127 protein-coding genes, 1 tRNA gene and 1 riboswitch (2 of these 129 cut by a window edge) are annotated in these 113,673 nt (G+C 41.4%); of the genes, 109 read left to right on the forward strand and 19 right to left on the reverse strand.

Annotated elements, in window-relative coordinates:
* Together NST81_RS02245 and NST81_RS02250 are read left to right on the forward strand one after the other, a co-directional pair.
* Positions 1–480 carry the 3' end of a penicillin-binding transpeptidase domain-containing protein gene (locus tag NST81_RS02245; protein ID WP_341028065.1) on the forward strand. Its footprint begins 1,545 nt before the window's first position, so 480 of the gene's 2,025 nt are visible here — the last part of the coding sequence; its start codon lies beyond the left edge, outside the window; it ends in the stop codon at positions 478–480.
* 529 nt (positions 481–1,009) lie between these two features.
* Positions 1,010–2,035 (forward strand): C40 family peptidase, encoded by a 1,026-nt coding sequence (locus NST81_RS02250; RefSeq protein WP_048622544.1) that lies wholly within the window; start codon positions 1,010–1,012, stop codon positions 2,033–2,035.
* A 298-nt stretch (positions 2,036–2,333) separates the two neighbouring features.
* Here the strand turns inward: NST81_RS02250 and tagU are convergent, their stop codons facing one another.
* Complete coding sequence (tagU, locus tag NST81_RS02255; RefSeq protein ID WP_048622545.1) at positions 2,334–3,272, reverse strand: polyisoprenyl-teichoic acid--peptidoglycan teichoic acid transferase TagU; 939 nt, start codon at positions 3,270–3,272, stop codon at positions 2,334–2,336.
* Positions 3,273–4,198: 926 nt separating this feature from the next.
* On the opposite strand from tagU, the gene ltrA reads away from it, so the two are divergent.
* A complete protein-coding gene (gene ltrA / locus NST81_RS02260; RefSeq protein WP_048622546.1) occupies positions 4,199–5,464 on the forward strand; it encodes a group II intron reverse transcriptase/maturase in 1,266 nt (421 codons plus the stop codon).
* Between the two features lie 539 nt (positions 5,465–6,003).
* On the opposite strand, the gene NST81_RS02265 is transcribed toward ltrA, so the two are convergent.
* Positions 6,004–6,906, reverse strand: coding sequence for an accessory Sec system S-layer assembly protein (locus tag NST81_RS02265; RefSeq protein ID WP_048622547.1), 903 nt, complete (start codon positions 6,904–6,906; stop codon positions 6,004–6,006).
* Between the two features lie 6 nt (positions 6,907–6,912).
* Positions 6,913–9,264 (reverse strand): accessory Sec system translocase SecA2, encoded by a 2,352-nt coding sequence (gene secA2, locus NST81_RS02270; RefSeq protein ID WP_048622548.1) that lies wholly within the window; start codon positions 9,262–9,264, stop codon positions 6,913–6,915.
* A gap of 327 nt (positions 9,265–9,591) precedes the next feature.
* Here secA2 and NST81_RS02275 point away from each other — a divergent pair, with 327 nt between their 5' ends.
* Positions 9,592–10,635, forward strand: a complete 1,044-nt coding sequence (locus NST81_RS02275) for a glycosyltransferase family 4 protein (protein ID WP_004439633.1) — start codon at positions 9,592–9,594, stop codon at positions 10,633–10,635.
* 452 nt (positions 10,636–11,087) lie between these two features.
* Here the strand turns inward: NST81_RS02275 and NST81_RS02280 are convergent, their stop codons facing one another.
* Both NST81_RS02280 and NST81_RS02285 read right to left on the reverse strand, forming a co-directional pair.
* On the reverse strand, positions 11,088–12,065 hold the full coding sequence (locus tag NST81_RS02280; protein ID WP_048622549.1) for an LCP family protein: 978 nt from the start codon (positions 12,063–12,065) through the stop codon (positions 11,088–11,090).
* A gap of 408 nt (positions 12,066–12,473) precedes the next feature.
* The gene (locus NST81_RS02285; protein ID WP_004439637.1) at positions 12,474–13,112 is read right to left on the reverse strand and encodes a YigZ family protein; all 639 of its coding nucleotides are present in this window, start codon (positions 13,110–13,112) and stop codon (positions 12,474–12,476) included.
* 301 nt (positions 13,113–13,413) lie between these two features.
* Between NST81_RS02285 and NST81_RS02290 the strand changes: the two genes are divergently transcribed.
* Positions 13,414–14,580 (forward strand): sensor histidine kinase, encoded by a 1,167-nt coding sequence (locus NST81_RS02290; RefSeq protein ID WP_048622550.1) that lies wholly within the window; start codon positions 13,414–13,416, stop codon positions 14,578–14,580.
* 139 nt (positions 14,581–14,719) lie between these two features.
* Positions 14,720–15,397 carry a response regulator gene (locus tag NST81_RS02295; RefSeq protein ID WP_004439660.1) on the forward strand — a complete coding sequence of 226 codons (678 nt, stop codon included), beginning with the start codon at positions 14,720–14,722 and terminating at the stop codon, positions 15,395–15,397.
* 44 nt (positions 15,398–15,441) lie between these two features.
* Here the strand turns inward: NST81_RS02295 and treR are convergent, their stop codons facing one another.
* From treR to treP, 3 genes are all read right to left on the reverse strand, one after another.
* Positions 15,442–16,164 carry a trehalose operon repressor gene (gene treR, locus NST81_RS02300; RefSeq protein ID WP_341028078.1) on the reverse strand — a complete coding sequence of 241 codons (723 nt, stop codon included), beginning with the start codon at positions 16,162–16,164 and terminating at the stop codon, positions 15,442–15,444.
* 451 nt (positions 16,165–16,615) lie between these two features.
* The gene (treC, locus tag NST81_RS02305) at positions 16,616–18,283 is read right to left on the reverse strand and encodes an alpha,alpha-phosphotrehalase (protein ID WP_341028080.1); all 1,668 of its coding nucleotides are present in this window, start codon (positions 18,281–18,283) and stop codon (positions 16,616–16,618) included.
* Between the two features lie 442 nt (positions 18,284–18,725).
* Positions 18,726–20,144: a PTS system trehalose-specific EIIBC component gene (gene treP / locus NST81_RS02310; protein WP_048622553.1), complete on the reverse strand. Its 1,419-nt coding sequence runs from the start codon at positions 20,142–20,144 to the stop codon at positions 18,726–18,728.
* A gap of 392 nt (positions 20,145–20,536) precedes the next feature.
* Here treP and NST81_RS02315 point away from each other — a divergent pair, with 392 nt between their 5' ends.
* The 8 genes from NST81_RS02315 (at position 20,537) to flgL (ending at position 27,641) form a co-directional block, all read left to right on the forward strand.
* The gene (locus tag NST81_RS02315) at positions 20,537–21,385 is read left to right on the forward strand and encodes a DegV family protein (protein ID WP_048622554.1); all 849 of its coding nucleotides are present in this window, start codon (positions 20,537–20,539) and stop codon (positions 21,383–21,385) included.
* Between the two features lie 104 nt (positions 21,386–21,489).
* Positions 21,490–22,869: a DEAD/DEAH box helicase gene (locus tag NST81_RS02320; RefSeq protein WP_341028083.1), complete on the forward strand. Its 1,380-nt coding sequence runs from the start codon at positions 21,490–21,492 to the stop codon at positions 22,867–22,869.
* On the forward strand, positions 22,866–23,567 hold the full coding sequence (locus NST81_RS02325) for a ComF family protein (RefSeq protein WP_341028084.1): 702 nt from the start codon (positions 22,866–22,868) through the stop codon (positions 23,565–23,567). Before NST81_RS02320 ends, NST81_RS02325 begins: the two co-directional genes overlap by 4 nt.
* Positions 23,568–23,672: 105 nt before the next feature.
* Positions 23,673–24,080 carry a TIGR03826 family flagellar region protein gene (locus NST81_RS02330; RefSeq protein WP_048622556.1) on the forward strand — a complete coding sequence of 136 codons (408 nt, stop codon included), beginning with the start codon at positions 23,673–23,675 and terminating at the stop codon, positions 24,078–24,080.
* A gap of 172 nt (positions 24,081–24,252) precedes the next feature.
* Complete coding sequence (gene flgM, locus NST81_RS02335) at positions 24,253–24,516, forward strand: flagellar biosynthesis anti-sigma factor FlgM (protein WP_048622557.1); 264 nt, start codon at positions 24,253–24,255, stop codon at positions 24,514–24,516.
* A 15-nt stretch (positions 24,517–24,531) separates the two neighbouring features.
* Positions 24,532–25,008 carry a flagellar protein FlgN gene (locus NST81_RS02340; RefSeq protein ID WP_048622558.1) on the forward strand — a complete coding sequence of 159 codons (477 nt, stop codon included), beginning with the start codon at positions 24,532–24,534 and terminating at the stop codon, positions 25,006–25,008.
* 35 nt (positions 25,009–25,043) lie between these two features.
* Positions 25,044–26,750 (forward strand): flagellar hook-associated protein FlgK, encoded by a 1,707-nt coding sequence (flgK, locus tag NST81_RS02345; protein WP_341030466.1) that lies wholly within the window; start codon positions 25,044–25,046, stop codon positions 26,748–26,750.
* A 15-nt stretch (positions 26,751–26,765) separates the two neighbouring features.
* Positions 26,766–27,641, forward strand: coding sequence for a flagellar hook-associated protein FlgL (gene flgL, locus NST81_RS02350; protein ID WP_341028092.1), 876 nt, complete (start codon positions 26,766–26,768; stop codon positions 27,639–27,641).
* A 280-nt stretch (positions 27,642–27,921) separates the two neighbouring features.
* Here the strand turns inward: flgL and NST81_RS02355 are convergent, their stop codons facing one another.
* The gene (locus NST81_RS02355; RefSeq protein WP_048622401.1) at positions 27,922–28,965 is read right to left on the reverse strand and encodes an IS30 family transposase; all 1,044 of its coding nucleotides are present in this window, start codon (positions 28,963–28,965) and stop codon (positions 27,922–27,924) included.
* A 261-nt stretch (positions 28,966–29,226) separates the two neighbouring features.
* On the opposite strand from NST81_RS02355, the gene NST81_RS02360 reads away from it, so the two are divergent.
* The 3 genes from NST81_RS02360 to csrA are packed head-to-tail and all read left to right on the forward strand — an operon-like array spanning position 29,227 to position 30,503.
* Positions 29,227–29,817: a DUF6470 family protein gene (locus NST81_RS02360; protein ID WP_048622560.1), complete on the forward strand. Its 591-nt coding sequence runs from the start codon at positions 29,227–29,229 to the stop codon at positions 29,815–29,817.
* A 17-nt stretch (positions 29,818–29,834) separates the two neighbouring features.
* Positions 29,835–30,269 carry a flagellar assembly protein FliW gene (gene fliW / locus NST81_RS02365; RefSeq protein ID WP_327798022.1) on the forward strand — a complete coding sequence of 145 codons (435 nt, stop codon included), beginning with the start codon at positions 29,835–29,837 and terminating at the stop codon, positions 30,267–30,269.
* Positions 30,270–30,275: 6 nt separating this feature from the next.
* Positions 30,276–30,503, forward strand: coding sequence for a carbon storage regulator CsrA (csrA, locus tag NST81_RS02370; RefSeq protein ID WP_341028098.1), 228 nt, complete (start codon positions 30,276–30,278; stop codon positions 30,501–30,503).
* 470 nt (positions 30,504–30,973) lie between these two features.
* Here csrA and NST81_RS02375 read toward each other — a convergent pair whose 3' ends face one another.
* Positions 30,974–31,285: a hypothetical protein gene (locus NST81_RS02375; RefSeq protein ID WP_341028099.1), complete on the reverse strand. Its 312-nt coding sequence runs from the start codon at positions 31,283–31,285 to the stop codon at positions 30,974–30,976.
* 173 nt (positions 31,286–31,458) lie between these two features.
* Here NST81_RS02375 and NST81_RS02380 point away from each other — a divergent pair, with 173 nt between their 5' ends.
* The gene (locus tag NST81_RS02380) at positions 31,459–32,334 is read left to right on the forward strand and encodes an ADP-ribosylglycohydrolase family protein (RefSeq protein WP_341028100.1); all 876 of its coding nucleotides are present in this window, start codon (positions 31,459–31,461) and stop codon (positions 32,332–32,334) included.
* 166 nt (positions 32,335–32,500) lie between these two features.
* Here NST81_RS02380 and NST81_RS02385 read toward each other — a convergent pair whose 3' ends face one another.
* Positions 32,501–32,818, reverse strand: a complete 318-nt coding sequence (locus NST81_RS02385; RefSeq protein WP_341028102.1) for a hypothetical protein — start codon at positions 32,816–32,818, stop codon at positions 32,501–32,503.
* A gap of 279 nt (positions 32,819–33,097) precedes the next feature.
* Here NST81_RS02385 and flaG point away from each other — a divergent pair, with 279 nt between their 5' ends.
* From flaG to NST81_RS02500, 23 genes are all read left to right on the forward strand, one after another.
* Complete coding sequence (flaG, locus tag NST81_RS02390; protein ID WP_004439705.1) at positions 33,098–33,451, forward strand: flagellar protein FlaG; 354 nt, start codon at positions 33,098–33,100, stop codon at positions 33,449–33,451.
* A 13-nt stretch (positions 33,452–33,464) separates the two neighbouring features.
* A complete protein-coding gene (locus NST81_RS02395) occupies positions 33,465–35,249 on the forward strand; it encodes a flagellar hook-associated protein 2 (RefSeq protein ID WP_341028105.1) in 1,785 nt (594 codons plus the stop codon).
* 118 nt (positions 35,250–35,367) lie between these two features.
* Positions 35,368–35,769, forward strand: a complete 402-nt coding sequence (gene fliS / locus NST81_RS02400; RefSeq protein ID WP_048622566.1) for a flagellar export chaperone FliS — start codon at positions 35,368–35,370, stop codon at positions 35,767–35,769.
* Positions 35,769–36,119 carry a hypothetical protein gene (locus tag NST81_RS02405; protein WP_340396736.1) on the forward strand — a complete coding sequence of 117 codons (351 nt, stop codon included), beginning with the start codon at positions 35,769–35,771 and terminating at the stop codon, positions 36,117–36,119. The genes fliS and NST81_RS02405 overlap by 1 nt, the downstream gene beginning before the upstream one ends.
* A 9-nt stretch (positions 36,120–36,128) precedes the next feature.
* Entirely contained in the window at positions 36,129–36,524 is a 396-nt protein-coding gene (locus NST81_RS02410; RefSeq protein ID WP_341028107.1) for a hypothetical protein, read from the forward strand.
* A 230-nt stretch (positions 36,525–36,754) separates the two neighbouring features.
* A complete protein-coding gene (hpf, locus tag NST81_RS02415) occupies positions 36,755–37,306 on the forward strand; it encodes a ribosome hibernation-promoting factor, HPF/YfiA family (RefSeq protein ID WP_040341426.1) in 552 nt (183 codons plus the stop codon).
* A 364-nt stretch (positions 37,307–37,670) separates the two neighbouring features.
* Positions 37,671–40,184, forward strand: a complete 2,514-nt coding sequence (secA, locus tag NST81_RS02420) for a preprotein translocase subunit SecA (RefSeq protein ID WP_048622569.1) — start codon at positions 37,671–37,673, stop codon at positions 40,182–40,184.
* 137 nt (positions 40,185–40,321) lie between these two features.
* A protein-coding gene (gene prfB / locus NST81_RS02425; protein WP_327823883.1) for a peptide chain release factor 2 occupies positions 40,322–41,423 on the forward strand; the annotation gives its coding sequence in 2 pieces (ribosomal slippage) (positions 40,322–40,393 and positions 40,395–41,423; 1,101 coding nt in all).
* Positions 41,424–41,973: 550 nt separating this feature from the next.
* A complete protein-coding gene (locus tag NST81_RS02430) occupies positions 41,974–42,741 on the forward strand; it encodes a helix-turn-helix transcriptional regulator (protein ID WP_048622571.1) in 768 nt (255 codons plus the stop codon).
* A complete protein-coding gene (locus NST81_RS02435; RefSeq protein WP_341028110.1) occupies positions 42,738–43,829 on the forward strand; it encodes an XdhC family protein in 1,092 nt (363 codons plus the stop codon). The genes NST81_RS02430 and NST81_RS02435 overlap by 4 nt, the downstream gene beginning before the upstream one ends.
* A gap of 51 nt (positions 43,830–43,880) precedes the next feature.
* Positions 43,881–44,456 carry a nucleotidyltransferase family protein gene (locus NST81_RS02440; RefSeq protein ID WP_341030467.1) on the forward strand — a complete coding sequence of 192 codons (576 nt, stop codon included), beginning with the start codon at positions 43,881–43,883 and terminating at the stop codon, positions 44,454–44,456.
* Position 44,457: 1 nt separating this feature from the next.
* Positions 44,458–45,273, forward strand: a complete 816-nt coding sequence (locus NST81_RS02445; protein ID WP_053083210.1) for an enoyl-CoA hydratase/isomerase family protein — start codon at positions 44,458–44,460, stop codon at positions 45,271–45,273.
* Between the two features lie 468 nt (positions 45,274–45,741).
* Positions 45,742–46,056, forward strand: coding sequence for a cytochrome c551 (gene cccB / locus NST81_RS02450; protein WP_048622574.1), 315 nt, complete (start codon positions 45,742–45,744; stop codon positions 46,054–46,056).
* Positions 46,057–47,022: 966 nt separating this feature from the next.
* Positions 47,023–47,709 (forward strand): cell division ATP-binding protein FtsE, encoded by a 687-nt coding sequence (ftsE, locus tag NST81_RS02455; RefSeq protein ID WP_003352363.1) that lies wholly within the window; start codon positions 47,023–47,025, stop codon positions 47,707–47,709.
* Positions 47,699–48,583, forward strand: coding sequence for a permease-like cell division protein FtsX (gene ftsX / locus NST81_RS02460; RefSeq protein WP_040340803.1), 885 nt, complete (start codon positions 47,699–47,701; stop codon positions 48,581–48,583). Before ftsE ends, ftsX begins: the two co-directional genes overlap by 11 nt.
* A 55-nt stretch (positions 48,584–48,638) precedes the next feature.
* A complete protein-coding gene (locus tag NST81_RS02465) occupies positions 48,639–49,907 on the forward strand; it encodes a murein hydrolase activator EnvC family protein (protein ID WP_327797467.1) in 1,269 nt (422 codons plus the stop codon).
* Between the two features lie 130 nt (positions 49,908–50,037).
* A complete protein-coding gene (locus tag NST81_RS02470) occupies positions 50,038–50,136 on the forward strand; it encodes a YjcZ family sporulation protein (RefSeq protein WP_147542737.1) in 99 nt (32 codons plus the stop codon).
* Positions 50,137–50,764: 628 nt separating this feature from the next.
* Positions 50,765–51,244 carry a GNAT family N-acetyltransferase gene (locus tag NST81_RS02475; RefSeq protein WP_048622578.1) on the forward strand — a complete coding sequence of 160 codons (480 nt, stop codon included), beginning with the start codon at positions 50,765–50,767 and terminating at the stop codon, positions 51,242–51,244.
* A 205-nt stretch (positions 51,245–51,449) separates the two neighbouring features.
* Positions 51,450–51,566: riboswitch (SAM riboswitch) on the forward strand.
* Positions 51,567–51,697: 131 nt separating this feature from the next.
* Complete coding sequence (locus NST81_RS02480; protein ID WP_341028120.1) at positions 51,698–52,939, forward strand: homoserine dehydrogenase; 1,242 nt, start codon at positions 51,698–51,700, stop codon at positions 52,937–52,939.
* Positions 52,940–53,072: 133 nt separating this feature from the next.
* Positions 53,073–54,539 (forward strand): S41 family peptidase, encoded by a 1,467-nt coding sequence (locus tag NST81_RS02485; protein ID WP_341030468.1) that lies wholly within the window; start codon positions 53,073–53,075, stop codon positions 54,537–54,539.
* 255 nt (positions 54,540–54,794) lie between these two features.
* Positions 54,795–55,982: a PDZ domain-containing protein gene (locus NST81_RS02490; protein ID WP_341028121.1), complete on the forward strand. Its 1,188-nt coding sequence runs from the start codon at positions 54,795–54,797 to the stop codon at positions 55,980–55,982.
* 239 nt (positions 55,983–56,221) lie between these two features.
* Positions 56,222–56,872, forward strand: coding sequence for an HD domain-containing protein (locus tag NST81_RS02495; RefSeq protein ID WP_003352353.1), 651 nt, complete (start codon positions 56,222–56,224; stop codon positions 56,870–56,872).
* A 90-nt stretch (positions 56,873–56,962) separates the two neighbouring features.
* Positions 56,963–57,196, forward strand: coding sequence for a CsbA family protein (locus NST81_RS02500; RefSeq protein ID WP_040340801.1), 234 nt, complete (start codon positions 56,963–56,965; stop codon positions 57,194–57,196).
* A 222-nt stretch (positions 57,197–57,418) separates the two neighbouring features.
* On the opposite strand, the gene NST81_RS02505 is transcribed toward NST81_RS02500, so the two are convergent.
* Positions 57,419–57,670 carry a hypothetical protein gene (locus NST81_RS02505; protein ID WP_340396555.1) on the reverse strand — a complete coding sequence of 84 codons (252 nt, stop codon included), beginning with the start codon at positions 57,668–57,670 and terminating at the stop codon, positions 57,419–57,421.
* A 157-nt stretch (positions 57,671–57,827) separates the two neighbouring features.
* On the opposite strand from NST81_RS02505, the gene NST81_RS02510 reads away from it, so the two are divergent.
* The 8 genes from NST81_RS02510 to nagE all read left to right on the forward strand — a co-directional run bounded on the left by NST81_RS02510 (position 57,828) and on the right by nagE (position 70,600).
* Positions 57,828–59,462, forward strand: coding sequence for a spore germination protein (locus NST81_RS02510; protein WP_341030469.1), 1,635 nt, complete (start codon positions 57,828–57,830; stop codon positions 59,460–59,462).
* Positions 59,452–60,681, forward strand: coding sequence for a Ger(x)C family spore germination protein (locus NST81_RS02515; RefSeq protein WP_341028124.1), 1,230 nt, complete (start codon positions 59,452–59,454; stop codon positions 60,679–60,681). The genes NST81_RS02510 and NST81_RS02515 overlap by 11 nt, the downstream gene beginning before the upstream one ends.
* Positions 60,682–60,688: 7 nt before the next feature.
* Complete coding sequence (locus NST81_RS02520) at positions 60,689–61,831, forward strand: GerAB/ArcD/ProY family transporter (RefSeq protein WP_341028126.1); 1,143 nt, start codon at positions 60,689–60,691, stop codon at positions 61,829–61,831.
* A 304-nt stretch (positions 61,832–62,135) separates the two neighbouring features.
* Positions 62,136–64,112, forward strand: coding sequence for an excinuclease ABC subunit UvrB (uvrB, locus tag NST81_RS02525; protein ID WP_340396558.1), 1,977 nt, complete (start codon positions 62,136–62,138; stop codon positions 64,110–64,112).
* Positions 64,113–64,117: 5 nt separating this feature from the next.
* Positions 64,118–66,991 carry an excinuclease ABC subunit UvrA gene (gene uvrA, locus NST81_RS02530; RefSeq protein ID WP_048622584.1) on the forward strand — a complete coding sequence of 958 codons (2,874 nt, stop codon included), beginning with the start codon at positions 64,118–64,120 and terminating at the stop codon, positions 66,989–66,991.
* Between the two features lie 126 nt (positions 66,992–67,117).
* Positions 67,118–67,876 (forward strand): glucosamine-6-phosphate deaminase, encoded by a 759-nt coding sequence (nagB, locus tag NST81_RS02535; protein ID WP_341028130.1) that lies wholly within the window; start codon positions 67,118–67,120, stop codon positions 67,874–67,876.
* The gene (locus NST81_RS02540) at positions 67,873–68,607 is read left to right on the forward strand and encodes a GntR family transcriptional regulator (RefSeq protein ID WP_341028132.1); all 735 of its coding nucleotides are present in this window, start codon (positions 67,873–67,875) and stop codon (positions 68,605–68,607) included. Before nagB ends, NST81_RS02540 begins: the two co-directional genes overlap by 4 nt.
* Positions 68,608–68,629: 22 nt before the next feature.
* Positions 68,630–70,600 (forward strand): N-acetylglucosamine-specific PTS transporter subunit IIBC, encoded by a 1,971-nt coding sequence (gene nagE, locus NST81_RS02545; protein ID WP_341028134.1) that lies wholly within the window; start codon positions 68,630–68,632, stop codon positions 70,598–70,600.
* 174 nt (positions 70,601–70,774) lie between these two features.
* Here nagE and NST81_RS02550 read toward each other — a convergent pair whose 3' ends face one another.
* The gene (locus NST81_RS02550) at positions 70,775–71,737 is read right to left on the reverse strand and encodes a LacI family DNA-binding transcriptional regulator (protein ID WP_048622588.1); all 963 of its coding nucleotides are present in this window, start codon (positions 71,735–71,737) and stop codon (positions 70,775–70,777) included.
* 88 nt (positions 71,738–71,825) lie between these two features.
* Here NST81_RS02550 and NST81_RS02555 point away from each other — a divergent pair, with 88 nt between their 5' ends.
* The 3 genes from NST81_RS02555 to NST81_RS02565 all read left to right on the forward strand — a co-directional run bounded on the left by NST81_RS02555 (position 71,826) and on the right by NST81_RS02565 (position 72,755).
* Positions 71,826–71,987: a hypothetical protein gene (locus NST81_RS02555; RefSeq protein WP_156179205.1), complete on the forward strand. Its 162-nt coding sequence runs from the start codon at positions 71,826–71,828 to the stop codon at positions 71,985–71,987.
* Positions 71,988–72,210: 223 nt separating this feature from the next.
* The gene (locus tag NST81_RS02560) at positions 72,211–72,411 is read left to right on the forward strand and encodes a PspC domain-containing protein (RefSeq protein ID WP_048622589.1); all 201 of its coding nucleotides are present in this window, start codon (positions 72,211–72,213) and stop codon (positions 72,409–72,411) included.
* On the forward strand, positions 72,408–72,755 hold the full coding sequence (locus NST81_RS02565) for a phage holin family protein (RefSeq protein ID WP_003353559.1): 348 nt from the start codon (positions 72,408–72,410) through the stop codon (positions 72,753–72,755). The genes NST81_RS02560 and NST81_RS02565 overlap by 4 nt, the downstream gene beginning before the upstream one ends.
* 95 nt (positions 72,756–72,850) lie before the next feature.
* On the opposite strand, the gene nagA is transcribed toward NST81_RS02565, so the two are convergent.
* The 3 genes from nagA to NST81_RS02580 all read right to left on the reverse strand — a co-directional run bounded on the left by nagA (position 72,851) and on the right by NST81_RS02580 (position 75,538).
* A complete protein-coding gene (gene nagA / locus NST81_RS02570; protein ID WP_048622590.1) occupies positions 72,851–74,026 on the reverse strand; it encodes an N-acetylglucosamine-6-phosphate deacetylase in 1,176 nt (391 codons plus the stop codon).
* Between the two features lie 261 nt (positions 74,027–74,287).
* Positions 74,288–74,875 (reverse strand): undecaprenyl-diphosphatase, encoded by a 588-nt coding sequence (locus tag NST81_RS02575; protein ID WP_048622591.1) that lies wholly within the window; start codon positions 74,873–74,875, stop codon positions 74,288–74,290.
* 42 nt (positions 74,876–74,917) lie between these two features.
* The gene (locus NST81_RS02580) at positions 74,918–75,538 is read right to left on the reverse strand and encodes a DedA family protein (RefSeq protein WP_341028137.1); all 621 of its coding nucleotides are present in this window, start codon (positions 75,536–75,538) and stop codon (positions 74,918–74,920) included.
* Between the two features lie 663 nt (positions 75,539–76,201).
* On the opposite strand from NST81_RS02580, the gene hprK reads away from it, so the two are divergent.
* The 20 genes from hprK to NST81_RS02680 all read left to right on the forward strand — a co-directional run bounded on the left by hprK (position 76,202) and on the right by NST81_RS02680 (position 94,545).
* Positions 76,202–77,158: an HPr(Ser) kinase/phosphatase gene (gene hprK, locus NST81_RS02585; protein ID WP_048622593.1), complete on the forward strand. Its 957-nt coding sequence runs from the start codon at positions 76,202–76,204 to the stop codon at positions 77,156–77,158.
* A gap of 30 nt (positions 77,159–77,188) precedes the next feature.
* Positions 77,189–77,998, forward strand: a complete 810-nt coding sequence (gene lgt / locus NST81_RS02590) for a prolipoprotein diacylglyceryl transferase (protein ID WP_048622594.1) — start codon at positions 77,189–77,191, stop codon at positions 77,996–77,998.
* Positions 77,999–78,144: 146 nt separating this feature from the next.
* Positions 78,145–79,077 carry a nucleoside recognition domain-containing protein gene (locus NST81_RS02595; protein ID WP_003353551.1) on the forward strand — a complete coding sequence of 311 codons (933 nt, stop codon included), beginning with the start codon at positions 78,145–78,147 and terminating at the stop codon, positions 79,075–79,077.
* The gene (gene ppaX, locus NST81_RS02600; protein ID WP_341028142.1) at positions 79,077–79,730 is read left to right on the forward strand and encodes a pyrophosphatase PpaX; all 654 of its coding nucleotides are present in this window, start codon (positions 79,077–79,079) and stop codon (positions 79,728–79,730) included. The genes NST81_RS02595 and ppaX overlap by 1 nt, the downstream gene beginning before the upstream one ends.
* The gene (locus tag NST81_RS02605; RefSeq protein WP_048622596.1) at positions 79,727–80,239 is read left to right on the forward strand and encodes an acyltransferase; all 513 of its coding nucleotides are present in this window, start codon (positions 79,727–79,729) and stop codon (positions 80,237–80,239) included. The genes ppaX and NST81_RS02605 overlap by 4 nt, the downstream gene beginning before the upstream one ends.
* A 737-nt stretch (positions 80,240–80,976) precedes the next feature.
* Positions 80,977–82,161, forward strand: a complete 1,185-nt coding sequence (locus tag NST81_RS02610) for an ATP phosphoribosyltransferase regulatory subunit (RefSeq protein ID WP_341028145.1) — start codon at positions 80,977–80,979, stop codon at positions 82,159–82,161.
* Positions 82,158–82,799: an ATP phosphoribosyltransferase gene (gene hisG, locus NST81_RS02615; RefSeq protein WP_048622598.1), complete on the forward strand. Its 642-nt coding sequence runs from the start codon at positions 82,158–82,160 to the stop codon at positions 82,797–82,799. The genes NST81_RS02610 and hisG overlap by 4 nt, the downstream gene beginning before the upstream one ends.
* Before the next feature lie 5 nt (positions 82,800–82,804).
* Positions 82,805–84,088, forward strand: coding sequence for a histidinol dehydrogenase (gene hisD / locus NST81_RS02620; RefSeq protein WP_341028147.1), 1,284 nt, complete (start codon positions 82,805–82,807; stop codon positions 84,086–84,088).
* A gap of 11 nt (positions 84,089–84,099) precedes the next feature.
* Positions 84,100–84,693, forward strand: coding sequence for an imidazoleglycerol-phosphate dehydratase HisB (gene hisB / locus NST81_RS02625; protein ID WP_156179207.1), 594 nt, complete (start codon positions 84,100–84,102; stop codon positions 84,691–84,693).
* Between the two features lie 3 nt (positions 84,694–84,696).
* Positions 84,697–85,332: an imidazole glycerol phosphate synthase subunit HisH gene (hisH, locus tag NST81_RS02630; protein WP_341028149.1), complete on the forward strand. Its 636-nt coding sequence runs from the start codon at positions 84,697–84,699 to the stop codon at positions 85,330–85,332.
* Positions 85,329–86,060, forward strand: coding sequence for a 1-(5-phosphoribosyl)-5-[(5-phosphoribosylamino)methylideneamino]imidazole-4-carboxamide isomerase (gene hisA, locus NST81_RS02635; RefSeq protein ID WP_341028152.1), 732 nt, complete (start codon positions 85,329–85,331; stop codon positions 86,058–86,060). The genes hisH and hisA overlap by 4 nt, the downstream gene beginning before the upstream one ends.
* The gene (gene hisF, locus NST81_RS02640; RefSeq protein WP_327797444.1) at positions 86,057–86,815 is read left to right on the forward strand and encodes an imidazole glycerol phosphate synthase subunit HisF; all 759 of its coding nucleotides are present in this window, start codon (positions 86,057–86,059) and stop codon (positions 86,813–86,815) included. Before hisA ends, hisF begins: the two co-directional genes overlap by 4 nt.
* Positions 86,812–87,468, forward strand: coding sequence for a bifunctional phosphoribosyl-AMP cyclohydrolase/phosphoribosyl-ATP diphosphatase HisIE (gene hisIE / locus NST81_RS02645; RefSeq protein WP_327797443.1), 657 nt, complete (start codon positions 86,812–86,814; stop codon positions 87,466–87,468). The genes hisF and hisIE overlap by 4 nt, the downstream gene beginning before the upstream one ends.
* Before the next feature lie 185 nt (positions 87,469–87,653).
* Positions 87,654–89,180, forward strand: a complete 1,527-nt coding sequence (locus NST81_RS02650; RefSeq protein ID WP_341028156.1) for a tetratricopeptide repeat protein — start codon at positions 87,654–87,656, stop codon at positions 89,178–89,180.
* Between the two features lie 195 nt (positions 89,181–89,375).
* The gene (trxB, locus tag NST81_RS02655) at positions 89,376–90,323 is read left to right on the forward strand and encodes a thioredoxin-disulfide reductase (protein WP_341028158.1); all 948 of its coding nucleotides are present in this window, start codon (positions 89,376–89,378) and stop codon (positions 90,321–90,323) included.
* Between the two features lie 499 nt (positions 90,324–90,822).
* Complete coding sequence (locus tag NST81_RS02660; RefSeq protein WP_003353537.1) at positions 90,823–91,281, forward strand: 8-oxo-dGTP diphosphatase; 459 nt, start codon at positions 90,823–90,825, stop codon at positions 91,279–91,281.
* A gap of 17 nt (positions 91,282–91,298) precedes the next feature.
* Entirely contained in the window at positions 91,299–92,207 is a 909-nt protein-coding gene (gene rapZ / locus NST81_RS02665; RefSeq protein WP_003353536.1) for an RNase adapter RapZ, read from the forward strand.
* On the forward strand, positions 92,191–93,183 hold the full coding sequence (locus NST81_RS02670; RefSeq protein ID WP_048622605.1) for a gluconeogenesis factor YvcK family protein: 993 nt from the start codon (positions 92,191–92,193) through the stop codon (positions 93,181–93,183). Before rapZ ends, NST81_RS02670 begins: the two co-directional genes overlap by 17 nt.
* A 23-nt stretch (positions 93,184–93,206) precedes the next feature.
* Positions 93,207–94,166, forward strand: coding sequence for a DNA-binding protein WhiA (gene whiA, locus NST81_RS02675; RefSeq protein WP_048622606.1), 960 nt, complete (start codon positions 93,207–93,209; stop codon positions 94,164–94,166).
* 121 nt (positions 94,167–94,287) lie between these two features.
* On the forward strand, positions 94,288–94,545 hold the full coding sequence (locus NST81_RS02680) for an HPr family phosphocarrier protein (RefSeq protein ID WP_048622607.1): 258 nt from the start codon (positions 94,288–94,290) through the stop codon (positions 94,543–94,545).
* 185 nt (positions 94,546–94,730) lie between these two features.
* Here NST81_RS02680 and clpP read toward each other — a convergent pair whose 3' ends face one another.
* The gene (gene clpP / locus NST81_RS02685; protein WP_003353530.1) at positions 94,731–95,324 is read right to left on the reverse strand and encodes an ATP-dependent Clp endopeptidase proteolytic subunit ClpP; all 594 of its coding nucleotides are present in this window, start codon (positions 95,322–95,324) and stop codon (positions 94,731–94,733) included.
* A 263-nt stretch (positions 95,325–95,587) separates the two neighbouring features.
* On the opposite strand from clpP, the gene NST81_RS02690 reads away from it, so the two are divergent.
* Positions 95,588–95,659 (forward strand) — tRNA-Arg (locus NST81_RS02690).
* A 42-nt stretch (positions 95,660–95,701) separates the two neighbouring features.
* Here NST81_RS02690 and NST81_RS02695 read toward each other — a convergent pair.
* Together NST81_RS02695 and NST81_RS02700 are read right to left on the reverse strand one after the other, a co-directional pair.
* Positions 95,702–96,739, reverse strand: a complete 1,038-nt coding sequence (locus tag NST81_RS02695; protein ID WP_341028164.1) for a site-specific integrase — start codon at positions 96,737–96,739, stop codon at positions 95,702–95,704.
* 70 nt (positions 96,740–96,809) lie between these two features.
* Positions 96,810–97,493 (reverse strand): XRE family transcriptional regulator, encoded by a 684-nt coding sequence (locus tag NST81_RS02700; protein WP_341028166.1) that lies wholly within the window; start codon positions 97,491–97,493, stop codon positions 96,810–96,812.
* A gap of 171 nt (positions 97,494–97,664) precedes the next feature.
* On the opposite strand from NST81_RS02700, the gene NST81_RS02705 reads away from it, so the two are divergent.
* The 36 genes from NST81_RS02705 to NST81_RS02870 form a co-directional block, all read left to right on the forward strand.
* Positions 97,665–97,922 (forward strand): helix-turn-helix transcriptional regulator, encoded by a 258-nt coding sequence (locus NST81_RS02705; RefSeq protein ID WP_341028168.1) that lies wholly within the window; start codon positions 97,665–97,667, stop codon positions 97,920–97,922.
* Between the two features lie 49 nt (positions 97,923–97,971).
* The gene (locus NST81_RS02710) at positions 97,972–98,703 is read left to right on the forward strand and encodes an ORF6C domain-containing protein (protein ID WP_341028170.1); all 732 of its coding nucleotides are present in this window, start codon (positions 97,972–97,974) and stop codon (positions 98,701–98,703) included.
* 2 nt (positions 98,704–98,705) lie between these two features.
* Entirely contained in the window at positions 98,706–98,975 is a 270-nt protein-coding gene (locus NST81_RS02715) for a hypothetical protein (protein WP_341028172.1), read from the forward strand.
* A 20-nt stretch (positions 98,976–98,995) separates the two neighbouring features.
* Positions 98,996–99,157 carry a DUF6906 family protein gene (locus tag NST81_RS17580; protein WP_445662355.1) on the forward strand — a complete coding sequence of 54 codons (162 nt, stop codon included), beginning with the start codon at positions 98,996–98,998 and terminating at the stop codon, positions 99,155–99,157.
* A 5-nt stretch (positions 99,158–99,162) separates the two neighbouring features.
* The gene (locus tag NST81_RS02720; RefSeq protein ID WP_341028174.1) at positions 99,163–99,360 is read left to right on the forward strand and encodes a hypothetical protein; all 198 of its coding nucleotides are present in this window, start codon (positions 99,163–99,165) and stop codon (positions 99,358–99,360) included.
* A gap of 1 nt (position 99,361) precedes the next feature.
* Positions 99,362–99,520, forward strand: coding sequence for a hypothetical protein (locus NST81_RS02725; RefSeq protein WP_341028176.1), 159 nt, complete (start codon positions 99,362–99,364; stop codon positions 99,518–99,520).
* A gap of 77 nt (positions 99,521–99,597) precedes the next feature.
* Positions 99,598–99,846, forward strand: coding sequence for a hypothetical protein (locus NST81_RS02730; RefSeq protein WP_341028177.1), 249 nt, complete (start codon positions 99,598–99,600; stop codon positions 99,844–99,846).
* Positions 99,830–100,621: a conserved phage C-terminal domain-containing protein gene (locus NST81_RS02735; RefSeq protein WP_341028179.1), complete on the forward strand. Its 792-nt coding sequence runs from the start codon at positions 99,830–99,832 to the stop codon at positions 100,619–100,621. The genes NST81_RS02730 and NST81_RS02735 overlap by 17 nt, the downstream gene beginning before the upstream one ends.
* A 108-nt stretch (positions 100,622–100,729) precedes the next feature.
* Positions 100,730–101,548, forward strand: coding sequence for an ATP-binding protein (locus tag NST81_RS02740; protein WP_341028182.1), 819 nt, complete (start codon positions 100,730–100,732; stop codon positions 101,546–101,548).
* Entirely contained in the window at positions 101,541–101,720 is a 180-nt protein-coding gene (locus NST81_RS02745; protein ID WP_341028185.1) for a hypothetical protein, read from the forward strand. Before NST81_RS02740 ends, NST81_RS02745 begins: the two co-directional genes overlap by 8 nt.
* Position 101,721: 1 nt before the next feature.
* Positions 101,722–102,048 carry a hypothetical protein gene (locus NST81_RS02750; RefSeq protein WP_341028187.1) on the forward strand — a complete coding sequence of 109 codons (327 nt, stop codon included), beginning with the start codon at positions 101,722–101,724 and terminating at the stop codon, positions 102,046–102,048.
* The gene (locus NST81_RS02755; protein ID WP_341028190.1) at positions 102,045–102,236 is read left to right on the forward strand and encodes a hypothetical protein; all 192 of its coding nucleotides are present in this window, start codon (positions 102,045–102,047) and stop codon (positions 102,234–102,236) included. Before NST81_RS02750 ends, NST81_RS02755 begins: the two co-directional genes overlap by 4 nt.
* A gap of 18 nt (positions 102,237–102,254) precedes the next feature.
* The gene (locus NST81_RS17585) at positions 102,255–102,539 is read left to right on the forward strand and encodes an HNH endonuclease (RefSeq protein ID WP_445662366.1); all 285 of its coding nucleotides are present in this window, start codon (positions 102,255–102,257) and stop codon (positions 102,537–102,539) included.
* On the forward strand, positions 102,532–102,939 hold the full coding sequence (locus NST81_RS02760) for a single-stranded DNA-binding protein (protein ID WP_341028192.1): 408 nt from the start codon (positions 102,532–102,534) through the stop codon (positions 102,937–102,939). The genes NST81_RS17585 and NST81_RS02760 overlap by 8 nt, the downstream gene beginning before the upstream one ends.
* 12 nt (positions 102,940–102,951) lie before the next feature.
* Entirely contained in the window at positions 102,952–103,752 is an 801-nt protein-coding gene (locus NST81_RS02765; protein WP_341028194.1) for a thymidylate synthase, read from the forward strand.
* 25 nt (positions 103,753–103,777) lie between these two features.
* The gene (locus NST81_RS02770; protein ID WP_341028197.1) at positions 103,778–103,966 is read left to right on the forward strand and encodes a hypothetical protein; all 189 of its coding nucleotides are present in this window, start codon (positions 103,778–103,780) and stop codon (positions 103,964–103,966) included.
* A complete protein-coding gene (locus NST81_RS02775; protein ID WP_341028200.1) occupies positions 103,944–104,495 on the forward strand; it encodes a dUTP diphosphatase in 552 nt (183 codons plus the stop codon). Before NST81_RS02770 ends, NST81_RS02775 begins: the two co-directional genes overlap by 23 nt.
* Positions 104,492–104,647 carry a hypothetical protein gene (locus NST81_RS02780; protein ID WP_341028202.1) on the forward strand — a complete coding sequence of 52 codons (156 nt, stop codon included), beginning with the start codon at positions 104,492–104,494 and terminating at the stop codon, positions 104,645–104,647. Before NST81_RS02775 ends, NST81_RS02780 begins: the two co-directional genes overlap by 4 nt.
* Positions 104,644–105,048: a hypothetical protein gene (locus NST81_RS02785; protein WP_341028204.1), complete on the forward strand. Its 405-nt coding sequence runs from the start codon at positions 104,644–104,646 to the stop codon at positions 105,046–105,048. Before NST81_RS02780 ends, NST81_RS02785 begins: the two co-directional genes overlap by 4 nt.
* A 129-nt stretch (positions 105,049–105,177) precedes the next feature.
* Positions 105,178–105,372, forward strand: coding sequence for a hypothetical protein (locus NST81_RS02790; protein ID WP_341028206.1), 195 nt, complete (start codon positions 105,178–105,180; stop codon positions 105,370–105,372).
* A complete protein-coding gene (locus NST81_RS02795; protein ID WP_341028209.1) occupies positions 105,369–105,803 on the forward strand; it encodes a hypothetical protein in 435 nt (144 codons plus the stop codon). The genes NST81_RS02790 and NST81_RS02795 overlap by 4 nt, the downstream gene beginning before the upstream one ends.
* Complete coding sequence (locus tag NST81_RS02800) at positions 105,800–106,060, forward strand: hypothetical protein (protein ID WP_341028212.1); 261 nt, start codon at positions 105,800–105,802, stop codon at positions 106,058–106,060. The genes NST81_RS02795 and NST81_RS02800 overlap by 4 nt, the downstream gene beginning before the upstream one ends.
* Positions 106,061–106,069: 9 nt before the next feature.
* Positions 106,070–106,453, forward strand: coding sequence for a YopX family protein (locus tag NST81_RS02805; RefSeq protein ID WP_341028215.1), 384 nt, complete (start codon positions 106,070–106,072; stop codon positions 106,451–106,453).
* Entirely contained in the window at positions 106,446–106,712 is a 267-nt protein-coding gene (locus NST81_RS02810) for a hypothetical protein (RefSeq protein ID WP_341028217.1), read from the forward strand. The genes NST81_RS02805 and NST81_RS02810 overlap by 8 nt, the downstream gene beginning before the upstream one ends.
* Positions 106,702–106,908, forward strand: a complete 207-nt coding sequence (locus tag NST81_RS02815) for a hypothetical protein (RefSeq protein ID WP_341028218.1) — start codon at positions 106,702–106,704, stop codon at positions 106,906–106,908. The genes NST81_RS02810 and NST81_RS02815 overlap by 11 nt, the downstream gene beginning before the upstream one ends.
* Positions 106,909–107,326: 418 nt before the next feature.
* Complete coding sequence (locus NST81_RS02820; RefSeq protein WP_341028220.1) at positions 107,327–107,872, forward strand: hypothetical protein; 546 nt, start codon at positions 107,327–107,329, stop codon at positions 107,870–107,872.
* Positions 107,873–107,899: 27 nt separating this feature from the next.
* Positions 107,900–108,070: a hypothetical protein gene (locus tag NST81_RS02825; RefSeq protein ID WP_341028223.1), complete on the forward strand. Its 171-nt coding sequence runs from the start codon at positions 107,900–107,902 to the stop codon at positions 108,068–108,070.
* Positions 108,071–108,132: 62 nt separating this feature from the next.
* Positions 108,133–108,324, forward strand: a complete 192-nt coding sequence (locus NST81_RS02830) for a DUF3954 domain-containing protein (RefSeq protein WP_341028225.1) — start codon at positions 108,133–108,135, stop codon at positions 108,322–108,324.
* A 214-nt stretch (positions 108,325–108,538) separates the two neighbouring features.
* Positions 108,539–109,000: an ArpU family phage packaging/lysis transcriptional regulator gene (locus NST81_RS02835; RefSeq protein WP_341028226.1), complete on the forward strand. Its 462-nt coding sequence runs from the start codon at positions 108,539–108,541 to the stop codon at positions 108,998–109,000.
* Entirely contained in the window at positions 108,997–109,539 is a 543-nt protein-coding gene (locus tag NST81_RS02840; RefSeq protein ID WP_341028228.1) for a site-specific integrase, read from the forward strand. Before NST81_RS02835 ends, NST81_RS02840 begins: the two co-directional genes overlap by 4 nt.
* Positions 109,540–109,742: 203 nt before the next feature.
* Positions 109,743–110,546, forward strand: a complete 804-nt coding sequence (locus NST81_RS02845) for a hypothetical protein (protein ID WP_341028229.1) — start codon at positions 109,743–109,745, stop codon at positions 110,544–110,546.
* A gap of 99 nt (positions 110,547–110,645) precedes the next feature.
* A complete protein-coding gene (locus NST81_RS02850; RefSeq protein WP_341028231.1) occupies positions 110,646–110,831 on the forward strand; it encodes a hypothetical protein in 186 nt (61 codons plus the stop codon).
* A gap of 85 nt (positions 110,832–110,916) precedes the next feature.
* The gene (locus NST81_RS02855; protein WP_341028234.1) at positions 110,917–111,747 is read left to right on the forward strand and encodes an ATP-dependent DNA ligase; all 831 of its coding nucleotides are present in this window, start codon (positions 110,917–110,919) and stop codon (positions 111,745–111,747) included.
* A gap of 184 nt (positions 111,748–111,931) precedes the next feature.
* On the forward strand, positions 111,932–112,150 hold the full coding sequence (locus NST81_RS02860) for a hypothetical protein (protein WP_341028236.1): 219 nt from the start codon (positions 111,932–111,934) through the stop codon (positions 112,148–112,150).
* Positions 112,151–112,292: 142 nt separating this feature from the next.
* Positions 112,293–112,901 carry a hypothetical protein gene (locus NST81_RS02865; protein WP_341028238.1) on the forward strand — a complete coding sequence of 203 codons (609 nt, stop codon included), beginning with the start codon at positions 112,293–112,295 and terminating at the stop codon, positions 112,899–112,901.
* Positions 112,846–113,673, forward strand: partial view of a phage terminase large subunit family protein gene (locus NST81_RS02870; protein WP_341028241.1) — the 5' portion only. The gene runs 999 nt beyond the window's last position; 828 of the gene's 1,827 nt are visible here — the first part of the coding sequence; its start codon is at positions 112,846–112,848; its stop codon lies beyond the right edge, outside the window. The genes NST81_RS02865 and NST81_RS02870 overlap by 56 nt, the downstream gene beginning before the upstream one ends.

Consider the following 113,673-nt stretch of genomic DNA (forward strand, 5'->3'; position numbering starts at 1 on the left):
AACAGTGGCCATTTTGACAAGGAAAGGCTATTAAGCGACTCCGGATACGGTCAAGGTGAATTGTTAGTCAGCATGCTTCATTTGGCTTCCATGTACGGAGGCATTGTCAATCAAGGCACAATGATGAAGCCGATTTTGTATAGCGATGAAAAACCACAAGTATGGAAAAAGGACTTGATCTCTCAAAAAGATGCAAAAATTCTGCAGAAGGATCTGAGGCTTATCGTAGAAAAAGGAACGGCAAAAAAAGCGAATCATCCGTCTTTAAAACTGGCAGGAAAGACCGGAACGGCTGAATTAAAATCCAATTTTGGACAATCGGGAAAAGAGAATGGTATTTTCGTTGCCTATGACCAAAACAAGCCGAATATGGTTCTCGCCATTTTAATGGAAGGAGTCAATTCCAGAGGCGGCAGCAGTTCCGTTGTTCAATTATCCAAAAATATCTTTCTTCAATGGGAGCAAATGAACCCTCTATAAAGAAAAAAAGGGGCAGTTTCAAAAGAAACCGCCTCTTTTTTAGGAATATCATTTTGCATACCATCCTTTTAAGAAGGAACAACAGTAGATATAAAGCCTTAAAAAGTGTGTTTTACTACATACTATAGACTGACAAAGAGATCCCTTTAGCGACACGAAATTAGCATTACGTGAACGCCATAAGATAACATATTCTCCAATTTATGTTGATCATACAGAAAAAAAGTAGTAATAATTACCAATATTATACAAAAATATGATCTATTTTTAGTAGATTTGGATAAATATGTCCTTTTTACCTTTTGATTTTTGTCGCTCTATGATAGTATATTGCTGTGTGTTGTTAAGAATATTCGACGAAATGTATGAAATTTCCAAAAGGAAATGACGAAAACATATCGAAACAGAAGTGTAGATCATTTTATTCTACAATTTTACACAGAATTAAAAAATTTTCAACTATTAATCTGTTAATATGACACTGAAAAAACCGATATTAAACGTGAATATTCAATTAGGGAGGCCCAAAATGAGAAAAGCATTATTTACTTTGTCCACAGCTGCGATTATCTCAGCAGGATTTGCTTCAAAGAGCGAAGCAGCTATTATCAATTATCAAGTTCGATCCGGAGATACATTATACAGCATTTCAAAAAAATATAATACAACGATTGATTCTATTAAAAACTTAAACCATTTGTCTACAAATACGATTTACGTTTCTCAAGTTTTAAAAATTGATGACGGGAAGAGTTCAACGCAATCTGTCAGCACCAGCTCGTCCAGCACGTCCTCTGGCACCGCTACATACACCGTGAAATCTGGAGATACACTTTCCAAAATTGCAAGAGCTTATGGGACTACCGTCCAAAATTTGAAAAGCTGGAACGGTTTGAGTTCTGATACCATTTATCCAGGACAGGTTTTAAAAGTGAAAGCTTCTGCTGCAGCTAGTTCAAGCTCGGGAGCTCAATCTTCCGGAACAACCAACTCCAATTCCTCTTCAGGTTCTAAAACCTATACCGTTGTTAAAGGCGACACACTAACCAAAATAGCTTCTAAATATGGTACAAGCGTTTCAGCAATAAAATCAGCCAATCACCTTTCTTCTGACACCATTTACGTTGGCCAAAAACTGATCATTCCTAGCGGCGCGGCAAATAGCAGTTCCATAGAGCAAACTGGAAGCAACATCAATACCGCAGTGGTTGCGGAAGCAAAAAAATATATTGGCGTCCCGTATGTTTTCGGAGGTTCTTCTCCATCGGTAGGATTTGATTGCAGCGGGTTTGTCTACTATGTATTTAACAAAGTCGGAAAAAGCATCCCACGAACCAGTGCGGAAGGATACTACAGCCGTTCCTACTATGTCTCCAACCCACAACCTGGTGATCTTGTCTTTTTCGATAATACATACAAACAAGGCGTCTCTCATATGGGGATCTACATTGGAAACAATCAATTTATTCATGCCGGAGGAGATCAAGTTCAAATCAGCAGCTTGAGCAATTCCTATTATCAAAGCCACTTCGACAGCTTCAAGAGATTTTATTAATTAGGAATAAGCCTGACCCTTTAAAACCTTGTGTAGAAGGGAGTTCCATGAATTGGATCCTGCCCTTTAGGTAAATGGGTCAGGCTTTTTAATGAAGTCGCGATTCAGGACTATGGAAAAATGTATGGACAAAATGATCTATAAAAGAAAATGGTCCAAATAAAGGAAGTTTTGAACCTATGATTGTGTAGAGTACGAGAGACCCCTAACAGGAAATGTTGTGCATCGGACGGATGTTTCCTGCTAGGGGTCTTTAATAGTGAGTGGTTCTTTGATTGGAATGATGGATTCCAATCCATTAATTTAGGTTTAATTGGTCTTTAAATATTTGGGAAAGGCGCTGTTTTTCTGAATCGGAAACGATATAGTAGTATACACCGTTTATTTTGGTACCTTCTCCTTTTATTTCGTTTTGCTGAATATGATTTCGGGCTGCTTTGTAATTTTTTTGGATTTTCATCATATCATCCATTGTTAAATTGGTTTTTACATTTTTTTGTAAAGCGTTTAAAATATCACCATATTTCCATAAGGAAGAGAAATCAATCCCTTTTGCGAGAATTCCTTCAAGGATTTGTCTTTGACGAAGCTGCCTTCCAAAGTCTCCGCGAGGATCATCATAACGCATGCGAGAATATTTTAAAGCTTGTTCGCCGTTTAAATGCAATGTACCTTTCGGAAAATGTTCTCCTTCATAAGTAAAATCCAAATCGTTTTGTACCGTTACTCCATCCACTGCATCGACAATATCTTTAAATCCTTCCATATTGACTTTAATGTAATAGTCGATCGGGATATCCAAAAATTTTTCCACTGTTGCAATCGACATCGGTACACCGCCAAAAGCATAGGCATGATTGATTTTATCTTCCGTTCCTTTTCCGACAATTTCTGTTCGCGTGTCTCGTGGAATGCTTAAAAGTTGAACAGACTGCTTTTTCGGATTGACGGCGGCTAAAATCATCGTATCGGAACGCCCTGTATCGTTTTGCCGCTCGTCTACACCTAATAACAGGACGCTAAACGGATCTTTGTTATCCAGCGACACCGGATGTGTACGTTTATTAGCTTGATCATGAGCAATCGGTGCATGCATGCTTTCTACCGCTTTGTTCACAGAATGGTAGATGGAGTACGCGTACACACCGGCACCCGCTAAAAGAATGGCTAAAACGGTAAGTAAAATTTTTAAACCGCGTCTTTTCTTTTTTTTATGTTTATGTCTATCGCTTCTCATATTCTCTTAAATCCCTTTCCTTCTAGTTTCTTCTCTATCTACAAGAATATCAAATATTACTGAAAGAACAATAGAAATGGTTATGATTTTTACTTTTTAGAGCATGGGCTGGTTCAAAAATTCAAGTGATTTTGAAGGAGCTGCGAATACTGTGAAAAGAATGTGCCATGGCGGAAAAAACAAATGAAATGTTATTATATGGAGGTAAATTGAGGCATTAGATGAAAATATTTCTTGTCAAAGTAAAAGGTTGTGGTACAATAAAAGAGTAATGTTTTCCGTTTTGTAATGTTCGAGAGAGAATGAGGCGACGGTTGGTGATGGCCGAAAAGGCACCTGCATGTATACACATGCAGGTGCCTTTTTCTTGTGCGCCCGGCATGGGTGTAATCTCTAGGGTGAAAGTCCCGAACCGCGAAGGCAGAAGTAGCGGCTAGCCTAACGCAAGGGTGTCCGCGGTGACGCGGAATCTGAAGGAAGCGAGCGGCAAACTTAGGGTCTCTCGGAACACGAACTTCATATAAGGCTAAGTATCATTGGGTGAGTTTGCAAGACAAAACAAAGCCCTTTCTGCCGAAGGTGATACAGAGTAAATGAAGCAGATGGATGGAAGGAAAGATTGCACCCTTACCCGGGGAGGTCTGACTGATACGCCAACTAAGTTGGCAACCAATTTAGCGATAGATTGCTGAACCGTCAGAAGTCAGCAGAAGTCATAGTACAAATAAGGTCGCTCCTTATTTGGAAGGACGGAACAATCAAAGAGGGTTTTCTACTCGGATATTCTAATGAAGCAATGACACAGACAATCCGAAACGGACTTGCTTGAAGAGGGTAGTGGTGAATCCCACGAGGGGCTTCAAGAGGGTGGAGCTTATATTAGGTCTATGGAAGAGAATAGAAAACACACGCAAGGAGTCATATTTATGAGAATGGAACAGGTACTATCACGTGAAAACTTATTAGAGGCACTTCACCGAGTGGAACGAAATAAAGGAAGTCATGGTGTGGATGGAATGAGTGTATCCGAATTACGACCGTACATGATGGAACACTGGCATGAAATCCGCACGTCTCTATTAGAGGGAACCTATAAACCACAACCAATCCGACGAGTCGAAATCCCGAAGCCGAACGGCGGTAAACGGAAACTAGGGATTCCTACGGTGATAGACCGTTTCATTCAACAGGCATTAAACCAAGCGCTAACACCCATATTTGACCCGGGATTTTCAGAGAATAGCTTTGGTTTTAGACCAAACAAGCAAGCACATCAAGCTGTGCGAAAAGCGAAATCCTACATCAAAGAAGGTTACCGCTGGGTCATTGATATGGACTTAGAAAAGTTCTTCGATCATGTGAATCATGATAAGCTAATGCATTTAATTGGCAAGAAAATAAGAGATGGAAGAATCCTTCATCTAATCCGAGAATTCTTGAAGGCAGGCATTATGGAAAACGGGCTAGTCACTTCAAACCTTGAAGGGACCCCCCAAGGGGGTCCATTAAGTCCGCTTTTATCCAATATAATGTTGGATCCATTAGACAAAGAACTCGAAAGAAGAAATCTTCGATTTGTAAGATACGCAGATGATTGTAATATCTTTGTCAAGAGTAGAAAAGCCGGAAAGAGAGTCATGGAGAACATGACAAACTTCATAGAGAAAGAGCTATCACTCAAGGTGAACAGGGAAAAGACGGCATTAGACCGCCCATGGAAACGGGATTATCTAGGGTTTAGCTTTACGTATCATAAAGAACCAAAGATAAGAATCGCTCGGAAGAGCATTCAAAAGATGAAACAAAGAATCAGGGAACTCACCAGCCGCTCCCATTCGATCTCAATGGAAGAAAGAATCAAAAGACTAAATCAGTACCTAATGGGTTGGTGCGGATACTTTTCACTAGCTGACACTCCTACTGTCTTTAAGAACCTTGATAAATGGATAAGAAGAAGGCTCCGAATGATGATCTGGAAACAGTGGAAGAAACCGAAAACGAAAGTGAAGAAACTCATTCAACTCGGAGTTCAACCATATAAAGCATATGAATGGGGGAATTCGAGGAAATCATATTGGAGAATCTCTAAAAGTCCCATATTACACCAAACCCTTGGCAACTCTTATTGGAGTAGCCAAGGGCTGAAAAGCCTGTATAGAAAATATGGTGAAAAGCGTCATTTATTTGATTGAACCGCCGTATACCGAACGGTACGTACGGTGGTGTGAGAGGACGGAGGTTCACACCTCCTCCTACTCGATTCCCTTAAAAAAGTCTGTAATCGGATTTATCTGGACTATGGATCCATAAGGAAAATGACCGTACCCGTTGAGGTTGAATAGGATGTTTGAGAACAGAGAATAAGAGAAGGGAAACGGGGAAAGTCAATGACTCCCAAAAAGGATTTTTCGTTTTAACGAAATGAACTGGAAATGGTGATGAAGTCGGACGGATTTATTTCCTGATTAAATGGAAAGTCTTAGGTTCATTCAGCTATAAAAGAGGAGATAAGTCCAAATTTAAGGTTATGGTTTAAAGCTGGAGGAGGAAAGAATCCCCTCTAATGGAAGTGTCACTGTATCCCGCATTAAGGGGCAGTAAATCCCTTTCATAGGATTGGCGGGGAAGAAGAACCCTTTGGGACTAACTGCCCCTAAAGGCCCGATTGGTTCAACTAACCATCAGAAGGGGAGTTTTTCTTCCCCTTCTGATGGAAGTTTCACAATATCGGCTAGTCCTGTTTTTGGATTACAACAGCCTTCCAAGAAGACAAGTCAGGAGCAGATTTTTTTATATTGTTTTTCGGAAAAATAAAGGTCCACGGTTTTGTTGTATTTGGCTTGATTTCCAATTGACCGATATTGAATTGCCCTTCAGCCGCAATGGCATCGTTCGCATCGATAATTCTCAGCGGAAGTTGTTGTATTTGAATCGCTTTTTCGTAGCCGTTTCGGATCAAGAGAGTCACGGCCAAATCTCCCGATTGCAGCATTTTGGCTTCTAATCCCATAAAATTGAGTTCATTTTTCTTTGGAGGCTCCAATTGGCTAACGAGCTGTTGGAGTTTTTTCTTTTCTTCGTCAGGCAAACTTTGTTCCCAAGAAGGTTCTAAATCGAGTTGATGTTGTTTTGTGCTTAAATCGAAGGCGAGTGTCCAGCCTTCTTTTTGCAGATGATCTTTCAACAAGGACTCTTTAGGGAAAACAAAAGTCCACGGTCGGCTGCTTTCGGCCGGGATTTCTCCTGCATCATGAAGGTTAAAGGTGTGTTTAGCCACAACTTCCCGATTTTCATCTAATAGAATAAGGGGAACTTCTTCCAATTGGATCGGCTTTTTTAATGAATTACGAATAAAGGCGGTCACCGAAAGCCCTTCGGGTGTTTCTTCCCATTGAATGCTGGACAGAGAAAGCTGATTGGGCTTCAGTGTTGGCAGCTCATTATTTAAAAAACGAAATACATAGTATTGTTCTTTTGAAACATTCCACAACGGGTGGATGGAAAGTTCGGTTTTCACTTCTGAATCTTGATCTCCTTGTTGTGGAGAGTCGACTAATTCAGCGGAGTCGATGGTATTAGTCAAGCCTTCTAATTGGATATCTTCTTTCTTTTTTTTTCGAAATAATGGAAACATGATCAGCTACTCCTTTGTTTGCATCTCTTTTAAAAAAGCGGCGATTCTGACAGAGATCTCTTTTTCGATTTCATGGTACGTTTCTAAAAAGATTTCATATCCTTCTTTTTGGTAAAGCCTCATAGGATCTTCTTGTTGATACGATCTTAATCCGATTCCCTCTTTCAGACGCGTCATGCTTTCCATATGTTCGATCCAATGTCGGTCAATGACAGAAAGCATAATTTCTTTTATATAACTGGCCCATTCTGCAAAATTTAATTGTTCAATTCGTTTTTTGTAAGAAGCAACGGCAGGGAAGACGGCTTCTTCCACATCCTTCAGATCTTCCAATCCTTCCGGCAAGTTGACAGTCTCACCGGGAATGAACGATTGAATCGTCGAAAGCAATTGATTCAGACGCCAATTATCCGGTGTTTCTGTCTCCGGACAAAGTCGTTGTATTTGTTCTTTTACAGCCGAATCAATCATTTCAAAATATAGTTTCAACAGATCGCTTTCATCAATAATTTTATTTCTTAGTCCGTAAATGACATTTCGCTGCATGTTAATGACATCGTCCAGTTTTAAATTGTATTCACGTACAGAAAAGTTTGAGCCTTCCACTATTCGCTGAATTTTGTTGACAAACTCGTCCATTTTTTTATTTAGCACTAAGCCGGTAGAATCGGTTTTGATTTTTTTAGATAATTTTTCCATTTCTTTGGAGGCGAAGCGCTGGAACATGTCATCTTCTAATGAAATAAAAAACTGGGTGGAACCGGGATCACCTTGGCGGCCGGCGCGCCCTTTTAGCTGATTATCAATTCTTCTGCTTTCATGCCGCTCTGTTCCGATGACATGAAGGCCCCCAAGCTGGGCGACTCCCTCTTCCAAAATAATATCTGTCCCGCGTCCAGCCATATTGGTGGCGATCGTAATCTGTCCTCGTTGTCCGGCTTTGGCAATCAGCGCTGCCTCTTGATCGGCGCTTTTAGCGTTCAACAGTTCATAGTCTAAATGCTCTTGGTCTAAATACTTCGCCAGTTTTTCCGACTGAAGAATGGAAGTAGTCCCGATTAAAACCGGCTGCCCTTTTTCATGGCGCTTTTTTACTTCTTTCGCTACAGCGGTGTATTTATCGTGTATCGTTTTATAAATCCGGTCCGGCAAATCGATGCGTTGTTTTGGTTTGTTGGTGGGAATTTGAATGACTTCCATATTGTACACTCGAAGGAATTCTTGTTCTTCCGTTTTTGCCGTTCCGGTCATCCCCGATAAATACGGGTACATACGAAAATAGTTTTGGATGGTAATGGACGCTTGAGTTTTGTTTTCTTCTGTAATTTCCAGTCCTTCCTTAGCCTCGATAGCTTGATGAAGTCCGTCGCTCAGCGTTCTTCCTTCCATGATGCGGCCTGTAAAACTATCCACGAGAAAAATTTTGCCGTCTTTCACAATGTAATCTACGTCGCGTTTAAACATGACATGGGCACGTACGGCTTGGATGACATAATGGTACAGTATTTGATGTTCCAAGTCGTATAAATTATCGATACCGAAGGCATTTTCCACTTTCTCAATTCCTTGATCGGTTAAGCTGACCGCCTTTGTTTCCATATCGAAGGAATAATCCTCTTCGTTTTTGAATTTTTTTGCCAATTGAGCTGCAATATAATGCAATTCAGAACTTGCCCTTACTTTACCCGCGATAATGAGCGGTGTTTTTGCTTCGTCGATTAATATACTGTCCACTTCGTCGATAATGGCAAAATGATAAGGGCGTTGGACTCGATCTTCAGCCCGGGTAGCCATATTGTCACGCAGATAGTCAAAACCAAATTCTGTTCCGACGCCGTAAGTGATATCGGCAAGATAGGCCTGTTTTTTTTCGCTTTGCTCCATAAGCGGTAAATTTAATCCCACTGTTAATCCAAGGAATTCATGGATAGGGCCAATGATTTCGCGATCGCGCTTTGCTAAATATTCATTGACGGTAATGACATGGACACCTTTTCCTTCCAAAGCTCGTAAATAGCTGGGAAGGGAGGCTACCAATGTTTTTCCTTCACCGGTAGCCATTTCAGCAATATTGCCTTCGGTCAATACAAGGCCGCCGATCAACTGGACATCGTAATGGCGCATGCCAAGAATCCTTTTGGCTGCTTCTCTGACTGTCGCAAAGGCTTCGACTTTAATATCATCAATCGTTTTTCCGTTTTGCAGCTGTTGTTTAAACCAAATGGTTTTTTGCTGTAATTCTTGGTCTGAAAGTTTTTCAAACTCTGGTTCTATCTCATTGATTTTCTCAACTAATTTATAATATTTTTTCAATCTTCTTTCGTTCGCATCGACCATATTTTTGATAAGTGAGATCATATTAGGTACGCTCCTTGAAGAAAAATCCTAATCTTCTATTATATTAATATCTTACCAGAACCAATGCTTTTTTACTATAAACAGTACAAGATGTAAAATAAAGGTCGAGAATAAAAGAAAAATAGCATGAAATGAATTTTTAAAGAATTTGATATAGATATTATGACCAATCCGTTTTATAATATTGAAATTGAAGTGGTGGAAATTCTTTGCAGAAGAAATTTTCCAAATGAGAGATAGAATACCGATTTTTTTTGAATGCAATAACAAATTTTGCAATGAACTTTAGTTGCTTTTTTGGGCATGCTAAGAAAGAGGAGGTACGGCATGGTTTACCTTACCTTTGTACTATGTTTTATCGCTTCGCTTCTGCTGACTCCTTTGGCGAAGAAGCTGGCGATCGCTATCGGAGCTGTTGACAAGCCTAATTACAGAAAAGTGCATCAGAAAATAATGCCCCGTATGGGTGGTTTGGCGATTTTTTTAAGTTTTCTTATTGGACTTTTGGTTTTACGTCCGCAAGATCCTTATAACTGGCCGATTATAATTGGCAGCTTTATTATTGTCCTTACAGGATTACTGGATGACAAGTTTGAGCTTTCGCCAAAACTTAAACTAGCTGGTCAGCTGCTGGCAGCCATTGTCGTGGTCGTGATCGGCGGGGTGCATGTGGAATTTATTAATTTGCCTTTCGGAGGCCAATTGGAATTTGGATTGTTAAGCGTTCCGCTAACCATTTTATGGATCGTCGGTGTGACCAATGCCATTAATTTAATCGACGGATTAGATGGACTGGCTGCCGGGGTTTCTTCGATCGCTTTAATTACCATTAGCTTTATGGCTTTTCTTAAAGGCGACGCATATGTCATGAGTATTGCACTCATTTTGCTTGGCAGTACATTAGGTTTTCTGATTTACAATTTTCATCCTGCCAAGATTTTTATGGGAGATACAGGAGCTCTCTTTTTAGGATATATGATGTCCGTTGTGTCGCTGCTTGGATTTAAGAATGTAACAGTTCTTTCATTTGTCATCCCTGTTATTATTCTCGGGGTGCCAATTTCCGATACGTTTTTTGCGATTATTCGCCGTTTTATCCATAAGAAGCCACTCTCAGCGCCTGATAAATCTCATTTGCATCATTGTTTGTTGCGAATGGGATACACCCACAAACAAACGGTGCTGATCATCTATGCCATTTCAGCCATGTTTGGACTGGCAGCCATTATTTTTTCAATGGCTACCATATGGGGGGCTCTTCTGTTTGGCGCTATTTTGATTATAGGAATTGAACTTTTCGTCGAAAGTGTTGGCTTAGTCGGATCCGATTACCAGCCGTTGTTGAGATTAGTCATGAGAAAAAGCAGATAATCCAATTTCGCTTAGAAGTGGAAAAAGAAAAGGGTGTCCTGAAATCAAGCTTTTGGGGCACCTTTTTTTATCAATAAATGGGTTAGAAATACTCTTGATATCGGTGTAATCAAGTAGCTTGGCTTTGGCTTTGCGAAGTATAAAAAGCGCGGCAGAGCGTAGCGTGGTCGCGGTGAATTTTACCGATATCATACGTTGTTTTTGTACGATTTTGTATGAGATGCATAATACGAGTCGTAAGCTGATCTTCCCATAAAGGGGATTGATCAACCTTAGGAAAAAGGAGAAGGAACGGTGGTTGCTTTTTTTATAAAGGAAATTCCGTTGTTCTTTCTAACGGTCATTGGCAATGTTCAGTTAATGACTGGAAATGGGATTGGAAAATTGAAAAGGAAAAGCAGATAAAAAACTGTCGCAAAAGGCTCCATTGAGGGCCTTCACGACAGTCTTTTTTAGTTAATACCTAATTGACGTTTTAAAATTCGTTTTGTCACTTCCAGTTCAACATCATCTAGCTTATAAATATAAGCACCGTTATTCGGATCATGACCGTCCGTTCCCTTTAAGGTTAAATGGTCTATTTTTAAGTCGCCGGATGTACCGAAGCTAACGAGCGACTTCATCTGAGAGAACGAAAGGTTTGTTTTCATATTTTGTCCGACTGCTTCAATTACGTCCGGATACTTAGTGACTGCATTGACGGATTTGGCTTTTTTGACAATCGCCTCTAAAATCATCTGCTGACGTTCGCCGCGCATAATATCGTTGTCATGTTTTCTTGTTCGGGCCAACGCCAAGGCTTCTTCTCCGCTGAGATTATGAACTCCGGGCGTTAAATGGACGGGTTCTGAGTCGGTTGAATTTTTTTCAGTGAATTCATACGGTACTTTTACTTTCACTCCGCCTAGAGCATTTACCACATCCACAAAACCTTTGAAATTCATTTTGACATAAAAGTCTACCGGAACATCAAGCAAGTGTTCTACTGTATCGATGGTTGCCTGAGTTCCTCCATAGGCATGAGCATGGGTAATTTTTTGCTTTTCTCCAATAATGGGAATATACACATAAGAATCACGAGGGATGCTTAACAGTTTTACACTATGATTCTTTCTATTTAGTGTTGCGAGAATCAGAGCATCTGATCTTGTCTTTTGTTTGAAATCGGGACTTCTGTCATCCACTCCTATAAATAAAATGCTGATATTGTCCTTGCTAGGATCCACAGCTTTATCTCTCAAATCAGATTTTTCAACAGCTGGGTCATAAGCATCGGTAAAAACCGTTTCTGCTTTTTTATATAAATAGGCTCCATAACCTGCTGCTGTAGATGCCACTAGAATGAAGGGGAGTAGTAGAAAGAACATGATTCTTCTTCGTCGTTTCCTCCGTTTTCTCCGTTCTCTGATCTGCTGTCTCTGTTCAGCCATACCATTGCTCCTTTTGCGAATAATGAAATAAAGCGAAATCAACAAATTTTTTCAAATTTCAACAAGTCTTCTAAACTCCATTTTACTATGAAGAAGCATTGTTCGTAAATTATTTTATGGAAATCGCTTAATAGACTTTGTTTATTTTCAAAAATTCTGCAGAAAAAATAGGTCTCCTTTTTGAAGGAAACCTCTCCATACAGATCGGAAAAACAAGCGGCATGGTCGGAAGCTCATAAATAAGATTAAATGAAATAGGACTTTTACCGGTGTTAAAAAAGGAAACAGGGATTTTCTTTGATGAAGAATTTGACGTACAGACCGGGCACCTGGAAGTTCATGATTGGCATGTTTAAGCTGAGTTTCCGGAGAAAGTTTTTAAACTGAATGTAAAGAGCTTCAGCTTTGTTACATTTCGATATCCTTTTCTAAATAAAGCATATCGCCTTCCGTAATGGCTGCCTGTCCATTCGTCAGCTCAGTCATCCACTTTTTGAACGTTTCTTTATCTCCTTCTTCGACAAATGTTTCAATGGTGACTCGGTCCAAGTAATGAATATCTTTTATATCATAAACTGAAGACCTTAACTCATTTTCTACTTTTCCGAGAAGGTGGTAATCCAATGTAGTATGCATGACCCTCGTCAATCTTCGTTCGACAATACCGGTATGGTTAAGCCCCTCGGAGACTGATTTGCTGTAGGCGCGAATTAATCCACCGGCCCCTAGCTTGATTCCTCCGAAGTATCTGGTAACCACTACGACTGTATCTTTTAAATTTCGTTTTTTAAGCACTTCCAGCATCGGAACACCTGCGGTACCACTCGGCTCACCGTCATCATTTGCTTTTTGAATCTGATCATGCTCGCCGATCATGTAGCAAGAGCAATTGTGAGTGGCGTTCCAATGCTTTTTTTTGATTTCCGCGATAAAATTTATTGCCTCTTCTTCTGTTTCCGCTCGATTGACGTGGGCGATAAACCGTGACTTTTGTATAACAATTTCGTGTTCTCCATATCCTTTTACTGTATAGTAATTAGGAAGCAAAGCTCTCACTCCATCATGTTTCATTTTCAAAATAAACGGGTATAGACATCCTTATGATATAGAAAAATCTTCTTTGTGCAAACGAAAAGCCTCTGAAATACAAATATAGAAAAAAAATTTAATCTATTGGTAACCAAACTTTAATCCTATGCAAAATATGACATGATATAATGGAATTGTCTGTAAAAGTGATTGTATTTTTACCAGGAGATTTTGCTTACTTTTATTCAGCAGTTCAAAGGTTGCAGATGAACAAATATCATTTGTTTTAAAATCAGTAACCACGAGGAAGGTCTTCTCTATGTCATTAAGAGGTATCAAAACGGAAAAGCTAGATGAGATATTAGATAAAATGATTTCTACAGTCAATCAAAGTAAAGATGAAATCTTTGAAATCGGCGAACGATGCCGGCAAGATTTAGAATCGGGATTGATGGAACTAAAAGCGATCAAAGATGAAGTAAAGCAAGCTCTTCAACAAGAAGAAGAACTTGATTATCAAACTAAACAAGCGAGAAGAAGGCTTTCGGAAGTAAGCAAATTTTTTCATACATATTCTGAAAAAGATATCCGAAAAGCTTATCAGTATGCCCATGATTTACAGACGAAATTAATCCTGACGAAACAAAAGGCAAAACAGCTGATGGAGCGTCGCGATGATTTGGAACGGCGTCTTAAAAATTTGAAAAATACGATTGAGAGAGCGGACAATCTTGTGGCTCAAATATCAGTTGTTTTGAAATATATGACCAGCGACATGAAGCAAATTGGCCAAGCGCTTGAAGATGCGAAGTTGAAGCAGGAGTTTGGCCTTAGGATATTAGAGGCTCAAGAGGAAGAAAAAAAGCGGCTTTCACGCGAAATCCATGATGGTCCGGCCCAGATGATGGCCAATGTCTTGATGCGCTCGGATTTGATCGAGAAAGTGTACAAAGAAAGAGGAGTGGAAGAAGCTCTTGTAGAAATCCGCAACTTAAAGAACATGGTTCGCAGTGCGCTATATGAAGTCCGACGCATTATATACGATTTGCGGCCAATGGCGCTTGATGATCTGGGCCTGGTCCCGGCTCTGAATAAATTTTTAAGCACTCTTGAGGAGTATAATCGATCCATTCAAAGAAATACGACTATTCGCTTTCGAAACATTGGGCTGGAAGTACGGCTCCCTTCAAAGTTGGAAATTGCTCTTTTTCGCCTGATTCAAGAATCCGTTCAAAATGCGTTAAAGCATTCAAATGCCAGCGAAATTGTTGTGAAACTGGAAATTGGGAAAGAGAAGGTATTGGCGGTCATTAAAGACAATGGCCAAGGGTTTGACATTCATAAACGCAAATCAAATTCGTTTGGGATTCTTGGCATGAAAGAGAGAATAGAACTTTTGGAAGGTGAGTTGAACATTGATTCGAAACCAGGAAAGGGGACCGTTGTAAGGTTAAGCGTCCCGATTCATGTTCATGGAAAGGATTAAGCTATACTTTAAGTAAAACATTTGAGAAGAATTTATAAAAATAAATGATGAAAAGGTAATATGAACAAGGAAATAATTGGTCCAAATAGAAATTATATTAAGAAGCAGAAAGTGCTGACATAATAAGGGAGGAGAAACAATGGCAACGAAGATTGTCATAATCGATGACCATCAATTATTCCGTGAAGGAGTAAAACGAATATTAGAGTTTGAAAAATCTTTTAAGATCGTTGCTGAAGGAGACGACGGATCAGATGTGCTTGAGCTTGTCGAAAGACACAGACCCGATGTGGTCTTAATGGATATTAATATGCCTGGCGTAAACGGTGTAGAGGCAACGAAACAATTGGTGGATGCCTATCCGAAAACGAAAGTGATCATTTTATCCATTCATGATGATGAAAATTATGTGGCGCACGCTTTAACATCAGGAGCGCGCGGCTATCTTTTGAAAGAAATGGATGCGGATGCTCTGATTGAAGCCGTCAAAGTCGTGGCAGAGGGTGGATCGTACTTGCATCCAAAAGTTACTCATAATTTGATCGCCGACTATCGTCGACTCACTTCCAGCGATCGAAAAAAAGGCTTTCAGCAAGGCGAAGTGCGGCGCCCCTATCATTTATTAACGAAACGCGAATGTGAAGTGCTCCAGCTGCTGGCGGACGGAAAAAGCAACAGGGCAATAGGTGAAGCGCTGTATATCAGCGAAAAAACAGTAAAAAACCATGTAAGTAATATTTTGCAAAAAATGAATGTGAACGACCGCACACAAGCAGTCGTAACCGCCATTAAAAGAGGTTGGGTAGAAGTACGCTAGGGGGGGTCTGACCCCTTTAGCATTTTAAAGCGGTACATAATGATTCATCCATGCTTGTTTCGGCGGGCGAAATCGACGAAACGAAATTTGTCTAATCGGTGACGCGATTCGGTATATTGGAAGAGAGTCGCATCTTCCAAATAGACATAGTTTTTCACCACCACAATGTGATTGTAATCTTTTATATCCAAAAAGCGGATATCTTCCTCAGTGCACGGCTCTACCACAATTTCTTTTTTGGCAAAACTGATGGCCAACCCCAATTCATTTTCTAAATATTCGTATATGGAGTGTTCACAAATTTCTTTCGTAAGCAACGGGACATATTGCTTGATGAAAAAGTCGCGATCCAATATCACCCGTTCGCCTTTAATTTCACGAGCTCGAATGACTTTCCATACTTCTGTTTTTTCGGAAACATTCAATTGTCTTGAAAGCCATGGATCTGGATGAATAAGTCCGAGATCGTACACAATCGTTCGGGAGTCCCCCCAAAGAGAATCTTGAAGTTCTTTGAAGCTCACTAGGCCGGAAATCGGGAAGCTCATTTTTGGCGTATCCAACACAATGGATCCTTTGCCGCGGATTTTTTGGATTAATCCGTTCTGTGCCAACAAATTGAGGGCTTTTCGAATGGTTTCTCTCGAAGTGTCGTACAATTCGCAAAGTTCGTTTTCCGATGGCAACGTTTCCATTGGTTTATAAACCCCGTTTTGAATTTTATCTGCCAATTCTTGATAAATTTGCCTATATTTATTATTTCTCATAGTATCACCTGATGATCATTGTACCATATCAGGACCAGTGTGATCATCCTCTGAAAAGGATGGAACAACCAAAAAACGCCCACGGATCAAAGCAGAACTTTTAAAAAGAAAAATAAAATGGAGTTCAAAAAAGCTTTTCATCATTTAGCGAATGAAGAAAAGGAAAAAGCGATTCGTTTGGCCATTCTATTCTGCCAATCTTCCAAAAGGCGCAAGGGCATCTTTGCGGCTACAATATTTCATCGAAATACATGCATGCAATCGAGTAAGAATTGACAGCCCTTTCTTTTTTTATCATAAAAGATCTAAGCTCTCTGTTCCTTTTGGATCCAAGAGGTTTTCTATTTTACAAGAAGAAGAATCAGCGGCTGTCTTGCATCAGTTTGAGCATGGTGTTGTGAATGAAATGCTGCCGGAAAGCTCCGGCAGCAAATGGAAGAAACACGATGTTTTAGCGGATATAGTATACGACAGACTCGTACGGACGCAGGACGAGCCGGCGGAAATGCTCCGGTGTGTCTTTATAGTTAGAAATCAGTACTTTACCGGAGTCTTCCTCCAGAAATTCCGGTTTTTCAAATGTCGTTTCCTCTGCAAAAAAGTTGTTCACCACAAGCAGCTTCTCTCCACTTTTTCTTGTCCGCAGATAAGCGAAAATTTGAGGGTGATCTTTTAAGATCAGCCGGTAATCCCCTTCTGTCACAATATCATATTCTTTTCGAAGCTTAATTAATTTTTGATAGTGATAGAAAATAGAATCGGGGTCTTTAAGCGCCTTTTCTACATTAATTTCTTTATAGTTTTTAGCCAGTCCGATCCAAGGAGTTCCGGTTGTAAACCCGGCGTTTTCCTTATCGTTCCATTGAACAGGCGTCCGGGAGTTATCACGTGACTTTTGCATGAGAATGTCCATTACTTCGGCTTCGCTTTTTCCTTGTTCAAGCAAAATTTTGTGCATATTCAGCGATTCCACATCCCGATATTCTTCAATAGAGGAGAAATAAGGATTGGTCATCCCGATTTCTTCTCCTTGATAAATATAAGGAGTTCCTTGCATCATATGGATCGTGGTAGCAAGCATTTTGGCCGATTCCACCCGATAGCGTCCGTCGTCTCCATAGCGGGAGACAATTCTGGGCTGGTCGTGATTGCACCAAAAGAGAGCATTCCATCCTCCGCCTTCCTGCATTTTCGTTTGCCAGGTAGACAGAATCGATTTTAATTGTGGAAAATCAAGCTCTGCTTTTGTCCACTTTTCGCCGTTTGGATAATCCACTTTCAAATGATGAAAATTGAACGTCATATTTAGTTCCCGGCGATCTGGACGTGTATAAAGAATGCAATTTTCTATCGTGGTGGAGGACATTTCACCCACTGTTATGATGTCGTATTGGGAAAACACTTCACGGTTCATTTCCTGTAAATATTCATGAATGCGAGGTCCGTCGGTATAAAATTTTCGACCGTCTCCTTCTGGATCGTCCGGAAAGCGCTGGTCTTTGGAAATCAAGTTAATGACATCGAGACGGAAGCCATCGACTCCTTTTTGGAGCCAAAAATGCATCATTTTGTACAGTTTTTTGCGCAATGTTTCGTTTTCCCAGTTTAAGTCCGCTTGTGTCACGTCAAATAGATGCAAATAATATTGACCTGTTTCATCGTCGTATTGCCAAGCGGATCCTCCGAATTTTGACTCCCAATTGGTAGGGGGCTCTCCAGTTTCTTTTCCGTCTTTCCAAATATAAAAATCACGGTACGGACTTTCTTTCGATTTTCGAGCTTCAATAAACCATGAATGTTTTGTAGAAGTATGGTTTACAACTATATCCATGATCACCTTAATGCCCCGTTTATGGGCTTCATTTAAAAGCTCGTCAAAGTCATCCATCGTTCCGTACGTTTCATCGATGGAATAATAATCGCTTATGTCATAGCCATTATCCCTTTGGGGGGATTGATAAATAGGCGTAATCCAAATACAGTCGATCCCCAGAGTTTTTAAATAGTCGAGTTTGGCCGTGATTCCTTTAATATCGCCAATTCCGTCACCGGAAGCGTCATAAAAGCTTTTTGGATAAATTTGATATACTACGGCTTTTTTCCACCATGGCTGTTTCATCTTCGTTGCACAGGAAACATTTTCGAAAATAGACGCGGGATACGGTCCGCATCTGTCAAAATTGCTTCCTGTGTTTCCTCCTTTCTTGGTGTAATGGAATTGATAATCAGCATGATTAAGAATGCTCTTAAGCTAGTAACCATTTTGCTTGATCAAGTGAAAAAATCCATGCAGCAAAATATTAGCTAAAACAGGCATCTATACCATTGAGTTCATTGCAGTAAGATCCATATCTCCCAAAAATCAAGTGAAGAAAGAGGGGGAGCGCGGCGGTCGAAATTGAATGCCTGTTGAAGCAGAGCGGCCCCTTATGATGTTCGCTTATGCTGTCGCCATAAGGGAAGTTGCTGAAGACATATTTCCATTTGATTAACTAGTCCATTTTCAGTGCTGAAAACAGAGAGGGGTCAAGGCTAAAAGCGTCTGACCCCTAATGTTTCCATTAAATTTCTTCTTTGGAAAATTTACTGAAAATGACGGTGAGAATAAATGGAACTACAAGCACGATTCCGATTCCAAGGAAAAATGTCCCCCAATATTCATGTTTAATGGAAAGGAACCCCGGTAAACCGCCAACTCCGACGGAAAAAGCATTCACTTTGCCGATGGAGAGAATCATACCCGCAATAGCTGATCCAATCAGGGCGCTAATAAATGGGTAGCGATACCGCAAGTTCACACCAAACATCGCTGGTTCAGTAATACCTAAATAAGCGGATAGCGCTGCGGTTCCGGAAAGACCGCGCAGTTTTTGGCTTTTCTTAGCCAGAAACATCATCGCCAACGCCGCTGATCCTTGAGAAATATTGGAAAGGGCGAGGATTGGCCAGAGGAAAGTTCCTCCGGTTGTTCCGATCAACTGCAAGTCAACGGCTAAGAAGGTGTGATGCATTCCCGTTATGACTAGCACTGCGTATAATCCTCCGTAAATCAGTCCGCCTAGCCATGCAAAGTGGTCAAAGATCCATACAATCCCTGACGTAATTTCATTACCAAGCCAGAAGGTGGTTGGACCGATGATGATAAATGAGGCGAACCCGGTAATCAGCAAAGCGACCGGTGCCACAACCAGCAACTTTATGGAATCATGAACACGCTTGTTTAAAAATACTTCGATTTTTGCCAGTAAATAGGAAGCAAATAAAATCGGCAATACTTGTCCTTGATAACCGACTTGCTGAACTTTCAATCCGAATAAATCCCAATACTTGATGGCTCCTTTAGCTTTCGCTTCAGCATAGCCCCAGGCATTAAGCAAATCCGGGTGAACAAGCATTAAACCTAGTACGATCCCGAGCAAAGGGCTGCCTCCAAACCGCTTTACGGCTGACCAACCGATTAATGCAGGCAAGAATGTAAATGCCGTATTGGCAATCAGGTTAATCATGCTGGCGATATCGGCCCAATTTTGGTGAACCTCTATAAAGGATTTCCCTTTGTAAAAAATATCTTGTCCTGTTAAAATATTGTTAATCCCCATCAAGAGACCGGCCGTAACGATCGCTGGAAGGATCGGTATAAAAATATCCGCCAATACTTTAATCGCACGTTGAAGCGGATTCATTTTTTGGGCTGCCGCATTTTTTACCTCTTCTTTAGTGGCAGTTCCGATGCCGGTTTCTTGAACGAATACATCGAATACTTTATCTACAATTCCTTGACCAATTACCACTTGAAATTGGCCGTTTGCCGAAAATGAACCTTTTACAAGATCAATATTTTCCAACTTTTTTTTGTCGACTTTCTCTTCATCATTTAAAACGAGACGAAGACGAGTAACGCAGTGAGTGCCAGTGTTGATATTTTCTTTGCCGCCGACCGCTTCGATGATTTGCCGGACCGAGTCGCGATATTCACTCATTTCTTTCCCCTCCGTAACCGTTTTCAATAGTGGCCAAAATTATAAATTGAAAGAAAGATAACTAAAAATCTAATGAAATGATCGCTTCACCGGGTGAAGAATTTTAATTTGTATATACAAGATTTACTTTTATTGTATTCATGTATATACAAGGTGTCAAGAAAAAATATAAAACGTTTTCATGAACGTTTATTGAAAAAAAAGATGAAAACTTTTGGCTTTCTGGTAAAATAAAAACCATATTTTACAGTAGTAAAGGGAATGAGTAGGTCAACTGCGGTTCAACTGATAAAACGACAGTCGGAAACGATGGTTTCTACAAGTAATTTGTCTGATGACATCACAGGATGAAGTTCGTCCGTTCAGCACTCAAACTAATAGGAGGTGTTCAAATGAAAACTGCGATTATAACAGATAGTACATCGTATATTCCGGAAACGCTGCGAAAAGAATGGAACATTTATATGATTCCTTTAAATGTGGTGATCGGCGGAGAGTCTTTTAAAGAAGAAATGGACATCACGGCGGAACAGTTTTATGAAGAAGTCCAGAATGAACAGAAGCTTCCCACAACTTCTCAGCCCTCCATCGGTCAGTTTGTAGAGTTGTTTGAAGATTTATCAAAAGAGTATGATGCGGCTATTTGCATCCTTCTTTCCAGCGGGATAAGCGGTACTTATCAAACTTCAGTTGCTGCAGGTAAAATGGTCGACGGACTCGAAGTTTTTTCTTATGATTCCGAAATCAGCTGTGCTGCTCAAGGATTTTATGTAATGGCTGCCAGCCGATTGGCAAGGGAAGGAATGGAGCCCCAAAACATACTGAAGAAGCTCGATGAATTGAAAGCTACTCTCCGCGCTTATTTTATGGTGGACGACCTTGACCATTTAAAACGAGGCGGGAGATTGTCGGGTGCTCAAGCGTTTGTGGGAAATTTGCTACAAGTAAAACCTCTTCTCCACTTTGAAAACAAAGTGATTGTTCCTTTTGAAAAAATCCGTACGAAAAAAAGAGCTTTAAAACGGATCGAACAATTATTTTCCGAAGACTATCAGAAAGGAATTCCGCTTCAAGCTGCTATAATCCATGCCAATCGCCCTCAGGAAGCTTCTGACTGGATGGAAGAATTAAAGAATCAATATCCTGAAACAGAATTCCAGATCAGTTATTTCGGTCCTGTCATCGGCACGCATCTTGGCGAAGGGGCTTTAGGAATGACTTGGGCGAAAAAACTATTCTAGCAAAGCACCATTTTCTATTCGGCCAAAATTGACGGGGGCTGCTGTCTATCTTAGCCCCTTAAGCCGTAAAACGATCTCTTTATACATTTGAATAGAGGTGAAATATGAACCGCTTTTCCTCTTCTGTCCAATCTTTTACATCCGGCCGCCATTTGCTGCTTTCAGAACTTCCCTTTCCTCAAGATTTGATTCAACACCATTTAAACAACGGATATTTGCAATTGGAAGACGGTATTCGCAAAGAAGGCCGATATTATGTTTGCGCCCGCTGCGGAAATCGAGATCCCCAAATGTTTGCCTCATTTCCTTGCGCCCGTTGCCGGAAGTTTTGCCTTTATTGCCGCTGTTGTATAATGATGGGCCGTGTATCAGAATGCACTCCTTTAGTTTCATGGAAAGGACCGCCACCTCGTTCCGTTACCAGTCACGATTTGCTTCAGTGGGACGGCCGATTATCCAAGGGACAATTAACGGCAGCTAGGGCTGTTCAAAACGCGGTAGAAGAGAAGGGAGACTTATTAGTCTGGGCTGTTTGCGGAGCAGGGAAAACGGAAATTCTTTTTGACGGTATAAATGCCGCGCTTCAGAAAGGAGACCGTGTCTGCATCGCTGCTCCGCGGACAGATGTTGTTCTTGAACTGTCGCCAAGACTGAAAAAAGTTTTTCCCACGGTCCCTGTTACAGCGTTGTACGGAGGAAGCCCGCAGCGAAATGAATACGGCTCTCTTGTCATATCCACAACTCATCAATTGTATCGATACAAAGAAGCGTTTGACGTTGTAATCGTAGATGAAGTCGATGCCTTCCCTTATTCCTATGATCCCACGTTGCAATATGCGGTGGAAAAATCGCGTAAGCCTTCCTCGGCCATGATCTATTTAACGGCCACTCCAAATGAAATATGGCAGCGGCAATGCCGGCAAGGAAAAAGAAAATTTGTCTCCATACCCGCCCGTTATCATCGACATCCTCTCCCCGTTCCGAAAATACGCTGGATAGGAAATTGGAAAAAATCCTTTAAAAAAGGTTGTATTCCGAAAGAACTGAAAGATTGGACACAAAAACGTTTGACAAAAAACAAGCAAGCCCTTCTTTTCTTCCCCAGCGTTCGTATGATGAACGATGCTCTCCCCTTATTTAAAAGGCTTCATTCTCGAATTGAAGCTGTCCACGCTGAAGACCCCGCCCGCATCGAAAAGGTGGAAGGCATGCGCCGCAAAGAGATCCCTGTTATGTTGACGACCACTATTTTAGAACGAGGGGTTACGTTTCCGAATCTTGATGTAGCTGTAATAGGAGCAGAAGAGATGATTTTTAATGAAAGCGCACTTGTGCAAATTTCCGGCCGGGTGGGTCGGAGCGCCGATTATCCCGATGGGGAAATCATGTTTTTTCATTACGGGCTTACGAGAGAGATCGTCAAAGCTATCCGACATATTGAACGGATGAACCTGGAAGCGAAGAAAAGGGGGTTGATTGATTGAACTGTCTATATTGCGGGAAAGAACAATCTTCTCAATATTCTTGGCTGACGGTGTTCCGATTAAAAGAAGAACCTGCGCTTTGCTTAGATTGCCAAGAACGATTTCAGCGAATCAGTGGGGATTGCTGCTCTATTTGCGGGCGGCCGCTTTCAGAATGGCCTGCTGAATGGCCCCGCTCGCATTGCTGCTTGGATTGCGTTCGCTGGGAGGAAGATGAGAACTGGCGGAGCGTTTTAACAAAAAATGTATCGCTGTTTTATTATAATAAAGGTATGAAAGAGTGGCTGGCTCGTTTTAAATATCGGGGGGATTATCATTTAGCGCGCTGTTTTGCTTCAGAAATACGGAATGAGATCCGGCGGATGGCTCCCGACAAGATCGTTCCCATTCCTTTGAGTGAGGAACGTCTGCAGGAGCGGGGGTTTAACCAAGCAAAAGCACTTGTTGAAGAAGCAGGATTTCATGCGGAAGAGCTATTAGGCCGCTTCCATACGGAAAAACAATCGAAAAAGTCACGGATTGAAAGAATTCATTTGCCGGAAGTATTTTATATGATACACCCGGCATCACTTGCCAACGAGACGGTTTTACTCGTGGACGATATTTATACGACCGGCTCTACTTTACGCCATGCGGCCAAAGTGCTGAAAAAACATGGTGCACAAACTGTGCTCGCCTTGACATTGGCAAGAGGATAGGTCCGAATGGACGATAGAAAAATCATTTTGACGGCAAAAAATCTTCATGAGCGGAAATGAAAGACGATATTAAGAAAAAGGAGATTTAACGGGAGGAAAGAAATAATGGGAGAGATTTCAAACTGCCCCCGCTGCGGGTCGCTGTTTATGAAAACAAGTTTTCGCGACGTTTGTGAAAATTGCTATAAAGAAGAGGAAAATCTTTATGACAAAGTATATAAATTTCTGAGAAAAAGAGAAAATCGGGCTGCCACCATCACGAGGGTAGTGGAAGCGACGGGAGTGGACGAAGAATTGATTTATAAATGGGTGAGGAAGGGAAGGCTGCAGCCGGCTGTTTTTCCGAACATGGGATATCCGTGCGACAATTGCGGGAAAATTATTACAAAAGGAAAATTATGTTCCGATTGTGCCGATCAATTGCGCCACGATTTAGAGACGTTTGAAAAAGAACAGGAAAGAAAAAAGGAAAGAAATATTACGTACTACTCTTTGAAGGACGATACGAAATAACGGGTATGGAAAACATTCAAGGGTCTGTTTAGAGGGCGGAAAAGAAAAGGATCCTTTGGATAAAAAGATAATGGAAAAAAGGAAAAAGAACTATGAACGGTTGCTAAACTTTTTCATAATCAAACCGATATAATGAACATAGGAACAACGGAAAAGAAAAGAGGGATATGGGATGAAGATCCAACCTATCGGCTTATCCGGCGTGAATCTTTATAAAAAGGCTATGAGCAAGTTTGATGAGTCCAAGCAACCGGAACATACCCAGAAGGATAAAGTCGAAATTTCCGCTGCAGCTAAAGAAATGCAGGAAGCCTCCCAGCTGACAGCAGATCGGCAAAAAAAAGTAAATGAGCTTAAGCAAAAGATTGAAAGCGGCGAGTATAAGCCTCATCCGGAAGAGATTGCCAAAGGTATACTTCGTTTTTACCGCAGATAGAAAGATGGGATGAAAATGTCTGCTGCTCAAGTTATCACGATAATGGAAAAATTGTGTGCCCTTCATGAGATCCTGTATGAATTGGAGCAGGAAAAAGAAAAGATTGTAAAAGAGAACGATGTAGACGGGCTAAACAATCTGCTTGCCAAGGAACAGAAATATATTGCCGCCATACAGACAATGGAAAAAGAACGGAAAAAAGAGGTGGCAAACTGGCTGGGACGGGAGAATGCAACCATTTCTGACTGCATAGAGAAAGCCGTGGATGAAGAGAAAGAAAAGCTGGTATATCTTCGAGAAAAGCTTATGGACATCGTGGAATTGTTAAAACAACAAAATAAATTGAACCAGCAATTAATCTATCAATCGCTTCAATTTATCACATTCAGTTTAAACTTGCTTCATCCTCAGCCAAAGGATGCAACGTATTCCCATCCTAATCAAAAAATAAAAGATAGGCAAGGGCGCTCTCTTTTCGATTCAAAAGCTTAATGGAAGCAAGGATGAAAGAAACGGAGGAATATTTTATGACTTCCACTTTTCATGGTTTAGAAGTCGCCAAGCGGGGGATGATGGCTCAACAGACAGCTTTATATACAACGAGCCAAAATATCGCCAATGCCAATACCCCGGGCTATTCCCGCCAGCGCGTCAATTTTGTTCAAACAGAGCCTTACCCGGCTGCTTCAATGAACAGACCTCAAATTCCGGGGCAAATGGGGACAGGAGTAGAGGCTGGTTCGATTGAACGCGTTCGCGAACAGTTTTTAGATGTACAATACCGCAACGAAAATAACAAACTGGGGTATTGGGATTCACGATCGACAGCTTTGAGCCGGTTGGAAGACGTGTTTGCCGAGCCAAGCGATACGGATGGTTTGTCTGCTGTGATGAATGAGTTTTGGCAATCTTTGCAAGATTTGAGCGTCAATCCGGAAAACGAAGGAGCACGTTCTGTCGTCCTTCAACGGGCACAAGGAGTTGTCGATACGTTTCATTATTTATCCAACTCCATAAGCGACATTCAAGGAGACTTAGGCAACCAAATCAGCGTCGGCATTAAAGATGTCAATTCGATCTTGAAGCAAATTGCCGAACTGAACCAACAGATCGGAGAAGTAGAACCAAACGGCTATTTGCCGAACGACTTGTACGATGAGCGTGACCGTCTAGTCGATCAACTGTCAAGCTATTTGAATGTGAAAGTGGAAAAAATGCCGTCCGGAGGCAATGCTCTGGATATTGCCGAAGGACAGTATAAAATTACGCTTTTGGATGCGAACGGAAACCCTGTTAAAGATTCCGGTGGAAATGATGTAACGCTTGTTAATGGCAGTCAATTCAATCAGCTGGGATTTTCAACCGAAGACGGGAAATATACGAGCGTAGTGTCGGGCCCGATTAAAAATATTGAGGTTTATACAACACCAAATGACCCGTCTCAAACAGAAAGCGATCCTGTTGTCGGGAATGAAGTGGCCTCCATTGATTTCTACACAAGCGGAAATGTTAATTTTTCACAAGGCAAGCTGCGGGGATTAATGGAATCATATGGCTATCAAACATCAACTGATGCGGATGGAAATCCTATAGTAGCCGGCATTTATCCGGAAATGCAGGATAAATTAGATCAGCTCGCCTATACATTTGGAACGTTATTCAATACAGTACAGAAACTTGGTTTTGATTTGGAAGGAAATCCAGCTAGCAAAGACTTTTTTACCAATTTAAGTACCATTGAAAATGCGGCAAGCAATATTCAATTAAATAGTGATCTTCAAACAAAAGATATTGCCGCTTCTTCTAACGGGTTGCCAGGAGATGGGAAAAATGCGATTAATTTGGGGAATATTTTTTCGATGGATCTCTCTAAAGATATTACGCTTGAAGGGGTTAAAAATAGCGACGGCACTCCGGTAATTTTATCGGTTGGGAAAGACCCAGGAGACATTGATGTTCCTATAACGACAAGTACAATTAACTCTTTTTACGAAGGAATCATTGGTGGTCTTGGTGTCGCCTCTCAACAGGCGCAGCGGCTATCCAATAACAGCAATTCGCTGGTTCAGTCAGCCGATGAAAGAAGACAGTCTGTCAGCTCCGTGTCATTGGATGAAGAAATGACGAATCTCATAAAATTTCAGCATGCCTATAATGCTGCTGCCCGCAATATTACGGTTATGGATGAAATGCTTGATAAAGTCATCAACGGAATGGGCGTTGTAGGACGGTAGGGAAGGTGAAAAAATATGCGTGTAACTCAGTCTATGCTTTCCAATAATATGCTTCGCAATCTAAGCTCCAGCTATGAGCGGCTGTCGAAATATCAGGATCAAATTTCCACAGGTAAAAAGGTCAATCGTCCGTCCGATGACCCGGTGGTGGTCATGAAAGGGATTTCTTATCGCGCGGACCTTTCAGAAGTGCAGCAATATAAACGGAATTTTTCCGAAGCGTACAATTGGATAGAAAACTCGGATGCGGCTTTAGACAATGCGGGACAAGCCTTGCAAAGAATCCGCGAACTTGTAGTTGAAGCCAGCAATGATACGTATGATGCTTCTCAAAGACAGGTCATTTCAGCGGAAATTAAACAACTTCGCGACCATTTGGCGGAGGTTGCAAATACGAAATTTGGAGATAAATATTTGTTTAACGGGGCGAATACGACCAAAAAGCCGGTAGATCTGCAGAATGGAAATTATCCGAGTGAGTCCCAGCCGACCGAGCCGGTTGAAATCGAACTTTCGAAAGGGATTTATTTGCCGGTAAACGTACCGGGAGAAAAAGTATTTGGGGAACAGTTGTTTTCGGATTTAAAGGCGCTTACTGATGATTTGGATCAAGGAAAGAACCCTGCTAGTTATTTGGATCAAATCGACCAACATATTGATGCGATCAATAATGCCCGCGCGGACCTCGGGGCTCGGCAAAACCGACTCGAAATGATGGAATCGCGTGTAGATAACCAAGAGGTCATTGCCACAAAAGTTCTTTCAGACAATGAGGATGTGGACTACGAGAAAGCCATTACGGATTTAACGGCTCAGGAAAGCGTTCACCGCGCGGCATTAGCTGTAGGTGCTAGAGTTCTTCAGCCAACTTTAATGGACTTTTTGACGTAAACGGCTGGGTGTTGGGTCTGACTCCTATTCGAGTTAGACCTTTTTTGTAAAAAATTTGATCTTAAATTGCAATATTAAATGCAACAAGTATTGAAAGACCAGATAACCCATGATTAAGTAGAATCGGGACACTCTGCGCAACTTGACGTGGAGTGGCGGGCATGGTAGCCTGGTTGGCCCAGCCAGTACCGTATACCTGGCTTCATGGCTGGTAGCCATGCCCGCAGAGGCTCTTTGTCAAGTTGCTAAAAACCAACCCTTTGGGTTAGCTGGCTTAAGGTTAAGAAGCTAAGCCAGCTAACTCTATTTGGAAACACTCCTCAGGTGTACGATAATTGAGGATCTTCCTTGGAAGATGGTTACACCAATTTTCAACATAGGTAATGGTTTCGTCTGCCACAGAGGAAATGGGTCTCCCCTTTGGTATGAAGCGCCTAATAAGGCCATTATGACGCTCGTTGGTTCCTCGTTCACAGGATGTGTAAGGGTGTGTAAAATAAACCTCTGTTAGATCTTTTTCAACACTAAGGCCGAGGTCAGCAAATTCAGAACCGTTATCAGCCGTAATGGTTTTAAACACTTTAGAGAACCGATTACCATAAGACACTTTCAACTGAGATATGACTTCTGAAACGGATAGACTATCCTTGGCTGTCACTCTCAAAATTATTTCTTTACGGGTTTTGCGCTCAGTAAGAGTCAATAAGGCCTGATCTTTAGTCTTCTTGCCTATAACCGTATCAATTTCCCAGTGACCAAACTCTTGGCGTTCATTGACTTCAATTGGTCGCTCATCGATACTGCGTCCTAAGATCTTCTTATTCTTCCGGTTACGTTTTTTCTTGGTGTTCAGGGTAATTTTCATAGGTAGGTCAATGTTTTTAACGCCTATAAGTCCTAGATCAATATAGTTATAAAGGGTCTTGGTGCAAACCATTTTGTCTTTGAATTTCCCATCACGTTTGGCTCTCCCACATACCGCATCAGGAGACCATTTCTTATCAAGGATCTGAGTTTCGGCATACTTAATAAACTCGATGGCATCGTCTAGTTTTAGCTTGCGGCCACAGGCTTTCCTGTTTCTCTCATAGAGAAGTTGACCTGTGTCTGGAAAATAGACATGAACAATTTTCCCGTTGCTTTTTCTTTGTGGCACTGTACCTCTTCTTAACTCACGGGAGATGGTGCTTTTGTGACAACCAACATAATCTGCAATCTCCTGTTGAGTCTTACCAGCAGCGTGTAAGGCCGCAATTTTCCCACGGTCATAAGCCGTTAAGTGTTTGAAATGCCGAGCTCCTATGGTAGAATTAGTAATTGCCATAGATAAATCCTCCGTATCGATATTGTTTTAGTCGACTTAATCATACGTGGTTTATCTATGGTTTTTCATTTTTTATGCTTGTTGCATTTGATTATACAACTAGCCTAAAAAATTTGATTGACTATCATCCATATGCCTGGATATAGATTTGCAAAACGTTAAATTGCTAATCCGGTTCTTCTTTTTACATGAGGCAGGAAGAACGGCGAGAGGATCACCCCTTTGAAAAAGCCTAACGGGTTCATCACGAGGTGAAATGAAGTGGAATTTCCGCAAATTCGAATTCAGTCGCAAAAAGCACAAATTTCCATTGCCACGACTCCTCCTAAACAAACGATTGAACAGCCTCCTGCCCAGCTGGATCTGAAGCAGGCGAAAGCTGAACTTCACATTGAACGGATAAGAGGCGGTTTAACCATTGATCAAACGAAAGCATGGGAATCGATGGATTTGAAGCCCATTTCCAAACGAATAGAAGAAGCTGCCGAAATCGGGTACCAGGACTGGCTTGAAGGGATTGCAAGACGTGCGGAAGATGGACGTGAACTGATGGAAATTGAACATAAAGGCAATCCGCTGGCCGAACAAGCGAAGCGCAACAGTGAGCCCCCTGAGCACCAATTTAACATCGGTTTTATTCCGCCTTATTTCAGTGTAAAACTTCATTATGAACCCGATCGATTAAAAATCGATTGGGATTTGCATAAGGCAGAAAATCATACAAAAGCGCAAAAACCGATCATAGATTATCGACCTGGAAATGTTTCCATCCAGATGGCCCAGTATCCGGCACTGAAAATTGATTTTGTCCATTTAAAATACAAAGGAATCCACTACGAACAAGAAATCTAGTATAAAGGAAGAGGGCAATGATTATTGAAACGAAGTATCATGGCAAAATGGAAGTGCAAAAAGCCGATATTTGGCGATTTGACAAAGGAATTCCAGGATTTTTGGAGGAAAAGGAATTCGTCTTGCTGCCGCTTCCAGACAATGAAGTATATTGGATTCTTCAATCGGTTCAAACGCCTGAGCTAGCGTTTGTAGTTTCCGATCCATTTGTCTTTTTTAGCGATTATCAATTTGCACTTGATGATTTGACGTTGGATCAATTGGATCTCAAAAAGAAAGAAGAAGTCCTGGTGCTGGTCATTTTAACGGTGAAAGAGCCGTTTCAAAACACGACGGCTAATCTTCAAGCTCCTCTTATTTTGAATAAGACGAACCGAAAGGGAAAACAAGTCATTTTAAATGACGGAAAATACAATGTGCGAACCCCCCTATTTGCGCTCCAGAGAGGTTGAATCAAGATGCTGGTACTGACAAGAAAAAAGGGCGAGACGATCCAAATTGGTGATGATATAGAAATCACGGTCTTGGCCGTCAAAGGAGATCAAGTGAAAATCGGAATCCAAGCGCCGAAACATGTCGATATCCACAGAAAAGAAGTCTATTTGGAAATTCAAGCGGAAAACGCCAAAGCTTCGCAAGGAATTGCCGATCTATTTTCCATCATTACCCCGCCGAAAAACGAATAAATCAAAATAGTGTATTTTTCTTTGATGCTTTTCTGGTTTTTCCATAGCGGCAAAAGCAGATTTGTGATGGCAGCACCTTTGCAAAAACGGAAATACATTTATTGGCTATAAACCCGAGTGTTTTGACGCAGAAACGAATTTGTTTTTCTTCAAAAGACTCTTTAACTTAAAACAAAACCAACCGTTTCGCTATAAATGGGAGCATCTTCACAGTCTTATGGGTAGAAATATGTAATGATTCACATTTAAAAGTAGACGGTTCATGGGCAAATTTGGATTGCCGTTATCACGTTTTTTGAAGCAAAAGATAGTCTCTCGATCCGTTTTTAACCTTGTTTCTCTTAATAAAAGGAGTAAGATAGCGGATCAGGCTTTCGAGGGTTACTCGACGACCTGATCGCGCAAAATGGATGCCATCCAATTATTAAACGACGGTTGAAACGTTTTTGTTGAAATCTTTCATTCTACTGCTACCATCCGCCTCCGCCATGTCCTCCATATCCGCCATGTCCTCCATATCCTCCATATCCGCCATGTCCGCCGTACCATCCGCCTCCGTAATGATGGTGCGGATGATAATGATGATAAGGGTAATGATGTCCATATCCGTGAGGGTATCCGTAATGTCCATAGTGACCATGTCCAGGATAATATCCGCCGTGTCCGTATCCATGACCATAAGGATACCCTACTCCGGGATAGCCGCCATAGGGATCTACTCGTTCTTCCTCATAAGGATTTTCGGCCAAGTAACCATTCATTTCATTGTTGATAAAAGACATACCTTTTCCTCCTTAGAATTTTGTTATAATTTTGTAAGCTCAATCAATCATATGCAAATGCGGATAGAAATGCTGGGCGATTATCTTGCAAACAAAAGAAATAGGCGTTTTACCTACTTAAAAATAAAGGGAATTTTATTGGATAGACGGCATGTTGCATGGGGGGATTAACAGTGCTTGACCAAATTCGAGGAGGATTGTTTGGAGCGGCAGTTGGCGATGCGCTCGGAGCGACTACCGAATGTATGAATAAAGAAGAAATTCAAGAAAAGTACGGGAAAATCAAAACGATTATCGGAGGCGGCTGGCTGGCACTAGATCCGGGGGAGGTAACGGATGATACGAACATGATGATCGCCGTCGCCAACGGGATCGTCCAAAATCCGGAAAACCCGATTTCGGCTATTGGAGAGGAGTTTTTAAAATGGCATCGTCGGAATCCACGGGGAGTTGGCCGAACGATAAGCCTTGTTCTTTCTCAGTATCAGGGGGATTGGTTTCAAACGGCGTTTCACGTTCATTGTGCGCAGCAAGGAAAAAGCAGCGGCAACGGATCTTTAATGAGATGCCTCCCGGTGGCGCTTGCTTATTCCGATCAAGAGATGATGGAGAAGATTACCTTTCTGCAGTCAAAGATGACCCATTTCGCCGATGAAGCGGCAGAAGCTTGCTTGATCTATAATAGAATAGCGTTTCGTTTGTTAAAAGGAGAAAATCTTAAAACGTCCCTGAAAGAAGAAATAATGAATACGTGCTATTCTTCTGTTTGCTTTCGTAAAGAGCCGGATTGTCCTCCTGATGGCTATGTTGTCCATACGTTGATATGGGTATTGCATTGGCTTTGGAATTGCCATACGTTTGAAGAAGTAGTGATCGAAGCGGCCAACAGGGGCGGGGACAGCGATACCATTGCTTCCATTGCCGGTGGACTGAAAGGGCTGGAAGCAGGGTTTCATCGTTTACCTCGCAGGTTTACAGAGATATTGCGGGTCAAGCAAGAATTAGAATTATTATCAGAAAAACTGTACGCTGTTAGACAGCGGATATAGGTCTTTTTTAGAGATCTTAATCTGTACTGTTTTATTTTTGAGAGGGCAAAATTCCAGTATGATTGTGATTCTTTAAAAAGATATGGTTCCATAAATAAAAAGAGCCAAGGCCGCACGACTCAAAATGGTCGAGAAGCCGATGGCCTTTTTTATACATCGTCTGTGATTACCAGCCAAAGCCGCCCCCAAACGGGTAACCGAATCCTCCGAATCCTCCGTATCCGTAGGGGGACCCATAACCAAAGCCTGGACCGTATAAGAAAGGAGAAAGTAAAGCTGCTGAAGTTAAACCTCCTAAAAATCCACCGAAAAATGGTCTACCAAACCCAAAACCAAACGGTCTGCCAAATCCAAATCCAAATGGCCTTCCAAACCCGAATGGCCTCCCAAATCCGAAAGGTCTTCCGAACCCAAAACCAAATGGTCTACCAAACCCAAATGGTCTTCCAATTATTCTTTCGTCACTTGTCACATCAGGGTGCATTTTCATTCCTCCTCATTTTACTTAGCTTAACAGCTCACTTTAAAATATGCGTTTGTTCTAATATTGTTTTAGGCAAACAACTTATTTAGGTAAGAGTTTAATGAACAGTACATCATTTTCTCATCTTGGGACTCTTAAATTAAAAAATATCAGACATGGTAATTCGTCCAAAATTATTTACCTTAAGCATGAATTATAAGAGAGAAAGATAAAAAAAAACCAGCCGCTGACGATAAAAAGAATAGGATGTGGAGTTATCAGAGGGGAGTGGTTCGGAAAATGGTTGAGAAAGTAGCCAATTCGGAATTGATTTATCAGGCAGTGACGTTGCAGCAAGACGTACTGAAACGGACAGCTGAAGATCAAACAACGATGACTCAACAGCCAGCTTTCCCTCAACTAAGTCACTCAAAAGAGCAAGTTCATGAGATTGTCGAGAGCATGAATCATTTTTTAAAATCGTCCAACACGCATTTGAAATTTGTGTTTCATGATCAATTGAAAGAATATTATGTGAAGATTGTGAACGATGAAACGAACGAAGTGGTGAAAGAAATCCCGCCAAAGAAATTGTTGGATATTTATGCAGCAATGGCCAATTATTTAGGTATATTAGTAGATAAGAAAATTTAGGGGAGTGAAAAATATGGTAACGAGAATCACAGGACTCGCCAGCGGCATGGACATTGATTCCATGGTGAAACAGTTGATGACAGCGGCAAAAGTGCCGTTAGATAAGTTAAAGCAGCAAAAACAAATTCTCGAATGGCAGAGAGATGATTACCGTGATATGAATTCTGCCCTTCTTGATTTCAGAAGTCTCCTCACACAAATGAAGCTGACGACGAATTATCGTGCCCGTCAAGTAGCATCATCAGACGATTCAAAAGTGACAGCGACTGCTTCCAGTGCTGCGGGACTCACCTCTTACAGCATTTCCAACGTGACACAATTGGCCAGTGCGGAAACGATTGCGGCGAAAAATAGTATTACAAATGATGCAGCTAATTTTGATCCGACTAAAAGTCTGCAAGATCAGCCGTTAAATCTAACTTGGAAAACGGGCGGAGTGGCGACAAAATCGATTACTGTAACAGCAGATGGGACCAATTTTGAACTAGGAGAAAGTAATTTTGATTTAACCAAAAGTGGGGATTGGAACGTTGTTGTCAATGGGCAGACATTTACCGTTGTAACAGACTCTGGTCATACTCTGAATTCGAATGAAGTTTATATCGATTCCAATGGGAATATGACTTTTGGAACAACAATAGCAAAAGACAGCACCATTAAAATTGATTATATTACAACGGACAGTACGCAAAAATATAGCGTTTTTTCTATTGATTCTTGGACATCCAAAGGGGAAGTAAAGAAAAACTTCCTCGTTCAAGGGAGCGATTCACTGAATACCGTCATCAGTAAAGTGAATTCTTCCGGCGTCGGTGTAAACATGTTCTATGATTCTTTTTCGGGGAAAATGTCCGTTGTACGTACGGAAACGGGAGATTTTAACAGCGCCGGATTGGATCTTCAAATCACCGGAGATTTTGCCAAAGCGATTAGTTTAGAAACAAATGAAAATGACAGTAGCGGGAATAGTTATGTAAACGTTCAAGAAGGAAAAAACGCGAAGTTCACTTTAAACGGCTTAGAAACAGAGCGCACGTCCAATACATTTACTGTCAATGGAGTCAACTTTACTCTTAAACAAACATTTGATAGTCCGGTCACCGTGTCCGTAACTAATGACAGTGATACCGTGTATCAGAATATAAAAAACTTTATAGATAAATATAATGACTTGATCGACAAGATTAGCAAGAAAACGTCGGAAGAACGTTATCGCGATTACCCGCCTTTGACGGATGACCAGCGCGAGCAATTAACGGACAAGCAGCAGGAACAATGGGAAGAAAAGGCAAAAAGCGGTCTTTTGCGCAATGATCCGATTTTAACGGGCCTTTTAAGCAAGATGCGCACCAATTTTTACAGTACGGTCCAAAATGATTCCGTTTCCGCAAACTATAACCAAATTGCCAAAATCGGCATTACCACTTCGAGCAACTTTTTAGACGGCGGAAAATTAATCATCGACGACGCGAAGTTAAAACAAGCGATCCAAGATGATCCGACGTCGGTTGAAAATCTTTTCCGCGGGGATGGAGGCATTATTCAGCAGCTGTATGATACGGTCAATAATGCAATGAGTCAATTAAAGGATAAAGCCGGAAATTCGTATTCGACGAATCAGCAGTTTTCGATTGGCCGTCAATTGGATGATATTGATAAACGTGTAACAGATATGCAAAACAGCTTGGATGACTTAGAAAATCGCTATTATAATCAATTCACTGCAATGGAACAAGCGATTCAACAAGCTAATCAGCAATCTTTATATTTAACACAAATGCTTTCCGGCGGTAATTAATTAAGAAAAATGGCGAAAATATTTCCACGTTGATAAACAGGTTTTCCGGTCCCTTAACGGTCATTTCAGAACGGACTATGGATGGAAACTAACAGCTTACTAAAGGAGAGATACGGACATGGCAATCAATAATCCATACCAAGCATACGAAAAAAACGCTGTTTCTACTGCATCGCCTGGCGAGTTGACGTTAATGCTTTATAATGGCTGTCTGAAATTTTTGCTTCAGGCAAAGAAAGCTATCGAAGACAAAAATTTTGAGAAGAAAAATACCTATATTCAAAAAGCGCAAAATATCATTCGTGAATTGATGGTCACTTTAAATATGGATGTAGAGCTGTCCAAAAATTTAATGGCTGTATATGACTATATGAATCGCCGTCTCATTGAAGCAAATGTGAAAAATGATCTCGAGATTTTAGATGAGGTGATGGAATTCATTACGGAACTGCGTGATACGTGGAAGCAGGCGATTCAAGAACAACGGAAACAGCAGTATGGGACAGGCGGTCGAGTGTAATGGGAGACATGCGGACCTGTTTTCACATTACGCAGCAATTGTTTCACCACGTTCAAGCAAAGCCGGCAGTGGCAGATCGAGATGAATGGATTAAGAGATTGCTTGATTTGCTCGATGAGCGGGAGCAGGTCTTAAAAAGCCTTAAGCCGCCATTTACTGCAGAGGAAGAGAAACTTGGCCAAACCATCATGAAATGGAATGATGTGATTCAACAAGCATTAAAGGGAATTCAAGCAGAGATTAAACAAAGCATTCATGGAATTCACAACAAGAAGCAAAACATGAGAAAGTACTTGAATCCGTATGCGTCTTTGCAGACGGATGGCGTGTTTTATGATAGAAGAAAATAGGTGGAAAGATTGCCAAAAGTGAATTTGACAGAAAATCAATTTCAGTTGCTGCGAGACTATCTTCAGCTTTTGGAAACGATTGATGAGGGGTTGGTTTGGATTGTTTCCCATTTTCTTCAAGGACAAAACTCCAACTCCGTTCAAAAAATACTGAAAGACGTGATTCATGCTTTTCATGAAATTCATTTTGCCCATTTAACCGTTTCTGAGTTTTTAAAAGAAGATCAAAAAGCTCTGGAGGCCGTTGTCAGTTTTCAAATTTTGGAAGATCATATGAAAGACTTTTTAAAAAATGAGAACGTTTTGTCCGAACAAGAACGGATTTTGGAATATGTATTGTACCCTGCTTTTGTCCGTTGGCTTCGTGAAATTCAAAACACTTTCAAACCGTATATAGTCCATTAAAAGAAGCTTGCCTGCTGGTAGGCTTCTTCTTTCATGATCGAAAGTGAAGTTCTACTCCTTGTCGAAAAGAAAGAGAACTGCATAATCTGTAGAAGGAATTAGAACAATAAATGTGAATTATTCGACAAAAAATAGACACAGTTTTTTCGAAGATTAGGCAGGAATGAAAGGGGAGAAAACGAAATATATACATATAGCTTTTAGCTTCTTGCATAAAAGGAGGAGTTTGCATGATGAACTACAACATTCGAGGCGAAAATATTGAAGTAACGCCGGCAATCCGTGAATATGCCGAAAAAAAAATCGGAAGATTAGAACGCTATTTTAATGAAACTCCTGATGCAAACGTCCATGTAAATTTGAAAGTTTATCCAGATAAAATGGCGAAGGTGGAGGTTACCATTCCTCTTCCAAATCTTGTGCTCAGGGCAGAAGAACGCAATCAAGATATGTATGCAGCAATCGATTTAATTGTCGACAAGCTTGAACGTCAGATTCGTAAACATAAGACGAAAGTTAATCGAAAACTGAGAGAACAAGGCAGTACAAAAGAGCTTTTCACTGTCAATGAAAGCGGACAGTCAAATGCTGAAGAAGAAAACGACATTACTATTGTCCGGACAAAACAATTTAGCTTAAAGCCGATGGACAGTGAGGAAGCGATTTTACAAATGAATCTGCTTGGTCATAACTTCTTTATTTATACAGATGCTGAAACAAATGCAACCAATATTGTATACCGTCGAAAAGACGGCAAATACGGTTTAATTGAAACGAATTAACAATTGATCATAAGAGGCTGATGATAGGGCCGGGCTGCTCCGATTTGTTAAAGTTAAAGTACATCGTCGATAGACATTGTGCTTTCGGAGGAAGTCCGGCTCTTTGTTTTTGGAAAAATCATCGGCAATGTTCTCATCATTCACACAAAGAAGGTTTATTTCCACCATATCGGACGCCGTTTACAAAAGTTGTCTCTGTATAGCGACAGTGGTATTATAAAATAGTGAAAAAGTGCAATGATCTGTGTTTATAAGTGGTCTATTACATGCTAAACAATTTTGTTCAATTTCTTCCTTTCCAAGTGTTGACCACATATTTTAGTCAGAAGAGAGTTTTGAAAGCTAATAAAGGAGAGTACAATGAATGGGATTACTAAATAAACTGTTTGATGCCAACAAGCGAGAGGTCAAACGTCTGAAAAAGATGGCTGACCAAATTGACGCACTTAGTTCTGAAATGGAAAAGCTCTCTGACGATCAACTTCGTGCCAAAACAGAAGAATTTAAACAGCGTCATCAAAACGGAGAATCGTTAGATGACTTATTAATAGAGGCTTTTGCCGTTGTACGGGAAGGAGCACGCCGAGTTCTCGGCCTGTATCCTTACAAAGTGCAGCTCATGGGTGGCATTGCCCTTCACGAAGGCAATATTGCGGAAATGAAAACAGGGGAAGGAAAAACGTTGACCGCCACTATGCCGGTTTATTTAAATGCTCTCGCCGGAAAAGGCGTTCACGTAGTGACGGTAAACGAATATTTGGCTTCCCGCGACGCCACGGAAATGGGCAAGCTTTATGAATTTCTTGGACTGACCGTAGGGCTTAACTTAAACAGCATGTCAAAAGAGGAAAAAAAAGAAGCCTACCAAGCAGATATCACGTACGGAACGAACAACGAATTTGGATTTGATTATTTGCGAGATAACATGGTTTTGTATAAAGAAGATAAAGTTCAGCGCCCTCTTTACTACGCTGTCATCGATGAAGTAGACTCGATTTTGATCGATGAAGCCCGCACTCCGTTAATCATTTCCGGACAAGCGGAAAAATCCACTCAGCTTTATATCCAAGCTAATGCGTTTGTCAAAACTTTAAAACGCGATGAAGATTATACGTACGATGAAAAAACAAAAGCCGTGCTGCTGACAGAAGAAGGCATCAACAAAGCGGAAAAATACTTTGGAATCGATAACTTGTTTGATTTAAAACACGTCACGCTAAACCACCATATCAGCCAAGCTTTGAAAGCTCATGTAAGCATGCACCGTGACGTCGATTACGTCGTTCAAGACGGCGAAATCGTCATTGTCGACCAATTTACAGGGCGTTTGATGAAAGGACGCCGCTACAGCGATGGGCTCCATCAAGCCATCGAGGCAAAAGAAGGATTAAAAATTCAAAACGAAAGCATGACGTTGGCTACGATCACATTCCAAAACTATTTCCGGATGTACGCGAAATTGGCAGGGATGACAGGAACAGCAAAAACGGAGGAAGAAGAATTCCGAAATATATACAATATGAGAGTCATTGTCATTCCTACGAATAAGCCTGTCATCCGTGAAGATCGCCCTGATTTGATTTACGCAACGATGGAAGGAAAATTTCGCGCAGTAGTGGAAGATATTTATCAGCGCCATATGACAGGGCAGCCTGTGCTTGTAGGGACAGTGGCCATTGAAACATCTGAATTGTTGTCGAAGATGCTGACAAAAAAAGGTGTCCGCCACAACGTATTGAACGCCAAAAACCATCAGCGTGAAGCGGAAATCATTGCCCATGCGGGTGAAAAAGGGGCTGTCACCATCGCAACGAACATGGCCGGACGCGGAACCGATATTAAGCTGGGCGAAGGGGTAAGCGAATTAGGCGGACTTGCCGTGATCGGGACAGAACGCCATGAGTCTCGCCGGATCGACAATCAGCTCCGCGGACGTTCAGGTCGTCAAGGCGATCCGGGGGTTACCCAGTTTTATTTATCGATGGAAGATGAGTTAATGAGGCGTTTCGGCTCAGATAATCTAAAAAATATGATGTCGCGTCTTGGTATGGACGATTCCCAGCCGATTCAAAGCAAAATGGTCACGAGAGCGGTCGAATCTGCGCAAAAACGTGTGGAAGGCAATAACTTTGATGCCAGAAAGCGGTTGTTGGAGTACGATGATGTCCTGCGTCAACAACGGGAAATCATTTATAAACAGCGCGATGAAGTATTGGAATCGGACAATTTACGTTCTATTATTGAGAATATGATTCACTCCGTTCTTGAAAGAGTCGTTCAATCCCATGCTTCTACTGCAGAAGACGAGGAACAATGGAATTTGCAAGGAATCGTCGATTATGTCAATGCCAATCTTCTTCCGGAAGGAGACGTCACAGTAGAAGACTTGCTCGGAAAAGAGCCGGACGAGATGGTGGATCTGATTTTTTCGAAAGTGCAAAAACGCTACGATGAAAAAGAAGAAAGCTTGTCGAAAGAACAGATGCGCGAATTTGAAAAAGTCATTCTTCTGCGCGCTGTCGACTCTAAATGGATTGACCATATTGATGCTATGGAACAGCTCAGGGAAGGCATCCATTTGCGTGCTTACGGGCAAATTGATCCGCTTCGCGAGTATCAAAATGAAGGTTATCAGATGTTTGAGCTTATGATTGAAGCGATTGAGGAAGAAACGGCAAAATATATTATGAAAGCGGAAATCCACAGCAATTTGGAACGCCAAGAAGTGGCGAAAGGACAAGCGGTCAATCCGAAAGAAGACGGTGAAAAAGTAAAGCGGCAGCCATTCCGCAAAAAAGTCAATATCGGCCGCAACGACCCGTGTCCATGCGGAAGCGGCAAAAAATATAAAAACTGCCATGGTAAGACGGCAGGATAAACGTTTGGCCGGCAGTGATTCTTTTGCCCCCTTTTCTTTTCTGATGAGATAAGAGAAGGGGTTCTCTCTTGCCCGGTAAATTAGGGCGAAGGTAAAATACAAAATAGCTACGAGATTAAACGATGAGGTGAGAAGGAATGGAACTTTTTGAAATTCGAAATGAATTGGATAAAACAGCTAAGAGATTAGCGGATTTTAGGGGGTCTCTTTGACTTAGAAAATAAAGAAGCGCGCATTGCGGAATTGGATGACATTATGATGCAGCCTGATTTTTGGAACGACCAGCAAAAAGCCCAGGCCATCATCAATGAAGCCAATGGATTAAAAGATCTTGTGAACGAGTATAAAGATCTTTTAGAGACGCAAGAAAATCTGGATTTAACCTATGAGCTTGTAAAAGAAGAAAACGATACGGAATTGAAAGCAGAATTAGAATCAGAGCTGGAAGACTTCACAAAACGGCTGAATCGTTATGAATTGGAGCTGTTGTTAAGCGAACCGTACGATAAAAATAATGCGATACTGGAACTGCATCCCGGTGCTGGAGGAACAGAGTCGCAAGACTGGGGTTCCATGCTTCTTCGCATGTATACAAGATGGGCGGAAAAGAAGGGATATAAAGTCGAGACTCTCGATTATCTGCCTGGAGATGAAGCGGGCATTAAAAGTGTCACCTTGTTAATTAAGGGGCATAATGCTTACGGCTACTTAAAGGCTGAAAAAGGAGTCCACCGCCTTGTACGCATTTCTCCATTTGATTCATCCGGACGGCGCCACACTTCTTTTGTTTCTTGCGATGTGATGCCGGAATTTAATGAGGAAGTTGAAATTGAAATTCGCAATGAAGATTTGAAAATCGACACTTATCGCTCAAGCGGTGCAGGCGGACAACACGTCAACACAACCGATTCCGCGGTCAGAATTACCCACTTGCCGACTGGTATTGTTGTGACGTGCCAATCAGAACGTTCGCAAATTCAAAACCGCGAACGGGCGATGAACATGTTGAAAGCGAAATTATACCAAAAAAAATTGGAAGAGCAGGAAAAAGAATTGGCAGAAATCCGCGGCGAACAAAAGGAAATTGGCTGGGGAAGCCAAATACGTTCCTACGTATTTCATCCGTACTCCATGGTGAAAGACCATCGTACCAATACAGAAACCGGAAATGTACAAGCGGTAATGGACGGAGAAATTGATATGTTTATCGATGCCTATCTCCGTTCACGGCTGAAATAATGTTTTTCATCTGGGATCCTTTATACTCAGACTTCAGCGGATGTCTGAGCTGACGGAGTAGATGAAAGGAAACAGAACACAGTTGGGGCTGACTCTAAACGAACGAATCGCGTTGGTTTAGAGTCAGCTTTTTTTGACTTTAAAAGAGAATGGTTTCTTAGTAAAATGGAAATATCCATGCAAGATCCGCTTAACAAGCGCTCTCATTTTGATGGAAGTCGACCCCTCCGCTAGAATTTGGAAATCTTCATTGATGAACAGCCCCGCTCACGAGCTAAACACGGAACGATTGAGTCGTTCGACGAAAATTTTTTCCGTTATTTTAAAGGAAGGCCGCTGCAGTTCTTTCTTCGAATTTTTTGGAGTTTCTTAAATGAGATTGTATTTTGAAAGTGTTTATATGATTTTTATTGAAAGAATGGCAGATTCCTAATTTTCCCGTATTATTATTCAGAAAATTCCAAAGTATAAAAATTCAAAAGCAAGAAAGTGAAATTTTAAAACCATTGAACGATCATTTTAACTATCATATGAACAGGGAGGGTAATAATTGGCTGAAGTCTTAATTGTCGATAACGACAAACATTCGAGAAAAGAAATTAGAAAGTACATCGAGAAAAGTAAATTTCGTTTTCTGACCATTTTCGAGGCCAATACAGCTCAAAGAGGGTTAGTTCTTTTAAAACAAAGCCGTCCGAGCACGTTAATTTTAGATATTTCGCTGCCCGATATGGATGGATTAAAATTTGGAAGATCGGCATTACAATTATATTCAGATTTGCCCGTTATTATCGTGTCGCATTTAAAAATGTTTGAACTTGTACAAGAGGCTATTAATTCCGGATTTTCAGCCTATTTATTGAAACCGCTTTCCAAAAATGATTTGTATCAAGCGTTAGAACGGGTTTTGCCTCTGGGACTTAACCAAGAGCTTCATCAAACGATCAAAGGGAACAGTCATTTTTCTTCAGACTTAAAAAACCCGATTGAAAGCGCGATTCAATTTATTCAGATGAATTATGGCTATTCTCTTACACTAAAACAAGTAGCAGATCAAGTATATTTGAGCCCATCCTATTTCAGCCGATTGTTTAAAGAAGAAGTTGGCATGACGTTTGTGGAGTATCTATCATTTGTTAGAGTGGAGAAAGCCAAAAGTTTGCTCAGAATTTCCTGTTTACCGATTGAGGTGATAGCGAATAATACAGGGTTTTCGAATCCCAGCTATTTTGCTACCACTTTCAAAAAATTAGTAGGGAAAACGCCAAGTGAATATCGGGATCAATTTTATTTTCAAGAACAGGGGGTGAATCCATGATTGCGATCCAAAAAGAATTAGAACGCTGCAAAAAGAAAGGGCTCTCGGGTGTCATAGGAACCATTATTTCAACGGAGGGTTCGACTTATCAAAAGGCCGGCACCAAATGTTTCATTTCAGAAGATCGACATTTAACGGGGATTTTAAGTGGGGGATGTGTTGAATCCGACATTATGGAACACGCCTTCAAAGTTCTTGAGAATGAGAAGCCGACTGTCCTTCATTATAATTTTTACGGAGATGAAGATATTGTCTGGGGGCTTGGCGTTGGATGCAATGGAAAAATCAATATTTTATTAGAGCCCTATCTTCCTGCAAAGCAGCCTGAAAAGGCAGCCTTGATCGAACGATATTTTTCAGATTCCTTAAAGAAACCGTTGCATGCCATTACCGTCGTAGAAGCGAATGATGAATCACTGCAAGGAAAAACGTGGATAATCGATGCTGTTGACACCAAGAGAGGTTCAACGATTTCTGTTCAAGATATTGCAGATGATTATAAGAAAAGGAAAAAAAATTTAAAAAATGAATTGGTTCACCTAGGCGGCGAACAAAATTTATACGTGTACTATGAATCGGTAAGTCCACCTCCTCATCTAATCGTTTTCGGTGCAGGTCCTGATGCAATACCACTCGTCAAGATGGCGAAAAATTTGAAATGGAAGGTGACCGTACTCGATTATCGCCCATCCTATTGCAGCAAAGATCATTTTCCGGATGCGGATGATCTTTGCTTATATCCTTCCGGAAGCGTACCAAAAGTTTCTCTTCACCAAAACTCCTATGTCGTTATCATGACACATAACTTCCTGCACGATAAGGAAATTTTAGAAGAGATTTTAAATTCGGATGCTGCCTATATCGGACTGTTGGGACCGAGAAAAAGGACGGATCAATTGATTGCGGCCAGCGACATCCTTGTGAATAATGACAAAGTCCATCTCCTTCACAGCCCGATAGGATTGGACATCGGGGCCAAAACACCGGAAGAAATCGCATTGAGCATATTGGCCGAAATTACGATCGTATATAGAGGTGGCTCCGGACAGAAGCTATCGCAATTAGCGGATATGAGGCAATCTGTGTGAAGGAGGCGTCTGCCGATTTTACAGAAGAAGAGAAAAAACATTTGGGGAATTATTTTAGCTTCAGGTTTTTCAAAGAGGATGGGAAAACCTAAGCTGCTTCTTCCATATAAAGGGAAATCCATGATCCGGCATGTTTTGGATGCCAGCACCAATTCCTGCTTAAACGGCGTCATTGTCGTCGTGAATCCCGACATAGCCGGGCTTCAACAGGAAGTACGGAGTTCGTCTGTAAACAAACTAGTGTTGAATGATGAGGCGGGTAAAGGAATGTCTACATCGCTAAAAGCAGGGGTGACAAATCTGCCTTCTACGACGGATGCTGCCGTCGTGCTGCTCGGTGATCAGCCGCTTGTAACAGCGGACGATATTAATGAAGTCATTCGATGTTATGTATCGAATGAAGCCCCTATTGTTCAAGCGCAATATCAGTCCAAAAGAGGGCATCCCGTTCTGTTTGACCATTCGATGTTTCCGTATCTTTTCCATATAACAGGGGATGAAGGGGCCAGATCCATCTTAAAGAAGTTTGCCAACCAGATTCGTTTGGCTAGGTTGGATAAACCATATCCTGAGGATGTTGATACACCGGAAGATTATGAGGAACTTCTTCGGAAGGAGGTAAGGTAAAATGAGTCAATTGATTGGTAAAAAAGTAACTCGTATAGAAGATGCCAGACTGCTGACAGGGCAGGGAAAATACATCGATGATATCGGGACGCCGCCTAATACCGCTCATGTGGCGATATTAAGAAGTCCTTACCCTCATGCTAAAATCGTTTCTATCGATTATTCAGAAGCGCTGGAAATTCCGGGGGTAAAAGGAGTTGTGACTGGGAAGGATATTGAGCCTTTATTAAATCCATTCAGTGTCGGAGTGACAGCGCCAGTTCAATACTATCCAATGGCTATTGATAAAGTGCGGTATGTTGGCGAGCCGGTAGCGGTCGTTGCGGCCAAAAACCGCTATATCGCGGAAGATGCTTTAGAAAAAAGTACGTTAGGCACAATGCCGCTTTATCATACGATGGGAATGAGATCCCTTTTATCCATCATGTTTTTAAATGGCAAATATGTCGTATTAACTGACTTTGATGAAAAAGAAGCCCTTGAACTATTGGAACGCGAAGAAATTACGTCGCTTATGATCATGAGAGCTAGAAGGATACCGGCTGATGAGGGTTATCAATGGGGACTGATCACGAAAGTAGTCCCGAAAGCAGATTTGGAAAAAGAAGTGGACGCACTGGTTGAGGAACTGTTAAAGTTTTCGCCGCTTGCATTAAAAGTATGTAAGCAAGTACTGAATGCAGCAGATGAAACGCCTCTTAGCGCAGGTATTGAATTGGAAGGAAAAGCATATGGTTTGCTTCGGACAACGGAAGACTTTAAAGAAGGAGTAGCGGCATTTGTAGAGAAGAGAAAACCAAATTTCGTTGGAAAATAAGATTTTCACTGCAGGAAATCAAGGCTCCCGATAACATAGTTTTCGGGAGCCTTTTTAATGTTTTTTCTTAAATACGAATTATTTGAAATGGTAAAGGAACGGAGAGCCCGCGGAAAGCGAGTGAATTTCGCGATCATCCATAATTACCCGAAATAAGGTTTTACATGAAGAAAGGGGTGCTCCTGGGCATTTTATTGACTTTAGAAACAGACCTTTTCTTTTTAAAATTTGCTTCCCTATATAGGAAGATTTTTTTCATTTATTACGCTCATAATAAATAATAGATAATCGGTTTGGATCAGATTCAAACGGAAATTCACGAAATAGAAACCATTTACGGAAAGGAATGTCCTGGCTGCATGTTTATGATGTCATCGGGAAATGGAAGAGATGTGGAACAGTTCCAAAGTGAAATAAAATTGGTATAATTTTTTAGGAGTTCTATTCTGATCACAAGGGAGGATAAAAATGAAAAAGTTGATGGGGCTTATACTTGGAACATCGATTCTACTTGCCGCTTGTGGTGGAGGCAATGGCGATAATGCAAAAGAATCGGCTAGTAAAGGAGATGACCCGCAACAGATCTACAACAATAAGTGCATTAGCTGCCATGGGGAAAATTTAAAAGGCGGTGTCGGTCCTTCTTTGCAAAAAGTTGGTTCTAAATACAGCAAAGAGGAAATCTTAAATATTCTGAAAAATGGCCGTGGACAAATGCCTCCAAAAGTTGTACAAGGAAAGGACGCCGAAAAAATGGCAGAATGGCTGGCCAATAAAAAATAATAAAACGCTTAACAATGTTGTTTCTAGAAAATCAAATGGAAAAAGGGATGAAAAGAAAAAAGCTGAGTGCGATGGAAGCGCTCAGCTTTTTTTCTGTGTGCGCCCGGCATGGGTGTAATCTATAGGGTGAAAGTCCCGAGCTGCGAAGGCAGAAGTAGCAGTTAGCTTAACGCAAGGGTGTCCGTGGTGACGCGGAATCTGAAGGAAGCGGGCGGCAAACTTCCGATCTGAGGAACACGAACTTCATAGGAGGCTAGGTATCACTGGGTGAGTTTGCACAACAAAACAAAGCCCTTTCTGCCGAAGGTGATACAGAGTAAATGAAGCAGATGGATGGAAGGAAAGATTACACTCTTACCCGGGGAGGTCTGATGGATACGTGAAGTACCCTTCATAACCTACTTAGTGATAAGTAGCTGAGCCATCAGAAGTCAGCAGAGGTCATAGTACGAATTGGTCTAGAACAATTCGGAAGGACTGAACAATTAAGAGAGAATAGCCCTTTGCATTCAGTGTGTCATGTTGAACACAGAAAACGTAGTACCTCACTTGAGGAAGGAAACGGTGAATCCCGTGGGGGACCTCTTGGAGGGTGGAGTGACCACTGGCATAAAGAGAACAGCTATTCACGGAAGTTATAAAGACTTGCGTCATTTATCTTGATTGAACCGCCGTATACGGAACCGTACGTACGGTGGTGTGAGAGGACGGGGGTTAATCACCCCCTCCTACTCGATCGAAAAAAGGATTGTATTCTTTCGTATATCGTCATGAGCCGGTTGCGGACTTCTCTACTATTTTTACATTCTGAAATCAAAATGTAACATAAATTTTCAATGAGTGAAAGATATTCAATGCTATAATGAGTTTTGAGTTGAAAATTCGCTAGATTTTGCGATTTTTCCCTAAAAAAATGGGTTAGAGTCATAAATTCGACAAGAAATAAAAGACTTAGGTGGTTTTAAAATGATAGAAATGAAGGATGTTTTTAAGCAATATCCGAACGGCGTAGTGGCGGCCAATGGTTTTAATGTAAGGATTGGTAAAGGAGAATTCGTTTACATCGTTGGCCCGAGCGGTGCAGGCAAGTCCACTTTTATCAAGCTGATTTATAGGGAAGAAAAACCGACAAAAGGCACCGTGATTGTCAATGGGACCACCGTTTCTACCTTGAAAAACAGCAAAGTTCCGTTTTTGAGGAGAAATATTGGAGTTGTATTCCAAGATTTTAAACTGCTGCCGACGCTGACTGTTTATGAAAATGTCGCCTTTGCGTTGGAAGTGATTGAAGAAGAACCGGAAAAAATTAGAAAAAGAGTCATGGAAGTACTGCAATTGGTCGGCTTAAAGCATAAAGCGAGAATGTTTCCCGATGAGCTTTCAGGCGGGGAACAGCAGCGTGTTTCGATTGCGCGCTCGATTGTGAATCGTCCGAAAGTGGTGATCGCGGATGAACCAACCGGAAATTTAGACCCTGAGACATCTTGGGACATTATCAATCTTTTTGAAAAAATCAACCGAACAGGCACGACGATTGTCATGGCGACTCACAACAAAGAAATTGTCAATACAAACCGCCATCGGGTGATTGCTATTGATAACGGGCGGATTGTACGTGACGAGCAGCGAGGTGAGTACGGATATGAAAGCTAGAACAGTGCGTCGCCACTTTCGAGAAAGTTTTAAGAGCCTCGGCCGCAACGGCTGGATGACGTTCGCATCCGTTTCGGCAGTGACCGTCACTTTATTGATGGTCGGAGTGTTTCTGATCATTTTATTTAATATGAACAAAGCAGCCACGGATATGGAAAAAGACGTCGAAATCAGGGTGCATATTGCTCTTAACGCCAATAAGCAAGACGAACAAGAGCTCAAAGAACAAATTGAATCGATGCCCCAAGTGAAATCCGTCCAGTTTTCCTCAAAAGAACAAGAATTGCAAAATTTGATTAAAGACATGGGAGACGAATTTAAACTTTTTAAACAAGATAATCCTCTTTACGATGTGTTCATCGTCAAAACGAAAAATCCGAAAGATACGTCAAAAGTGGCTGAGAAAATCAGTCATTTCGATCATACGGAAAAAGTGGTCTACGGAGAAAAGAAAATCAAAAAATTGTTTCGGGTGCTTGAAACGGCAAGGAATGTCAGCCTTGTGCTTCTGATCGGATTATTGTTCACCGCCATGTTTTTAATTTCGAACACGATTAAAATGAACATCTTTTCAAGACGAAAAGAAATTGAAATTATGAGACTCGTTGGAGCCACCAATTCGTTTATTCGCTGGCCTTTTTTACTGGAAGGGCTTTGGATCGGAATTTTAGGTTCTGTCATTCCAATCGCATTTGTGGCGGTCGTCTATAAAGTAATCTATCAATATTTTCAAACGCATGTGCATGATCATTTTATCCAAATTCTTTCCTATACGCCTTTTGTGTTCCAAGTAAGCGCCATTATTTTATTGGTCGGCGTTTTTATCGGAATGTGGGGAAGCTTCTTGTCTGTTCGCCGCTTCTTGAAAATTTAAAGTTTTTTAGATCTACATACTTGTAACGTTAAAAAATGATAGGGAAAGGGGATTTATGGTGAAAAAGAGAGTCGTTCTTTCAGCCGCTTTGGCTGCTTCTTTAGGGCTTGGAAGCAATTTTGGCTTCACAAAAGCCGCTTTTGCTTCCAAAATTTCAGATTTGGAATCGAAAAATACACAAATCGAACAAAAAAAGGCGGACCTCAAGCATCATCTTCAAGAAAAAGACCAAAAACTAAACGAGCTAAAAGACCAGCAAAGCAAGTTGGCGAAAGAAATAAAAGCGATCGATATGGCTGCTCAAGATGCCGAATTAAAAATTGCTGAGAAACAAAAACAAATGAAAGAGACAAACGAAAAAATCGAAAATCTGAAAAAAGAAATTAAAGTAATTCAAAAGCGTATTCAGGAACGGAACGAAGTGCTTAAGGAACGGGCACGTGCACTTCAGCAAAGCGGGGGAAGCGCTAGCTACATAGACGTGCTGCTTGGTGCTGAAAGTTTTAGTGATTTTATCGACCGCGCCACAGCGGTGACAGCTCTTGTAAACGCTGATAAAACGATTTTGGATGAGCAAAAAAAAGATGAAGAAAAGCTAGAGAATAATCGCAAAGAAGTAGAAAAAGAGTTGGACCGTTTAACAGGAATGGTGCAGGATTTAAAAGATTTAACGGCACGTTTAAATGCCAAACGAACGGAAAAAGACTCGTTGATGAAGCAGTTGGCAAAAGAGCAGAAAGACGTTGAAAACGATAAATTAAGCCTTCAAGAAGAACAAGAATTGCTGGCATCTCAACAGTCGGCTATTCAACAAGCGATTCAAAGCGAGAAAAACCGAAAAAAAGAGGCCGCACAAGCACCACAGCCAACTGGCAATGAACATTCCGTTCAGTCCGCCAGCCAAGGTCCGATGCCTGAAGTTTCGTCTGGGGCCTTTACTCGGCCGGCAGCCGGGGTGATTTCTTCTGAGTTTGGCGCTAGAGGTTCTGAATTCCATGAAGGAATCGATATCGCGAACAGCGGCTCCAACGTTCCAATAGTGGCTGCCGCATCAGGAGAAGTGATTCGCTCCTATTATTCTACTTCTTATGGAAACTGTATTTTTATTTCACATTCCATTAATGGAAAAGTATTTACGACGGTTTATGCCCATATGTCCGCGCGTCTCGTCCAATCGGGACACGTTTCGAAAGGACAAGTGATCGGTTATATGGGAAGCACGGGACAATCAACCGGCCAGCATCTTCATTTTGAAATTCATGAAGGGCCATGGACTCCGGATAAAAGATATGCTGTTAATCCACGGAAATATATTAATTTTTAAGGTATGGAAGAGCTTGACACATGTCAGGCTCTCTTTTTCATTTTGAAAAAAATCGATGGACAGCTACACGAGCCCGGGCATCTGAGGGGCAATTGGAATATGTTATTCTGTACTCACAAATGGAGGTGTTATGATGGGCGGAGCTTATGCAGGTGGCTTTGCGTTGATTGTTGTGTTGTTTATTTTGTTGATTATTGTTGGTACGGCTTTCGTTGGTTTCGGTTACTAGTAAGGTGCTTATTGCGAAGAAGTATGTTTGACATTTGGAAAAAGTTTCGACAAAATCGGTTATCAAAATTAAATGTGTTCAAACATTGCCTTGCTTTCTTACTATCCCGGCAGTAGCGTTTTAACGCGAAGTCTGGAAAAAGGTTGAACATTGAATTTCATTATACGGGCTGATTTTTAGAGGCATTCTCTCTGAATCAGCCTGTTGTTTGTATGTCGGCCTTATCATGATCTCATTTTTAAACATATTTAAGGGCCTGCTTTTCTTTCTATCGGCCTGATAAATCCTCATCATCATGGCGAACATGATCGCCGAACGAATGGAATTCGAAATACTGATAATCTTCAAAATGAAGTGTGTATGCAACAAAAAAATCTTTTACAATGAAAGTGAAGGCGGTTCTTCTCCATTCAAATAGTAAAGATAACCCGTCACACTCCTTTTATTTAGTAAATTAGGTCTTCCCTTTTCCATTAAACACTTTTCAAACAAATAACCCAAACTGGACTTTTACACCAAGAAACTTGCATATAGGCTCGCTTTTTCCTCAATGGAAGAAATGAGTGGCACAATGCTTGACGATCAATGCATAGCCATTGAACCACTGCAAAGGAGAGGAGAATGATGAATGATAAAACCAATAAAAGATGTAAGGAAGGAGTTCATTTTAAAATTTTTTAAAGAGCAATGGGGAAGCACAGAAATGGTGACATCAAGCGGTACATACGATTGCTTGGAATTGGATGGATTTGTCTCTCTAAACTTAAAAGGAGAAATCAATGGATTCATTACTTTTTACATTTCAAAAGATGAATGCGAAATTATATCGTTGGATAGTATGGAAGAAAATAAAGGCATTGGAACTTCTTTGCTGAATCGTGTTGAATTTTTTGCTAAAGAACAAAATTGTAAGAAAATGAAACTGATTACGACTAATGATAATTTGAGGGCTATCCGATTTTATCAAAAAAGAGGATATCAATGTGTAAAGGTCATCCCGAATGCCGTGAATATCGCGAGAAAGAAAAAGCCTGAAATCCCCCTTATGAATCCCGAGAACCATATACCGATACGGGACGAATTTTTGTTCGTAAAAGAAATACAATAAATCAAAACTTTTGCAGCGCGAATGTGCGACCGTTCTAAGTTCGCAAGGTCGATGGTCCGGCACTGTTCCGTATCGAACATGGACAAGCACAACCATGTGGATCATTGAAAAGGGCATTGACTTTAGTCCATAGATTCACTATAATTTGTTCAAAAGTTTCTTTTTTTTATTTATTCACAACAAACTGTAAATAATGAATATTTCACTCTTATCAAGAGCGGCGGAGGGATTAGGCCCAATGAAGCCCGGCAACCTTCAAGCAGTACTGCTTGAAAAGGTGCTAAGTCCTACAGATCTTGTATATAGATCTGAAAGATAAGAGGAGGAGTCCATCAACGTCCTCTTCTTAAGAAGAGGACGTTTTTCATTTAGAGCCGTTTTGTTTGTATCGAGGAGTATCAACAAGGGGTTGCAATAAAAAGCATTCTAGATTGATGTGAAGGAGGAGCAAACATGACAGAGAAAATTAAAGCAGCCATTTTGGGTTTTGGTACAGTGGGACAAGGAGTTTATCAATCGATTCAATCCCATCAAAGTCGGCTGAAACAGCTGCTTGGGAAAGAAGTGGAAGTTGCGGGAATCTTGATTCAACATCCGGAAAAAGAACGGGATGTAGATGAGTCTGTGATCGTTACGACCCAATTTGAAGACATTTTGGCGATTCCGGGCTTGCAAGTGATATTTGAAGCTATAGTGGGAGAAGAGCCGGGCCATACTTATTTATCAATGACAATAGAAAAAGGTATCCACGTTATCACTGCCAATAAAGTCATGTTTGCCCGCCACGGTCAGGAACTGTTAAAGAAAGCAAAAGAAAACGGCGTTCAAATAGGTTTTGAAGCGACGACTGCCGGTGGAACCCCGATTCTTCAAACGCTTGCGCTGTTAAGGGTCAATGAAGTGGAAGAAATACAAGGAATATTAAATGGAACTTCCAATTTTATTTTATCGGAAATGAGAGAAAAGAAAATCAGTTTTCATGAAGCGTTAAAAGACGCTCAAGCAAGAGGTTATGCCGAGGCGGATCCGGCCAATGACATCGAAGGGACCGATGCTTTTTATAAGCTGTTGATATTAAGCAACGTTGGCTGGGGAATTCAGCCGGAATGGGAAACGATTGAAAAACAAGGAATTACTCATATCACAAGCGAAGTTATTGAAATTGCCGATCAACTGCAATGTCGCGTAAAGCATGTAGCGGATATAAAAAAAGAAGGAAGCCATTTGAAAGGTTTTGTCAAGCCTGTCTTTGTACCGTCGACGCATCCATTTTACGGTGTAGAAGGAGTGGAGAATGCTGTTTCCTTCCAAGGAAGCTTAATTGGCAGAGTGACCATTCAAGGCCCCGGTGCCGGAAAGTATCCAACTGCAAGCGCCATGGTAGAAGATTTAATCCATGTTCTCAAACAAACTTCAGTAGGGAAAAAACCTTGTTTTTCCCATGCCTCTTCCAATACTGCTGAAACGGAATGGGTTGTATTGACGGAACAACCTCTATCTGAGCCAAATGTCGAAATAAAACATACAGGCAAGACCGCTTCAGTCTATTATTATGATATCGCCGCCACAAGGGAAACGATAGAGCAATGGCATCAAAAGGAAACAATCCTGCGAAGCTTTGAAGTGTTAAATGAACTGGCGCTTGAACCAAGGAATGCGTGCTTAGGGGCTGTTATATCCGGAGTTTCCATATAAAAATGTTTTCTGGCAGCCGAACCTTTCTCTTCATAACTTGTCCTTTCCGTGAATATAGATAATGACACGAACGTCAGGCTAGCTCGAACCTCAAAAAGAGGAGAAGGCTTTTGGACAGGAGGATGTATGAGTGATGAAGAGAAAATGGGCTGCTCTTCTTGTGTCGTGCTCTTTTTTAACGGGTGCAGGGAGCACTTATGCAGGATTGAAAATTTGGGATCAGAGGGCGCCGCAAGAAAGCCGGGAGCCTGGCCAAACAGGCGAGGCGTCTTACAAACTTCCGGATGAACTCCATAAAGTGGAAGTGGCGTATGAATTGATTTCAAAAAAATACGTGAAGAAGGTGAACAGCGGTCAGCTGGTGGAAGGGGCCATTTCCGGAATGCTGGCTGCTTTGAAAGACCCTTATTCCGTTTATATGGATGCTGAAACCGCTCACCAGTTTAATGATTCTTTGGACTCTGCTTTTGAAGGGATCGGGGCTGAGATCACCGTTAGAAACGGAAAAGTATTCATCGTTTCGCCCTTGAAAGATTCACCGGCGGAAAAGGCAGGTTTAAAGCCGAACGATCAGATTATTAAAGTCAATGGCAAAAACGTAGAGGGGTTGGATTTATATAAGGCGACTGAAAAAATCCGCGGAAAAAAGGGAACATCCGTCACGTTGGAAGTGAGAAGAGATGGGGCGGCAAAACCGTTGACATTTAAAGTGAAAAGGGGCGAAATACCGATTCAAACGGTGAATGGAAAAATCAAGAAAGAACATGGAAAACGAATAGGATATATCGAAATTACCTCTTTTTCGGAAGAAACGGGAAAAGACTTTAAAAAGAAATTAAAGCAGTTAGAGAAAGAACACATCAAAGGACTTGTTCTCGATGTTCGGGGCAATCCAGGAGGATTATTGACAAGCGTTGAAGAAATTTTAAAAGAACTCGTTACGGATCATAAGCCGTACTTGCAAATCGAAGAACGATCCGGAAAGAAAGTGGAATATTATTCAACGACCAAAAAAGCTAAACCTTATCCGATTGTGGTCCTTACAGATGGCGGAAGCGCTTCTGCATCTGAGATCTTAGCCGCAGCACTGAAGGAGGCAGAAGGGTATACTTTAATCGGGCAAAAAACATTTGGCAAAGGAACGGTTCAGCAAGCGGTTCCACTAAGCGACGGCAGCAATATTAAATTAACGACTTATAAATGGCTGACGCCAAACGGCAATTGGATTCATCATAAAGGAATTGAACCGAACATTGTGGTGAAGCAGCCTGACTATTTCTACGTTCATCCTCTTCAAATAGAAAAACCGCTAAAGAAAAATATGAATACCGATCAAGTCAAAAACGCCCAAGAAATGCTGGATGGACTGGGATACGCTCCCGGACGGACCGATGGCTATTTTAGCGCTCAAACGGAGAAAGCGGTTCGCGCCTTTCAAATGGAAAATCGAATAAAAGTGAACGGACAAATTGATAAACAGACAGCGCAAATGCTGGAGACTAAAATCATGGAAGCGATGAAAAAAGATAAAAATGATTTGCAGCTGAATGTGGCGCTAAAGGTTGTCAGCGATGATGAAAAAATTGTAAAAACTAAATGACATTTAAGGCTTTGTCTATTGATATCTGGTTTATGTAATATAGAAATAGTTTTGGCCGTAAACGGTTGTCCTTTGGCCGCTATTGTCCAGGACGTGTGACGGGAGAACTTCATGAAAAGAATTAGCGGCGAAAGAGAAGCCTGCTATGATTTCATTATGATCTTTGTGTAATTTTATATGTGTTTTCATCATTCATTTGATACAATGAGATTACAGTCAAAACGGTGAGACGGAAGAAAGGATGGTGGTTTCCTATTGATACAAGATATTCTGCTTGAATTGGCAAAAGGCTTTGGAAAACTTTTTCTCCATCCGCTTTTTTATTTTTCTTTCATCTTCTCTGTCTGTATTGGATTATGGCGGGTAAAAAGAGAACGGAAAGATTTTGATATCAGTGTATACGATATGTACCACGAATTGCGCATGTTGCTTCCGGCCGGATTGGTCGCCGGGGTCATTATTTCCGGCTGTACGCTGGCTCTTGGTGTTGAAGTGTCTTGGTTTTCATGCGCTCTGTTAGCCACGACCACTCTGCTGCTTAGCTTTTTCAGGGCCCGGTTTTTATCGCCGGCATGGATTTTTGGCGGTGCGGCCATTCTGTATTATGTGGCGAAAGCAGCTGGCATGGGTCTGCCTAATGCTGATTCCACCGTTTCAGAACCGCTCGTATTTGTATCGCTCTCTGTTCTTGCGGGGCTTCTTCTTATAGGGGAAGGGGCGCTCATTTATCGAAATGCTTGGCGGGACACTTCGCCAAGACTTGTCCAAAGTCCGCGGGGATTGACGGTGGGCGCTCACTATTCTCAACGTACGTGGCTCATTCCTGTGTTTTTATTGTTACCTGCTGATCATATTCGTTCTTCTTTTGATTGGTGGCCGTTTTTTTCCATTGGAGCACAATCATTCACGTTGTTTTTCTTTCCGTTTTTAATAGGGTTTGAACGGACGATGACGGCTTCTATTCCGGAAAGGGTTTTGAAGGAAACGGGCAGAAAGGTGATTTGGCTCGGTGTGTTGACCTTTTTGCTTGCCTTCGTGTCTCATTGGGTTCCGGTCATAAGCTATGTAGCCTTGATCTTTGCTTTTGCCGGTCGGTTGGCGATTTCCTATTTTGACCACAATCGGCAAAAAAGTCAGCCCCATTTTTTTACGCCCAGTACGAAAGGTGTTTTGATTTTGGGGGTTCTCCCCTTTACACCCGCTCATAAAATGGGACTGAAAAGCGGGGAAATTATCCGTAAAACAAACGGAGTGGAAGTCAACAGCGAGAAAGAATTTTATGAAGCGCTTCAACGCAACCGTGCATTTTGCAAATTGGAAGTGTATGATGTGAACGGCCAAGTTCGCTTTGCCCAAAGTTCTTTATATGAAGGCGAACATCATGAACTTGGGTTAATTTTCATTGATGAAGAAAGACATATAAACGGGTCAGCTGTATCATAGCAGTTGTTTCCCGCGATAAAGAGAGGCCTCCCTTTTAGCGAAATGTTCTTCGTAACATGAAAAGGGCGGTCTTTTTTCATCCATAAGATTGGCGAATGGCGCCCACCGTAACCGAGATGAGACGGGTATTGGTCCGGTAACGATTTCCATGATGATTCGATAATTCATCCATTTTAGTGGAAACTTTCAACAAAAATTGATACAATCATTCGCAATATACTTTTTAAGGAGGATGGCTTATGGGAGTACACAACTACTTTAAAAGTTTATCAGACTTAGAAAATCTGTTTCGTTGTCCGGGAAAGTTTAAATATCAAGAGCACTCGGTTGCAGCCCATTCTTTTAAAGTGACGAAAATTGCCCAATTTTTAGGGACGGTAGAAGAAGCGCATGGCGAAAAAGTAGATTGGAAAGCGTTGTATGAAAAAGCGCTCAACCATGATTATGCAGAATTGTTTACCGGCGATATAAAAACGCCTGTGAAATACGCTTCTAATGAATTAAAAGAGCTATTTTCACAAGTGGAGGCGCAAATGACGAAGAAATTCGTGGAAAAAGAATTTCCTGAAGAATTTCAATCGATTTATCTGGAACGGTTTCAAGAAGGGAAAGATGATACATTAGAGGGGAGAATTTTATCAGTGGCGGATAAAATTGATTTACTCTATGAATCGTTCGGGGAAATCCAAAAAGGAAATCCAGAACCGCTATTCCGCGAAATTTATCAGGAAGCTTTGTCCACTATTATGGAGTTTAAAGATATGAATTGCGTTCAATACTTTTTGAAGGAAATCGTGCCTGATTTATTATCGGAGACATACATTCCGCAAAGTGAACTGGAACAAATGACAGAAGATATTATTTTCAAAAAACAAAATCCGTCTGAATAAACAGAAAGCAGTAATTTTTTGTAAATGACTTTTCAGTTTATTCTGTATGTTATATGATGTATAGCAGAATGGTGCCAAAGGGGTGTGGATATGGAAGGGAAAATATTGTTGGCAATGTTTGTTCCCGGATTACTGGTGCTGCTGTTTGCACGTATCACGTATAATGAAGTCATTGGACTGGTTTTAACTGTCGCCTTAATCGCTGCTTCCGCCTACAAAGGATATACTCATACGTGGCCTTTGGTGATCATTGATGCCGCTTCTTTAACGGCTGGATTTTGGTTATCGAACTATTGGAAAAGAAGTCAAAAGAAAAGCGCTTAGGAACTGTTGCTGATCATTCCTGGCGCTATTTTTTTGCTGCTGAGGTTGCATGAATAGGCAGATTTTGAGCTTTAAACGAGACGCTACGGCCTTTTGATCCCGCGTGATCAGACAGCGGACTCCCACTGATAGAAGTAGACCAATGAAAGACAGTGTAATAACCTCTGATTGAAAACATTTCCATTGTTTTTTTTGAATATGTTTATCGCATAAAAAAGCAGCTTATTTTTTGGGGCTGCTTTTTTGATTGTTTTTGTTCTTGCTCTTTTTTTTATATAGTCTTATGACTTGCTTGATGATGTACACAATAAAAAAGAGAGCAAGCGTTATAATTTCTTCTTTTTCCATTTTTCGAAAGGGGTCGAGCGTTTTTAAAAACGCATTTTGATATCGGTACCCTAACAGTAAATCGAGTGAAAAAATTAAAGCGAAAAGAACCGCGATGATTAAAAGAACGGTAAAAATGACCTTCATGATGACATCCTCACAACATATGTTTTCTTTATTTTTCTCTATTTTGTCCCAGATCATGTAAGAAAAAAAGTTCGTATAATCTCCACGGTATATGCGGGAAACTACAGATACATCCATTTTTTGAAAACGAGGGATTATGATGGGATTGTTTAAGAAAATGTTCTTTCATAAAGGCAAAAAGAACAAACAGAAAAAACAGGTGAGCAAAAAACAAGAGCAATTAGGACAATCCAAAAATGTGCCAAAAGGAGATATAGAGAAATCGCTTGCGACCAATATAGATGTCATCAAAGAAACAACGGGCAACAGCAGCGATATCATTGTTCGTGTCATCAAAATGGGTCAGGAAGCGGATGTCACAGCTGCCATTATTTATACGGAAGGGCTTGTAGACGATCTGACCGTAAAAGACTTTTTGATAGAATCGGCCATGAAAGATACGAACGAACAAAATTTGGAAAACCCGAAGTTAGCGCTTCAGGTATTGAAAGAAAAAATTTTACCGATCGGAGAAGTGAAGGAATTAGATTGTTGGGAAGATTTGTTTACCAATTTAATGACGGGACAAACGATCATCCTGGTAGATGGCGTTTCTAAAGCGTTAACGGCTAATACAAGAGGAGGGGAAAAGCGGCAAATATCGGAGCCGGTTACGGAAATTTCCATTCGCGGGCCGAAGGACAGTTTTACGGAAACGATCCGAACAAACAGTGCCTTAATCAGAAAAAGAATTAAAAATCCGAATCTATGGCTGGAATCCATGAAAATTGGCAAAGTGACGCAGACAGATGTGGCGATTATGTATATTAAAGGAATTGTCAATGAAAAAGTGGTAGAGGAAGTCAGGATAAGGTTAAAGCGGATCAATATCGATAGTATTCTGGATTCTGGCTACATAGAACAGCTGATTGAGGACAAAACGTTTACTACTTTTCCAACGTTGTTTCATACCGAAAGACCGGATGTGGCGGCGGCTAATTTATTGGAAGGAAGAGTAGCGATATTGGTGGATGGCACACCATATGTCCTCTTGGCGCCGGCCGTTTTTATCCAGTTTTTTCAGGCGGTGGATGATTATTATGGCAGGTTTGATCTTAGTTCTGCCCTCCGTTTTTTACGAGTGCTGATTTTTTTTATTTCTCTCGTAGGTCCGGCTATCTATATTGCAGCGACTACTTTTCATCAGGAAATGATACCGACCCCTCTTGTGATTGCGCTGGCAGCACAGCGTGAATCGGTTCCTTTTCCGGCGTTTGTGGAAGCAATGATTATGGAAGTAACGTTTGAAATTTTGCGTGAGGCCGGGGTAAGGCTTCCGCGGGCAATCGGACAAACGGTATCGATTGTGGGGGCGATTGTCCTTGGCCAGTCAGCGGTTCAAGCAGGATTTGTATCGCCGGCTATGCTCATTGTCGTTTCGATTACAGCGATTGCCAATTTTGCGACCCCTGCTTATTCTATTGCGATATCGGCGCGATTGATTCGTTTTATTATTGCGGTGATGGCGGCGACATTCGGGTTTTACGGCTGCTTAATGGGCATATTGGTGATGGTGATTCATCTATGCAGCCTTCGCTCATTTGGGGTGCCGTATATGACTCCGCTTGCTCCTTTTATTCCGGCTAATTTTGGCGACACAGTAGTTCGCAAGCCAATCTGGGAATATAAAGAGAGACCTCGTATCATTAGCCAATCGAATATTACAAGAGCGGGTGAACATCAACGGCCACAGCCGCCGGATCATTCCTATTCTCAGAAAGAGAATGAAAAAGGTGAAAAAAATGATTCGTAAGCGGTCCTTATTGTTCATGATAGTATGTGTGCAACTTCTCCTTTCGGGGTGTTGGAGCAAGCGTGAACTGACCGATCTGGCGTTGGTGTTGGCACTCGGCATCGATATGACGAAGGATGGAAAATATGAGGTCAGCATGCAAATTGTCAATCCCGGAAATGTGGCCGGGGCTGTCCAGCAAGGTGGCGGAGGAGGACAAGGACTGCCGATAGTCGTGTATCATCAAAAAGGTGATAACATCGTTGAAGCTGCCAGAAAAGCTTCTACAATGATTTCAAGGCGTTTGTACTTTTCTCATACGAATATGCTCGTAATAGGAGAAAAAGTGGCTAAAAAAAATATACCTGTTATACTGGAAGCCATCGAAAGAGACCAACAATTTCGAAACACAACGACAATGGTGGTTGCAAAAGGAACAAAGGCGCAGACCATTTTAGAAACTTTGACGCCAATTGATAAAATTCCCGCTGATCAAATTAGCAAAACGCTGACGACTTCCGAGTCAATATGGAGTGAAACTTTCCCAACCAAAATTGCTGATGTCATTCAACAATTGATTTCCCCGGGAAAACAACCGGTCATTCCGGGGATCAGGCTGATCCATAACAGTGAACAAAGGGGGACGATGGAAAACCTGCAAAGAACAAATCCGGTAAATAATATCGAAATAAGCGGATTCGCCATGATTAAAGATGGAAAACTAAAAAAATGGGTGTACGGCAAAACAGCGCGAGGAGTAACCTGGTCGCTGGGAAAGATGAGGTCCACGAGTGTAAGCGTCGATTGGGGTGGAAGAAAAAAGGCCCTTTCCTATGAAGTGGTTCGGGACAAAACAAAGCTGACAGCCAAAGTGAAAAACGGAAAACCGGAAGGGTCCGTCTTGGTGAAAGTGGAAGGCGATATTGGAGAAATGCTCGTCCCGGTTGATATCACGAACTTACGAGTCATACAAAAAATTGAAAGACAAACCAATAGAGAAATTGAAAGAGAAATTGAGCGAGCGATCAAAATCGCTCAACGGAACCACACGGATATTTTTGGCTTTGGCGATGCGATCCATAGGCACGATCCGAAGTTTTGGAAAAGGGTACACACGAAGTGGAGCGATGATTATTTCCCAACTATGAACATAAAGGTTGAAGTGAGGACGCACATACGGCGTTCAGAATTGCGGACAAAATCATTCCTGTCCACTATTAAGGAAGAAAAAAGGCGGTGATCCATGAATGGAGAAGGCAAAAATAGACGGCCTCCAGTTATTCATTCTCATCTTTCTATTTGAAATGGGAAGTGCCATTATCCTCACTTTAGGAGTCCAGGCTAAGCAAGATGCTTGGATGACGATATTAGGTGGGTTGTTGGGAGGATTGCTTTTATTTCTTGTCTACCATCGCCTTTATCTGTATTTTCCCGACAAGTCTCTGGCCACTTATGCACAAGACCTTTTAGGGACGTTTGTAGGAAAAGTGATCGGCTTTGTCTATTGCATTTATTTTCTTTATTTAGCAGCAAGAGTGCTGCGCGATTTCGGGGAATTAGTGGCAACATTTGCCTATCCCGAGACACCTGTGTTGATTATTAATGCCATTATGATGGCGACCATTTTATATGGCCTGAACAAAGGAATAGAAGTGATTGCGAGAACGAGCGAATTATCCTTTGTGGCTCTTTATTTGCTGGCGATTTCGGGCTTTGTATTGGTGGTCATTTCCGGTTTAATCAAACTGGAGAATTTACAGCCGATGCTGGAAAACGGGATTCGGCCTGTGTTGAAAACAATCGTTACGCAAACCATGTATGTACCATTTGGCGAAATCGTTGTTTTCACCATGTTGCTGCCGTATTTAAACAAGCCCGAAAAAGGAAAGATCATTGGATTAACGGCGATTACGCTCAGTGGAATTAATTTAACCATCGTAAGTGTCGTCAACATCGCCGTGCTGGGGGTGGATGGTTTTTCAACGGCGACTTTTCCTCTGTTAGAAACCATCCAGCAAATCGAAGTGGCTGATTTTTTGGAACGACTGGATATCTTTTTTTTGATCACATTAGTGATTGGCGGTTTTATTAAAGTTAGTCTGTTTCTCTATGCCGCCTCCATCGGGATTGCGGAAATTTTTCGGATCTCTGATTATAAAAAGCTATTGTATTTGCTGGTTCCGATCTTGATCATTGCATCGCTATCCATTGCCGATAATTTTTTTGAGCACATGAAAGAGGGGCTGGATTTAGTTCCCCTCGTTTTACACTTGCCGCTTCAAGTCGTCATTCCTATTTTTTTACTCATCATTGCCTTTTTTAAAAATAGAAAAAAACAAAAAAATAAGCAAGCAACAGAACAAACGGGAAAGGATTCAGCGGAATCGTGAAGATTGGCTTCTTTGCGCTGAGTATTGAATTTCTTTATGGAAAAGAAAATTTTATGCTTAAAAGAGTGATCAATGCCATTGATTGCTTTTATTTTTTATCCATTTTCTTTGAATCGAAACGAAAATTTGTTCGCATATAATTGGTGAAGGGGAAGGGAATTGTGGTAGAATGAGTTATAACCAGATAAAGGATTGTCTATCACCGTTCACCTTATGTGATCGTTTATATACACGAAACAGCCATTAAGGAAGAAATTCTTCTTTTCGGCTGATAAATGCTGTCAATATAGGGGGGATCTTGCGAGTGGAAAATCGCTTCGAACTTGTTTCGAAATATCGTCCGCAAGGCGATCAGCCGAAAGCCATTCAACAGCTGGTAAAAGGAATACGGGAAGGAAAGAAGCATCAAACGCTTCTTGGTGCAACAGGAACAGGCAAAACGTTCACGATTTCGAATGTAATTAAAGAAGTGAATAAACCGACATTGGTCATCGCTCATAATAAAACGTTAGCCGGACAATTATACAGTGAGTTTAAAGAATTTTTCCCGAATAATGCAGTGGAATATTTCGTTAGTTATTACGACTATTATCAACCGGAAGCGTATGTACCGCAGACGGATACGTATATAGAAAAAGATTCCAGCATCAATGATGAAATTGACAAATTGCGGCACTCTGCTACTTCCGCTCTGTTTGAACGGCGAGATGTCATTATCATTGCCAGCGTCTCCTGCATCTACGGTTTAGGTTCGCCGGAAGAATACCGGGATTTGGTCGTGTCTTTGCGTGTCGGTATGGAGATGGAGCGGGACCACCTTCTCCGTCGACTTGTGGATATCCAATACGAGCGCAATGACATTAACTTTCAGCGTGGGACCTTTCGTGTACGCGGCGATGTAGTCGAAATATTCCCCGCTTCCCGGGATGAGCACTGTATCCGAGTTGAGTTTTTTGGAGATGAAATCGACCGCATCCGCGAAGTCAATGCACTGACAGGAGAAATTCTTGGTGAACGGGAACATGTGGCTATCTTCCCTGCTTCTCACTTCGTCACGAGAGAAGAAAAAATGAAGATGGCCATTCGCAATATTGAAATCGAACTGGAAGAACGTTTAAACGAGCTGAGAGACCAAGGAAAATTGCTGGAAGCGCAAAGACTGGAGCAGCGAACTCGATATGATTTAGAAATGATGAGAGAGATGGGGTTTTGCTCCGGAATCGAAAACTATTCCCGCCATTTGGCGTTAAGACCGCCGGGCTCCACTCCTTATACGCTTCTTGATTATTTTCCGGATGATTTTTTAATCGTGGTCGATGAATCGCATGTGACATTACCGCAAATTCGTGGAATGTTCAACGGGGATAGAGCAAGAAAGCAAGTCCTGGTGGATCACGGTTTCCGGCTGCCGTCTGCTTTGGACAACCGTCCTTTAACGTTTGAAGAGTTTGAGAAGCATATTAACCAAATTGTGTACGTATCAGCCACTCCGGGTCCTTACGAGATGGAACATTGCCCGGAAATGGTGGAACAAATCATCCGGCCGACCGGTTTGCTGGATCCGACCATCGATGTCCGCCCGATCGAAGGGCAAATTGATGATTTGCTTGCCGAAATTCAAGAAAGAACGAAAAGAAATGAACGAGTGCTTGTGACCACTTTAACAAAGAAAATGGCAGAAGACTTGACGGATTATTTGAAAGAAGTCGGCATAAAAGTGCAATACTTGCATTCGGAAGTAAAGACGTTGGAACGGATTGAAATCGTCCGCGATTTACGACTCGGAAAATTTGATGTACTGGTCGGGATCAATTTATTAAGAGAAGGATTGGACATTCCGGAAGTTTCTCTTGTGGCGATTTTGGATGCCGACAAGGAAGGATTTTTGCGGTCGGAACGCTCTTTAATTCAAACGATTGGCCGCGCCGCTCGAAATGCAAACGGCCACGTCATCATGTATGCCGACCATATTACCGATTCGATGGAAAAAGCCATTTCGGAAACAAAACGACGCCGTGCCATTCAGGAAGCGTACAATAAAGAGCATGGAATTACTCCCAAAACGATTCAAAAAGGCATTCGCGATGTCATTCGGGCTACTTATGCTGCGGAAGAAAAAGAAACGTACGAAAAATCTCCTAAGAAAAAATTATCTGCGGAAGAAAAGAATCGTTTGATTGCCAGTCTCGAAACAGAAATGAAAGAGGCAGCCAAAGCACTAGATTTCGAACGGGCTGCCCAGCTGCGTGATGCGATTTTAGAGTTAAAAGCGGAAGGATGACCATCATGGGAAAAGATCAAATCATTGTTAAAGGAGCACGAGCCCATAATCTGAAAAATATTGACGTTACCATTCCAAGGGATCAATTGGTTGTTTTAACCGGGCTATCGGGTTCTGGAAAATCTTCTTTGGCGTTCGATACGATCTATGCGGAAGGCCAAAGAAGGTATGTTGAATCTTTGTCTGCTTATGCACGCCAGTTTCTCGGACAAATGGACAAGCCGGATGTAGACGCCATCGAGGGGCTGTCGCCGGCCATTTCCATTGATCAAAAAACGACCAGTCGAAATCCCCGCTCTACTGTGGGAACCGTAACCGAAATATACGACTATTTGCGTCTGTTATTTGCCCGTATCGGCCATCCGATTTGCCCTAACCATGGCATCGAAATTACTTCTCAAACGATTGAACAAATGGTGGACCGCATTATGGAATATCCTGAACGGACGAGACTGCAAATCCTTGCTCCAGTGGTATCCGGGAAAAAAGGAACGCATGCCAAAACGCTGGAGAATATGAAGAAACAAGGGTATGTACGTCTTCGCGTCGATGGGGAAATGCGGGATGTGGAGGAAGACATTCAATTAGATAAGAATAAAAAGCATTCGATTGAAGTGGTGGTAGACCGTATTGTCGTGAAAGACGGAATTCACTCCCGTTTGGCCGATTCTTTAGAAGCCGCGCTGAAACTAGGGGAAGGAAAAGTCATTATCGACGTCATCGGACAAGAAGAACTGTTATTCAGTGAACATCATGCATGTCCGTATTGCGGTTTTTCGATCGGCGAATTGGAGCCGCGCATGTTTTCGTTTAACAGTCCATACGGTGCCTGTCCGACTTGCGACGGATTGGGGTCCAGATTAAAAGTGGACGTTGATCTTGTCATTCCGGATTGGAATTTGAGTTTGCGCGAGAACGCGATTGCACCTTGGGAACCTACCAGCTCTCAATATTACCCGCAGCTTTTAAAGGCGGTGTGCGATCATTACGGCATTGATATGGATATACCCGTCAAGGATATACCGAAACCGCTTTTAGACAAAATTTTATATGGATCAGATGGTGAGAGCATTTATTTTCGCTACGTGACCGATTTCGGCCAAGTCAAGGAGAATTATATCGAGTTTGAAGGCGTGATCCCGAACGTTGAGCGCCGTTATCGAGAGACGACATCTGATTATATACGCGAGCAAATGGAAAAATACATGGCTCATCAAAAATGCCCGACTTGCAAAGGGCATCGTTTAAGGAAAGAGGCCTTGGCTGTCAAAATCGGCGGTCTTCATATCGGAGAAGTCACTCAATTTTCCATTAAGGAAGCGAAAAAGTTTTTTGAAAATCTCACATTGACGGAAAAGGAAAAGAAAATTGCCCATTTGATTTTGCGTGAGATCAGCCAGCGACTTGGTTTTCTGGATAATGTTGGCCTCGATTATTTGACGTTAAGCCGTGCGGCCGGAACGCTTTCAGGCGGTGAGGCGCAGCGTATTCGTTTAGCCACTCAGATCGGTTCTCGACTGACGGGAGTTTTATATATATTGGATGAACCATCTATTGGTCTGCATCAGCGTGACAATGATCGATTAATCGAAACGCTGAAAGAAATGCGGGACATAGGCAACACATTAATCGTTGTAGAACATGACGAAGATACGATGTTAGCCGCCGATTATTTAATCGATGTCGGGCCGGGAGCAGGCGTCCATGGAGGAGAGATCGTATCAGCGGGCACGCCTGAGGAAGTGATGAAAGATCCTAACTCGCTTACGGGCCAATATTTATCCGGGAAAAAGTTTATTCCGCTGCCGCAGGAACGGCGAAAACCGGATGGCCGTTTTATTGAAATAATAGGAGCAAAAGAAAACAATTTAAAAAATGTGAAAGTGAAGTTTCCGTTAGGCGTATTTATCGCTGTCACCGGCGTGTCGGGATCCGGAAAAAGCACCCTTGTCAATGAGATTCTTTACAAGGCGCTTGCTCATAAGCTGTACCAAGCAAAACAAAAGCCGGGTCAGCATAAAGAAGTGAAAGGCATTGAACATTTGGATAAAGTGATCGAAATTGACCAATCCCCTATTGGACGCACTCCGCGATCCAATCCGGCCACCTATACAGGCGTTTTTGATGATATACGCGATGTGTTTGCCCGAACAACGGAAGCGAAGATGCGCGGATATAAGAAAGGACGTTTCAGCTTTAATGTGAAAGGCGGACGCTGTGAAGCTTGCCGCGGGGATGGCATTATCAAAATCGAAATGCATTTCCTTCCGGATGTCTATGTTCCTTGCGAAGTTTGCCATGGAAAGAGATACAACAGGGAAACGCTCGAAGTGAAATACAAAGGAAAAAACATTGCAGATGTATTGGATATGACGGTGGAAGATGCGCTTGAATTCTTTGAAAACATTCCGAAAATCAAGCGTAAACTGCAGACGATTGCTGATGTCGGCCTCGGCTATATCAAACTGGGGCAGCCAGCTACCACATTGTCGGGAGGGGAAGCACAGCGTGTCAAGCTGGCCTCCGAATTGCATCGCCGTTCTACCGGAAGAACGTTTTATATTTTGGACGAGCCGACGACAGGATTGCATGTGGATGATATTGCTCGGCTTCTAAAGGTCCTTAAACGGCTGGTGGAAAACGGTGATACGGTGCTTGTAATTGAACATAACCTGGATGTAATCAAAACAGCCGATTATATTATTGACTTAGGACCTGAAGGCGGCGATAAAGGCGGTACGATCGTGGCTACCGGAACGCCTGAAGAAGTGGCTGAGGTGGAACAATCGTATACTGGAAAATATTTAAAGAAAATTTTAAAACGCGACCAGGAGCGTATGAAACAAAAAATAGCTGAACACGAACATGCGACTTCTTAATAATTGCAGCGGAAGGGTGCTCCCTTCCGCTGTTTTGATACTGGTATAGATAACTAGACGAATAAAAGGTAATATAAAGATGTAAACGCTTTAATTTCCTTTTATTGTTAGAAAAGGGGGAGTTAGATGCGAGTCGTAAAAGTAGCCAACTATGAGGAAATGAGCCAAAAAGCCGCGGAATGTATCATTCGCCAAGTGAAAGAAAAACCTGATTCGGTTCTCGGGCTGGCCACGGGTGGAACCGTGATCGGAACGTATCAATTATTGGCAAAAGACCATCAGAAGAACGGAACGAGTTACCGACAGATTTTAACGGTTAATTTGGATGAATATATTGGAATAAGCTCTGAACACGAGCAAAGCTACCATTTTTATATGAAAAAAAGGCTGTTTGATCATATCCAAATTCCGCCTGAAAACACTTATTTGCCTGATGGACAAGCGGAAGATCTTGAAGAAGAATGCAAAAGGTATGACGAGCGGATCGAAAGTCTTGGCGGCATTGATCTGCAGCTTCTTGGCATCGGTGTGAATGGCCATATCGGTTTTAACGAACCGGGTACGCCTTTTGATTCCAAAACTCATATTGTTGAACTGTCGGAATCGACCCGAAAGGCTAATGCGAGATTTTTCAACACCCTTGAGGAAGTTCCGAAGAAAGCTATTACGATGGGAATAGAAACGATCATGAAGAGTAAGAAGATTTTACTGTTAGCTTCCGGATTGAAAAAAGCGCCTATTATTCGCAAACTTTTTCAGGAGGGAATAACGGAAGAGATTCCTGCTTCTGTTTTAAAAAAACATGAGAATGTGGTGCTGATTGCGGATGAAGAAGCGCTTTCTCTTGTTGATCCTGTATGGGTGGAGACGGAGGTGGAATTTTGAACATTGATAAAAACTCTCCGCTTCCGATCTATTATCAATTAGAAAAAGCCATTAAAGAATGGATTGAACAAAAAGAACTGGTTCCGGGCGACATCATTCCGTCGGAAAGGGAGATTGCGGAAATGTATTCCATTAGCCGAATGACGGTGAGACAAGCGATCAATCATTTGGTGAATGAAGGATACTTAATACGCAAGAGAGGAAAAGGCACGTTTGTGGCAGAAAGAGAAAAGGCAAAAAAGATGAGAATGAGGAGTTTGATAAGTTTTTCGGAAGATATGAAACAAAGAGGATTGCAGCCGAAAGCAAAAGTGTTAGAATTTAAAGTGTTGCCTGCGGAGCCCCTTTCTGCGAAAAAACTTCATATTAAGGAATATGTCCCGATTTATAAGGTCATAACGATTCGATCAGCGGATCAGGAGCCAATGGCGTTTGAAACATCCTATATGCCGGTTTCTTTAATGCCGACATTAACGAAGGAAGCAGTCGAAAAATCTTTATATGATTATATGGAAAAAACGTTAATGTTGAGAATAGACAGAGCATCGCAAACGTTAGAGGTGGCTGCAGCGAAAAAAACGGTTGCGGAAATGTTGAAAATAGAAGAAAATGATCCTGTTTTATTAGTCAAAAGGGTCAGCTATTTAGAAGATGGACGTCCCTTTGAGTTTGTGAATTCTGTTTACCGCGGTGATCGTTATCAATTTTGTACAGAGATGATCAGGGTATAGAGAGGATTGAGGAGGATTTTTTATGCTCAGTTTTTTGCAAAAAATCGGTAAATCATTGATGCTTCCTATAGCAGTGCTTCCGGCGGCCGGTTTATTATTGCGTCTTGGTCAACCGGATTTGTTGAATATTCCTTTTATTGCCGAGGCTGGTAATGCATTTTTCGGAAGCATGGCCATTGACCCCGCTCTTGACCCGGGAGCGACTTTTAGCAATTTGGCTTTGCTTTTTGCCATCGGGGTTGCCATCGGCTTTGCGCAAGACAGCAACGGAGCTGCAGCCTTGGCTGGCGCCATAGGCTATATGGTGCTGGTGTTTACTACCCATGCCATTAATAACACGATCAATATGGGAGTATTGGGTGGAATTATCGCCGGTATTTCTGCCGGAATGCTCTACAATAAGTACCATGATATAAAATTGCCGACTTGGTTTGCCTTTTTTGGCGGTCGCCGCTTTATACCGATTGTAACGGCTGTTTCAGCCGTGATTCTTGGGCTCCTTTTTGGTTACATATGGCCTTATGTTCAAGATGGAATCGATTCTCTTGCTCATTGGATTATCGGTGCAGGAGCAGTCGGTGTTGCGGCTTACGGATTTTTAAACCGGTTGTTAATTCCGTTAGGCTTGCATCATATTATTAACACATTGATTTGGTTTGATTTCGGCTCCTTTACAGACGCGAAAGGAAATGTTTTCCACGGTGATATCACCCGATTTTTACACGGGGATCCAAAAGCCGGAATCTTTACGGCCGGATTCTTCCCTATTATGATGTTTGGCTTGCCGGGCGCTTGTTTGGCGATGATTGTCGCTGCCAAAAAGGAACGCCGCAAAAAAGTCGCTGCCTTGTTGGTGGGAATGGCATTGACGGCATTTGTGACGGGTGTTACCGAACCGATCGAATTTTCATTTATGTTTATATCGCCGTTTCTCTATGTCGTTCACGCTCTATTAACGGCTTCTTCTTTGGCAGTTACTTATATGCTGGGGATTCACGATTCTTTTAGCTTTTCAGCAAGCTTAATTGATTATCTTCTCAATTTCGGAATTGCCCAAAAACCTGTTTTGCTCTTGCTCGTGGGAGCAGTTTATTTCGTCGTTTATTTTATTGTCTTCTACTTCGTGATCAAATGGCGTGATTTAAAAACTCCGGGGCGTGAAGATGAGGAAGATACGGCGGAAGAGCAAGGCGGATTGTCTGTTGACGATAAGTATATGAGAATGTCCGTGGGCTTTTTAGAAGGATTGGGAGGAAAAGAAAATATCACTAACATCGACAACTGTGCTACCAGATTGCGCCTGGAAGTCCGCGACAGCGACGCAATTGATGAACAACGGATTAAGCGTTCGGGTGCTCGCGGTGTAATGAAAACGAGCAAAACCAGTGTGCAAATTATCGTCGGACCAGATGTGGAATTTGCTGCGGAGGCGTTGAAAAAGCTGGCTGCCATGGAACGGCCTCATGAATCTTTGATCGAGCCGTCGGAAAAGACTGCTGATAACGATCAACGCTCAGCAGACATAGGTAAAACATTTGACACACATTCATTTGCTGCTCCGTTATCAGGAACATTGATGGAGATGACAAAAGTGCCTGATCAAGTCTTTTCACAAAAGATGATGGGAGACGGATTTGCGATTGATCCGGCAGAGGGCAAAATAGCTGCCCCGTTTAACGGCACGATTCTATCGGTATTTCCGACCAAGCATGCGATTGCTTTAAAGAGAGAAGATGGATTGGAAGTGTTGATTCATTTAGGAATTGATACGGTTCAATTAAAAGGAGAAGGGTTTACGGTGTTCGTAAAGGAAGGGGACAAGGTGGTTCAAGGTCAAGAAATTGCTTTTATGGACATCCAAGCTATAAAAGAAAAAGTGCCTTCCATCATTACCCCGGTGGTCTTTACGAACTTAGCGGAAGGACAAAAAGTCGTACTGCGGAAACAAGGACCAATTCAGCGGGGAGATGCTCTTTTCTTAGAAATTCAATAGCATTCGCCAAGAATCGAAACCCCTATGGGACGATGAAAAATCGTTCCGTAGGGGTTTTCTTTTTCCTTGAGTACATATGGGAAAGATGACCGCTTTGCAAAACTCATATTGACTTGAGATTGAGTGTTGAATACGGCGCAGCACGAAAGTTAGTTGATCCATTTTTTGGAAAATTTAAACGGTTGAGCGTTCAACGAGTGTATAAGACATTTCCTTTTGAGAAATACGGGCGCCATCGCATGCCTGGCGAAACAAACTTCTTCCCATTTCTGAAAGCGGGATGTCGATCGTAGTCATATTCATCAAATAGGAGATGGGTTGATTATTAAAACCGATGATCGCTAATTGTTCAGGAACAGAAATGCCTTTTTGTTGGCATTGAAGAAGCGCACCTGCAGCTACTTCGTCGCTGGTGATCACTAAAGCAGACGGAGGCTCCGACATTTTTGAAATGCGTTCTATGATATCCACTCCGTCCTCAAGAACGAGGCAGTGGTCAAAGACATAATCCTTTTTATATGGTTCGTTGATGTTTTTTAAAAAATCACGGTAAGCGCGAAGTCTTTGGTGACTGTTCGTTCCGGAAGTTCTCCCGATGCTGATGCCAATTTTTCGGTGGCCTTTTTGGTGCAGAAAATCGAGTGCTGCTTGAAAACATTGATAATGATGAATAAAAGTGCAAGAAATAGGTTTTTTTCGAGCGTCTTCGCATAAAACGATTGTCCCGTATTGTTGATATTCTTCAATCCATTCCCAGCTTCCCGCCCGCGAACAAATAATCAGGGCGTCAATTTGCTTATATTTCAACATTTTGAGCGCTTCCAGCTCCCTTTGGGGTTCATAATTGGTTTGGAACAAGACTAGCTGATGATTTTGAGTGATCGCCTCATCTGCAATCCCCTCTATCAACTGCCCGAAGTAAGGGTGATTCAAAAACGGAACAGCCACTCCAATCAAATTCGTCTTGCCTTTGCTTAAATGCACGGCATTGATATTCCGATGATAATGGGATTTTTTAATGGCTTCGAGCACGGCAGCCCTTTTTGCTTCGCTTACATAGGGATGGTGGTTTAGAACGCGGGAAACCGTTGTGACGGAAACACCCGCCATTTTGGCTATATCTCTAATATTGGTCATGAATCAATGCTCCTCCCTCCGTAAAATCGCTCTTGCTTTGAAACGCGTTTCATCCATTAACGTTATAGATGAAAGGGGAGATGTAGAAATGGGTTTGTTATCATTGATCATGATGTGTGGTTCTATTCTTATTTTAACATCCATTGCAGTCAAGATAGGCGAGAATAACGGATACAGAGAGGAGAAAAATGAAAAAGATCCTTTTAGTTATTTGTTTCGTGTGTATGAGAAAGAAAAAAACGATGATTGAAAAGAATATTTTCGATTAAAGCCGTTTAGTTTCGTTTTGACGCCATTTTTCCCAAGCGCTCTTATTCCATATGAAACTTGTTTTGTTCTTTTTTCGTATGCATAATGAAAGATATGGGGACTGTGATCATTGTGGAACCCAATCATCGAAAGTCGGATAAAAACGCTTTTTCGTTGAATAATAATAGTAATGAGCAAATTAATGAGGAAAGAAGGGTTTACGAGTGAAAAAATTATTTCGTTCCCGCATAGACCGCAAGTTGGCGGGAGTGCTTGGCGGAATTGCCCAAATGTTGGGAGTCGACTCCACCATTATTCGGGTTTTGTTTATTATCTTGTTGTTTCCAACAGGCTTTTTTCCATTAGCGATTACTTATTTGCTATTGATGTTTGTCATGCCTAATGAAGAGGATGTTTATAGATGAGATGGCTGTTAGGCATTGTCATCAATGCGGTTTTATTTGTAGCTTTGGCTGGTTGGTTTCAAGGGTTTCACGTTTCCGGCTTTGGAGCGGCATTTGTGGCCAGCCTCATTCTTTCCATATTGAATATGTTAGTCCGACCGATTTTGATTATTTTGACATTACCGATTACGATCTTGACACTTGGTCTTTTTTTAATTGTGATCAACGCCATGACGCTGTTATTAACCGATGCGATTATGGGAGATGCTTTTGATGTATCCGGTTTTGGTTTGGCGCTCCTTGTTGTCATCATTATGTCCATTTTCAATTTAGTGGTTCAACGGGTACTGTTTGAGAAAGACTAAAAAAGCGTGCTGAAAAAGCCGTTTTGCTTTTCCAGCACGCTTTTTGGGATTCGATTGATTAAATGTCTGTTTTACAGGACAAGAAAAAGCGATATTTACTGTTCGTAGGCGATTTCCCCTCGACATAAAGTCATTTGTACTTCGTATTGTGGATTGAATACGACGATATCGGCATCTTTCCCAACGGCAAGACTGCCTTTGCGATCAAATACTTTCAGTTCTTTTGCCGGATTCGTCGAAGCTAATCGAACGGCTTGGAAAAGCGAAAGCTTCGTAAAGCGAATGATATTTTGAATGGAGTCTTTCATTTTTAAAATGCTTCCGGCTAACGTGCCGTCTTCCAAAACGGCTTTTCCGTCTCGAACAATCACATCTTGCCCACCTAAATCGTAGCGGCCGTTTTTAAGACATTTGGCTCGCATCGAATCTGTAATTAAGACGATTTTTTCTTCTCCTTTCATACGGACCGCTAAGTCGATCATTTCTGGACGGACGTGGACTCCATCTGCGATAAGCTCCGCTGTTAGCTGATCGAGAAGAAGGGCAGCGCCGGCAGTCCCCGGTTCACGATGGTGCATTCCTTTCATAGCGTTAAATAGATGGGTGACATGGCTTGCTCCAGCTTCTGCTGCCTTCACAACCTCTTCGTATGAAGCATCCGTATGGCCGATGGAAGCAATCACATCATGATCTGCCAAGTAGGAAATGAGTTCAGAAGCATTTTCGATTTCGGGAGCCAGTGTCACTAGCTTGATGGCGTTGTCCGCAAGAACTTGCCATTTTTGAAATTGGTCAATACTTGGTTTTAAAATGTATTTTTTGGGTTGAGCGCCGTTATGCTTTTCATTGATAAAGGGGCCTTCTAGGTGGATGCCGAGTACTTCTGCTTTTCCGGGAATGTTATGTTTTTTTCTGTATTCGGCGACATTCCGGATGGCTTTTTCAATGTTTTCCGGGCTTTGCGTGATCGTGGTAGCCAGAAAGCTGGTCGTTCCTTCTTTTGGAAGGGCAGAAGCCATCGTCGTTATAGCCTCGGGAGTGGCATCCATTGTATCAGCCCCGTTGGCACCGTGAATATGGACATCAATAAACCCTGGCGAAAGAAAGGACTCATGATGCAAATCGATCACTTTTTCTCCGGGAGAGGATATATATTCCGTCATCTTTCCGATACACGTAATTTTTCCGTTTTCAATGGTTAAAAATCCGTCTTGGAGAATATCGTGTTCCAATAAGATGTTTGCTTGAATAAAGGTAAGTTTATTTTCCATATCAATCGCCTTTCTATTACTTAAAGTAATATTGAGATGGACTTGATGGATTCTCTTTATTTTCATTTTAACTGCTTTTTAAATTGGGATGTTTTATATGATCGTAATGAGATTCAATCCTTTATCTTTAAGGTCATTAAGACAACAGAAATTTTTTATTAAAATGGTCCATTCTTATGGATGTAAAGAGAATTCATGTATCCGTGTTTAATCATAACACGAAGAAAGCTTATTTTCACACCATCCTCAGTGTCTCTTCATTTATGAATGTAAAGTATGCCCCGAAAGTCTTTTCTTCACTTTTTCTAAAATGAATTGGTAAACGGAAATCACTCTGTTGACGATAGGTTCAAAAAATCCGGAGCATTTTGAAACCACAGCGGCGACTATCACGGATACGATCATACTTCCCACTACATCAAATGGATAATGGTGACCTACCCAAACACGCGAAAGTCCCGTTAAAAAGGCAAATATGATCATAGGGGCACCTAATCGACGATGTCGAATCCACATGGCAATGGAGATGGCAAATGCCCCCGTTGCATGATCGCTCGGAAAAGAAGCGTCCGCTGCATGAGGAACAAGAAGATGAACATGATGGGTCACAAACGGACGCGGTTCATAATAAACCAATGTAATCAAATAATTTCCAAGCAAGGCTAAGATTCCCGTTCCTCCGGCGTAGAGCACACTTTTTTTATACGTGGTGTTCCCTATCATCCAAATAGCCAATAATGCGATGGCATATACAAAAAGGGCATCGTTCGTGAAGAAAATCATCACGTCATCCAATATCCGATTATGTCCTGAAAGACCATGGATTTTTTGAAATAATTCGTAGTTCATAAAAAATCCCTCTCCTCTATTTTAAAGTTGGTTGGATCTTGTTTACATATCTCTTTTTTTCCATATGTTTTTATATAAGAAGCGTACGATCAAAGCCAGCGCTATGAACAAAGCAGCATATCCTACAGGTCGAATATAAGCTTGAGCCATTTCCCAATGTTTCCCCAGCTTGAATCCAATAAGAGTCAACCCAATGTTCCAAGGTACGCAGCCAAGGAAAGTAAAGATGATAAATTTTTTAACGTCCATTTTCGTGATGCCGGCGGGTAAGGAGATAAACGTACGAATAAACGGCATCATTCTTCCAAACAACGTTGCCCAACTCCCATATTTTTGGAACCAATAATCCGCTTGTTCTAAGTGTTTATATTGAAAGAGAATATATTTTCCATATTGGACAATAAATCGACGTCCTCCGTATTTCCCCGCCCAATACGCGAAAATAGATCCCGCCAAGTTTCCTAAAACCCCTGCCATTATGACTAGCCAGAAGTGTAAAGTGCCTTTAGCAGCCAGGAATCCTCCAAATAGCATAATGACTTCGCTTGGCAGAGGAATGCACATGCTTTCGATCATCATAGCGATAAAAATTCCCCAATGTCCCAGCGTGGAAATCAGCTCAGTCGCTGTATTTTCTAAAATCAGAGTCAGCTGATGCAGCATGATAAGCCTCCTTTAAAGAATCATTCACAGAACAAATGACAGTATGCTGCCATAAAAAGTTCGATTTTGATCGTTTTGGATAAACATCATGAGGTGATTGTGGTCATTAACGATGTTTTTGAAAAATTTGTGCACTTTTTTTCAATCGGTGGAAAAGGGCGCGGAGGGGAATAGACTAAAATGTCAGAAGGCTAATCATTTGTGTTCAAAAGAAGTGGTCTATACCATTGAAGGTAGTAGAGCATCTAAGCTGTTTGAGCAGTTTAGTTCCGAAAGAAAACGTGCTACAATAAAGTGAAACTTCCATCCGTGGTAGACGGATGGTTAGTTGAACTAATCGGGCATATAGGGGCAGTTATACCCGACTGAGATTCCATCTCATCATCCAATCCCAGAAAAGGGGATTTACTGCCCCTTCATGCGGGATAAAGTGAAACTTCCATCCGTGGCACACGGATGGTTAGTAGAACCAATCGGGCATATAGGGGCAGTTGTCCCCAATGGAAATTCCATCTTACCATCCAATCCCAGAAAAGGGGATTTACTGCCCCTTCATGCGGGATAAAGTGAAACTTCCATCCGTGGTAGACGGATGGCTAGTAGAATCGGGCATTCTACGATGATCCGTTGACTGGTCGAAATCGGCTGTAAGGAGGATGCAATATGGCAAAAGTTCGGGCTAAAGACATTTTGGATGAATTTCATCTTGAATTAATCAGCGGTGAAGAAGGAATCCACCGGCCGATTACTACAAGCGATATTTCACGGCCGGGATTAGAGATGGCCGGGTACTTCAACTATTATCCAGCTGAACGCGTTCAATTGCTGGGCATGACAGAATTGTCTTTTTTCCAAAGATTAGACGATGATGCAAGACGAATTCGAATGGAAAAACTGTGCGCGGATGTCACACCGGCGATTATCATCTCCCGCAATCTTGATGTTCCTCCGGAATTGATTGAAGCTTCTGAACGATATGCTGTTCCGGTGATGCGCTCGAAAATGAAAACGACGCGCCTGTCCAGCAGATTAACCAACTTTTTGGAAAGCAGGCTGGCGCCTACAACGGCTGTACATGGAGTGCTGGTGGACGTTTATGGTGTGGGAGTGTTGATTACAGGACAAAGCGGTGTAGGGAAAAGTGAAACGGCATTAGAATTGGTGAAGCGGGGACATCGTCTCGTGGCGGATGACTGCGTGGAAATTCGCCAGGAAGATATGGATACTCTTGTCGGAAGTTCCCCGGAATTAATTGAACATTTGCTGGAAATCCGCGGTTTAGGGATTATCAATGTGATGACTTTATTTGGGGCCGGAGCGGTCCGCAGCTTCAAACGGATCTCTTTAAATATTCATTTGGAAACGTGGGATGCGGCAAAAGATTATGACCGTTTAGGGCTTGAAGAAGATAAATTAAAAATTATTGATACGGAAATTACCAAGATCACGCTGCCGGTTCGGCCGGGGAGGAACCTTGCTGTTATTATCGAAGTCGCAGCGATGAATTTCCGGCTCAAACGGATGGGAGTTAATGCCGCCAAAGATTTTACGGAAAAACTTGCCAGCGTGATCAGTGAACATGAAAACTTGCCGGAAGACGGAAATTTTGGAGGCTATTAATGGAGAAAATAGCGGCAAAGGAGTGAGTATATGCATTACCCTTTAAATCCGATTGCATTCCATTTGGGGCCTATTGGGGTGCACTGGTATGGGATCATTATCGGAACGGGCATTATTCTTGGATTAAATTTGGCCATGAGAGAATCGAAAAGGCTTGGCATGAATAAAGATTTATTTGCTGATTTGCTGATTTGGGCGATCCCGATCGCCATTCTTTGTGCCCGCATTTACTATGTTCTTTTTGAATGGAGCTATTATTCGGCTCATCCCGATGAGATCATCCAAATTTGGAATGGCGGGATCGCCATTCATGGAGCGTTAATCGGAGCGATTCTGACAGCCGTTGTTTTTGCACGCAAACGAAATGTATCCTTTTGGAAACTGGCTGATATCGCCGCACCCAGCATTATTCTGGGCCAGGCAATCGGACGCTGGGGAAACTTTATGAATCAAGAAGCACATGGGGGAGAAGTGACAAGATCGTTTTTGGAGAGCCTTCATCTGCCCGATTTTATTATTAACCAGATGTACATTAACGGAGCCTATTATCATCCGACGTTTTTATATGAATCGATTTGGGATATCCTCGGATTTGTCGTGTTATTGCTGCTCCGCAAGCTGAATCCGCGGAGAGGGGAAATCTTTCTGTCTTATTTAATCTGGTATTCAATTGGCCGCTTCTTTATCGAAGGGCTCCGGACAGACAGTTTAATGTTGACGCAACATCTGCGTATGGCTCAAGTGGTATCGCTTGTTCTAATCGTCCTCGGCATCGTCCTGATTTTCGTTAGAAGAAAGCTTGGATATGCGAAGAGCCGATATAATGAGAAGGAGTCATGATGCAGGCACAATGATGATCCGGTCTAAAACATGGGGGGAATGATGGCTTTAGAGTCATCAGGGAGAAAAAATTGAATAGATTCCAAATATCTCTTTTACATATAAGCCACAAGAGTGATAGGAACGAACAAAGGGGAGATGAAAGGATGCTTCTTACACTTAAAACGGGGTTATGGACGGGATTGAAAACAGCGTGGACGCTTGGGAAAATTATTTTTCCGGTCACGCTGATTGTGACGATGCTTCAATATACCCCGATTTTGCCGTGGGTGATTCATATCGTGAGCCCTGTCATGAAAATGTTCGGTTTATCTGGAGATGCCGCGATTCCGATCGTGATTGGGAATTTTTTGGGATTGTATGCCGGGATCGGAGGAATTCTGTCGTTGGATTTAACCGTGAAAGAAGTGTTTATTATTGCCATTATGCTTTCTTTTGCCCACAATTTGATTGTAGAGTCCAGCGTGGCGGTTAAAGTGGGCGTGAAAATTTGGGTGATGATAACGGCCCGACTCGGCCTTGCGTTCATTTCAGGAGTGGTCGTCAATTTGTTGTGGCAAGGTGGAAGCGAAAAGGCGCACTATGGCATGATGCCTCATCAAGAAGAAGTTCATGGTGCAATGGCGATCCTAATGCAAGGCTTGGAAAAAGCGGGTTATGGCATTGTTCAATTGGTTGTCATTGTCATTCCCCTTATGATCGTGATTCAAATTTTAAAGGACTTAAAGTGGATAGATGTTTTCTCCAATTGGGTGTCGCCAATTACGAAAGCGCTTGGCATGAACGCGAATACTTCTATGACTTTGGCGGCTGGTCTCGTTTTTGGGCTGGCCTATGGGTCGGGAGTGATGATCCAGGCTGTCAAAGAAGATGGCGTAAGCAAAAAAGATGCGACGTTGGCGTTCCTTTTTCTTGTTGCATGCCATGCAGTCATTGAGGATACATTGGTCTTTTTGCCGCTGGGCATTCCTGTGCAATATTTGCTTTTCATCCGTTTAATCACAGCGGTGCTGCTGACGCTCTTCGTTTCGTTTGTGTGGAAACGAGTTGAAACTGCCGGAAGAAAGGAAGCTGCTTAATGAAGAAAAACATTACTACTCTATTATTTGATTTGGACGGAACACTCATTAACACGAATGAGCTCATTGTTTCCTCCTTTCTTCATACGCTCAATTATTATTATCCAAACCAATATGAACGTGAAGATGTATATCCTTTTCTTGGCCCGCCCCTTGCCGAAACGTTTGAAAAAATTAATCCTGAAAAGGCGCAGGAAATGATTCTTCGCTATCGGAAGTTTAACGTTGAAAACCATGATTTGCTGGTTACCGAATTTGAAGGTGTTTATGAGACCATTCGAACGTTAAAAGAACATGGGTTCAAATTAGCGATTGTTTCCACCAAAATGAGAGACCTCATTATAAGAGGATTAAAGCTGGCAAGGCTTGAGTCTTTTTTTGATACGATCGTTTCTTTGGATGACGTGAATCACGCCAAACCTCATCCGGAACCTCTGTTAAAAGCGCTGGAAACGCTCCGTTCCAAACCGGAGGAAGCCATTATGATCGGCGACAATTACCATGATATCGAGGGCGGAAAAAATGCCGGTACGCTTACTGCAGGGGTATCCTGGTCCATTAAAGGAAAAGAACATCTGTTGTCTTATCATCCGGATTATATACTGGATTCCATATACGATATTCTTGCCATTGTCGGAGTGGACCCATCATGAGGAGAACGAAGCGGTACGAAATAAAAGGCCCGAATTCTCTTTGGAATGTGTATCAAACGGTTTCGTTTTGGAAGGTATTCAAAAATACGGCCGTTATCGAAATCGGGCGCTTTGTTCCGTTTTTGCCGTTTAAAAATTGGCTGTACCGCACGTTCTTGGGCATGAAAATTGGTAAAAACGCTGCTCTTGCTTATAAAGTCATGCCTGACATTATGTTTCCCGAGTTCATCTCTGTGGGGGATTCCACGATTATCGGATATAATACCACCATTTTAGCTCACGAATATTTAATTGAGGAATACCGTATCGGCGAGGTCCGAATTGGAAACCGCGTGATGATTGGCGCGAATTCGACGATCCTGCCGGGAGTGACGATTGGCGATGGGGCCGTCGTTTCCGCCGGTACTCTTGTCCACCGCGATGTCCCGGCCGGCGCTTTTGTCGGCGGAAACCCAATGAGGATTATTTACACAAAAGAAGAAATGCAGCTTAGACAGAAAAATGAATGATGATCAAGATGCAAGGCATGACCGGATTTCCCTCTGCCCTGCACTTTGCGGGGCGATATTTTCTTTGCTTGTTGAGAAAGAGGAGAACTCTCTCCCTTTTTATATATGTCTGAATTTTTGGTCAATAAAGTCAAATCATCATGAAAGAAACCGATATAGCAACGATGGACTGAGCTACTACTATTCCATCAAAAAGTTTCTTTTGCCATCCGTTAAAAAGGAAGGAGAGTGAAGCGAAATGGCTAATATTTTAGGATTGGCGGCTATCTTATTTTCAACGGTTGCCGCTGTTTTTTGGTTCCGTTCTGCAAAAGAAAGAAGAAAAAATAATCATCTTGATCAATAGATTCGAAAAGACCTATTCTCCCGCGGCTTTTAGAACATTTAGCCGGAATATTGAGTATTCTGAAAGCCGCACCGCGGAATCTGCGTTATTTTCTTCTAACGAAGTGAAGCCATAAGAAAGATTGACACATAGTCGATCAAACTTATTCCGCTCTTTCTTTTCCGCATCCTGTTTTCGTGATCGGTTTCCACTTCCGCATCTTTCCTGCTGTCATTGAAGCATTCGCTTTGAGAAAATGGCATGAATTTTTGTTTTCATATGATTTCCGGAAGAATTTGCGAAAAGTCTTGACTCAAATACAAGAGGGGAGTAAACTACATATAACTTCACTTTGTTAGCATATTAGCGAACTAAAGGATTTCAGAAATTTTAATCACAGGTGATCTTGTTTATGTCTAAACTTTTTATGTTTGAAAAACCGATTGGAATGAGGGATACGCTTCCTCATATATACGAAACAAAGAAAAAAATAAAAGATCAAATTGGCCGAGAATTTAAACTGGCCGGCTATCAATTTATTGAAACTCCTGCTTTGGAATATTATGAGACGGTCGGTACGGCTTCGGCCATTTTGGATCAACAGCTTTTTAAATTGCTGGATCAACAAGGACACACGCTTGTTCTGAGGCCGGATATGACCACGCCGATCGCACGGATGGCGGCATCGAAGCTTTTAAAAGAACAGATTCCGATTCGCCTTGCTTATTGCGCCAATGTTTACAGGGCGCAGCAGCGCGAAGGGGGAAGGGCGGCCGAATTCGAACAGATCGGCATTGAAAACATTGGCGATCCGACCATCAGCGCAGATGGGGAAATCATTGCTCTGCTTGTTTCTTCTTTGAAAAAAACAGGTTTGAAGCATTTTCAAATTTCGATCGGCCATATCGGTTTTGTACGGAATTTGTTTCAGCAAATTCTCGGAACTGAAGAAAGAGCAAGCGTTTTGCAAAGCTATGTATATGAAAAAAATTATGTTGGCTATAAAGAACACGTAAAGCAACTCTCGCTTTCGTCCATTGACAAACAGCGCCTGTTAAACATTTTAAACATGAGAGGAACTGAAAATGTTCTTCAAGAGGCCATTTCCCTCACGGAAGACGGGAAAGGACAGGAAGCAATTGATGAGCTCAAACAGCTTTGGGCTGTATTGAAGGATCATGGAGTGGAATCGTTTGTCAAATTTGATCTTTCGCTTGTAAGCCATATGAGCTATTATACGGGAATTCTGTTTGAAATATATGCGGACGGTGTAGGATATCCTATCGGAAATGGCGGGCGGTACAACAATCTATTAGAAAAATTCGGATTCCCGACAAGCGCTACTGGTTTTGGAATCCGTCTCGATTTCCTTTTGGAAGCTATTGGAGAGTTGTCCGAGGAAGAGCCGCTGCAATGCGTTTTGTTCAGCAAAGAACGGCGCAAGGAAGCGATTGATTTTGCTAAATCCCTTCAAGAGAAAGGGGAAAGAACGGTGCTTCAAGACATTTCCGGCGTTCAAGATGTGGATCGTTTTACCGCCAAATTCAGTAAAGTTCATTTTTATATTGGGACGCCGAAAACGGAGGTGGAAGAATGAACGATACGCCATTAATCATTGCCATGCCGAAGGGGCGGATTTTTCATGAAGCAGCGGAGCTTTTGAGAAAGGCAGGCTATCAGCTTCCTCCGGAATTTGATGAATCGAGGAAGTTAATTGTCGATGTCCCGGAGGAGAATCTGCAGTTTATTTTGGCTAAGCCGATGGACGTCCCTACCTATGTGGAGCATGGTGTGGCTGACTTGGGGATTGCCGGCAAAGACGTCATGTTGGAAGAAGAACGAGATGTCTATGAGTTGTTGGATTTAAAAATCAGCCCTTGCTATCTTGCCGTTGCCGGTCTGCCCAATACGAAAATGAACGAGGTTGCTCCTAAAATTGCCACGAAATACCCGAACGTGGCATCCAGCTACTTCCGCGAACAAGGAGAGCAAGTGGAAATCATCAAACTAAATGGTTCGATCGAACTGGCACCGATTGTCGGGTTAGCCGATCGAATTGTCGATATCGTCTCGACAGGACGTACGTTAAAAGAAAACGGTTTGGTAGAGTATGAGCATATTGTGGATGTTACTTCACGGCTGATCGTGAATCCAGTCAGCTATCGTATAAAAGATGCGGCGATTGAACAAATAGTCGACCGCCTGAGTCGGGTGATTTCAGAGAAAGTGGTGTGATCGATATGAGAATACAAAAGGTGACAGATGATATATCTATTCAGCGATCTGTGGACAACGGAACCGAAGAACAACGAAAGATCGTTTTGGAGATTTTGGAATCCGTCCGCCGAGAAGGGGATCGGGCTCTTCTTGCTTATACGGAAACATTTGACGGAATCAAACTCGATCGGATGCGAGTGTCCGAAGAAGAGATCCATGAAGCGATCCAAAGTTTTGATCCAAAATTGCTGAAAGTATTGGAGGAAGCGGCAAAGAACATCCGCCGTTTTCACGAAAAACAACGAAGAGAAACTTGGATTACTCAAGATGAAAACGGGACCATTCTTGGTCAGAAGTTTACACCGCTCGATTCCGTTGGTGTATACGTCCCGGGGGGAACAGCGGCCTATCCATCGTCTGTTCTCATGAACGTGCTGCCTGCTAAAGTAGCCGGCGTAAAAAGAATTGTGATGGTGTCTCCTCCCGATCAAAACGGCAAGCTTCCTGCGGGCGTTCTGGCTGCGGCCCATATAGCCGGCGTGGAGGAAATATGGAAGGTAGGGGGAGCCCAAGCGATCGCAGCTCTTGCTTATGGAACTGAATCGATCCAACCTGTTGATAAAATTGTCGGACCGGGAAATATTTATGTCGCTCTCGCCAAAAGAGAAGTGTTTGGCAAGGTGGATATTGATATGATTGCTGGGCCGAGTGAAATTGCCGTGCTGGCAGATGACACAGCCTTGCCTCATGAAGTGGCCGCTGATCTTTTATCGCAAGCCGAACATGATCCGAGAGCAACCAGTGTTCTGGTAACGACATCCCGGACGCTTGCGGAAGAAACCGCACGTGAAGTGGAAAAACAGCTGGAACAGCTCCCGAGAAAAGAAATTGCAAGACAATCGATTGATGAATATGGAGTCATTTATCTTGCTCCTACCATGGAAAAAGCGATTGAAGTGGTGAATCAAATTGCGCCAGAGCATTTGGAAATTGTCGCTAGAAATGCGCTCGAATTGGTTCCGATGATCCGCCATGCCGGAGCTATTTTTGTCGGAAGATTCAGTTCAGAGCCTGTTGGCGACTATTTTGCAGGTCCAAATCATGTCTTGCCGACTAATGGGACGGCTCGTTTTTCCAGTCCTTTAAATGTGGATGAGTTTATAAAGAAGTCGAGCATTATTTATTACAGCGAAACATCCTTCCGGCAAAATGCAGAAAAAATTGCTGCTTTTGCTCGCCTTGAGGGATTAGAGGCTCATGCCCGCGCATTAGAATCCAGGCTGAAAAAACCGGTTAGACCTGAGTGAGGGGGAGACAAATGGAAATCAGACGATATGCAGAAATCAGCCGCAAGACGAACGAAACCGATATCCAATTAGCCTTTGACATTGACGGAGAGGGAAGGGCCGATCTTGATACAAATGTTCCGTTTTTGACTCACATGCTTGATTTATTCACAAAACACGGCCAATTCAATTTAACCGTCAAAGCAAAGGGCGATATTGAAATAGATGACCACCATACGACAGAAGACATCGGCATTTGTCTTGGCAGCGCCTTGAGAGAAGCGCTTGGCGACAAGAAAGGGATCAAACGCTACGGAAACGCTTTTGTTCCAATGGACGAAGCGCTGGCGCAAGTGGTGGTCGATTTAAGCAATCGCCCTCATTTTGAAATGCGCGGAGAACTTCCGAGCAGTCGGGTTGGAACATTTGATACGGAGCTGGTGCATGAATTTTTATGGAAATTCGCATTGGAAGCGCGGATGAATTTGCATGTGATCCTCCATTATGGGGCGAATACCCATCATATGATCGAAGCCGTTTTTAAAGCGCTGGGAAGAGCGCTTGATGAAGCGACCATGTTGGATCCCCGTGTAAAAGGAATTCCTTCAACGAAAGGGGTTTTGTAGAGCATGATCGGAGTGATTGATTATGGAATGGGGAATCTTTTCAGTGTTTCAAAAGCGTTGGAGCGTTTAGAGGCCCCTTACATACTTTCTTCTAAAGAAAGTGAACTGGAAAAAACGGATGGACTTATTTTGCCCGGAGTAGGGGCGTTTAAAGATGCGATGAAACGTCTGCGAGAAACAGGGCTCGCTTCCTTTTTGCAAGAGTATACGAAAACCGGCCGGCCGCTGCTTGGCATTTGCCTTGGCATGCAGCTGCTTTTTGAGGAAAGCGAGGAAAACGGTCTTGAAGAGGGGCTTGGCTTGTTAAAAGGAAGAGTGACACGCATTCCTTCCGACAATGGAAAAGAAACTTTTAAAATTCCGCATATGGGCTGGAACAGGCTCAGCTTTCATCAAGCGTCTCTGATTACAAACGGCGTGGAGGAAGGGTTCGTTTATTTTGTCCATTCCTACTATGCCAGCAGCATAGAGGAAGATGCGCTGATCGCTAGTGCGGATTATAATGTTCAAATTCCGGCCATTGTGGCAAAAGAAAATATTTATGGCATGCAGTTTCATCCGGAAAAGAGTGGCAAGACGGGCATGGGACTTTTAAAAAACTTTACGGAAATGATGGAAAGGTCGGGTGCTGAGCAATGAGTTTCACCATCTATCCAGCCATTGATATGAGAGGGGGCAAATGCGTTCGCCTTCTTCAAGGAGATTATGACAAAGAAACCGTTTATGGTGATTCTCCTTTCGAGATGGCGAAGAAATTTGTCGATCAAGGAGCGGCATGGATCCATATGGTCGATCTGGATGGCGCCAAAAATGGAATGCGAATCAATGACCGCTATGTTCTGGAAGCGGCTCAAAAGCTTCCGGCGAAAGTGCAAGTTGGCGGCGGCATCCGTTCGGAACAAGATGTGATCCATTATTTAGAAAACGGAGTGGATCGGGTGATCATTGGCAGTATGGCCGTTTCGAATCCGGATTTGGTTCTGGAACTGGTTCGAACATATGGATCCAAAATTGCTGTTGGCCTCGACGCAAAAGATGGATATGTGGCCGTTCACGGCTGGCTGGAAACTTCCCAAATTAAAGCAGTCGAATTGGGAAAACGGCTGGCAGAAGGCGGAGTAGAAACGTTTATTTTTACGGATATTGCGACGGATGGCATGCTGTCCGGCCCCAATATAGAAGCAGCGGTGGAATTGGCGAAAGCAACAGGTAAACAAGTCATTGCTTCCGGCGGAGTCCGTTCCCTCTCTGATTTGCAAGCTTTAAAGGCTTATGAGAATGAAGGCGTGTCCGGTGCGATTGTCGGCAAAGCCATTTATACCGGACAATTTTCACTGCAGGAAGCGCTGGAAGAGGTGGAAAGATGATCACAAAACGGATTATCCCTTGTTTGGATGTAAAAGATGGAAGAGTGGTGAAAGGAATTCAATTTGTTCAGCTTCGCGATGCAGGCGATCCGGTTGAGTTGGCGCGTGTTTATGATGAACAAGGTGCCGATGAACTGGTTTTTTTAGATATTTCCGCTTCTCATGAGGGCAGGAAGACGATGGTTGATGTTGTCAAAGCCGTCGCCTCCGAACTGGCTATTCCTTTTACCGTTGGCGGCGGGATCCATTCGCTGGACGATATGAAAAAGATTTTACGTGCAGGTGCCGATAAAGTTTCTTTAAACACGGCTGCTGTCAATCATCCTTCTTTGATTACCGAAGGAGCAGAATATTTTGGATCACAATGCATTGTCGTGGCCATCGATGCCAAATATGACACAGAACTAGGTTCTTGGCGGGTGTATACGCATGGAGGAAGAAAAGCCACTGAAAAAGAAGTCGTCTCTTGGGCTAAAGAAGCAGTAGAAAGAGGAGCCGGCGAAATTTTGTTGACGAGCATGGATTCGGATGGTGAAAAGAAAGGGTACGACGTTGCCTTAACGAAAGCGGTTAGTGAAGCTGTCACGGTACCGGTCATTGCTTCGGGAGGCGCCGGGAAAAAAGAAGATTTCTTGGAAATACTGACGGAGGGAAAAGCAGACGCTGCCCTTGCCGCCTCGATTTTCCATTATAAAGAAACAAGCGTGCAGGAAGTAAAACACTTTTTGCAACTCCAAGGAGTGGATATAAGATGACAGAATTATCAATCGATCAACTTGTTTTTGATGAAAAAGGATTGATTCCGGCAATCGTTCAAGATGTGAATACAAAAGAAGTGCTCACGTTGGCTTACATGAATAAACAATCTCTGCAAAAAACGTTGGAAACGGGAGAAACTTGGTTTTACAGCCGTTCCCGCCAAACACTTTGGCACAAAGGCGAAACGAGCGGAAATACCCAAAAAGTGGTGAAAATGAAATGGGATTGCGACCGGGATGCTGTGCTCGTTCTGGTAGAACCGAACGGTCCTGCATGCCATAACGGCACGGATAGTTGTTTTGTGGACGAGTTTTACGGCGAAGAAAATCAGATCGCTTCTTATGCTATTTTGTCCGAATTGGAACAAGTGATTGCAAAACGGGATGAAGAACGTCCGGAAGGGGCTTATACCACCTATTTATTTGAAAAGGGCGTCGATAAAATTTTAAAGAAAGTCGGGGAAGAAGCGTCCGAAGTCATCATTGCCGCTAAAAACCGCAGCCATGAAGAATTGCGCTGGGAAGCAGCTGATTTGATTTATCACCTTCTTGTGCTGCTTCGAGAACAGCGATTGCCGCTTCAAGACGTCTTGGCTGTTTTGGAAAAAAGACACGAAGAAAAATCAAGAAAAAATAATGAAAATAAGTGAACATAAGCTGGCCGAGGGGCCGGCTTATTTTGCGCTGTTTCTTTCCGGAAAGAATATTAGTTGACTAAAAAGCGTTAAATAAACATTTGAAAACAGGCTTTTAATATTACAGATCGCCATATTTCGTCAGAGTTTGATATATGATATACTACTGTAGTTAATTAAGTACGTTTTGGAGGACATTTATGAGAAAAGGCTCAAATATAGAAGATGAGAAAGGGAAAATCCTTTCCTTCATCCCTACCGGTGAATATTACTTTAAAAAAGGATTAAAGGCATATAGACAAAGAAATTTAAATAAAGCAAAAAAATATTTTTCACGAGCATTTGAGTTGGAGCCTCTAGAACCTGTGATAGCCTGCCAATTAGCAATTGTGGAAACGGAACTGGGCAATTACGAAGAGTCTAATCGGTTGCTCATCATGATAGCGAATGAATTGGATCCGTTTATGAATGAAGTTCATTATTTTCTGGCAAATAACTACGCCCATATGGGGATGTTTCAAGAAGCGTTCAAACATGTGAATGAATATTTGCAAAAAGATCCTGACGGGGAATTCAGCGAGGATGCCGAAGATTTGCTGGAAGTGATTCAAATGGATGCGGAAGAAGCGGAAGACGTACTCATTGTTCAAGATGAGCTGATATCGCTGCAGGAAGAAGCGCGCAATTTATTGGAAGCCGGACAATTTGAAGCGGCGATTGAAGTTTTAAACAAAATCATTGACAACTATCCGGAATTTTGGGCAGCGTATAATAATCTTTCTTTAGCCTATTATTATTTAGGAAAAACGGATAAAGCGTTTGAAGTGATTGACAACGTATTGGAGAAAAGCCCCGGCAACCTTCACGCGCTGTGCAACACCGCTGTGTTTATGTACTATGGTCGAAAAGAAGAAGAACTGCAGAAGATCATCGCCACGCTTCAAAAAGTACGGCCGATCCTGATGGAGCATCAATACAAATTAGGTACGACTTTTGCGTTAGTGGGCCGGTACGAAGAGTCGTATTTTTGGCTGAAAAACCTTTATAAAAAAGGGTTTGATGGGGATGTGAATTTTTATTACTGGCTTTCGTATGCCGCTCATCACACCGGCCATCACAAAACGGCCCGTGCGGCTTGGGAACAAGTGCTGCAGATGGCGCCGGAAAAAGACGGTTTGGAGCCTTGGAATGAAGAAGATTTTCATTTTCATCAAGGGATAGAAAACGTACCATCTTCCATCATCAAAAGATTAAACAGCGAATATATAGAAGAACGGCTTTTTGGCATGTTTTTGCTTTCATTACGGGAGGATAAAAAAGCCATCACAGCGGATCCAAGCTTTTGTGATATTGAAAATTTAACCTTTCAAGAAAAGATTTATTTAGCTAAAGTGCTGGACATGGAATTGAAACCGATGGATGAAAGCCCGGTCATTGAAATAGGACATGGAACAGCGCAAATATTGTATGAACGTTTCCGGCCGATAGGAATCGAACAAATCGGTGTTTATTTGCTATGGTTTTCTTTTTTTGCCTCCATTCTCACAAAACACCCAAGACTGCAAAAAAAAGAGGCGTTTGCTGCAGCGATTGAATACATTTGGAAAAAACTGCGGCATCAAAAAGCGTCTCAAAAAGAAGTGGCTGAAATTTATCATATCTCTCCCGCCACTTTGCGTCGATACATTCAAGCCATCAAAAAAGAAGTCTCCGGTATAAGCATATAGTTGGACGCAATTTCTTTTGTCTTATAGGATAGAGATAGCAGGAGATAATAAAGCAAAGATGAATGCTTCAATAGTAAATTTGAATTACTTGCTTATCAGTCTCTGTAAACGCGAGAGCACGATTTGACTCTCAGTCTCGAATAAACGTCTTTCGGAACAAAAAATATGTACAAATGAGAAAAGGGAGTGTCTTACGTGGCGGAAGAGAAAATTTACGATGTCATTATTATTGGCGCCGGACCGGCAGGAATGACAGCTGCTGTGTATGCCTCTAGAGCCAATATGTCTACGTTGATGATTGAAAGAGGCGTTCCGGGCGGTCAGATGACGAATACGGAAGAAATAGAAAATTATCCTGGATATGACAGCATTTTAGGACCTGAATTATCCAACAAAATGTTCGAACACGCCAAAAAATTTGGTGCAGAATACGCTTATGGCGATATTAAACAAATTATTGACGGCGAAGAATATAAAACGGTAGACGCCGGTACGAAACAATTTAAGGCTCGGTCCATCATTATTGCGACAGGAGCACAGTTTAAGAAATTAGGGGTTCCCGGTGAATCGGAATTTGGCGGACGCGGCGTTTCCTACTGTGCGGTTTGCGATGGCGCCTTTTTCAAAGGAAGAGAACTGGTTGTGGTCGGCGGTGGAGACTCCGCTGTGGAAGAAGGCGTTTATTTAACTCGCTTTGCCAGCAAAGTAACCATTGTCCATCGCCGCGACAAGCTTCGCGCTCAAAAAATTCTCCAACAACGCGCTTTTGAAAACGAAAAAATTGACTTTATTTGGAATCACACCGTTAAAGAAATTCATGGAAAAGACGGCAAAGTGAACACTGTAACATTGGTCAATACCGTAACGGGTGAAGAAAAAGAATTCAAAACGGACGGAGTCTTTGTTTATATCGGAATGGTTCCGTTGACAAAGCCGTTTGAAAACTTGAATATTACCAATGAAGCCGGATATATTGTAACGAATGAACTAATGGAAACAAGCCTTCCTGGAGTGTTTGCCGCAGGAGATGTCCGAGAAAAGAATCTTCGCCAAATTGTCACGGCAACCGGAGATGGAAGCATCGCTGCTCAAAGCGCCCAACGCTATGTGGAAGAATTAAAAGAAAAATTGGGCGTGAAATAATAAGGGAATATTTGTTAATCTTCATAAAAGATTAATTATGTTGTAATCAATCTGCAACAATGATGCTGTATAGTAAAGGCAGATGAAATTCCCCTCTTTTTTAAAAGAATCCCTTTTTGAAACACAGGTGTTGCTGCCTGTGTTTTTTTCTTAGAAAAAATATCGGTTTTGCATTTGAATTGAGTACCTGCCTTCATTCATAGTATAATAAAAAGAATAAGGTGGAACTTAGTTGACCGCATATAGGGGCAGTTGCTCCAGTCTTAGGACTTATAGTCTTCTAGTCAAGACTGCCCCTTAGTGCGGGATAAAGTGAAACTTCCATCGGCGGTGTTTCACGATCGCTGATGGTTAGTAGAACCAATCGGGCACATAGGGGCAGTTGTCCCCAAGTTTACAGCTTTTCGTTCGCTTTCAAAACAAGAGAAGGACTTACTGCCCCTTGGTGCGGGGAAAAGATAACAGAAAAACGGTTTTCAGCGGCCATTGAGGTGAGAACATGCAACGAGTAACAAATTGCCTATTAATAAAAGATGAAAAAGTGCTGCTTCTGCAAAAACCGCGCAGAGGATGGTGGGTGGCTCCCGGTGGAAAAATGGAATCAGGCGAATCCATTAAAGAAGCGGTCATCCGTGAATTTCGGGAAGAGACCGGCATCTACCTTCGAAATCCGAATGTAAAAGGGATCTTTACCATTCTGATAAAAGAAGGAGAAAAAATCACTTCAGAATGGATGTTGTTTACTTTTTTCGCTACAGAAAGCGAGGGATTATCCCTTAAGACATCCGAAGAAGGAAACCTTGCCTGGCATCCGATTGACTCCATTCATACGCTGCCGATGGCGGAAGGGGACCGGCATATTTTGGATTATATGATTCACGGAAAAGGAATGATTTACGGAACCTTTACATACACGCCTGATTTTCAACTGTTATCCTATCGTTTAGATCCAAGTTAAATGAAGGGGGTTCCACGATGAGCTCACAGTCAAAAACAACGGATATCCAATTAGTCATTATTACTGGAATGTCGGGGGCGGGAAAAACAGTTGCCATCCAAAGTTTCGAAGATCTTGGCTATTATTGTGTAGATAATCTTCCGCCTACACTGTTGCCGAAATTTTTGGAACTCATGAAAGACACTGGTCATAAAATAAACAAAGCTGCTATTGTTATGGATCTAAGGGGCAGAGACTTTTTCGAACATTTGTTTAAAGCGTTGGATGACATGGCAGAGATTGATTGGGTCAGCCCGCAAATCTTGTTTTTAGATGCCGATGATTCTGTTCTTGTGCGCCGTTATAAAGAAACGCGGCGATCGCACCCGCTTGCTCCTTCCGGATTGCCTCTTGAAGGTATTCAGCAGGAAAGAAAGCTGTTGGAAGATTTAAAGGGTCGTGCCCAGCTGATTTACAATACTTCCAACATGAAACCGAAAGACTTGCGGGATAAGATCATAACAGAATTTTCCGCGAATAAACAGTCGATCTTTACTGTGAATGTCATGTCATTTGGATTTAAACACGGAATTCCTATTGATGCGGATCTGGTGTTTGACGTTCGATTTTTGCCAAATCCGTACTACATTGACCATATGCGAAAAAAAACAGGCATGGATGATGAAGTGTATAATTATGTGCTCAAATGGAGCGATACACAAAAATTTTTAGGAAAAGTAACCGATTTGCTTGCTTTTATGCTTCCTCATTACAAGAGGGAAGGAAAACGCCAGGTGGTTATTGCCATAGGATGTACCGGAGGGCAGCATCGCTCTGTTGCACTGGCTGAATATATCGGCCATTATTTTGAAAAAGACTACCAAACACGCATCAGCCATCGCGATATTAAAAAAGAAAGGAAAGGACAACATGAATCCTGCTTCTGACAAGAAAGTGGTTGTCATCGGCGGTGGAACGGGCCTTCCTGTTTTGCTGCGCGGGTTGAAAAAATATCCTATTGATTTGTCAGCCATTGTGACCGTAGCGGATGATGGCGGGAGCTCCGGAAGATTAAGAAACGATTTGTCCATTCCGCCTCCCGGAGATATCCGCAACGTGTTGGCTGCCCTGTCTGAGGTGGAACCGCTGATTGAACAACTTTTTCAGCATCGGTTCACGACTTCGAATGAACTGTGCGGGCATTCTCTTGGAAATTTGATGATTGCCGCGTTAACCTCGATTAAGGGGGACTTTGTGCGGGCGGTTCAAGAAATGAGCCGTGTCTTAAATGTGCGCGGAAAAGTGCTTCCGGCAGCCAATGAAAGTGTAGTATTGCATGCAGTGATGGACGATGGGACCATCGTTTCAGGAGAATCGAAAATTCCATATTCCGGAAAAAGGATACGGAGAGTATTTTTAACTCCGGATAATGTGGCACCGCTTCCAGAAACGATTACGGCTATTCGGGAAGCTGATTTAATTGTTGTCGGTCCGGGAAGTTTGTACACAAGCATTCTTCCTAATTTGCTGGTATCGGAAATCGGGCGGGAAGTATCCCGGTCGAAAGCGCATAAAGTGTATATATGCAATTTGATGACTCAGGCAGGGGAAACGCTTGATTATACGGCAAGCGACCACGTAAAGGCGATCCACCGCCATTTGAATCAGCCTTGTATTGATACGATTTTAGTCAATAAAACACCAATACCGGAAGAAATTCAAAAAAGGTATGAAAAAGAACTGGCCAAGCCTGTTATATTTGACCCGGATGAGCTTCGGGCTCTTGGTTTGAACATTCTTTATGAAGAAATCGTCTCTGTGAAGGATGGAATCATTCGACATGACACCGATCGAGTTGCTCAAATATTATACTCGTTATTGGTGAAAATAACTGAAAACGGATCTGAGCTAAGCAGACGATAGTCTCAGAATGGGAGGTGGCGGGGATGTCGTTTGCTTCGGAAACAAAAAAGGAACTGACCACTTTGGAAGTAAAGGAATGCTGTGCTCGTGCCGAACTTTCGGCGCTCATTCGAATGAACGGGGCACTTTCCTTTTCCAATCGGCTTTTGGTTGTCAACGTTCAGACAGAAAATGCAGCCATCGCCCGACGAATTTACGTTCTGATTAAAAAATTGTACGATGTGCCGGTCGAATTGCTTGTTCGCAAAAAAATGCGGCTTAAGAAGAACAATGTTTATATCGTCCGCTTAAAAGAAAAAGCGAAGCAAATTTTAGAGGACTTGTATATACTCGGGGAAAATTTTTCGTTTATTCATGACATTTCCCCGGAATTGATAAAAAAGAAGTGCTGTCGTCGGTCGTACTTGCGAGGAGCGTTTTTAGCGGGCGGGTCTGTGAATAATCCGGAAACATCTTCTTATCATTTAGAAATTTTTTCCCTTTATAAAGAGCATAATGATTCATTGTGTGAAGTAATGAACACCTTTTATCTCAACAGCAAAACGCTGGAAAGAAAAAAAGGATATATCACCTATTTAAAGGAAGCCGAGAAAATTGCCGAATTTCTCAATATTGTCGGCGCCCATCAAGCGTTGCTCCGCTTTGAAGATGTCCGCATTATGCGCGATATGCGCAACTCGGTGAATCGTCTTGTCAACTGTGAAACAGCGAATTTAAATAAGACGATTGGCGCAGCGCTAAGGCAAGTGGAGAACATTCGTTATATCCAAGAAACCGTTGGATTGGACATTTTACCGGAAAAATTAAGAGAAATCGCTGAGCTTCGAGTGGAACACCAAGATGTAACGTTGAAAGAGTTAGGTGAATTGGTATCCGGAGGGAAAATCAGTAAATCCGGCATTAATCACCGCCTAAGAAAAATTGATGAGATCGCTGAAAAATTGCGGGCCGGCGAAACCATTACGAAAAAACATCAAGCATGAAAAAAGCCGGTGCGGCTGGCAAAACCGAGCAAAATGTTTGCGGCTCCTTAGCCAACCGATGTGTGATGACACGGGTGGCTAAGGGCCGCAGTTGAATCATAAAAAAAGGGGTTGTGAAAAAATGATTCAAAAGATGGTGGAAGTTAAGCTGAAAACGGGATTGCAATCACGGCCTGCTGCTTTATTTGTACAAGAGGCAAACCGGTTTTCATCGGAAATTTATGTAGAAAAAGACGAAAAAAGAGTGAATGCCAAAAGCATCATGGGAATTATGAGTTTGGCAGTCGGAACGGGTACGAAGATCCGGTTAATCGCTGATGGTCATGATGAAGACAAAGCATTGGAAGCGTTAACGGAATTTCTTGAAAATGAAGATTAACAAAACAGGCTGATACTTTTGATGAAGTATCAGCCTGTTATATTTGGCGTTCTGGGCTTGATGGTGAGGGAACCGAACCAAATTCGTCTTATCCGCCTTAACCACTGGACTCTCTCTATTCCTGATGTTAGGAAAAGACAATCCATCGAACGAGGCGATTCTCCGCTCGATGGGAGCAAACGAAATTATTTGCTGATATCGTTTCGGCTAATGATATGGTCAATTAAGCCATATTCTTTGGCGCGTTGAGCCGTCATAAAGTTGTCGCGGTCTGTGTCTTTTTCAATGACTTCGAGCGGCTGGCCGGTGCGTTCTGATAAAATTTTGTTTAATTTATCTTTTAAGAACAAAATGCGTTTAGCGGCAATTTCAATTTCGGTTGCTTGACCTTGTGCGCCGCCAAGCGGTTGATGGATCATCACTTCGGCATTTGGAAGAGCATAACGTTTTCCTTTCGTTCCTGCTGCAAGCAAGAATGCTCCCATGGAAGCGGCCATCCCGATACAAATTGTTTGGACATCCGGTTTAATAAATTGCATTGTATCATAAATCGCCATTCCGGCTGTAATGCTTCCGCCGGGACTGTTAATGTAAATGGAGATGTCTTTTTCCGGATTTTCTGCTTCAAGGAATAAAAGCTGAGCTACAATAGAGTTTGCGACAGTGTCGTCGATCGCGCTGCCCAACATAATAATACGGTCTTTCAACAAACGTGAGTAAATATCGTACGCCCGTTCCCCGCGGTTTGTTTGTTCAATGACTGTAGGAATTAGGTTCATACCAACTTTCCTCCTTTTTCAAATTTCTTCATAAAATTTCTAGCGAAGAGAAACTTATGTAATGTAATCATACAATGAAGGTCAATAAAGGTCAAACATAAAAGCTTATAAAAAATAATTTTTTTGTACACATCGAACATTGTACCCATGTCCGTTCGAATTTAAACTTTTAAAACCCGCCGGAAGACAAAGTTTTTTCCATAAAACTCTTGCATTATGATTGTTTTTTCATTATAATTTAAAACCGTACTGATTCATTATATGCCCTCGTAGTGTAACGGATAACACGCAAGATTCCGGTTCTTGAAATGTGGGTTCGATTCCTGCCGAGGGCGTTTCAATGTTATCATATCAACGCTTTAAGGCGTTTATTTTTTTTATTGCCCAAAAACTGCCCAAGATTTCATAAATTGATTAATTTTGTCCATGTTCATTTGTTCAGACCTGTTGGACAGATGGCCGTAAGTGTTTAACAAAATTGTTTTATCTTTGTCGCCTAACCTAGCACCGATGAAATTTAAATCGACAATTCCGCTTTCCCACATGATTGTTTCATGAGTATGCCTGAACATATGCGGCGTCATATGTCTAAGCCCGTGACGTTTGCAAATTGTCCGCAACATATCACCATAATTAACGGTTTTTATAAATTCGCCTTTTTGATTTATAAAGAAATACGGGACATTTCGCAATCCAAGACGAACCAAAATTTCGTTTCGAATTTTTTTCCATTCTTTCATTTTTTCGACTGTGTAATCATCTAATCCTATTCGACGTTCACCACTTTCTCCGGTTTTAGTCGTTTCTTTAACAAGCCATATTCTGTTTTCCCTAACAAAAGTTTTGTTTATGTCTACGACTTTATTATTTAAATCAATATCTTCCTCATAAAGAGCGGTTATTTCACCGATTCTTACTGTTTTTGGAATTTTTATTTTCCAGACAGGATTTTTTCGAATAATATCATCCTGGACTGCTTGTTCAAACGCTTCGCTTAAACGACTGTTATGGCGCTGTAATGTACTTTTGGAATAGTATGGCGCTATTTTATTTATGAAACTTTGATATTTTGATCTATCAAGATCCTTCATTCTAACATAGCCCAAATTTTCAATACATAAATTTATCGCTTGTAAAATTGTTTTTTCAGTTCCCCAACTAACCGTATTCTTTTTGTTGTTTTCAAACCACTCTTGAAGATAATCCTTCACAAGCATATCTTCTTTTTGAATATCGATTCCTAAACCTAATTTGTTTTCCATTTCCTCCGCTGCCAATTTAGCTTCAGCTTTAGAAGTAAAACCTTTCTTTGATTTTTCTTTGTATTTCCCTGTTTTCGGATCCTTATAAACAATTCGATATTCCCAAAAGTCTTTATTACTGCCTTTTCTTTTGTATTTGTAAAAAGTCGCCATATTACCACCTTCCTGCATAAATTAGGCGGGTATTTAGCCCGCCTATGATTAATTTTCTAGCGCTAAAAAATTAATCTAGAGCAACTGCATACCAAATGACTTTAGCGTATATTTTCAAATCATTTGGAGCGTCATGGGGAATTACTATATCATAGAATCTTTTATCCGATGATTCAGGACTGAATATCAATAATCCATTTTCTTCGTCCAACCTAAAGCGTTTCATACTATATTCCCTGTCATAACTGAAAATAACGATGTCATCGTCTTTTACTTCATATTTATCAATCGGCTTGCAAATGACATAAGAACCATTAGGAATAACCTTGTTCATGCTTTCACCATTAACTTTCAAAGCGAACAAATTCTTATTACTAGCATATTTTCCAAGCATTATTTTTGGTAAATTAATGTATTGAATGTTTTTTTCTGTTACAGCCTCAACTGTTGCCAATGCACCAGCGGCTATGCTTCCATAAAGAGGAATGGCTTTATTAACATTCCCCACAACATATTCTGTTGATGGTTCTTTAATTTTCAATTCAAGAAATTCGTCTAAAGACACATTGAAAAAATCAGCTATATAGTATAGTGATTCCATTCTTGGATCTTCTCGATCGTTTTCCCATTTGGAAATCATACCTTTGCTGAAATTGGTATCATACTTTTCATTAATAGCTTTTGCTAATCCTTCTTGGGTTAGCTTCTTTTCCTTTCTTAATTGTTTTAATTTAGTCCCAAATGAATATTTCATTTTTGTCACCTCCCTGTTTAGAACCATCTAAACAAAGTATAACATATCGGTTTCGAAACCGCTATGTTTTTTAAAAATTGGTAAGAAAGTAGTTGAAATCGAAACATGTTTATGATAATCTAAATTCAGAATTAAGTTTCGAAAACGAAACTTAACGAAAGGGGGATTTAAATGAAAAATATAAAAAGGAGACATGCACCATACACAAAACTAAAAGCGTATCTAACCGAGATTGGTGTAACACAAAAAGATTTAGCCAAGATCCTAAAAAAATCGCGTTATGCTGTTAATCAAAATTTGAATGGCACAGGTGGCGATTTTTCATTAAGCGAAGTACGTTTGATTTGCACTACTTTTGGCATTAGTGCAGATGAATATTTTGTTGAACCTTATGTTTCGAAAGCGAAACAAGAAAGCAAATCAGCTTAAAAATTTATTTGGGCAAAAAGTCCAGAATAAATAGAAAGGCGGTAGTTTTATGAATCAATTGCCGATTCAAAACCCGGTGAAAACAATAAACAGCCGTGAAGTTGCCGAAATGATCGGGAAACAGCACAAAGATTTATTGCGTGACATTAGGACTTATCTGTCTTACATGTTGAAAGCAAACCAAGAAATAAAAAAAGGTGAGCGCAAAATTGCGCCGTCCGATTTCTTCATTGAATCTACATATGTAGACAGTCAAAACAAAGTGCAACCATGCTACGAAATTACCAAATTAGGATGTGAAATGGTTGCCAATAAGTTAACAGGTGAAAAGGGTGTTTTGTTTACTGCTCAATATGTTAAGCGATTCAACGAAATGGAACAAACAATAAAGCCTAATAGTACAAAATTGCTACTCCAAACAGCACTCAAACATGAGGAAGAAATAGAAGAAATCAAAACGGATGTGCAAGTGCTAAAAAATACTATGCGCATCGATGGGGCGGAGGAATTTCAAATAAGCCAGAAAGGAAGGGAAAAAGTCATTGAATGTTTAGGCGGTAAAGATTCCAACGCTTATTTGAAAATTAGCAAAAAAGTATTTTCGCAGTTTTGGAGAGATTTCAAAAAATATTTTGTCATTCCACGTTATGGCGATCTGCCCAAAAAACGTTTTGATGAAGCAATTCAGTTCATTGAAGAGTGGTATCCGGACACTAGCACACGTTTGGAAATCAAAGCGTTGAATGAACAACAATCTTTGGATTTTGGGGAGGGAGCATAAAAGTGGTTACTATCGAACTTGATGCCCACGAAATCGAGCAACGCTTTTTAGAAGAATTGAGGAAACACCTTGCGAAAATTGAACGTTCTCAAACCTTTTGGGATATGAAAACACTTTGCAAGCAAACATGTTTGAGCGAAAACACCATAAAAGAGCGGTTCTTCTACGATCCGCGCTTTCCAAAATTTAAAGTCGGTGGAAAATGGTTGTTCCCGGCGGAAGAATGTGAGGAATTTCTCCTTATGTGGCTTAAAGAACAGCCAAGAAATTAAAAAGGGGGGTGAAATCGGAAATGAAAAACGGAAAGCGGCCAACCAGGCGGGAGAAAGAAGTCATCAGGAAATACAGGCTCAATCCTGAAAACTGGTTGGTGTCTAAAAGAAATGATGGAATGTTGCTGCTGGTCCATCGTCACACAAACAGTGTCAGATCAATACCAAATGAAAGGGGATGAAATATATGCAAGTTGAATGGGTTGCGAACGATCCCAACAAACCAAACGTCGCCATCATCAATGGCGGCTCGAAATATCGGTTTGTTGGCGTTATTCGGGGTCTAGGATTTCCGCAGATTACATACTTTGCTGACTCAGTTGAGGAAATCCTGGATGGATTGGAACTTGATGAATGGATCTATTCGATCCGGGAGGTTGGTTGATATGACAAAACCTAGTGCAATCCAACTCGCCCTCTTTTTCAATCAATTTGAACTGAAAATGATCGAAAAAGGCAGGGCGAATATTGCAGCCTTTGCTGCTAAGCAATACAGCAAATATATCCAGAAACATTTTGCTGAAAAAAAGGATGGTGCCTTTTAAAAAAGGTTTACCATCCCACCAATAAAAAACACTACAAAAACATGTTAACACATTGCTTTGAAAATGTGGAAGGATGTGTGAAAAAAGTGCAAACCGTTATAACACGATACACCGAAAAAGAAATCATAGAAGCGGTACAAGAATTAGAAAAACGCGGGTTTGTTAGAAAGTCCGAAATAGTCCGGGTTGCTACGGATGGGAAGTTTTTTAAAAGAGAGTGGAAAGTACCGGAATTCGTTGGAAACTTTCAACGCGTGAAATATATGTGTAGATTAGAGCGGCCAGAAAGAAGCAACAGGGGGAAAGAGGATGTTCGAAGGGACTAGCATGAATAATTTATTTGCCTTAGAACAATTTTCACGCGATTCATTCCGCGTTAAACGAACCTATATCGACATTACTGGGGATTTAATTGCTGGCATTCTTTTGGGCCAAATTGTTTATTGGAATCTTCCAAATGAAAATGGGCAGTCAAAATTGAAAGTGATGAAAGACGGTGAAATGTGGTTGGCAAAAGGCCGCGGCGATTGGTGGGATGAAATCAGAATAACACCTAAACAATTCGATAGGGCTATAAAAATTTTGCAAGAAAAAGGATTCGTTGAATCAAAGCGGTTCAAGTTTAATGGAGCGCCGACCATCCATATAAAACTAAATATCCGTGAAGTTACCGAAGCGGTAAATTCCATTTTACCCAAAGGGGAAATTCCATTTTACCCAAAGGGGAAAATCGATATTGACGAAAGGGAAAAATCTTTAACAGAGATTACTACAAAGATTACTACAGAGATTACTTCAGATAAAGATAATATACCTTATGCCGAAATTATCGACTATTTAAATCAGAAAGCAGGAACTAACTACCGTCACACAACTAGAAAAACACAAACCTTAATAAAAGCCCGTTGGAATGAAGGTTTTACATTAGAAGATTTTAAAACCGTCATAGATAAGAAAACAGCGGAATGGTTACATGATACCAAAATGAGTAAATACCTTCGTCCAGAAACGCTTTTCGGAAATAAGTTCGAGGGCTATCTTAATCAAAAAACAAAAGTGAAATCAGATTATGAATATAGCCAGTACGATGATCTTTTTTAAGCAAATTAAGTTTCGAATTAAATAACTTTCAAAAACGTTTGTTTCGAATAAGACAATATAACATATGCGAGGATATTCGAATGTATGACTAAGAAGGTGAAAAAAACAATGAAACGGATCAGCGCGTCAACATTCCCAGGTTTGAAAATTGTAGGTCATAGAGAATGCGAAAAATGCGGAAGCCTAGTGAACATTATAGATGTTGAGCGAAACGGTGAAATAGTAAGAGTTTCCGAATGTCTAAATTGCGAAAACAAAAAGATTGAAGATGAAATGATCGTTTTTAAACAAGAAGCGGACAAGCGGAGAGTAGAACGGATATTTGAAGAATATAGCATGGTTCCCGATGAACTTTTGACGGCTACATTTGAAAACTACATTCCACAAAACGAAACGATGAAAGCGGCAAAAGATAAATGTATTTGGTACGCTGAACATTTTGGAGAATCTAAGGATGTGCGAAATTTGCTTTTGCAGGGGTCATACGGGCTTGGAAAATCACACCTTAGCTATTCTATAGCCAAACATGTAAAAAGCCGCGGTAAGGCCGTTATATTCATCACAGCATCTGATCTGCTCGATACCATAAAAAGCACATATGAGAATAAAAGATTCTCAGAATCAGACATATTAGAAGCGTGCAAGTCCGTTGACCTTCTTATTTTGGATGATTTAGGCGCCGAATATGTGAAAAGCGAGGACGGTAACGAATCATGGGCTGGCGATAAGCTGCTCAAAATCATCAATTCAAGACTCGGAAAACATACGATTTACACGACAAACTATAATTCGGCGGACTTGCAAAAAAAATATGGATTCCACGGTGGAAGGATTATCAGCCGTATGATGCAAGGAACCTACAGGATCAAATTTGAAGGAAAAGACTATCGAATTCAACAAGCGAAGAAGGTGCAGGGCTATGTGTGATCGATGCGAAGATAGCGGGAAAGTGATTGAAGAAGTGATGACAGGCGTTTATCAAATATCCCTTTGCGATTGTCAAAATGCCGCTCGCGTCAAACGAGAAGCGGAAGAACGGAGAAAAAAACTAAAAGCAAAAATAGATGAAGCCTACAAACGACTAATGGAAGGTATGTAAATTGGATCGAATGGAATTTATCGAGGAACCAGCCGCAGAAACGGATGTTTGTGAGAAAGCAATTGAATCGCTTAAAGAAGAAATTGAGCATTTAAAGCAAACAACCGTTCCGAAAAGCGAATATCGGGAACTAGAAAATGAATTGGCGGATGTAAGAGGCGAAAAGGCCTTTCTGAAAGGTGAGTTTGACAAATTGAAAAGCGAATTTGAACAAATCGAGCGGGAAAAGGATGAACTACAAAGAGAATTGGGTCTTTTAAGACCTACGTTGGAAAATCTGACTAAAGAAAATTATCACCTGAAAGAGTTGGTGAAGATGCTTCTATGATTGAATTTCATCCTTACAGCAAGGCAGACCAACTGGCGGGGCATAAGAAGAAAGAAAAAACAAAATACAACTTGAAAAAGCCGCAAAAAAAGAAAAAGAAGCTAACAACGTATAAGGGCCGGACTATCCCAAAAGCCAAAGTGAGGGGAGAAATAAGCAAAAAAGAATATAACAAAGCCATCGATTAATTTGGTGCATATTGCAACATTTGCGGAAGCCCATACATAGAAATGCACCACATTAAATTCAGATCCCAGGGCGGCCGGGGAGGATATAGAAATTTGATCCCGCTTTGTAATGCGCATCATAGGAAAGCCCATAAGGATCGAGAATTTTCCGAAAGACTTCGATTTCAAAGAGAAAAAAGGTTTGGTGAATGGTTTTGGGCGGATCGGTTCGACTTGTTCAAAGCCGGGCTGATCCCGGAACCAACGAATGAACAATTTGAACGGTTTATGCAAGAACAAGAAAGGATGAATAAATGTGAATAGCGTGAATTTGATTGGGCGTCTAACAAGGGATGTAGAAATTAGGTATACGCCGAATAACGGAACCCCTGTTTCCCGCTTTACCATAGCGGTAAACCGCATAAACAAAGATGAAGCGGATTTCATTAGCTGCGTTGCTTTCGGAAAAACGGCTGAAAATCTAGCAAACTACATGAGAAAAGGCAATCAAATAGCCGTTAGTGGATCCATCCGAACGAGAAATTATGAAAATAACGAGGGCAAGAGGGTTTATGTTACCGAAGTGATTGCCAATAGAGTCATGTTCCTGGAACGCAAGAAAGAAGATTCAGAAATTGAAAGAGATCAATTCCACAATGAGCCGGAACCTTATGGATATGGCGGCAATCAGATAGATATTTCAGATGACGACTTACCGTTTTAAGGGGGATAACAAATGGCGGACAAGCAATATTTAGAACTTGCACGATACATTCTCGAAAACGGAGCGGTTAAGGATGACCGGACGGGAACAGGAACTATATCAATATTTGGCTATCAAATGCGGTTTGATCTTAGCAAAGGTTTTCCCTTGCTAACTACCAAGCGACTACATTGGAAATCTATCTTTTATGAATTGCTTTGGTTTTTGCGCGGAGATACTAACGTCCGTTATTTACAGGAAAATGGAGTGCGAATTTGGAACGAATGGGCTGACGAAAATGGCGATCTTGGTCCGATTTACGGCGCTCAATGGCGATCCTGGAAAGGGGCTGATGGACGGACGGTGGATCAAATTGCCCAAGTGATCGAACAGATTAAAACAAATCCGGATTCCAGACGCTTGATTGTCAGCGCTTGGAACACCGCAGAAATTGAAAAAATGGCTTTGCCGCCTTGTCATACATTGTTTCAGTTTTATGTATCGAACGGGAAACTATCTTGTCAGCTATACCAACGTTCGGGAGATGTATTTCTTGGCGTTCCATTTAATATCGCTAGTTACTCCTTATTAACTCATATGATCGCGCATGTTACTGGCTTAGAAGTGGGTGAATTCGTTCATACGTTAGGGGATGCCCATATTTACTTGAATCATGTGGATCAAATTAAAAAGCAATTGGAGCGGGAACCAAAGCCTTTGCCAACGCTGAAAATAAAGCGAAAAGTACAAAACATTGATGATTTTACTTTTGATGACTTTGAAATTGATGGTTACGATCCGCACCCACATATTCCGGGAAAAGTCGCAATTTAATACAAAAAAGAAAGAGGGAATCAAAATGACCAAAGCAATTGACACAAAACAAGAACTAATGCGACAACACATGATTAGTCAGTTATTGGATCTCGGCATCAAAGAGGACGCTGGGACGCCAGTTCAAAACTTGAATTACTTGAAGTGCGGCATTTGCTTGCGCTTGCCAGGATTAAGAAAGGGTGAAAATCATGAATCTAACAATATTATTTGAAGCACAAAAGAAACTTGATGAACACATTGAAAAAGAACATACGCGGGAACCGGGAGAAGATCGGCTGGCGAAGAAAATCCTTGCGTTACAGGTGGAACTCGGAGAACTTGCGAACGAGTTGCCAGAAGTGTTCAAGTTTTGGAGTCATAAGAAAAACAATTATGAGAGAGCATTAAAGGAATATGTGGACTGCTTGCATTTCATCTTGTCGATCGGTTTAGAAGAAGTTGAGGATTCTTTTTTTGGGGATGTCATCCAAATTTATTCTCATTACTATTCTAAAATCGTGACTATCAAAGAAAATACAGTGATAAAACAATTTAATTCTCTATTCCTTGAAGTTGGTTTATTGTCCGATACTACAGATGATCTGGCTTATGACGTTCAATCAATCGAAGATGATTATGCAAACATTTTAGGATTGTTCTTTGGACTTGGCGAAATGCTCGGCTTCGAGTGGGAAGAAATTGAACAAGCCTATTTCCGCAAAAACAAGATCAATCACGAAAGACAGGTTCAAGGATATTGATGACGAAAGAGGAGCGGGAAGAGATCGTTGATTTTCTGTTTTTCGTATCGATGGAAGCTGGAAAATACAGCAAGTCGTTTTTTGAAAGACAATCCGACGAGGAATTGAAAAGAATGTATGACCTTTGGATGGAGGAAGGGCGGTTATTTTGAAAAGTCAAAGCCTCATTGTTCGGATAAATGATTTGATCGATCAACACGGCGGTGGGTTTACAAAGTGTACTGATTCCAAGTGCAAGATATGCAACGAGATTAAAAGATTAAGAAAACAGCTGCTGCAAGATGAAAAAGAAAAACCATTAAAAGGAGTTGAGAAAAAATTGACCAAGCCCCTTAAAGAAAGAATCACAAAAGAACGGTACTTGCAATTGAAAAAACGGGGATATACCGACAAAACGATTGCGAAAGAATATGGGGTATCTGCCACAGCCATCGTGAAGTGGAAAAAAGAAAATTTAAGTAAAGAGGAACTAACCAATTCGTTCGATGATATTTCAACGCCAATCGTTAATGAACAAAAGCCAGATTTCAATAAAAACGAACAGGAGAAATAAATTGAATGCCTTAAAAAAGAAGTGATCCACGCTCATAAGCTTGTTACGGAAAGAGAAGAAACCATATCTCATTTGCAACAAGATATTAAACATCTGAGAGGTAGTGTCGCTGCACAAGGACAAAAAATCGTGGATGAAACACTTCGCTTACAAAATGAAAATGAATCTCTGAAAAAAGAAATACAGCGATTAAAACAAGAAATAAAAGCTTTAGAAAATGAAAAACATCGCTATTTTGTTGATTTCATGGACCTTGAAAATGAAGTAAAAGGGTTGAAACTGTTTGCTTTTGAAAAGTTGAAAAAGGACGTGTTTGGGACATGAATGAACAAGGTCTCCCAGACAAAATAGTCTCTTTAGACCAAGTACGAATCAATCGTGGGATTGAAAAGATTTGCAAATGCGAGAATCGTAAGTTTGTAATTGATCCCACGAATCGTAGGGTCACGTGCGGCAGCTGTGGCGCTGTCGTCGATCCATACGACGCATTATATGAAATAGCCTTGAACGACGAAAGAAGAATGAGACAAGTTCAGCGGCTTTTGGAACAACGTAGGCAAATCGCCAATTATAAACCATGGCTTAAAGTGTTTAAAGATATGGAGGCGCGATACAGGGGACATAAAATGATTCCTAACTGCCCAAGGTGCGGAGAGCCTTTCTATTTTGAAGAAATCTCTACTTGGTCAGGTAAGCCTTACGCGGATGCTCGTATAAAGAGGTTTAAAGAATCACAAAAGGAGGGATCGGAATGAATGTCTACAAAATCAAAATCGACGGAAAATATTTAGCCGGGTTTAGCGATAGCCCTGTGGCTAAAGCGCCTTCTGGTGCATGGTATGACAAAGGTAAAAACGTGAGGGGGCTTGTCCTGGTAGATGATACGGATCAAGCAAAAAAAATTGACGGTAACTTAAATCTGAAAAGTTATCTTAACCGCATCTACGAAATTATTCGATATTCAAAATTCAATTTTTGTGAAATAACGATTGAAAAAGTCGGTGAAGAATAGGGTGAAAATATGAGAGAAATTCAGTTTTTAGCTTTCATCAAACATCTTAATTGTATTGCGGATGTCATTAGCATTGACTTCAGCAAAAAAGAAGTAGAGGTTTATTTGCCCGATAGAGATGAAATACGAATTTACTTTTTTGATGATGTGGAACTACTACAATTCACTGGATATAAAGACCGCAACGAAAAAAATATTTATGAGGGGCATATTGTTAAGGTTACATGGCGTTATGACTCTGATATTGGCACAGTTAAATATATTAGAAACGGATTTTTTGTGGGTGATATGAAACGGCATACTCCTATTTCTTTAGGTAGTATTTCAGCAACTTACGAAGTCATCGGCTACAAATATACAAGCCCAGAATTGTTAGGTGATCAGATTGGGTAAAGCACTTCGCAAAATAAAGCGCGGCAGGGAAACGATCGATTTTCCTGGTCGACAAAACGGTAAAGTGGCGGAACAGGTCATGCAGGCTTGGAATAAAGGTTTTTATGCCGGAAGCAAGCAACAAAAGGAAACAGATATTGAGCAGGTGATGAAGTGGCTTGCCAACCTGAAAGAGATCCCGGGAATCGGCGAAAAACGAGCTTGGGAGATTCAGAGACATTTCTTGGATTTTTTTGGGAGGGAACGGAATGAACACTAAAGAGATTGTAAAACAGGTTATAGAAAATGAGAAAAGATTGAAATCTTGCACTCGTCATCGTTTTGCAAAAGATCTAACACCGGACAAGCCTTGGGGGAAACGATGGAAGTGCGTGAATTGTGGCGGAGAAGTGGATAATACAGCCAAGAATTGGTATGAGAAAGGTCTCGAACATGCGGGAGTTGATGTGGAATGATTATCTCCTACTGCCCCGACTGCGGCTGGGAGGTTTGGGATACCAAGCCGATCATCAAGATTTGCTGCGGCTACTATGTCCAGCATGAGGAAGTGGAGGGAGAGGAAGAGTAATGAAACGGATCAAATTGTTCTTTACCAAAATAGTCGATAAAACGGTCATGAATGTGATAAAAGACAGCTTTGCAGAAACAGACAAGTAAGAGGTGATGTCATGACTCCTTTTATGGAAGATCAGATCAAAAGGCTACCAACTGATGGGATGTTACTTCTTTACGAAGATGTAATTCATCGTATTGGCTCACACGTCTTGGGGGAAATCCTGATCCAAACTATGTCAAGAAACAAAAGCAGATTTTAAATCTCATTCAGGATGAATTAGAGAGAAGGAAAAATAAAGCAGAAATGGAGGAATCAAAATGATTTTGAAGATTCATAAAGGGGAAACAAAAGCAGAAGTGACCATGGAAAATGATCGTGAAATTCACAAACGTGTGATAGATGGCATATTTAGTTTATTTGGAATCAAATTGCAAGAGAAAGAAAAACCGAAAACCATATCATTTGAACCTGTTATTAGAGCGGGTGTCGGAGAACCTGATCTAAATATGGTGAGTGATGCTGTAGAAAAAGCAGTTTCTGATTCCATAGAAACTACGCCGAATAAAGCAGAGGCTTCGATTGATGAACCAAAAACTCGTCCTCGTCAATTGCCGCTTTTAGGCATAAAAGAAGAAGGGTTTCCATTGTTAGAAAAAGCGAAGTGCAAAACAAAAATTCAATGCCCTTCTTGTGGAAAGGAGAACACCATAAAGGTTCCATGGGGGTTCCGTTATACCTTTTGCCCGGAATGCAATGAAAAGCTGTTCATTCGTCCCGGGGGATCAGCTTGGGGTGAAGCTGATTGGGAAGGCAATATCTATGTGGCTAATGAAGTTTATGCAAATACCGACCATAATAACTAATCTTGCTATAAAAGGAGGAAATTCAGTATGTATTTAGTGACGTATAAACTTTTAATTGGTGGATATGGAGTGGAAAAATACGAAATGCTGGATGAAGCAAAGGAACGTGTAAAAGAGTTATATAGTAATAGATGTTCTGAGGTTTTCCTGTCAAAGGAAATCCCGATAAAAATAACTGTAAACATTGATTTTGAATAAAAACGCCAGGATCTTTCCTGGCTTGCCCGTTATTTTGACATAAGCAATAGGGGGAATGCTGGATGAATCCAAAGAAAAAGACTGCCGAGATTAACCTTTTAGAGGATGCGGTTTATAGAGTATTAGATGGAAAACTAGAAAAAGTGGATGTTCCAGGAAATGGATTTGGTGAACAAACGATTGTTTGGCAAAATGGAAAGCCAATTCTTTACAAGATCAGTTATACTGTTAAGCAGCAGAGGCAAATACAATGAAGTGTTCGAGATGCGGGAAAGATATTACACATAGTTTTTATAAAATAGCCTTGGGCCGTGATATTTTTTGCATCATTTGTTATCAAAAGATACCTTATAAAGAAAAAATAAAAATGATTAAGAAATAAATATTTGCTACCGGAACAACCGGGGCACTGAATGACGCAATAAGCGTTGTTTGGTGCCTTTTTTATTATTTAAGGAGGCTTTCAAGATGGCGCAAATAAGCTTTCAGCTACCCGAGATTGATCGAGAAGAAACCAAAAAGAGAGTGGAAGCAGCATTAGAAAAGTATCGTTTTTATCTTCTGTCCGTTCCAGAAGAACGATTGCCAAAGGTGACTGCAACATACTCGTTTGCCCCTCCTACTCACACGAACGCTTTTCATTCATCGACTGAAGAAACAGCCGTTGCAAAAGTAGACTTTGAAAGAGAACGTGAGCAATATCTAAATCGCATTCAGCGAGCAGTCAATAGGCTCAATTATCAAGAACGTTCTATTATCATCAAACGTTATATTGATCCGGAAGAGAAGTTTGATTATGAAGTATACAACGATTTAGGGATGAGTGAGCGTAAGTACTACAGGATTAAATCACGCGCTTTTTATAAGCTCGCATTTGCTTTGAAAATAGAAAGTTACAAAACAGAAGAAAGCGATGTGACTCCGTCATGAATTTTGTTCAACCGATTCGTGATCAGGAGAAAATCGAAAGGATCAAAGAGTTTTTAAAAGAAGATAGTGAACGTAATTATTTGCTTTTTCTGGTCGGAATAAATACAGGGCTACGAATATCAGATATCTTAAAATTAAAAGTAGGGGATGTAAAAGGGACGCACATTGCCCTGCGAGAACAAAAAACAAGCAAGCAAAAATGGATTCGGATCACGCCTTCATTAAAGCGAGAGCTAAACAAATACATTGCTGGGAAAGATGATAGTGAGTATATATTCAAAAGCAGGCAAGGAAAAAACAAACCCATCGGCAGGAGCATGGCTTATAAAATACTGAGAAAGGCAGCCAATGAATTTAAGTTAAAAGACATTGGTACTCATACATTAAGAAAAACATTTGGATATCACTTCTACCAACAAACGAAAGATGTGGCCATGCTTCAAGAAATATTCAATCATTCCTCACCAGACATAACACTTCGTTACATTGGTGTAAACCAAGACAGTATGGATAAAGCAATGTCGAAGTTTAAAATTTGAAGCCCATTCATCAAGTGTGAATGGGTTTTTCTATAAATAAAATTATGAGGCAAAGACCCTTTTATGACTTTTTAATTAAACATAATTTTTTGAGTGTGTAACTCATTTCAAGATGTGTGATAACATTATGAATATCAAGGCTTTCAGCCTTTATACGAATTACACAAAATATAAGATATGGGTAATTAATTGGAGGTGTTAGCATGGATGTAGAAAGTATTTTTGAGAGATATTCAATTGATAAGTGGTTCTATTTTGAACCTCGTGATGAACATTACTGTAATTTTCCGCCACACGTCATTTTTGCCGCGCATAAAATTGCTGATGTTTATCAATCTTTTACTAACGCAAGGTTTTTTTTAGGCTATATGAATGTTGAAAACTATGGGGAACTGATAGCAAAGCATGATGATTTACACTTGAATTTTATAAGATCAAGACTATTGCAAAGTGCCCTTTCTTTTTACAATTACAGTATTGATTTGTCATGGCAAGTATTGTGGCTTTATTACGGACCGAGTTTTTATAGTCTGTATGACGATCCAACATATTATTATCGAGAAATAGAAAAATGCAATAGAGAAAATTTAAAGGTAAGATTGCATCTCGCTAAAGCTGACTACATAATGAAACATGTTGACAGTTTTATAGGAGAAAGTGAGGTTTCTAAAGTTAGAAAGAAATATAATTATCTAAAACATCGAGGCACTTTTTATACACCTGGAGTTGGAAAACAACAAAGTTATTTAATGGGTGCTGTTGATGGCAGAAAATTCAAAATGATTAAAAGAGAGGTATTTGATATTGATGAATGGACAGAAAATCTAATAAATTTTGATGTGCTTTTTTTTGAATATTTTGAGGAAATAATAAATTGGATTATGCCACGCAACTATCAAGATGTTCAATTTAACTTAGTTGATATATTAAAACTTAACAAAAAAATTGAACAGGAAAAAGAATTTAATGAATGGCAGAAAAGTGGCGGAATAACGGCAGAGCATTAGGAAAGATGCATGTTAAATTTATAGTATAAACAATTATTAAGAGGAAACAGAGTTGGTTACGCTCGTCTATTTTATAATTGTTGTAAAAGGTGAAGAGACATGGACCAATTAAAACAGCTATATGATGAGGTTGATGATCTGATAGAAAAAGTTATTGAGCGTCAAAAGAAGGCGATAAAAATGTCGGATGATTATTTAGAAGATCATGTAGTAACCCATTATTTCGGAGAACTTCAGGCATTATTTAAAGTACAAACTTTAATTGAAGATATGATGAAAAAATAACAAGCTTTAAAGGAATAACTTACATATACCTTACCACCCATCATAATAGGTCTTTTATGCTACTATTATTTTGAGGTGGTTTAAGGTGTTTGTTTCACCAATGCTATTACACAAAGTTGATCATCCTTTTGATGATGACGCATATATAACCGAGCTTAAGTTGGACGGGATCCGCTTGATCCTATCCAAGTTTAATAATCAGGTAAAGTTATATACAAGGCACAAAAATGAAGTGACTGCTAAGTTTCCTGAATTGCAGGATTTAGACATTCCGAATGGAACTATTTTGGATGGAGAGATAATCGTATCCAATAGTGAAGGAAAGCCAGACTTCGAATTTATGATGGAGAGATTCCAGTCCAGCAGATCAGAACATCAAATTCAATTTTGTGTATTCGATGTAATTTATCATAAAGGCGATAAGGTTACGCACCTTCCTTTGCTGGAAAGAAAAGAACTGCTGGATTCCTTGATTGAAGACGGGGAACACATCGTAAAGGTCCGGTGGATTCGAGGGAATGGTCAGGCTTATTTTAATTTAATAAAGCAGCAAGGCCTGGAAGGAATTGTCCTGAAACGTGCCGACTCCAAGTATCAAGTCAATAAACGGTCTCATGATTGGCTGAAAGTCATAAACTATCAATATACCAATGCGGTGATTACCGGCTTGAGGAAAGATAAATTCGGGTTGTTGTTGGCCATAGAGGAAGGCGGCCGATTAAAGCCAGGTGGTGTAATGGAGTTTATGACGCCAGCTGCCCTAAAGGAATTCTATAGTCAGTATCAGGACTTGATTGTAGATGAAAATAAGAAATTCACTTTCATCGAACCCAAGATAAAATGTCGGGTTAAATTTAGGAACTACACGAAAGCAGGACTGTTGAGGAGCCCTTCTTTTGTTGAATATATATCTTAGCGCTATCCATATAAGCATCCAATTAAGGATGCTTTTTCTTTTGTATAAAGGATGTGAACGGGCATGAAATGTGAGAAGTGTATTTGGTCAGACCGGAGACCGGGCAACAAGATTGTGTGCCCGTTTTCTCGTTGTGTTTATGGGGATGGTTGGACTGAGAAGAGCAAGAAAGGAGTGGATAAGGATGGTTAACTTTCTTTTGTGGTCAGAAGTCCTGTTTAGAATCTTGTCGGTGATTACCTTAATATCGCTCATCGCCTCTTCTGGTTACTCTATCAAGCTTGATTCAGATCGAAAGAAGGAAATAAACAGATTGAGGGAATTGAATGATGAAATTGCATTACTGATGGATGTGCCGGTTAAGAAAGCGAAAGAGTTTTTGCAAGGAAAACAAGACGTGTGAAAGTTCACGGGTCCTTCTGAGAGATGAATTCCTTAGCGGGTGCGTTCGACCCCAAAAACGGTCCAGTTTCTGATCGAAAAAGGTCATTTCGCTTTCGTGTCTTAAAGTCTCGGGAAATAATTTTGGGAGGTGGTAGGAAGCCATGGCGCGCAAGGGTTCTGAGGAAAATGAATATATCGTCACAACGAAGCAAATTAGCGAAATTTTAGGTTTATCCACTAGAAGAATCCAACAATTAGCGAAAGAAGATGCGTTAGTTCGCGTTTCGCATGGAAAATTTGATCTTCCAGCCTCCATAAAATCCTATATTGAATACCTATTAGAGCGCGAGAAGTCAGAAAACGAATTGGATAAAACCGAAGAGGAAGCGAAATGGACCAGGGCTCGGAGGCAGAAAACAGAGCTTGAACTGCAAATCATGCGTGGAGAATTGCACAGATCGGAAGACGTGAAACGAGTTATGAATGATATGCTGGGCAATTTCCGGGCGAAACTGCTGGCTTTACCGACGAAAATGGCCCCGCAGGTATTGGGATTAACTGAAATACCACCAATCAAGGAAAAATTAAAGGCGGCTATCTATGAAGCTATGTCCGAACTGTCTGATTATGACCCAAACGTCTTCTACGATATCAGCAAAGATAAAATGTTCCTGGAAGACGATGAAGAAGACGATGAGTTAGATCTGGAGGAAGTTGAATTGGCAAAACGAAAGGTCAAACGAGATGGGCGGCCAAAGAAAAAGCAATAAAACGGAAAATCTGTTCCGTGAAATTGTCAAAAATACGCTGACCCCTCCTCCAGATTTGACCGTATCGGAATGGGCAGATGCATATAGACGGCTTTCCAGCGAATCATCGGCGGAACCAGGTCAGTGGAGAACCGACAGGGCTCCTTATCAGCGTGAAATTATGGACGCGGTGAATGATCCGGAAGTTGAAAAAATTGTGATTATGGCAAGCGCCCAGGTCGGTAAGTCTGAAATTCTTTTAAATACGATCGGGTATCACATTGATTTTGATCCGGCTCCGATTTTGATGATACAACCGACAGAAGCAAAGGCCAAAGACTTTTCTAAAGAACGACTGGCACCCATGATCAGGGATACTCCGGTTTTGCGAAATAAGGTATCTGACGTGAAAACACGCGACGGAGGAAACACTACGCTGCAAAAATCTTTTCCCGGAGGATATATAGCTTTGGCTGGGGCTAATGCTCCATCTAGTTTAGCTTCACGTCCAGTTCGGATCCTCTTGGCTGACGAAGTAGACCGTTTTCCGGTTAGTGCAGGAACGGAGGGCGATCCTCTATCCTTGGCTGAAAAACGGACAAACAACTTCTACAATCGGAAAAAGATTTTCGTTTCCACGCCAACCAACAAAGGTGCATCTCGAATAGAAGCGGAATTTGAGCTCAGTACACAAGAGCATTATCATTTGCCGTGCCCCTCATGTGGGAAATTGCAACCACTCCGATGGAGTCAAATACATTTTGCCTCTGTTTGCCATGCCTGCAAATATTGC

Origin of the sequence: Bacillus sp. FSL W8-0223, assembly GCF_038006805.1 — a bacterium.
Lineage (GTDB): Bacteria > Bacillota > Bacilli > Bacillales > DSM-4216 > Bacillus_O > Bacillus_O smithii.

Excerpts from the sequence above, each read along its gene's own strand:
- NST81_RS02250 (WP_048622544.1), top strand. The coding sequence starts at position 1,010 with ATGAGAAAAGCATTATTTACTTTGTCCACAGCTGCGATTATCTCAGCA.
- tagU (WP_048622545.1), bottom strand. The coding sequence starts at position 3,272 with ATGAGAAGCGATAGACATAAACATAAAAAAAAGAAAAGACGCGGTTTA.
- ltrA (WP_048622546.1), top strand. The coding sequence starts at position 4,199 with ATGAGAATGGAACAGGTACTATCACGTGAAAACTTATTAGAGGCACTT.
- NST81_RS02265 (WP_048622547.1), bottom strand. The coding sequence starts at position 6,906 with ATGTTTCCATTATTTCGAAAAAAAAAGAAAGAAGATATCCAATTAGAA.
- secA2 (WP_048622548.1), bottom strand. The coding sequence starts at position 9,264 with ATGATCTCACTTATCAAAAATATGGTCGATGCGAACGAAAGAAGATTG.
- NST81_RS02275 (WP_004439633.1), top strand. The coding sequence starts at position 9,592 with ATGGTTTACCTTACCTTTGTACTATGTTTTATCGCTTCGCTTCTGCTG.
- NST81_RS02280 (WP_048622549.1), bottom strand. The coding sequence starts at position 12,065 with ATGGCTGAACAGAGACAGCAGATCAGAGAACGGAGAAAACGGAGGAAA.
- NST81_RS02290 (WP_048622550.1), top strand. The coding sequence starts at position 13,414 with ATGTCATTAAGAGGTATCAAAACGGAAAAGCTAGATGAGATATTAGAT.
- NST81_RS02295 (WP_004439660.1), top strand. The coding sequence starts at position 14,720 with ATGGCAACGAAGATTGTCATAATCGATGACCATCAATTATTCCGTGAA.
- treR (WP_341028078.1), bottom strand. The coding sequence starts at position 16,164 with ATGAGAAATAATAAATATAGGCAAATTTATCAAGAATTGGCAGATAAA.
- treC (WP_341028080.1), bottom strand. The coding sequence starts at position 18,283 with ATGAAACAGCCATGGTGGAAAAAAGCCGTAGTATATCAAATTTATCCA.
- treP (WP_048622553.1), bottom strand. The coding sequence starts at position 20,144 with ATGAGTGAATATCGCGACTCGGTCCGGCAAATCATCGAAGCGGTCGGC.
- NST81_RS02315 (WP_048622554.1), top strand. The coding sequence starts at position 20,537 with ATGAAAACTGCGATTATAACAGATAGTACATCGTATATTCCGGAAACG.
- NST81_RS02320 (WP_341028083.1), top strand. The coding sequence starts at position 21,490 with ATGAACCGCTTTTCCTCTTCTGTCCAATCTTTTACATCCGGCCGCCAT.
- NST81_RS02330 (WP_048622556.1), top strand. The coding sequence starts at position 23,673 with ATGGGAGAGATTTCAAACTGCCCCCGCTGCGGGTCGCTGTTTATGAAA.
- flgM (WP_048622557.1), top strand. The coding sequence starts at position 24,253 with ATGAAGATCCAACCTATCGGCTTATCCGGCGTGAATCTTTATAAAAAG.
- NST81_RS02340 (WP_048622558.1), top strand. The coding sequence starts at position 24,532 with ATGTCTGCTGCTCAAGTTATCACGATAATGGAAAAATTGTGTGCCCTT.
- flgK (WP_341030466.1), top strand. The coding sequence starts at position 25,044 with ATGACTTCCACTTTTCATGGTTTAGAAGTCGCCAAGCGGGGGATGATG.
- flgL (WP_341028092.1), top strand. The coding sequence starts at position 26,766 with ATGCGTGTAACTCAGTCTATGCTTTCCAATAATATGCTTCGCAATCTA.
- NST81_RS02355 (WP_048622401.1), bottom strand. The coding sequence starts at position 28,965 with ATGGCAATTACTAATTCTACCATAGGAGCTCGGCATTTCAAACACTTA.
- fliW (WP_327798022.1), top strand. The coding sequence starts at position 29,835 with ATGATTATTGAAACGAAGTATCATGGCAAAATGGAAGTGCAAAAAGCC.
- csrA (WP_341028098.1), top strand. The coding sequence starts at position 30,276 with ATGCTGGTACTGACAAGAAAAAAGGGCGAGACGATCCAAATTGGTGAT.
- NST81_RS02375 (WP_341028099.1), bottom strand. The coding sequence starts at position 31,285 with ATGTCTTTTATCAACAATGAAATGAATGGTTACTTGGCCGAAAATCCT.
- NST81_RS02385 (WP_341028102.1), bottom strand. The coding sequence starts at position 32,818 with ATGCACCCTGATGTGACAAGTGACGAAAGAATAATTGGAAGACCATTT.
- flaG (WP_004439705.1), top strand. The coding sequence starts at position 33,098 with ATGGTTGAGAAAGTAGCCAATTCGGAATTGATTTATCAGGCAGTGACG.
- NST81_RS02395 (WP_341028105.1), top strand. The coding sequence starts at position 33,465 with ATGGTAACGAGAATCACAGGACTCGCCAGCGGCATGGACATTGATTCC.
- fliS (WP_048622566.1), top strand. The coding sequence starts at position 35,368 with ATGGCAATCAATAATCCATACCAAGCATACGAAAAAAACGCTGTTTCT.
- NST81_RS02405 (WP_340396736.1), top strand. The coding sequence starts at position 35,769 with ATGGGAGACATGCGGACCTGTTTTCACATTACGCAGCAATTGTTTCAC.
- hpf (WP_040341426.1), top strand. The coding sequence starts at position 36,755 with ATGATGAACTACAACATTCGAGGCGAAAATATTGAAGTAACGCCGGCA.
- secA (WP_048622569.1), top strand. The coding sequence starts at position 37,671 with ATGGGATTACTAAATAAACTGTTTGATGCCAACAAGCGAGAGGTCAAA.
- NST81_RS02435 (WP_341028110.1), top strand. The coding sequence starts at position 42,738 with ATGATTGCGATCCAAAAAGAATTAGAACGCTGCAAAAAGAAAGGGCTC.
- NST81_RS02445 (WP_053083210.1), top strand. The coding sequence starts at position 44,458 with ATGAGTCAATTGATTGGTAAAAAAGTAACTCGTATAGAAGATGCCAGA.
- cccB (WP_048622574.1), top strand. The coding sequence starts at position 45,742 with ATGAAAAAGTTGATGGGGCTTATACTTGGAACATCGATTCTACTTGCC.
- ftsE (WP_003352363.1), top strand. The coding sequence starts at position 47,023 with ATGATAGAAATGAAGGATGTTTTTAAGCAATATCCGAACGGCGTAGTG.
- ftsX (WP_040340803.1), top strand. The coding sequence starts at position 47,699 with ATGAAAGCTAGAACAGTGCGTCGCCACTTTCGAGAAAGTTTTAAGAGC.
- NST81_RS02465 (WP_327797467.1), top strand. The coding sequence starts at position 48,639 with ATGGTGAAAAAGAGAGTCGTTCTTTCAGCCGCTTTGGCTGCTTCTTTA.
- NST81_RS02470 (WP_147542737.1), top strand. The coding sequence starts at position 50,038 with ATGATGGGCGGAGCTTATGCAGGTGGCTTTGCGTTGATTGTTGTGTTG.
- NST81_RS02475 (WP_048622578.1), top strand. The coding sequence starts at position 50,765 with ATGATAAAACCAATAAAAGATGTAAGGAAGGAGTTCATTTTAAAATTT.
- NST81_RS02480 (WP_341028120.1), top strand. The coding sequence starts at position 51,698 with ATGACAGAGAAAATTAAAGCAGCCATTTTGGGTTTTGGTACAGTGGGA.
- NST81_RS02485 (WP_341030468.1), top strand. The coding sequence starts at position 53,073 with ATGAAGAGAAAATGGGCTGCTCTTCTTGTGTCGTGCTCTTTTTTAACG.
- NST81_RS02495 (WP_003352353.1), top strand. The coding sequence starts at position 56,222 with ATGGGAGTACACAACTACTTTAAAAGTTTATCAGACTTAGAAAATCTG.
- NST81_RS02500 (WP_040340801.1), top strand. The coding sequence starts at position 56,963 with ATGGAAGGGAAAATATTGTTGGCAATGTTTGTTCCCGGATTACTGGTG.
- NST81_RS02505 (WP_340396555.1), bottom strand. The coding sequence starts at position 57,670 with ATGAAGGTCATTTTTACCGTTCTTTTAATCATCGCGGTTCTTTTCGCT.
- NST81_RS02510 (WP_341030469.1), top strand. The coding sequence starts at position 57,828 with ATGTTCTTTCATAAAGGCAAAAAGAACAAACAGAAAAAACAGGTGAGC.
- NST81_RS02515 (WP_341028124.1), top strand. The coding sequence starts at position 59,452 with ATGATTCGTAAGCGGTCCTTATTGTTCATGATAGTATGTGTGCAACTT.
- NST81_RS02520 (WP_341028126.1), top strand. The coding sequence starts at position 60,689 with ATGGAGAAGGCAAAAATAGACGGCCTCCAGTTATTCATTCTCATCTTT.
- uvrA (WP_048622584.1), top strand. The coding sequence starts at position 64,118 with ATGGGAAAAGATCAAATCATTGTTAAAGGAGCACGAGCCCATAATCTG.
- nagB (WP_341028130.1), top strand. The coding sequence starts at position 67,118 with ATGCGAGTCGTAAAAGTAGCCAACTATGAGGAAATGAGCCAAAAAGCC.
- nagE (WP_341028134.1), top strand. The coding sequence starts at position 68,630 with ATGCTCAGTTTTTTGCAAAAAATCGGTAAATCATTGATGCTTCCTATA.
- NST81_RS02550 (WP_048622588.1), bottom strand. The coding sequence starts at position 71,737 with ATGACCAATATTAGAGATATAGCCAAAATGGCGGGTGTTTCCGTCACA.
- NST81_RS02555 (WP_156179205.1), top strand. The coding sequence starts at position 71,826 with ATGGGTTTGTTATCATTGATCATGATGTGTGGTTCTATTCTTATTTTA.
- NST81_RS02565 (WP_003353559.1), top strand. The coding sequence starts at position 72,408 with ATGAGATGGCTGTTAGGCATTGTCATCAATGCGGTTTTATTTGTAGCT.
- nagA (WP_048622590.1), bottom strand. The coding sequence starts at position 74,026 with ATGGAAAATAAACTTACCTTTATTCAAGCAAACATCTTATTGGAACAC.
- NST81_RS02575 (WP_048622591.1), bottom strand. The coding sequence starts at position 74,875 with ATGAACTACGAATTATTTCAAAAAATCCATGGTCTTTCAGGACATAAT.
- NST81_RS02580 (WP_341028137.1), bottom strand. The coding sequence starts at position 75,538 with ATGCTGCATCAGCTGACTCTGATTTTAGAAAATACAGCGACTGAGCTG.
- hprK (WP_048622593.1), top strand. The coding sequence starts at position 76,202 with ATGGCAAAAGTTCGGGCTAAAGACATTTTGGATGAATTTCATCTTGAA.
- lgt (WP_048622594.1), top strand. The coding sequence starts at position 77,189 with ATGCATTACCCTTTAAATCCGATTGCATTCCATTTGGGGCCTATTGGG.
- NST81_RS02595 (WP_003353551.1), top strand. The coding sequence starts at position 78,145 with ATGCTTCTTACACTTAAAACGGGGTTATGGACGGGATTGAAAACAGCG.
- ppaX (WP_341028142.1), top strand. The coding sequence starts at position 79,077 with ATGAAGAAAAACATTACTACTCTATTATTTGATTTGGACGGAACACTC.
- NST81_RS02605 (WP_048622596.1), top strand. The coding sequence starts at position 79,727 with ATGAGGAGAACGAAGCGGTACGAAATAAAAGGCCCGAATTCTCTTTGG.
- NST81_RS02610 (WP_341028145.1), top strand. The coding sequence starts at position 80,977 with ATGTCTAAACTTTTTATGTTTGAAAAACCGATTGGAATGAGGGATACG.
- hisG (WP_048622598.1), top strand. The coding sequence starts at position 82,158 with ATGAACGATACGCCATTAATCATTGCCATGCCGAAGGGGCGGATTTTT.
- hisD (WP_341028147.1), top strand. The coding sequence starts at position 82,805 with ATGAGAATACAAAAGGTGACAGATGATATATCTATTCAGCGATCTGTG.
- hisB (WP_156179207.1), top strand. The coding sequence starts at position 84,100 with ATGGAAATCAGACGATATGCAGAAATCAGCCGCAAGACGAACGAAACC.
- hisH (WP_341028149.1), top strand. The coding sequence starts at position 84,697 with ATGATCGGAGTGATTGATTATGGAATGGGGAATCTTTTCAGTGTTTCA.
- hisA (WP_341028152.1), top strand. The coding sequence starts at position 85,329 with ATGAGTTTCACCATCTATCCAGCCATTGATATGAGAGGGGGCAAATGC.
- hisF (WP_327797444.1), top strand. The coding sequence starts at position 86,057 with ATGATCACAAAACGGATTATCCCTTGTTTGGATGTAAAAGATGGAAGA.
- hisIE (WP_327797443.1), top strand. The coding sequence starts at position 86,812 with ATGACAGAATTATCAATCGATCAACTTGTTTTTGATGAAAAAGGATTG.
- NST81_RS02650 (WP_341028156.1), top strand. The coding sequence starts at position 87,654 with ATGAGAAAAGGCTCAAATATAGAAGATGAGAAAGGGAAAATCCTTTCC.
- NST81_RS02660 (WP_003353537.1), top strand. The coding sequence starts at position 90,823 with ATGCAACGAGTAACAAATTGCCTATTAATAAAAGATGAAAAAGTGCTG.
- rapZ (WP_003353536.1), top strand. The coding sequence starts at position 91,299 with ATGAGCTCACAGTCAAAAACAACGGATATCCAATTAGTCATTATTACT.
- NST81_RS02670 (WP_048622605.1), top strand. The coding sequence starts at position 92,191 with ATGAATCCTGCTTCTGACAAGAAAGTGGTTGTCATCGGCGGTGGAACG.
- whiA (WP_048622606.1), top strand. The coding sequence starts at position 93,207 with ATGTCGTTTGCTTCGGAAACAAAAAAGGAACTGACCACTTTGGAAGTA.
- NST81_RS02680 (WP_048622607.1), top strand. The coding sequence starts at position 94,288 with ATGATTCAAAAGATGGTGGAAGTTAAGCTGAAAACGGGATTGCAATCA.
- clpP (WP_003353530.1), bottom strand. The coding sequence starts at position 95,324 with ATGAACCTAATTCCTACAGTCATTGAACAAACAAACCGCGGGGAACGG.
- NST81_RS02695 (WP_341028164.1), bottom strand. The coding sequence starts at position 96,739 with ATGGCGACTTTTTACAAATACAAAAGAAAAGGCAGTAATAAAGACTTT.
- NST81_RS02700 (WP_341028166.1), bottom strand. The coding sequence starts at position 97,493 with ATGAAATATTCATTTGGGACTAAATTAAAACAATTAAGAAAGGAAAAG.
- NST81_RS02705 (WP_341028168.1), top strand. The coding sequence starts at position 97,665 with ATGAAAAATATAAAAAGGAGACATGCACCATACACAAAACTAAAAGCG.
- NST81_RS02710 (WP_341028170.1), top strand. The coding sequence starts at position 97,972 with ATGAATCAATTGCCGATTCAAAACCCGGTGAAAACAATAAACAGCCGT.
- NST81_RS17580 (WP_445662355.1), top strand. The coding sequence starts at position 98,996 with ATGAAAAACGGAAAGCGGCCAACCAGGCGGGAGAAAGAAGTCATCAGG.
- NST81_RS02720 (WP_341028174.1), top strand. The coding sequence starts at position 99,163 with ATGCAAGTTGAATGGGTTGCGAACGATCCCAACAAACCAAACGTCGCC.
- NST81_RS02725 (WP_341028176.1), top strand. The coding sequence starts at position 99,362 with ATGACAAAACCTAGTGCAATCCAACTCGCCCTCTTTTTCAATCAATTT.
- NST81_RS02735 (WP_341028179.1), top strand. The coding sequence starts at position 99,830 with ATGTTCGAAGGGACTAGCATGAATAATTTATTTGCCTTAGAACAATTT.
- NST81_RS02740 (WP_341028182.1), top strand. The coding sequence starts at position 100,730 with ATGAAACGGATCAGCGCGTCAACATTCCCAGGTTTGAAAATTGTAGGT.
- NST81_RS02745 (WP_341028185.1), top strand. The coding sequence starts at position 101,541 with ATGTGTGATCGATGCGAAGATAGCGGGAAAGTGATTGAAGAAGTGATG.
- NST81_RS02755 (WP_341028190.1), top strand. The coding sequence starts at position 102,045 with ATGATTGAATTTCATCCTTACAGCAAGGCAGACCAACTGGCGGGGCAT.
- NST81_RS02765 (WP_341028194.1), top strand. The coding sequence starts at position 102,952 with ATGGCGGACAAGCAATATTTAGAACTTGCACGATACATTCTCGAAAAC.
- NST81_RS02770 (WP_341028197.1), top strand. The coding sequence starts at position 103,778 with ATGACCAAAGCAATTGACACAAAACAAGAACTAATGCGACAACACATG.
- NST81_RS02775 (WP_341028200.1), top strand. The coding sequence starts at position 103,944 with ATGAATCTAACAATATTATTTGAAGCACAAAAGAAACTTGATGAACAC.
- NST81_RS02795 (WP_341028209.1), top strand. The coding sequence starts at position 105,369 with ATGAATGAACAAGGTCTCCCAGACAAAATAGTCTCTTTAGACCAAGTA.
- NST81_RS02800 (WP_341028212.1), top strand. The coding sequence starts at position 105,800 with ATGAATGTCTACAAAATCAAAATCGACGGAAAATATTTAGCCGGGTTT.
- NST81_RS02805 (WP_341028215.1), top strand. The coding sequence starts at position 106,070 with ATGAGAGAAATTCAGTTTTTAGCTTTCATCAAACATCTTAATTGTATT.
- NST81_RS02815 (WP_341028218.1), top strand. The coding sequence starts at position 106,702 with ATGAACACTAAAGAGATTGTAAAACAGGTTATAGAAAATGAGAAAAGA.
- NST81_RS02820 (WP_341028220.1), top strand. The coding sequence starts at position 107,327 with ATGATTTTGAAGATTCATAAAGGGGAAACAAAAGCAGAAGTGACCATG.
- NST81_RS02825 (WP_341028223.1), top strand. The coding sequence starts at position 107,900 with ATGTATTTAGTGACGTATAAACTTTTAATTGGTGGATATGGAGTGGAA.
- NST81_RS02830 (WP_341028225.1), top strand. The coding sequence starts at position 108,133 with ATGAATCCAAAGAAAAAGACTGCCGAGATTAACCTTTTAGAGGATGCG.
- NST81_RS02835 (WP_341028226.1), top strand. The coding sequence starts at position 108,539 with ATGGCGCAAATAAGCTTTCAGCTACCCGAGATTGATCGAGAAGAAACC.
- NST81_RS02840 (WP_341028228.1), top strand. The coding sequence starts at position 108,997 with ATGAATTTTGTTCAACCGATTCGTGATCAGGAGAAAATCGAAAGGATC.
- NST81_RS02845 (WP_341028229.1), top strand. The coding sequence starts at position 109,743 with ATGGATGTAGAAAGTATTTTTGAGAGATATTCAATTGATAAGTGGTTC.
- NST81_RS02850 (WP_341028231.1), top strand. The coding sequence starts at position 110,646 with ATGGACCAATTAAAACAGCTATATGATGAGGTTGATGATCTGATAGAA.
- NST81_RS02860 (WP_341028236.1), top strand. The coding sequence starts at position 111,932 with ATGGTTAACTTTCTTTTGTGGTCAGAAGTCCTGTTTAGAATCTTGTCG.
- NST81_RS02865 (WP_341028238.1), top strand. The coding sequence starts at position 112,293 with ATGGCGCGCAAGGGTTCTGAGGAAAATGAATATATCGTCACAACGAAG.